At 58.8% G+C, this 115,343-nt stretch carries 107 protein-coding genes (2 of these 107 running past the window's edge); 26 read left to right on the top strand and 81 right to left on the bottom strand.

Translation table 11 applies throughout. From position 1 onward, the window contains the following. The 5 genes from ACQY8Q_RS22240 to ACQY8Q_RS22220 form a co-directional block, all read right to left on the bottom strand. On the bottom strand, positions 1-515 hold the beginning of the coding sequence (locus ACQY8Q_RS22240) for an OmpP1/FadL family transporter (protein WP_428428555.1). The gene continues 709 nt to the left of window position 1, outside the view; 515 of the gene's 1,224 nt are visible here — the first part of the coding sequence; its start codon is at positions 513-515; its stop codon lies off the left edge, out of view. A gap of 464 nt (positions 516-979) precedes the next feature. Next, entirely contained in the window at positions 980-3,820 is a 2,841-nt protein-coding gene (locus tag ACQY8Q_RS22235) for a valine--tRNA ligase (protein WP_428428553.1), read from the bottom strand. 127 nt (positions 3,821-3,947) lie between these two features. Next, positions 3,948-4,790, bottom strand: a complete 843-nt coding sequence (locus tag ACQY8Q_RS22230; RefSeq protein WP_428428552.1) for a DUF2497 domain-containing protein — start codon at positions 4,788-4,790, stop codon at positions 3,948-3,950. A gap of 223 nt (positions 4,791-5,013) precedes the next feature. Beyond that, positions 5,014-6,351 carry a TolC family outer membrane protein gene (locus ACQY8Q_RS22225; protein ID WP_428429848.1) on the bottom strand — a complete coding sequence of 446 codons (1,338 nt, stop codon included), beginning with the start codon at positions 6,349-6,351 and terminating at the stop codon, positions 5,014-5,016. Positions 6,352-6,652: 301 nt separating this feature from the next. Next, the gene (locus ACQY8Q_RS22220) at positions 6,653-7,318 is read right to left on the bottom strand and encodes a protein-L-isoaspartate O-methyltransferase family protein (RefSeq protein ID WP_428429847.1); all 666 of its coding nucleotides are present in this window, start codon (positions 7,316-7,318) and stop codon (positions 6,653-6,655) included. Between the two features lie 270 nt (positions 7,319-7,588). Here ACQY8Q_RS22220 and ACQY8Q_RS22215 point away from each other — a divergent pair, with 270 nt between their 5' ends. Continuing rightward, complete coding sequence (locus tag ACQY8Q_RS22215; RefSeq protein WP_428428551.1) at positions 7,589-8,176, top strand: acyloxyacyl hydrolase; 588 nt, start codon at positions 7,589-7,591, stop codon at positions 8,174-8,176. Between the two features lie 14 nt (positions 8,177-8,190). Here ACQY8Q_RS22215 and exbD read toward each other — a convergent pair whose 3' ends face one another. From exbD to ACQY8Q_RS22200, 3 genes are all read right to left on the bottom strand, one after another. Next, positions 8,191-8,616, bottom strand: a complete 426-nt coding sequence (exbD, locus tag ACQY8Q_RS22210) for a TonB system transport protein ExbD (RefSeq protein ID WP_428428549.1) — start codon at positions 8,614-8,616, stop codon at positions 8,191-8,193. Between the two features lie 4 nt (positions 8,617-8,620). Continuing rightward, entirely contained in the window at positions 8,621-9,628 is a 1,008-nt protein-coding gene (gene exbB, locus ACQY8Q_RS22205) for a tonB-system energizer ExbB (RefSeq protein ID WP_428428548.1), read from the bottom strand. A gap of 238 nt (positions 9,629-9,866) precedes the next feature. Further along, positions 9,867-12,188, bottom strand: a complete 2,322-nt coding sequence (locus ACQY8Q_RS22200) for a ComEC/Rec2 family competence protein (RefSeq protein ID WP_428428546.1) — start codon at positions 12,186-12,188, stop codon at positions 9,867-9,869. Between the two features lie 477 nt (positions 12,189-12,665). On the opposite strand from ACQY8Q_RS22200, the gene gltA reads away from it, so the two are divergent. Beyond that, positions 12,666-13,955 carry a citrate synthase gene (gene gltA / locus ACQY8Q_RS22195; protein WP_428428544.1) on the top strand — a complete coding sequence of 430 codons (1,290 nt, stop codon included), beginning with the start codon at positions 12,666-12,668 and terminating at the stop codon, positions 13,953-13,955. A gap of 30 nt (positions 13,956-13,985) precedes the next feature. Here the strand turns inward: gltA and lpxB are convergent, their stop codons facing one another. The 14 genes from lpxB to ACQY8Q_RS22125 all read right to left on the bottom strand — a co-directional run bounded on the left by lpxB (position 13,986) and on the right by ACQY8Q_RS22125 (position 28,326). Next, positions 13,986-15,167, bottom strand: a complete 1,182-nt coding sequence (lpxB, locus tag ACQY8Q_RS22190; protein WP_428428543.1) for a lipid-A-disaccharide synthase — start codon at positions 15,165-15,167, stop codon at positions 13,986-13,988. Next, the gene (locus ACQY8Q_RS22185; protein WP_428428542.1) at positions 15,164-16,045 is read right to left on the bottom strand and encodes an LpxI family protein; all 882 of its coding nucleotides are present in this window, start codon (positions 16,043-16,045) and stop codon (positions 15,164-15,166) included. The genes lpxB and ACQY8Q_RS22185 overlap by 4 nt, the downstream gene beginning before the upstream one ends. Positions 16,046-16,050: 5 nt before the next feature. Then, positions 16,051-16,863, bottom strand: a complete 813-nt coding sequence (gene lpxA / locus ACQY8Q_RS22180) for an acyl-ACP--UDP-N-acetylglucosamine O-acyltransferase (RefSeq protein WP_428428541.1) — start codon at positions 16,861-16,863, stop codon at positions 16,051-16,053. A gap of 2 nt (positions 16,864-16,865) precedes the next feature. Further along, positions 16,866-17,333: a 3-hydroxyacyl-ACP dehydratase FabZ gene (gene fabZ, locus ACQY8Q_RS22175; RefSeq protein WP_428428540.1), complete on the bottom strand. Its 468-nt coding sequence runs from the start codon at positions 17,331-17,333 to the stop codon at positions 16,866-16,868. After that, complete coding sequence (gene lpxD, locus ACQY8Q_RS22170) at positions 17,326-18,393, bottom strand: UDP-3-O-(3-hydroxymyristoyl)glucosamine N-acyltransferase (RefSeq protein ID WP_428428538.1); 1,068 nt, start codon at positions 18,391-18,393, stop codon at positions 17,326-17,328. Before lpxD ends, fabZ begins: the two co-directional genes overlap by 8 nt. A 48-nt stretch (positions 18,394-18,441) precedes the next feature. Continuing rightward, a complete protein-coding gene (gene bamA / locus ACQY8Q_RS22165) occupies positions 18,442-20,784 on the bottom strand; it encodes an outer membrane protein assembly factor BamA (RefSeq protein WP_428428537.1) in 2,343 nt (780 codons plus the stop codon). Positions 20,785-21,032: 248 nt separating this feature from the next. Then, positions 21,033-22,166, bottom strand: coding sequence for an RIP metalloprotease RseP (rseP, locus tag ACQY8Q_RS22160; RefSeq protein ID WP_428428536.1), 1,134 nt, complete (start codon positions 22,164-22,166; stop codon positions 21,033-21,035). 28 nt (positions 22,167-22,194) lie between these two features. Further along, entirely contained in the window at positions 22,195-23,028 is an 834-nt protein-coding gene (locus tag ACQY8Q_RS22155; protein ID WP_428428535.1) for a phosphatidate cytidylyltransferase, read from the bottom strand. Continuing rightward, positions 23,028-23,771, bottom strand: a complete 744-nt coding sequence (locus ACQY8Q_RS22150; RefSeq protein WP_428428534.1) for an isoprenyl transferase — start codon at positions 23,769-23,771, stop codon at positions 23,028-23,030. The genes ACQY8Q_RS22155 and ACQY8Q_RS22150 overlap by 1 nt, the downstream gene beginning before the upstream one ends. A 38-nt stretch (positions 23,772-23,809) precedes the next feature. Then, on the bottom strand, positions 23,810-24,370 hold the full coding sequence (gene frr / locus ACQY8Q_RS22145) for a ribosome recycling factor (protein ID WP_113243569.1): 561 nt from the start codon (positions 24,368-24,370) through the stop codon (positions 23,810-23,812). 50 nt (positions 24,371-24,420) lie between these two features. After that, entirely contained in the window at positions 24,421-25,143 is a 723-nt protein-coding gene (gene pyrH / locus ACQY8Q_RS22140; RefSeq protein WP_037100954.1) for a UMP kinase, read from the bottom strand. Between the two features lie 210 nt (positions 25,144-25,353). Next, positions 25,354-26,280, bottom strand: a complete 927-nt coding sequence (gene tsf / locus ACQY8Q_RS22135) for a translation elongation factor Ts (protein WP_428428533.1) — start codon at positions 26,278-26,280, stop codon at positions 25,354-25,356. A gap of 254 nt (positions 26,281-26,534) precedes the next feature. Further along, positions 26,535-27,305 carry a 30S ribosomal protein S2 gene (gene rpsB, locus ACQY8Q_RS22130; protein ID WP_068955502.1) on the bottom strand — a complete coding sequence of 257 codons (771 nt, stop codon included), beginning with the start codon at positions 27,303-27,305 and terminating at the stop codon, positions 26,535-26,537. Positions 27,306-27,498: 193 nt separating this feature from the next. Beyond that, on the bottom strand, positions 27,499-28,326 hold the full coding sequence (locus tag ACQY8Q_RS22125; RefSeq protein ID WP_428428531.1) for a cell envelope integrity EipB family protein: 828 nt from the start codon (positions 28,324-28,326) through the stop codon (positions 27,499-27,501). Between the two features lie 154 nt (positions 28,327-28,480). Here ACQY8Q_RS22125 and ACQY8Q_RS22120 point away from each other — a divergent pair, with 154 nt between their 5' ends. From ACQY8Q_RS22120 to ACQY8Q_RS22105, 4 genes are read left to right on the top strand one after another with little or no spacing between them, the layout of a single operon-like run. Continuing rightward, positions 28,481-28,948 (top strand): RidA family protein, encoded by a 468-nt coding sequence (locus ACQY8Q_RS22120; RefSeq protein ID WP_113243566.1) that lies wholly within the window; start codon positions 28,481-28,483, stop codon positions 28,946-28,948. A gap of 14 nt (positions 28,949-28,962) precedes the next feature. Then, the gene (locus ACQY8Q_RS22115) at positions 28,963-29,688 is read left to right on the top strand and encodes a glycerophosphodiester phosphodiesterase (RefSeq protein ID WP_428428530.1); all 726 of its coding nucleotides are present in this window, start codon (positions 28,963-28,965) and stop codon (positions 29,686-29,688) included. A 3-nt stretch (positions 29,689-29,691) separates the two neighbouring features. After that, positions 29,692-30,885 (top strand): GNAT family N-acetyltransferase, encoded by a 1,194-nt coding sequence (locus tag ACQY8Q_RS22110; protein ID WP_428428528.1) that lies wholly within the window; start codon positions 29,692-29,694, stop codon positions 30,883-30,885. A gap of 23 nt (positions 30,886-30,908) precedes the next feature. Then, entirely contained in the window at positions 30,909-31,334 is a 426-nt protein-coding gene (locus tag ACQY8Q_RS22105; protein WP_428428526.1) for an HIT family protein, read from the top strand. Here the strand turns inward: ACQY8Q_RS22105 and ACQY8Q_RS22100 are convergent. The 9 genes from ACQY8Q_RS22100 to ACQY8Q_RS22060 form a co-directional block, all read right to left on the bottom strand. Then, complete coding sequence (locus ACQY8Q_RS22100; protein WP_428428525.1) at positions 31,331-32,254, bottom strand: phosphatase PAP2 family protein; 924 nt, start codon at positions 32,252-32,254, stop codon at positions 31,331-31,333. The genes ACQY8Q_RS22105 and ACQY8Q_RS22100 overlap by 4 nt on opposite strands. Before the next feature lie 72 nt (positions 32,255-32,326). Further along, positions 32,327-32,698, bottom strand: a complete 372-nt coding sequence (locus tag ACQY8Q_RS22095; protein ID WP_428428524.1) for an AzlD domain-containing protein — start codon at positions 32,696-32,698, stop codon at positions 32,327-32,329. Next, positions 32,668-33,405, bottom strand: coding sequence for an AzlC family ABC transporter permease (locus ACQY8Q_RS22090; protein ID WP_428429846.1), 738 nt, complete (start codon positions 33,403-33,405; stop codon positions 32,668-32,670). Before ACQY8Q_RS22090 ends, ACQY8Q_RS22095 begins: the two co-directional genes overlap by 31 nt. A gap of 81 nt (positions 33,406-33,486) precedes the next feature. Next, the gene (gene clpA / locus ACQY8Q_RS22085) at positions 33,487-36,015 is read right to left on the bottom strand and encodes an ATP-dependent Clp protease ATP-binding subunit ClpA (protein ID WP_428428522.1); all 2,529 of its coding nucleotides are present in this window, start codon (positions 36,013-36,015) and stop codon (positions 33,487-33,489) included. Between the two features lie 9 nt (positions 36,016-36,024). Continuing rightward, a complete protein-coding gene (clpS, locus tag ACQY8Q_RS22080; protein WP_113550285.1) occupies positions 36,025-36,378 on the bottom strand; it encodes an ATP-dependent Clp protease adapter ClpS in 354 nt (117 codons plus the stop codon). A 252-nt stretch (positions 36,379-36,630) separates the two neighbouring features. Beyond that, a complete protein-coding gene (locus ACQY8Q_RS22075; RefSeq protein ID WP_428428521.1) occupies positions 36,631-36,984 on the bottom strand; it encodes a phasin family protein in 354 nt (117 codons plus the stop codon). A 231-nt stretch (positions 36,985-37,215) separates the two neighbouring features. Further along, a complete protein-coding gene (locus ACQY8Q_RS22070; RefSeq protein WP_113243556.1) occupies positions 37,216-37,419 on the bottom strand; it encodes a DUF3126 family protein in 204 nt (67 codons plus the stop codon). Positions 37,420-37,514: 95 nt separating this feature from the next. Continuing rightward, positions 37,515-38,342, bottom strand: coding sequence for a serine O-acetyltransferase (cysE, locus tag ACQY8Q_RS22065; protein WP_426126172.1), 828 nt, complete (start codon positions 38,340-38,342; stop codon positions 37,515-37,517). A gap of 102 nt (positions 38,343-38,444) precedes the next feature. Next, positions 38,445-39,230, bottom strand: a complete 786-nt coding sequence (locus ACQY8Q_RS22060; RefSeq protein ID WP_428428520.1) for an alpha/beta fold hydrolase — start codon at positions 39,228-39,230, stop codon at positions 38,445-38,447. Positions 39,231-39,394: 164 nt separating this feature from the next. On the opposite strand from ACQY8Q_RS22060, the gene ACQY8Q_RS22055 reads away from it, so the two are divergent. Together ACQY8Q_RS22055 and ACQY8Q_RS22050 are read left to right on the top strand one after the other, a co-directional pair. After that, positions 39,395-39,640: a zinc-finger domain-containing protein gene (locus tag ACQY8Q_RS22055; RefSeq protein ID WP_037100916.1), complete on the top strand. Its 246-nt coding sequence runs from the start codon at positions 39,395-39,397 to the stop codon at positions 39,638-39,640. An 18-nt stretch (positions 39,641-39,658) separates the two neighbouring features. Further along, complete coding sequence (locus ACQY8Q_RS22050; RefSeq protein ID WP_428428519.1) at positions 39,659-40,819, top strand: FAD-dependent monooxygenase; 1,161 nt, start codon at positions 39,659-39,661, stop codon at positions 40,817-40,819. Between the two features lie 3 nt (positions 40,820-40,822). Here ACQY8Q_RS22050 and ACQY8Q_RS22045 read toward each other — a convergent pair whose 3' ends face one another. After that, positions 40,823-42,013 carry a cystathionine beta-lyase gene (locus ACQY8Q_RS22045; RefSeq protein ID WP_428428517.1) on the bottom strand — a complete coding sequence of 397 codons (1,191 nt, stop codon included), beginning with the start codon at positions 42,011-42,013 and terminating at the stop codon, positions 40,823-40,825. Between the two features lie 346 nt (positions 42,014-42,359). Between ACQY8Q_RS22045 and ACQY8Q_RS22040 the strand changes: the two genes are divergently transcribed. The 4 genes from ACQY8Q_RS22040 (at position 42,360) to ACQY8Q_RS22025 (ending at position 46,632) form a co-directional block, all read left to right on the top strand. After that, positions 42,360-43,385, top strand: a complete 1,026-nt coding sequence (locus ACQY8Q_RS22040) for an amino acid ABC transporter substrate-binding protein (RefSeq protein ID WP_428428516.1) — start codon at positions 42,360-42,362, stop codon at positions 43,383-43,385. Positions 43,386-43,481: 96 nt separating this feature from the next. Next, the gene (locus tag ACQY8Q_RS22035; protein ID WP_428428514.1) at positions 43,482-44,675 is read left to right on the top strand and encodes an amino acid ABC transporter permease; all 1,194 of its coding nucleotides are present in this window, start codon (positions 43,482-43,484) and stop codon (positions 44,673-44,675) included. Positions 44,676-44,679: 4 nt separating this feature from the next. Then, complete coding sequence (locus ACQY8Q_RS22030) at positions 44,680-45,837, top strand: amino acid ABC transporter permease (protein WP_428428512.1); 1,158 nt, start codon at positions 44,680-44,682, stop codon at positions 45,835-45,837. A gap of 18 nt (positions 45,838-45,855) precedes the next feature. Next, the gene (locus ACQY8Q_RS22025; RefSeq protein WP_113243548.1) at positions 45,856-46,632 is read left to right on the top strand and encodes an amino acid ABC transporter ATP-binding protein; all 777 of its coding nucleotides are present in this window, start codon (positions 45,856-45,858) and stop codon (positions 46,630-46,632) included. An 84-nt stretch (positions 46,633-46,716) separates the two neighbouring features. Here ACQY8Q_RS22025 and ACQY8Q_RS22020 read toward each other — a convergent pair whose 3' ends face one another. The 6 genes from ACQY8Q_RS22020 to ACQY8Q_RS21995 all read right to left on the bottom strand — a co-directional run bounded on the left by ACQY8Q_RS22020 (position 46,717) and on the right by ACQY8Q_RS21995 (position 55,667). Beyond that, a complete protein-coding gene (locus tag ACQY8Q_RS22020; RefSeq protein ID WP_428428511.1) occupies positions 46,717-48,258 on the bottom strand; it encodes a caspase family protein in 1,542 nt (513 codons plus the stop codon). Beyond that, positions 48,258-49,796: a caspase family protein gene (locus tag ACQY8Q_RS22015; protein WP_428428510.1), complete on the bottom strand. Its 1,539-nt coding sequence runs from the start codon at positions 49,794-49,796 to the stop codon at positions 48,258-48,260. The genes ACQY8Q_RS22020 and ACQY8Q_RS22015 overlap by 1 nt, the downstream gene beginning before the upstream one ends. Then, positions 49,797-50,693, bottom strand: coding sequence for an OmpA family protein (locus ACQY8Q_RS22010; protein WP_428428508.1), 897 nt, complete (start codon positions 50,691-50,693; stop codon positions 49,797-49,799). A gap of 70 nt (positions 50,694-50,763) precedes the next feature. Further along, a complete protein-coding gene (locus tag ACQY8Q_RS22005; protein ID WP_428428506.1) occupies positions 50,764-54,018 on the bottom strand; it encodes a c-type cytochrome in 3,255 nt (1,084 codons plus the stop codon). A gap of 43 nt (positions 54,019-54,061) precedes the next feature. Beyond that, entirely contained in the window at positions 54,062-55,321 is a 1,260-nt protein-coding gene (locus ACQY8Q_RS22000; protein ID WP_428428505.1) for a ferredoxin reductase family protein, read from the bottom strand. A 184-nt stretch (positions 55,322-55,505) separates the two neighbouring features. Further along, a complete protein-coding gene (locus ACQY8Q_RS21995; RefSeq protein ID WP_428428504.1) occupies positions 55,506-55,667 on the bottom strand; it encodes a hypothetical protein in 162 nt (53 codons plus the stop codon). Positions 55,668-55,920: 253 nt separating this feature from the next. Between ACQY8Q_RS21995 and ACQY8Q_RS21990 the strand changes: the two genes are divergently transcribed. Continuing rightward, positions 55,921-58,200 carry a M10 family metallopeptidase C-terminal domain-containing protein gene (locus tag ACQY8Q_RS21990; RefSeq protein WP_428428502.1) on the top strand — a complete coding sequence of 760 codons (2,280 nt, stop codon included), beginning with the start codon at positions 55,921-55,923 and terminating at the stop codon, positions 58,198-58,200. A gap of 276 nt (positions 58,201-58,476) precedes the next feature. Here ACQY8Q_RS21990 and ACQY8Q_RS21985 read toward each other — a convergent pair whose 3' ends face one another. The 5 genes from ACQY8Q_RS21985 to cysG all read right to left on the bottom strand — a co-directional run bounded on the left by ACQY8Q_RS21985 (position 58,477) and on the right by cysG (position 63,406). Continuing rightward, positions 58,477-59,289, bottom strand: a complete 813-nt coding sequence (locus tag ACQY8Q_RS21985) for a ferredoxin--NADP reductase (protein ID WP_428428501.1) — start codon at positions 59,287-59,289, stop codon at positions 58,477-58,479. A 137-nt stretch (positions 59,290-59,426) separates the two neighbouring features. Continuing rightward, positions 59,427-59,924 carry a DUF934 domain-containing protein gene (locus ACQY8Q_RS21980; RefSeq protein ID WP_428428500.1) on the bottom strand — a complete coding sequence of 166 codons (498 nt, stop codon included), beginning with the start codon at positions 59,922-59,924 and terminating at the stop codon, positions 59,427-59,429. Positions 59,925-59,941: 17 nt separating this feature from the next. Next, a complete protein-coding gene (locus tag ACQY8Q_RS21975) occupies positions 59,942-61,615 on the bottom strand; it encodes a nitrite/sulfite reductase (protein WP_428428498.1) in 1,674 nt (557 codons plus the stop codon). Between the two features lie 14 nt (positions 61,616-61,629). Continuing rightward, positions 61,630-61,944, bottom strand: coding sequence for a DUF2849 domain-containing protein (locus ACQY8Q_RS21970; RefSeq protein WP_113315683.1), 315 nt, complete (start codon positions 61,942-61,944; stop codon positions 61,630-61,632). A gap of 1 nt (position 61,945) precedes the next feature. Then, positions 61,946-63,406 (bottom strand): siroheme synthase CysG, encoded by a 1,461-nt coding sequence (gene cysG / locus ACQY8Q_RS21965; RefSeq protein WP_428428496.1) that lies wholly within the window; start codon positions 63,404-63,406, stop codon positions 61,946-61,948. A 246-nt stretch (positions 63,407-63,652) separates the two neighbouring features. On the opposite strand from cysG, the gene ACQY8Q_RS21960 reads away from it, so the two are divergent. Both ACQY8Q_RS21960 and mazG read left to right on the top strand, forming a co-directional pair. Beyond that, a complete protein-coding gene (locus ACQY8Q_RS21960) occupies positions 63,653-64,240 on the top strand; it encodes a nucleoside deaminase (RefSeq protein ID WP_428428494.1) in 588 nt (195 codons plus the stop codon). 5 nt (positions 64,241-64,245) lie between these two features. Further along, positions 64,246-65,079: a nucleoside triphosphate pyrophosphohydrolase gene (mazG, locus tag ACQY8Q_RS21955; protein WP_428428493.1), complete on the top strand. Its 834-nt coding sequence runs from the start codon at positions 64,246-64,248 to the stop codon at positions 65,077-65,079. A gap of 56 nt (positions 65,080-65,135) precedes the next feature. On the opposite strand, the gene hflX is transcribed toward mazG, so the two are convergent. The 8 genes from hflX to dusB form a co-directional block, all read right to left on the bottom strand. Continuing rightward, entirely contained in the window at positions 65,136-66,461 is a 1,326-nt protein-coding gene (gene hflX, locus ACQY8Q_RS21950; RefSeq protein ID WP_428428491.1) for a GTPase HflX, read from the bottom strand. Positions 66,462-66,539: 78 nt separating this feature from the next. After that, positions 66,540-66,782, bottom strand: coding sequence for an RNA chaperone Hfq (hfq, locus tag ACQY8Q_RS21945; RefSeq protein ID WP_018325164.1), 243 nt, complete (start codon positions 66,780-66,782; stop codon positions 66,540-66,542). A 110-nt stretch (positions 66,783-66,892) separates the two neighbouring features. Continuing rightward, on the bottom strand, positions 66,893-67,756 hold the full coding sequence (locus ACQY8Q_RS21940; RefSeq protein ID WP_428428490.1) for a D-amino-acid transaminase: 864 nt from the start codon (positions 67,754-67,756) through the stop codon (positions 66,893-66,895). Positions 67,757-67,791: 35 nt separating this feature from the next. Then, positions 67,792-69,156, bottom strand: coding sequence for a sigma-54-dependent transcriptional regulator (locus tag ACQY8Q_RS21935; RefSeq protein ID WP_113315676.1), 1,365 nt, complete (start codon positions 69,154-69,156; stop codon positions 67,792-67,794). Then, complete coding sequence (locus ACQY8Q_RS21930) at positions 69,146-71,419, bottom strand: ATP-binding protein (protein WP_428428489.1); 2,274 nt, start codon at positions 71,417-71,419, stop codon at positions 69,146-69,148. Before ACQY8Q_RS21930 ends, ACQY8Q_RS21935 begins: the two co-directional genes overlap by 11 nt. A gap of 218 nt (positions 71,420-71,637) precedes the next feature. Continuing rightward, positions 71,638-73,092 carry a nitrogen regulation protein NR(I) gene (gene ntrC / locus ACQY8Q_RS21925; protein WP_428428487.1) on the bottom strand — a complete coding sequence of 485 codons (1,455 nt, stop codon included), beginning with the start codon at positions 73,090-73,092 and terminating at the stop codon, positions 71,638-71,640. Further along, on the bottom strand, positions 73,089-74,246 hold the full coding sequence (locus tag ACQY8Q_RS21920; protein WP_428428486.1) for a two-component system sensor histidine kinase NtrB: 1,158 nt from the start codon (positions 74,244-74,246) through the stop codon (positions 73,089-73,091). The genes ntrC and ACQY8Q_RS21920 overlap by 4 nt, the downstream gene beginning before the upstream one ends. Continuing rightward, entirely contained in the window at positions 74,243-75,268 is a 1,026-nt protein-coding gene (gene dusB / locus ACQY8Q_RS21915; RefSeq protein ID WP_428428485.1) for a tRNA dihydrouridine synthase DusB, read from the bottom strand. Before dusB ends, ACQY8Q_RS21920 begins: the two co-directional genes overlap by 4 nt. A gap of 242 nt (positions 75,269-75,510) precedes the next feature. Between dusB and ACQY8Q_RS21910 the strand changes: the two genes are divergently transcribed. Beyond that, on the top strand, positions 75,511-76,725 hold the full coding sequence (locus ACQY8Q_RS21910; protein WP_428428483.1) for a bifunctional 2-C-methyl-D-erythritol 4-phosphate cytidylyltransferase/2-C-methyl-D-erythritol 2,4-cyclodiphosphate synthase: 1,215 nt from the start codon (positions 75,511-75,513) through the stop codon (positions 76,723-76,725). Continuing rightward, complete coding sequence (locus ACQY8Q_RS21905) at positions 76,722-77,222, top strand: CinA family protein (RefSeq protein ID WP_428428482.1); 501 nt, start codon at positions 76,722-76,724, stop codon at positions 77,220-77,222. The genes ACQY8Q_RS21910 and ACQY8Q_RS21905 overlap by 4 nt, the downstream gene beginning before the upstream one ends. Positions 77,223-77,229: 7 nt before the next feature. Here ACQY8Q_RS21905 and ACQY8Q_RS21900 read toward each other — a convergent pair whose 3' ends face one another. The 16 genes from ACQY8Q_RS21900 to ACQY8Q_RS21825 form a co-directional block, all read right to left on the bottom strand. Beyond that, entirely contained in the window at positions 77,230-77,682 is a 453-nt protein-coding gene (locus tag ACQY8Q_RS21900) for a type II toxin-antitoxin system RatA family toxin (RefSeq protein ID WP_428428480.1), read from the bottom strand. A gap of 48 nt (positions 77,683-77,730) precedes the next feature. After that, entirely contained in the window at positions 77,731-78,315 is a 585-nt protein-coding gene (locus tag ACQY8Q_RS21895) for an AAA family ATPase (protein ID WP_428428479.1), read from the bottom strand. Next, entirely contained in the window at positions 78,305-78,886 is a 582-nt protein-coding gene (locus tag ACQY8Q_RS21890) for an AAA family ATPase (RefSeq protein ID WP_428428478.1), read from the bottom strand. Before ACQY8Q_RS21890 ends, ACQY8Q_RS21895 begins: the two co-directional genes overlap by 11 nt. Before the next feature lie 65 nt (positions 78,887-78,951). After that, complete coding sequence (gene lipA / locus ACQY8Q_RS21885) at positions 78,952-79,929, bottom strand: lipoyl synthase (RefSeq protein WP_428428477.1); 978 nt, start codon at positions 79,927-79,929, stop codon at positions 78,952-78,954. 95 nt (positions 79,930-80,024) lie between these two features. Continuing rightward, positions 80,025-81,470: a dihydrolipoyl dehydrogenase gene (gene lpdA, locus ACQY8Q_RS21880; protein WP_428428476.1), complete on the bottom strand. Its 1,446-nt coding sequence runs from the start codon at positions 81,468-81,470 to the stop codon at positions 80,025-80,027. Between the two features lie 20 nt (positions 81,471-81,490). Beyond that, positions 81,491-82,072: a GNAT family N-acetyltransferase gene (locus ACQY8Q_RS21875; protein WP_428428475.1), complete on the bottom strand. Its 582-nt coding sequence runs from the start codon at positions 82,070-82,072 to the stop codon at positions 81,491-81,493. Next, positions 82,073-82,714 (bottom strand): SGNH/GDSL hydrolase family protein, encoded by a 642-nt coding sequence (locus ACQY8Q_RS21870; protein WP_428428474.1) that lies wholly within the window; start codon positions 82,712-82,714, stop codon positions 82,073-82,075. 4 nt (positions 82,715-82,718) lie between these two features. Next, positions 82,719-83,234, bottom strand: a complete 516-nt coding sequence (locus tag ACQY8Q_RS21865; protein ID WP_428428473.1) for a hypothetical protein — start codon at positions 83,232-83,234, stop codon at positions 82,719-82,721. Between the two features lie 21 nt (positions 83,235-83,255). Beyond that, positions 83,256-84,593 carry a pyruvate dehydrogenase complex dihydrolipoamide acetyltransferase gene (locus tag ACQY8Q_RS21860; RefSeq protein WP_428428471.1) on the bottom strand — a complete coding sequence of 446 codons (1,338 nt, stop codon included), beginning with the start codon at positions 84,591-84,593 and terminating at the stop codon, positions 83,256-83,258. Positions 84,594-84,607: 14 nt separating this feature from the next. Beyond that, on the bottom strand, positions 84,608-85,990 hold the full coding sequence (locus tag ACQY8Q_RS21855) for a pyruvate dehydrogenase complex E1 component subunit beta (protein ID WP_428428469.1): 1,383 nt from the start codon (positions 85,988-85,990) through the stop codon (positions 84,608-84,610). Positions 85,991-86,011: 21 nt separating this feature from the next. Beyond that, on the bottom strand, positions 86,012-87,058 hold the full coding sequence (pdhA, locus tag ACQY8Q_RS21850) for a pyruvate dehydrogenase (acetyl-transferring) E1 component subunit alpha (protein ID WP_428428468.1): 1,047 nt from the start codon (positions 87,056-87,058) through the stop codon (positions 86,012-86,014). A gap of 147 nt (positions 87,059-87,205) precedes the next feature. Further along, complete coding sequence (locus ACQY8Q_RS21845) at positions 87,206-87,514, bottom strand: FtsB family cell division protein (RefSeq protein WP_428428466.1); 309 nt, start codon at positions 87,512-87,514, stop codon at positions 87,206-87,208. Positions 87,515-87,648: 134 nt separating this feature from the next. After that, complete coding sequence (gene eno / locus ACQY8Q_RS21840) at positions 87,649-88,923, bottom strand: phosphopyruvate hydratase (protein ID WP_428428465.1); 1,275 nt, start codon at positions 88,921-88,923, stop codon at positions 87,649-87,651. A 133-nt stretch (positions 88,924-89,056) separates the two neighbouring features. Continuing rightward, entirely contained in the window at positions 89,057-89,899 is an 843-nt protein-coding gene (gene kdsA / locus ACQY8Q_RS21835; protein ID WP_428429845.1) for a 3-deoxy-8-phosphooctulonate synthase, read from the bottom strand. Further along, positions 89,899-90,792, bottom strand: a complete 894-nt coding sequence (locus ACQY8Q_RS21830; protein ID WP_428428464.1) for a VOC family protein — start codon at positions 90,790-90,792, stop codon at positions 89,899-89,901. Before ACQY8Q_RS21830 ends, kdsA begins: the two co-directional genes overlap by 1 nt. 184 nt (positions 90,793-90,976) lie before the next feature. After that, positions 90,977-91,741 carry an SDR family oxidoreductase gene (locus ACQY8Q_RS21825; RefSeq protein WP_428428462.1) on the bottom strand — a complete coding sequence of 255 codons (765 nt, stop codon included), beginning with the start codon at positions 91,739-91,741 and terminating at the stop codon, positions 90,977-90,979. Positions 91,742-91,881: 140 nt separating this feature from the next. Between ACQY8Q_RS21825 and ACQY8Q_RS21820 the strand changes: the two genes are divergently transcribed. Then, positions 91,882-92,793: a LysR family transcriptional regulator gene (locus ACQY8Q_RS21820; protein WP_428428461.1), complete on the top strand. Its 912-nt coding sequence runs from the start codon at positions 91,882-91,884 to the stop codon at positions 92,791-92,793. A gap of 10 nt (positions 92,794-92,803) precedes the next feature. Here ACQY8Q_RS21820 and ACQY8Q_RS21815 read toward each other — a convergent pair whose 3' ends face one another. The 3 genes from ACQY8Q_RS21815 to ACQY8Q_RS21805 form a co-directional block, all read right to left on the bottom strand. Next, positions 92,804-93,376 carry a transglycosylase SLT domain-containing protein gene (locus tag ACQY8Q_RS21815; protein ID WP_428428460.1) on the bottom strand — a complete coding sequence of 191 codons (573 nt, stop codon included), beginning with the start codon at positions 93,374-93,376 and terminating at the stop codon, positions 92,804-92,806. Between the two features lie 115 nt (positions 93,377-93,491). Then, positions 93,492-95,195: a GH32 C-terminal domain-containing protein gene (locus tag ACQY8Q_RS21810; protein ID WP_428428459.1), complete on the bottom strand. Its 1,704-nt coding sequence runs from the start codon at positions 95,193-95,195 to the stop codon at positions 93,492-93,494. 657 nt (positions 95,196-95,852) lie between these two features. Continuing rightward, the gene (locus tag ACQY8Q_RS21805) at positions 95,853-96,446 is read right to left on the bottom strand and encodes a TetR/AcrR family transcriptional regulator (protein WP_428428457.1); all 594 of its coding nucleotides are present in this window, start codon (positions 96,444-96,446) and stop codon (positions 95,853-95,855) included. A 154-nt stretch (positions 96,447-96,600) separates the two neighbouring features. Between ACQY8Q_RS21805 and ACQY8Q_RS21800 the strand changes: the two genes are divergently transcribed. Continuing rightward, a complete protein-coding gene (locus ACQY8Q_RS21800) occupies positions 96,601-96,999 on the top strand; it encodes a RidA family protein (RefSeq protein ID WP_428428456.1) in 399 nt (132 codons plus the stop codon). Positions 97,000-97,267: 268 nt separating this feature from the next. Next, positions 97,268-98,272 carry a methyltransferase gene (locus tag ACQY8Q_RS21795; RefSeq protein ID WP_428428455.1) on the top strand — a complete coding sequence of 335 codons (1,005 nt, stop codon included), beginning with the start codon at positions 97,268-97,270 and terminating at the stop codon, positions 98,270-98,272. A gap of 89 nt (positions 98,273-98,361) precedes the next feature. Here the strand turns inward: ACQY8Q_RS21795 and ACQY8Q_RS21790 are convergent, their stop codons facing one another. The 3 genes from ACQY8Q_RS21790 to tpiA all read right to left on the bottom strand — a co-directional run bounded on the left by ACQY8Q_RS21790 (position 98,362) and on the right by tpiA (position 101,687). Then, on the bottom strand, positions 98,362-99,990 hold the full coding sequence (locus tag ACQY8Q_RS21790) for a CTP synthase (protein ID WP_428428453.1): 1,629 nt from the start codon (positions 99,988-99,990) through the stop codon (positions 98,362-98,364). Between the two features lie 153 nt (positions 99,991-100,143). Further along, the gene (gene secG, locus ACQY8Q_RS21785; protein ID WP_428428451.1) at positions 100,144-100,635 is read right to left on the bottom strand and encodes a preprotein translocase subunit SecG; all 492 of its coding nucleotides are present in this window, start codon (positions 100,633-100,635) and stop codon (positions 100,144-100,146) included. 281 nt (positions 100,636-100,916) lie between these two features. Next, on the bottom strand, positions 100,917-101,687 hold the full coding sequence (gene tpiA, locus ACQY8Q_RS21780; protein WP_428428450.1) for a triose-phosphate isomerase: 771 nt from the start codon (positions 101,685-101,687) through the stop codon (positions 100,917-100,919). 194 nt (positions 101,688-101,881) lie between these two features. Here tpiA and ACQY8Q_RS21775 point away from each other — a divergent pair, with 194 nt between their 5' ends. The 3 genes from ACQY8Q_RS21775 (at position 101,882) to ACQY8Q_RS21765 (ending at position 103,858) form a co-directional block, all read left to right on the top strand. Then, positions 101,882-102,448, top strand: coding sequence for a cytochrome b (locus ACQY8Q_RS21775; RefSeq protein ID WP_428428449.1), 567 nt, complete (start codon positions 101,882-101,884; stop codon positions 102,446-102,448). Positions 102,449-102,512: 64 nt separating this feature from the next. Further along, complete coding sequence (locus tag ACQY8Q_RS21770; RefSeq protein ID WP_428428448.1) at positions 102,513-103,106, top strand: YceI family protein; 594 nt, start codon at positions 102,513-102,515, stop codon at positions 103,104-103,106. Positions 103,107-103,309: 203 nt separating this feature from the next. Continuing rightward, positions 103,310-103,858 (top strand): OmpA family protein, encoded by a 549-nt coding sequence (locus ACQY8Q_RS21765; RefSeq protein ID WP_428428446.1) that lies wholly within the window; start codon positions 103,310-103,312, stop codon positions 103,856-103,858. Between the two features lie 75 nt (positions 103,859-103,933). Here the strand turns inward: ACQY8Q_RS21765 and ACQY8Q_RS21760 are convergent, their stop codons facing one another. After that, positions 103,934-104,629: a TetR/AcrR family transcriptional regulator gene (locus tag ACQY8Q_RS21760; protein ID WP_428428445.1), complete on the bottom strand. Its 696-nt coding sequence runs from the start codon at positions 104,627-104,629 to the stop codon at positions 103,934-103,936. A 191-nt stretch (positions 104,630-104,820) separates the two neighbouring features. On the opposite strand from ACQY8Q_RS21760, the gene ACQY8Q_RS21755 reads away from it, so the two are divergent. After that, positions 104,821-105,309 (top strand): RidA family protein, encoded by a 489-nt coding sequence (locus tag ACQY8Q_RS21755; protein WP_428429844.1) that lies wholly within the window; start codon positions 104,821-104,823, stop codon positions 105,307-105,309. Between the two features lie 94 nt (positions 105,310-105,403). On the opposite strand, the gene ACQY8Q_RS21750 is transcribed toward ACQY8Q_RS21755, so the two are convergent. The 6 genes from ACQY8Q_RS21750 to ACQY8Q_RS21725 all read right to left on the bottom strand — a co-directional run bounded on the left by ACQY8Q_RS21750 (position 105,404) and on the right by ACQY8Q_RS21725 (position 112,187). After that, positions 105,404-106,855, bottom strand: a complete 1,452-nt coding sequence (locus ACQY8Q_RS21750) for an aspartate aminotransferase family protein (protein ID WP_428428444.1) — start codon at positions 106,853-106,855, stop codon at positions 105,404-105,406. Between the two features lie 17 nt (positions 106,856-106,872). Further along, entirely contained in the window at positions 106,873-107,883 is a 1,011-nt protein-coding gene (locus ACQY8Q_RS21745; protein ID WP_428428443.1) for an NAD-dependent epimerase/dehydratase family protein, read from the bottom strand. Then, complete coding sequence (locus ACQY8Q_RS21740) at positions 107,880-108,320, bottom strand: transporter (protein WP_428428442.1); 441 nt, start codon at positions 108,318-108,320, stop codon at positions 107,880-107,882. The genes ACQY8Q_RS21745 and ACQY8Q_RS21740 overlap by 4 nt, the downstream gene beginning before the upstream one ends. A 94-nt stretch (positions 108,321-108,414) precedes the next feature. Continuing rightward, positions 108,415-109,737 (bottom strand): FAD-binding protein, encoded by a 1,323-nt coding sequence (locus ACQY8Q_RS21735; protein WP_428428441.1) that lies wholly within the window; start codon positions 109,735-109,737, stop codon positions 108,415-108,417. Continuing rightward, positions 109,734-111,176 carry a UbiA family prenyltransferase gene (locus tag ACQY8Q_RS21730; RefSeq protein WP_428428439.1) on the bottom strand — a complete coding sequence of 481 codons (1,443 nt, stop codon included), beginning with the start codon at positions 111,174-111,176 and terminating at the stop codon, positions 109,734-109,736. The genes ACQY8Q_RS21735 and ACQY8Q_RS21730 overlap by 4 nt, the downstream gene beginning before the upstream one ends. Before the next feature lie 126 nt (positions 111,177-111,302). Further along, positions 111,303-112,187, bottom strand: coding sequence for an alpha/beta hydrolase (locus ACQY8Q_RS21725; RefSeq protein ID WP_428428438.1), 885 nt, complete (start codon positions 112,185-112,187; stop codon positions 111,303-111,305). A gap of 241 nt (positions 112,188-112,428) precedes the next feature. Between ACQY8Q_RS21725 and parE the strand changes: the two genes are divergently transcribed. Beyond that, positions 112,429-114,507, top strand: a complete 2,079-nt coding sequence (parE, locus tag ACQY8Q_RS21720) for a DNA topoisomerase IV subunit B (RefSeq protein ID WP_428428437.1) — start codon at positions 112,429-112,431, stop codon at positions 114,505-114,507. Between the two features lie 109 nt (positions 114,508-114,616). On the opposite strand, the gene ACQY8Q_RS21715 is transcribed toward parE, so the two are convergent. Further along, positions 114,617-115,105, bottom strand: a complete 489-nt coding sequence (locus ACQY8Q_RS21715) for a GNAT family N-acetyltransferase (protein WP_428428436.1) — start codon at positions 115,103-115,105, stop codon at positions 114,617-114,619. A gap of 223 nt (positions 115,106-115,328) precedes the next feature. Here ACQY8Q_RS21715 and ACQY8Q_RS21710 point away from each other — a divergent pair, with 223 nt between their 5' ends. Then, a protein-coding gene (locus tag ACQY8Q_RS21710; protein ID WP_428428435.1) for a hypothetical protein crosses the window boundary here: on the top strand, positions 115,329-115,343 show its beginning. The gene runs 432 nt beyond the window's last position; the window shows 15 of its 447 coding nt (coding positions 1-15); its start codon is at positions 115,329-115,331; its stop codon lies off the right edge, out of view.

Raw genomic sequence — 115,343 nt, 5'->3', positions numbered from 1 at the left:
TCTTTGAAACCGCCAACTTCCTGGTAAAAACCGCCGCCGATAATGCGGAACTGGCCTTTACCAACGTCCCACTTGTAGGAGCAGGTCGCAGCATAGTTGTCGCTTTCGATCTTGGTCTCAATATTGTCGTTGGCGCCCATCCAGCTTGCACCCGGCTTGGTATGCGCGCCCCATGGTTGCGAATAGTCAGCCATGCAGTCAACACTGTCGCCGAAGCCGGCCTTTATGCCGATGCGCGGCACCCAGTAGCTTTCTGTCTCGCCGACGCCGTTGGTCTGACCGCCTCCGATACCATTGGAACCAATACCGTTGGCCGGATTAACGTCCACCACATTGTCGAGTTCGCGCTGTGGATTGACATAGGTCGCCGCTGCTTCGGCAGCATAGGTCGATGGATCGAACAGCAGGTCGATATTGTAGCCGCCGCGCTCAAGACCGCCGGCACTTGCGGCCGTGCTGGTCAAAAGCACAGCAACCGCCGCCGTGATCGTCGCCTTGATTTTGGTGTAGATCATCCGTTTCCCCCCTGAACACAGATCATGGGCCGACGCGAACGCCAACCTCTCGAAAAGAACTATCGGCTGCGAACGGCGAATGGCAAATACCTAGATTTCGCAATCGGACAGATCAGCGCACCAAAAATTTACGTAAGAAAATCCAGATTCGCGCCAAAATGAGAAAATAGGGTAAATAATTTTATTATTAGGTTAATAAATTGCCGAAACGGGAATAATCCTCCATAAATCTTATCAACTGTCACTTCGACACAACAATGCCATTTTTTGGAAGCTAGGCGGGGCAACAATGAAATAAATGCCGGCAGGGGGTAAAGCGGGTAGATTTTTCGGCGCCAGAGACTCTTGCGCGCAGAAGAGAGAATCAAAAAAAGGCGACCGAAGCCGCCTTTTTTGATCATTTTCAAATATATGCCAGCGGCATAAGCATGCCGAACGGCATCCTTCGCGGCGCTATTTCAGGCTCAACCGGCGTCAGCGACCCTCGCCAGTGCCACCGCGAGCGACGCTTTTTGGCCATCGAGCTCGGCCAGACGTTCACGCTCGGCATCGACCACATCCGGACGGGCGTTGGAGACGAACTTTTCGTTCGACAGCTTGCCGAGAATGCGTTCGCGCTCCTGCTCGACTTTGCCGATCGCCTTTTCCAGCCGCAGCTTTTCAGCGGACAGATCGACCAGGCTGCCGAGCGGCAGGCACACCGTTGCCTCGCCGACGACGATCTGTGCACTGCCCTTCGGGGCAGCAGCTGCAAGATCGATGGCATCGACGCGGGCCAAACGGCGGATAGCCGCAGCGTGGCTTTCGAAGCGTTCCTTTGTCACCATGCTGGCGTCAACGACGACCAGAGGCGCGATTGCAGCCGGTGGAACGTTCATTTCAGAACGGACCGAACGGATACCCGACACCAGGTCGATCAGCCAGTTGATCTCGCTCGCAGCGGCATCATCGGCGTAGGAGGCAGCCGGCCATTCGGCATGGCAAAGCAGGCCGTCGCGTGTGGTGCCCTCACCCGCAGTCTGGGCCCAAAGCTCTTCCGTCATGAACGGCATGAAGGGATGCAGGAGCTTGTAGGTTTCATCGAGGATATAGGCGACGCAGGCACGCGATTCAGCCTTTCCGGCCTCATCGTCGCCACCGAAGACAGGCTTCAGCAGTTCCAGGTACCAGTCGCAGACCTGATTCCAGACAAACCGGTACAGGCTGCCCGCGGCTTCATTGAAGCGATAGTTCTCGATCGCCTCGGTGACGTCGCGGATGGTGCGCGAAAGTTCCGTCAGGATCCAGCGGTTGATCGTCAGCGAAGAGGTTTCAGGCACGAATTTCGGATCATTGGCAACGCCGTTCATGCCGGCAAAGCGCGTGGCATTCCAAAGCTTAGTACCGAAATTGCGATAGCCGGCGATGCGGGCCGGGTCGAGTTTCACGTCGCGTCCCTGCGCCGCCATGATCGCCAAGGTGAACCGCAGCGAATCGGCGCCATATTCATCGATCAGGTCGAGCGGATCGATGACGTTGCCCTTGGACTTCGACATCTTCGCGCCGTTCTTGTCGCGAACCAGGGCGTGAATATAGACGGTATGGAAGGGCTCTACCGGATTGCCGGCATCGTCCTTCATGAAGTGCAGGCCCATCTGCATCATCCGGACAACCCAGAACGGGATGATGTCAAACCCGGTGACCAAAACGTTGGTCGGATAATATCTGGCCAGTTCCGGCGTCTTGTCCGGCCATCCCAGCGTCGAGAACGGCCAGAGTGCCGAAGAAAACCATGTATCGAGAACATCTTCGTCGCGCGTCAGAATCTCGCCCGGCTTAAAATTCTCAAGCAGATCCTCGACATAGGCCTTCATCGGTCCTTCATGCGAGAGATAATGCTGAATAGCCGCATGCAGCGCTTCTTCTTCGCTCTTTTCAACGAAGACCTGACCATCGGGGCCGTACCAGGCCGGAATCTGGTGCCCCCACCAGAGCTGGCGGGAAATGCACCATGGCTCGATGTTTTCCAGCCATTGGAAATAGGTCTTTTCCCAGCTTTTTGGAACAAACTGTGTGCGGCCCTGCCGAACCGAGGCAATCGCCGGCTTCGCCAGTGTCTTGTTGTCGACCCACCATTGCTCTGTCAAACGAGGTTCGATCGGCACGCCGCCGCGATCGCCGTGCGGAACCGTATGCTGGTGCGGCTCGATCTTGTCGAGCAGACCACGCTCCTCGAACATCGTGACGATCGCCTTGCGCGCAGCAAAGCGCTCGACGCCGTCGAGCGCTGAGACAACGGCCTCCAGCTCGTCGGTCGCCGGCAGGCCTTCGAGAAAGTCCTCGTTACCGGCAAGCGTCAGATGGCCCTCAATCGTCAGGATGTTGACCTGACGGAGATGACGGCGTTTGCCGACTTCGAAGTCGTTAAAATCGTGCGCCGGCGTCATCTTGACGGCGCCGGTTCCGGCCGTCGGATCCGGGTATTCGTCGGCAACGATCGGGATGAGGCGGCCGACCAGCGGCAGGACCACATGCTTGCCGACAATGGCCTTGTAGCGCTCGTCGTCGGGGTGAACGGCAATGCCCGTATCGCCCAGCATGGTTTCCGGCCGGGTCGTCGCAACGACCAGGTAGTCGCGCGTTTCCCATTCCGTCGCCTTGCCGTCCTCGTCAAACGCGACCGGGTGCTGATAGGTGACGCCGTCTTCCAGCGGATAGCGCAGATGCCAGAGACTGCCTTTCATCTCGACCTGCTCGACCTCCATATCGGAGATCGCGGTCAACAGTTTCGGGTCCCAGTTGACCAGACGCTTGTCCTTATAGATCAGGCCGTCCTTGTAGAGCGAGACGAAGACTTCGAGGACAGCTTTCGACAACCCCTCATCCATGGTGAAGCGTTCGCGCGACCAGTCGCAGGAGGCGCCGAGACGCTTCAACTGATTGAAGATCAGGCCGCCGGATTCGGCCTTCCATTCCCAGACCTTGTCAATGAAAGCCTCACGGCCCATCTCGCGGCGGTGCAACTGCTGTTCCATCAGCTTGCGCTCGACAACCATCTGCGTCGCAATGCCGGCATGGTCCATGCCGGGCTGCCAGAGCACATCCTTGCCGCGCATACGCTCGAAGCGGACCATGATGTCCTGCAGCGTGTTGTTCAGCGCGTGGCCCATATGCAGAGAGCCCGTCACGTTCGGCGGCGGAATGACTACGCAGAAGCTCTCGGCGCCCGGTTTTGCCCCTGCACCTGCACGGAAGGCGTCCTCGTCATCCCAAATCTTGGCGATGCGCGGTTCGACAGCGGCGGAATCATAGGTTTTTTCAAGCATTTTGGGGCCAAACTTGCTGATTGATATCGGTGGTTTGTAAATCGGAACGAGGCATTGCTGTCAACAATAACAGCAAAAAAGCCGCCAGTGTGATTACTGGCGGCTTTGAGAGAAAGAAATGCGTGGTTTAACGCCTCGGACCGCGCGCAACGCGCTCGATTTCCTCACGCACAAGCCGCTCGACCAGGGTCGGCAGATTGTCATCCAGCCATTCGTGCAGCATGGGGCGCAGCATATCCTCGGCGATCTCATCAAAGGAGCGGCGCGCGCTGCTATCGACAGCCAGCGCCAGATCGCCAAACGAGCGTGCAACCTGTTCGCCGACCGCAGGTGAAACGAGCGCAGCAACGTCCTTTTCCATCACGATGGACAACGGCTGGCGCTGCGCAGGCGTCTGTTCAAGAGGAACGGCAACGGGCTCGGCCGCTTCAACGCGGACTTCAGGAGCAACAGTCGGCTGAACCACGGAAACCGTTGGTGCAGGTGCGGCCTCCTGCCTGCTCTCAGCCTGCAAAGGCAGGGACGATGGCGCCATACGGGATGTGACCATCGGATTATCGGACTTTGCACGGGACGCGGCGGGCTGGTTTTCCGGCTCGCGAAACGGCGCCGAATGCCGCTCAGAGGCGGCCCGAACACGCGCCGCGACATCGGCAAGCGACATCGGCGGCGCGGTTACAGCAGGTTTTGCGTTGACGTCTTCAAACGCACGCGCCTGAGGTTCGGCAGGCGCAAAATGCTTCTGTTCTTCGGCTTCGAACTCTTTTGCAAGAACCTCGTCGTCGATGGTCAGGTGAATATCTTCGGCGGCCTCGTCCTCGTCATAGCCGCGATAGGCATTGTCCGGAGCCGGGCCGAGATCGTTAGCGGGGAAACCGGGAATGCCCGGCTCGTTGCTTTCGATGATCTTTCGGATGGACGCCAGAATTTCGTCCATCGAAGGTTCACGCGCTACATTGGGCTGTGCCATCATTATCCCCGTTTCTGCGGTCGCGCCGGATCGAAACATTGCCGCGCAGTCCTTGGCACGGACTGTATGCGAGTTCGGCGTCGAACAATACGCTGCGAATCATCTAGTTGGAATCTTGCACAGATTTGTTGGCGGCGTCACCTGCCATCGATTGGCATAAAAATGCCGCCCGGACAGGACCTGCGGGCGGCACAAGGTACAAACGGAAAATCAGACCAAAAGGCTAGCGGCCGTCGATGGTGCGCAACCCGAACCACTTATCCTTGACGGCTTCATAGTGTTCTTCGGCGCGATATTCGACCACCTGCAGACCCTGACTCTTAATTGTCAGGCGCCCCATGGCGGCAATCAGCGAATAGCTGGCGACGACGGCGTTTCGTTGCGATGTCACAAGGCTCTCTTCAGCAACCAGTACGCTCTGTTGCGCGTCGAGCACATCAAGCGTTGTGCGCTGGCCGACCTTGCGTTCCTCGATGACTCCGGCCAACGCCTCGTTTGCCGCACTGACCTGGGACTTGTTGGCAACAGTTGTCGCAAGCGCTGCTTCGAGTTGGGCATGGGCCGTGATGATCGTCTGCTGCACTTCCAAGCGGGCGGTATCGACCATGATACGCTGCTGGCCCATCCGTTCCTTGGCCTGACGGATCTGCCCGTATTCGGCGCCACCCTGATAGAGCGGAATTTCCAACCGTGCGGTAATGGAGGCACTCGAGGTTTCAGGGCTGCCATCCCGATCGGTCGTGTTGCGAGACACCGAGCCCTGCACCACCACGCCCGGCAGCATTGTCCCTTCGGCGGACTTCACCCGGTATCCGGCGGCATCGACGTTGTATTGGGCAGCAGCAATGCTCGGGTGCTCCCGAAGCCCCGTCGCTACGGCTTGATCCAGGCTCTTCGGCAGGGCCTTCGATGCCGGTGCCGGTTGCTTGATGCCCTTGGGAGCATCGCCGACGATCTGTACATAGACCGCCTCGCTCTGCTTCAGCTGTGCAACCGCGTTGACGAGGATAGCCTGGGCTCCCGCAAGCTCGGCTTCCGCCTGGCTGACGTCGGTGCGGGTGCCCTCGCCGACATCAAGACGCGACTTGGCTGCACTTAGCTGTTCCTTGAGGAAGGCGAGGTTCTGTTTGCGGATGGCAACGATCCGCTGATCGCGGGCAATATTCGCATAGGATTGTGCGGCGGCCAGCAGGATGGAGATTTCGTTGGCCTTCAGCGTTTCCCGGCTGGAGAAGACGTTGGCCTCGGCAGCCCGAACATTGTTCAATGTCTGGAAGCCGTCGAAAATCTGCTGGGTGATGGTGATGCTGGCAGACCCGGTGGCAAAGTCCTCTTGCACCAAGGGCGTGGCAGGATAGAAGCGGCTCAGTCTTTCCGTGCCCAGCCGCGTCGCTGTACCCTGCACGTTCGCCGAAATCTGCGGCCGGTAACCGGACTTGGCGATCGGCACGCCTTCGTCGGTGGCACGAAGCCCGGCGCGAACGGCATTCAGTTCCGGGTTGTTCTGGTAAGCCTTTGCCATCGCGTTTGAAATCGTTTCCGCAGAAACGGCATGAGGCATAAGCCACAAGGCGGAAGAAAAAGCGGCCGCCACAGCCGTTTTACGAAAAATCGACACTAAACTCACTCCAAAACAAAGGCCGGCAGGGCAGATCCTATTTGCGAGAACGTGACGCTCCGGCTATGCCGGATTTGATTGTCACGTCTTGTCCCGTCGCGATATCGAGGAAAAATGGTCAAAATGTCGCCAATCGCGATCTTTATATTATTTTTAACTAATATTTAATCGAAGGACCGGCAAGTCGCATTTTTGCCGATCCCTTATCCACAGTCAGTTGATACGTCGTCAGTCGATGAAGGCGTTAGAAAACGAATTCGCGTGCCAAGCGGAAGCCCGGCAGCGGCCTGACGGACGTGTTGAATGCCAGACGCTCTGATGTCCTGCCATTTTCACGCAGGAAGAGCTGGGCCCTTGACGCATTGCCAAGGCCGACCACGGCCACGAGGCGGCCACCGTCGTTCAACTGGGACAACAGCGGTTCCGGAATTGTCTCGACGGCGCCGTGAACGAAGATCACGTCATACGGCGCGCCCGCTGCATGACCCTTTTCAAGCTCGCCGGTCACGACCGAGACATTCGCATGTCCCAGACGGCCCAAAGTTGCCGATGCTTCCGATGCAAGGGTAGCATCGCTCTCGAGCGCCACGACCGAGGCAGCAAGCGACGACAGGATTGCAGACGCATAGCCAGTACCGCAGCCGATCTCGAGAACCTTGTCATCCTTGGAGATTGCTCCCAGCTGAAGCAGCTTTGCCAAGGGAGACGGCTCCATCAGGTACCGGCGTCCGCCCGTCGCATCTGCCGCCAACTCGATATCGCTATCGATATAGGCGAGCGGCTTCACTGCGGCAGGCACGAACTCTTCTCTTGGAACGGACAGGAATGCCGCGAGAACGGCGTGCGACGTCACGTCCGTCGTGCGGATCTGGTTGTCGACCATCTTGATGCGTGCTGCTTCGAAATTCATCTTGCCTGCCTTCATAATCCGGATCGTCGTCCGGCGTGTGCGCGCTTTTGGCTTGCGCAGATAAAACAACCGGTAGCGCTTCAGCCGACCGGGCATGGCCAAGCTCATAAATCCGCGCATCTGCCGTTTCAAGCTATGGAATGCAGTTCTTGCAAAAAAGCAAGCTCCACAAAAGCCGGTCAACATATTCTGCCCTTCCCCGGGACAGGAAATTTGGGCAAATCCGCATTACTGCATATACGCGAATCACCGGCATTGGAGATTTTGAAAGTGACAGGACGTTTCAAACAGCCAAATCGTTTTGCGTCCCGGATTCTTTTTCTATCGGCCAGTTTGCTTCTTTCGGCCTCGAGCATAGGCAGCGCAGTCGCAGCTGAAACGATTTTCGACGAACTGCGCTTTGGCGCCGGCGCGTCTCTCAGCAACGGCAATTCGCGTGAGTCCGGCATTTTTCCATCCGCCACCATCTTCTTTGATCCGCTATCCAGTGGGACGGCAGTGACATGGCAGCAGAGTATTCTGGAACCGAGGATCTATCTCGGCGCTTCGATCGGTCCTGGTGATGGCGTGGATCAGGTCTATGGCGGCTTCAGCTGGACTGCAGATATCACCAGCCGCCTGTTCATCGAGCTGGGGCTTGGCGGTACCGTTCACAATGGCAAGCTGGATGGCGGGAATGGCAGGGGCCCCGACCTCGGGTGCCGCCTGCTGTTTCGCGAACAGGTCGCGCTCGGTTATCGCGTGACGGATAATTGGCAGATACTGGCAACAGCCGACCATTCGTCGCATGCCAATCTCTGCGATGGGCCGAACGATGGCCTCAGCCATGCCGGCCTTGCCATCGGTTACAAGTTCTGACCTGACTGCCGGCCTCAGCCGGCAGGTGCCGCTTCCAGGCCAACCAACCCAATTTTGGTATAACCGGCCCGCTGGATAAGGTTCATCACCGTCATCAGCTCACCGTAATCGACAGCCTTGTCGGCCCGCAGCAGAATACGTGTCTCCGTATTGCCCTCCGTGATGCCGTTGAGTTCGGCGACGAAACCGTCGCGATCGATCTCATTGTTGCCAAGTGCCAGGGAAAGGTCCGCCTTGAGGGTCACGAAAACCGGCTTGTCTTCACGCTTGACCGGGGCTGCTGCCGACTGCGGAAGGTCAACCTTCATGTCGACAGTGGCAAGCGGTGCTGCCACCATGAAGATGATCAGCAGAACGAGCATGACGTCGATGAAAGGCGTGACGTTGATTTCGCTGTTTTCCTCGAGATCGCCGCCACCTTCGCTAATTTTGCTGGCCATGGTCTTATCCGATCCGCGCGATGCCGGCTTCCGAATGCCCATGGCTTTCGGCCTTGCGTGGCGCTAAACGGCGCGCCTGGCGGAAATCGAGATCGCGGCTGACGAGGCGTTCGACCGCAGCCGAGGCATCGGCAAGGATCAAGCGGTAGCCACCGATCGAGCGGGCAAAATAATTGTAGATCACGACAGCCGGAATGGCGGCGACAAGGCCGATGGCCGTTGCCAACAACGCTTCGGCGATGCCTGGTGCTACGATCGCCAGATTGGTCGTCTGCGCCTTGCTGATACCGATGAATGAATTCATGATGCCCCAGACCGTACCGAACAGGCCAACGAACGGCGAGATCGAACCGATCGTCGCAAGAATGCCGGTGCCGCTGGCAATCCGCTTGCCTGCTCCAGCCTCGATGCGGGAAAGCTGCGATGCGACGCGCTCCTTGACCCCTTGCGTCGAGACGATATCGAGTATGGCCTCTGATTTCGACAGTTCGTCATTGGCAGCTGCAATCATCTGCGCGGCCGGGCCTTTTTTCACGATCAGCGTCTCGCGGGCATCCCGCAACACAACGGCATCGGACAGGACCCGGACTGCGCGCCTGGCGCTGCGCTTTGCGGCGGCAAGCTCGAAAGACTTGGCAAACAGGATGGCCCACGTCGCAACCGATGCCAGCGCCAATGCGGTCATGACAGCTTTGACGACGATGTCGGCAGCCATGAACATGCCGATCGGCGAAAGATCGTGCGGCAGGACCGGATTGGGTGAGGTTGCCTGTGCGCCTTCGGTTGCAACATCACCTGAAGGAGCTGCCAGAGCATTCACCGGCGCCGCAGGTGTCGCTTCATTTGCAGGCGTGACCGGCAATACGCCGGCTTGCGGCGTAACCTGAACCGGCTGCTGCGTTTCCGTAACGGGTGCAGCCGGCGTTTCCTGCGCGCGAAGCGCTCCGGCATTCGAGAACGTCAGCAGCACGGCCGCCAGCATCATAAATTTCGGCATTGCACGGTTCGGCATGAGCTATCCCTACCTCGTCATCGCCCGCCACCCCTTGGGGGATAAGGAGGCGGGAACACGTAAAACACATCGTTTGACAACCGGCGCCGAACGCGCCTGCATCAATTGCGGCTTCATATGACATACTATGGCCGAAAGACAAGGATTTGTGGAGTTATTTAATCAAGAATAAACAGTCATGCCGGAATTCACTTTACGTCGAGCAATCCTGACGTGTCCGAACAGGTCATCAATTCGCTTACGGCGCGTCAAACAGCCCGGTTCGCCAATCATAGGTCCGGTGTTGTGCCCAGGGCCGTTGCAATTGTTCCTGCGCGGAAACAACCCGAATCTCCGCGCGATCAGCCACGTTGCCCACAGTGAAGGAGTGAACACCATAAATCTCGACTGCGCCGGAGCGGCGTAAGCTCTGGCCACTCAGCAACAGCGCGCCCGAGCGGCAAGTGCGAAACCGCAGCATCACCGGTGTCACGACGATATCAGCCTCTTCGCAGGCGATACCGATGAAACGGGCATCATCGACAGTTACGATGCGCCAACCCTGCTGCGCCGTAGCCGCACACCATTGCTTTGCAACACAGACAAAACGGCCGGGCACCGCCTCCGCCAAAAGCCTGCGGATGACCGCGCGCGCCGCATCCTTGTCGATCGATGGTTTTGTTTTTCGCCCCCCGGCAGCTTCTTCACTGCTTGATGCTGATGCGACGGCGTCTTCGATCGCCAGTTCAGGCCGTTGCTGCGGTTTTTGGTGATCCCGCAGGCGCAAAGCGCGCTGCCATTGGGAAAATACGAAATCAGCAGGCTTGGACCTGTTGCTGGCAGCCTCCCCGTCCTTGATCATGGCCACCAGACGCCCGTCCTCGGCGATCACCATATCCGGCCGCGCAACCGCGCTTGTCGATGCCACCACAAGACCAGCGGCGATGATCATCAGGCCAGACGCGGCCAGCCATGTCCGGAGCAGGCAGACCAGAACGCTACCGGCGGCAATCAGCATGAAGGCATGATCCGGAATGCGGCCCGTCGTTATCTCGCCGCCCCACGCTGACACCATCTTGGCAATGGAGATCATCCAGTCGAGCCCATGCCCCATGACCAGCAACGGATAACGATCAAGACCAAAGGGCATCAACAGCATGGCCAGCAAGCCAAAGGGCATGACCAAAATGCTGATGATCGGCATGGCCAGAACATTGCCGATCAAACCGTAGGCGGCCAGCCTATGAAAATGACCGGCGGAGTAAATCATCGTCGACAGGCCACCAATCAGGGAACTGAGCAACAGACCGGCAAAGAAGCCACCGATGGCCTTGAACGGGCCGGTCGTACTGTTTGCCGGAAGAATGTCGCGGCTCGGGCGGTCACGCCAATGCGCATAGCCGGCAACCAGAGCCAGGGTCGCAGTAAACGACATCTGAAAACCCGGCCCCGTCACGGCGGATGGTGTGATGACCAGGATGATCAGGGCCGACAATGCCACATTACGCAGGCTGATCGATGGCCTGTCGAAGAACACGGCGACCAGCATGATGGAGATCATGATCCAGGATCGCACCGCCGAAACAGCGCCGCCAGAAATAAGGATATAGGCGAACACCATGACAAGGGCACCGGCGGCGGCGAGCTTCTTGATCGGAAAACGGTGCGCCAGCCCAGGCACAAGGCTGAGCAGCGTGCGCGCGCCGATCAGGAACGTTCCGGCAGCCAGAACCATGTTCAACCCGGAGATCGCCAGCACGTGCGCAAGCCCTGCCTCGCGCAGCGCCTCGATCGCCGGTCGGCCGATTGCCCTCTCCTCGGCGGTGACAAGCGCTGCTGCGATTGCCCCGGCATCACCCCCGATGGTGCCGCGAATACGAGCACCAATGGCCTCCCGCCATCGGGCGATTGTTTCCCCCACGGCAGCCCGCCAGACGGCGATCCTGCTTCTGGCCGTGTCTTCAACATCTGGAAAGGCCCGCGGTTTTCCGTAGAAGTAACCGATCGCGCCGATCCCCCTGAAATAGCTGTCGAAAGCGAAATCGTTGAGACCGGCAAGAGCAGCCCCGGATGGCGGCGATAATCGCGCCCTGCCCTCTATCCCGTCACCAATCTCCACAGGTGTTTCCCGGTTGCGGGACAAAAGCGTGACCTTGGCGAGCGGGCGTTTCAATTCCGGCTCTAAAGTCTGGCTAACAGCGACGGTATACCGCCAATAACCGCGATCGGTGGTTTCCCGCGCTGTGACAGTGCCGCGCACCCATGTCGTCACCGGTGTATCGAGCACAACGGTATCCAGCCGCATGGTCTCCCATGCCGCAAATCCCATGCCTGCAGTCAATAAAGCCGCGATCAATGTAGCTATGCGCCAAAAACCCGAGCGGTGGCGAAGTGCAAAGGCCGCCATGCCGAAAACGCACAGCAGCAGTGCAATTTTGAGATGGCCAAGCGTCTGTGGCAGCCAAAACCAGACAAGCGAGCCAAGACCGAGGAAGACAGGAACGAACAGCAAGGCATGCCCGAAGGCCACTTCCTCCGATACAGCCCGTTTGATCTGCGCATGCCAGTGTATGTTTCGCATTCTCTTGCGCGTCGATGTAAGATCGGCGAGAGCACCCTGCCAAGCCCGGTTTTCCGGTTGTTTGACAGTGACATCAGGAGGGTGAGAGCCGCTCACAATGGCGTGGGGAAGCATCCTGTCAGACCGCGCGCTTGGCGCCACCCCTGGCTCCTGCCCCTGTGTCATGGATGCCGTTCCACCCGCCCAAGTCCCGCCACATTCTGCAACCGGAAAACATGAAATGCAACCGACGAGATTGATGCACAAAAAATACGCAGAACTTTTCCCTGCGGTAAGGCCGGCGCAGTTCGAGAACGATTATGTCATTGGACATATGGCCCGAACGTGTAATTATTGCGTTGCCATATGCCTATTTTTGCATCGCACAATTTGCCTTTCGTTCAACTTGGCAGCCGTGACTAAATCGGATAGCAAATGGTCGGCGTTAATATCTGCGGCATAATTGTGTGCCAATTTGCTGCAAACGGAGGATCCCCCATGACAGGAAAAAGCGCAGTTGTAACCGTGGACAACAAAACGGTGGAATTGCCGGTACGATCGGGGTCGATCGGTCCGGATGTGGTCGATATCGGCACGCTCTACAAGCAGACCGGCCAGTTCACCTACGATCCCGGCTTCACGTCGACCGCATCATGCGAATCCAAGATCACCTATATCGATGGCGACCAGGGTATCCTCCTGCATCGCGGTTATCCGATCGAACAGCTGGCCGAACACGGCGACTTCCTTGAAGTCTGCTATCTGCTGCTGTACGGCGAACTGCCGACCGCAGCGCAAAAAAAGGACTTCGACCATCGCGTCACGCATCACACTATGGTGCACGAGCAGATGTCGCGCTTCTTCACCGGCTTCCGCCGTGATGCGCATCCGATGGCCGTCATGTGCGGCTGTGTTGGCGCGCTGTCCGCCTTCTATCACGACTCGACCGACATCACCGATCCGCATCAGCGCATGGTCGCAAGCCTGCGCATGATCGCCAAGATGCCGACGATCGCAGCGATGGCCTACAAGTACCATATCGGCCAGCCCTTCGTTTACCCGAAGAACGACCTTGATTACGCATCAAACTTCCTGCGCATGTGCTTTGCTGTCCCTTGCGAGGAATACACCGTCAACCCGGTTCTTTCCCGCGCCATGGACCGGATCTTCATCCTACATGCCGACCACGAGCAGAACGCTTCGACCTCGACCGTTCGCCTGGCCGGTTCGTCGGGTGCCAATCCGTTTGCCTGTATCGCTGCCGGTATTGCCTGCCTCTGGGGTCCGGCGCACGGTGGCGCCAACGAAGCCGCGCTCAACATGCTGGCTGAAATCGGCACGGTCGATCGTATTCCGGAATTCGTTGCCCGCGCCAAGGACAAGAACGATCCGTTCCGCCTGATGGGCTTTGGTCACCGCGTCTACAAGAACTACGATCCGCGCGCCAAGATCATGCAGAAGACGACTCATGAAGTGCTGGCCGAACTCGGCCACAAGGACGATCCGCTGCTGGAAGTGGCAATGGAACTGGAGCGCATCGCACTGACCGACAGCTACTTCATCGAGAAGAAGCTCTATCCGAACATCGATTTCTACTCCGGCATCACGCTGAAGGCGCTCGGCTTCCCCACGACCATGTTCACGGTGCTGTTCGCGCTCGCCCGTACGGTTGGCTGGATCGCCCAGTGGAACGAAATGATCGAAGATCCGGAACAGCGTATCGGCCGTCCGCGCCAACTCTACATCGGCGAACCGGAACGCGACTACGTCCCGGTTTCCAAGCGCTAAGAGCAGGAAAGAACAATTGAAAAAGCCCGGTCAGAAATGGCCGGGCTTTTTTGCATTCAAAACATCGAGAACGATGCGGGCGGCTGTTTCGCCCGGCGGTCTCTCAGTCGTCATGCGTTGCCAGACGGTGCTGTATCCGGCGAGCATGGCCTGCCGCTCCGGCGTGTTTGCCGTCAGTCGCTCTATCCAGCGCGACAGTGCTCCGGCGCGAATGGCCTCGTTCAGATATTCCGGCACGAGGGCGTAATCCGCCACCAGATTGGGAATTGCCGCCGTCCAGATCTTGATGCGTTTATGCATCAGGCGAATGATCCAGTCGGCCTTGTAGGTCGAGACGACCGGGATTCCGGCGAGTGCAAGCTCCAGGATCACCGTGCCTGACGCCGCAACGGCCGCATCGGCCTCAGCGAACGCCTTCCACTTGGCGGCGGATCCAACCGTGATTTCAGGCTTCACGGGCCAAGACGCCGTTATCTCGCGCACAAGTTTTTCCTGGCGGGGAACCGTTGGAAGCAGGAACCGCATATTCGGATACCGGCTGTGCAACTCTTCCGCCGTCTCTCCGAATGCTGGCAAAAGACGGCTGATTTCGCTACCACGAGACCCCGGCAGGAGCAGGCATGTTGCTGCTGGGATCATACTTGCAGCACGTTTTTCAGTTTGCCGTTGCCGCACCGCCAGGACATTGGCGTCCATTGCGAGCCGATGTCCGACATAGGTCGTCTGCGGGCCACCAAGGCGTTGCATCACCTCTGGCTCGAAAGGGAGAACGGCCAGAACGTGATCGACATAGGGAAGCATCTTGACGGCGCGTTCGGACTTCCACGCCCAGACGCTCGGGCAGACATAGTTGACGATCGGCAAATCCGGCAAGGCCGTGCGCACGCGGCGCGCGACACGGTGGGTGAAATCAGGGCTGTCGATGATGACAAGGATATCCGGCTTGGCCGCGATAATGGCATTGGCCGTCTGGCGGATACGCAAGATCAGTTTCGGCAAGCGGGCAAGGACCTGCGAGATCCCCATGATCGAAAGCTCGGAATAGTCGAACAGGGACGTCAGGCCCTCAGCCTCCAGCCCCTCGCCGCCGACGCCAATCAACGAGAGATCGCCTTTGACCAACGGCCGTAGCGACGTGACGAGATCCGCACCAAGCAGGTCACCGGAGACTTCACCAGCGATAACAGCGAGCTTGAGACCGGTCGCGCTCATTGCCCGCCTCGCAAGAGGGCACGGTCCACTCCCGTGACGAACAGCCCGGCCTCGTTTGCCAGCGCAATCATCTCTTCCCGATCGAGAACCAGCGCCCGGCCGGCTTCAACGGCGATACCGGCAAGTCCGGCCGCCTGCGCACCCTTGATCGTCGATGGGCCTATCGAGGGAAGATCGGCGCGCAAATCCTGTTGCGGCTTGCAGAGTTTGACGAGAACGCCGCGCCGGCGGCTGGAGATGCGTCCGTCGGCCTTCAGCCGCGCAACCCGCTCCAGCATCGCGTCGGTACCCTCCGGCCCCTCCAGGGCCACGACACGGCCGCCGACGGCAACGGCGCCCTGCCCGACATCCAGATGGCCAAGTGCAATGGCAGCGGCTTCAGCAGCCTCGATATCCGCCTGATCGTCCGCACCCGGTGCGCGAGCACCCAGGGTGCCGATCTCGGCCAGAAGTTCCGGGACAATGTCCTGCACGCCGATGACCCGCGCGCCGTTGGTCTCGATAAGCTCGATCGCCATTTTCAAAACAGCATCGTCGCCGCCGGATAAAAGCGTGCGCAGAACGCTCGGTATCTTCGCCAGGCTTTTCAGCGTCGGTTTGATGTCGCGCCAGTCCGGCCGGCGGCGCACAGCACCTGACATGACCACACGGCCAATACCGGCATCGCGGAAGACACCGCTGATCGCTTTGAAATTACCGATGCCGAGCGTCGTATGATCAAACGACGACCAGTCCCGCTCCGACTCGTTGGCAAGTGCGATGATGAAGGGATTTTCGCCGTGTGTGCGTGCCGCTTCCGCAACATGCAGCGGCAGCAAACCGCTGCCAGCGATAATTGCCAGCCGGTCTTTGATCTCTGGCCGGCTGTGCATGCTCATCTGCCTCAGCCCTTGCTGCCCCGTGTCGGGGACGAAAGCGCACGATCGCTCTCGGCTACGATGAAATCGAGGATTTCGAGCGCTGGCGGGCAGTCAGCATAATCAGCACGGATTGACGCTGCGTTGGCGCGGATCGATTCCGGACCTTCGAAAATCTGCTTGTAGGCACGGCGAACGGCATGGATAACCGGCTTCTCGATGCCGGAACGGCTCATACCGACGACGTTCAGGCCACCGAGCAAGCCTGGATTACCGTTGAGCATGCCGTAGGGGATGACGTCATAGGCAACAGCCGAGAGACCACCGATGAAGGCATGACGGCCGATGCGGGTAAACTGGTGAACGGCCGAGCCGCCCCCAAGAATGGCGCGATCCCCGACTGTGACGTGTCCTGCCAGCATGACGTTGTTGGACAGGATGATGTTATTACCGAGGCGGCAATCATGGGCAACATGCGCGTAGGCGAGAAACAGATTGTTGTCGCCAACGATGGTGGCGCCACCATGCTCGACGGTGCCGGTATTCATTGTGACGCCTTCGCGGATGGTGCAATTTTCACCGATCAGCAATGTCGTATCGACGGCGCTGTGATGCACACTCTGCGAATCGCCACCGATCACCGCTGACGGGAAAACCTTTGAGCCTTTGCCGACCGTCGTACGTCCAAGCACCACAACGTGGCTGACGAGTTCGACATTGTCTGCGAGCGTCACCTTCGGGCCAACGTGACAGAACGGTCCGATAACAACGTTGTCACCGATCACCGCTCCGTCTTCGATAACCGAAAGCGGATGGATCTTCGCAGTAGAGGCAATCATGGTCAGGCGTCTTCCTTGCTGATAATCATCGCGCCGATATCAGCTTCTGCAACAAGTTGCCCGTCAACTTTTGCATCACAATGAAATTTCCAGATATTGCCGCGCTGCTTCTGCTTGACGACATGGAACTCGACCCGGTCGCCCGGTATAACCGGCTTGCGGAAGCGGGCATTGTCGATGGTCATGAAATAGACGAGGTTGCTGCCGCCGCCATTCTTGCGGGCGCAGATCGCGCCAGCCGTCTGAGCCATGCCTTCGATCAGCAGAACGCCCGGCATGATCGGCTGCTCGGGGAAATGCCCGGTAAAATGCGGCTCGTTGGCGGTGACATTCTTGATGCCGATCGCCGAATTATCGCCGTCGATCTCGATGATCTTGTCGACCAGCAGAAATGGATAGCGATGGGGAAGAAGTTTTAGGATTTCCCTGATGTCAGCCGTACCGAGAACGGTGGTTCCAGCTTCACTCATCTTTGCCTCCTGATTTCTTCTGCCTGTTGTGCGCGCGCGCTGTGATCTCTGCAATTTCGCGCAGAAAGTCGCGCATGGGACGCGCTGGAATGCCGCCATACCGTTCGCCGGCCGGGACATCCGACGCGACACCGCTCATGGCGCCGATCTGGGCCCTGTCGCCTATAGTAATATGTCCATTGATCGCGGCGGCGCCGCCGATCATCACGCCATCACCGATACGGGTGCTGCCAGCAATACCGACCTGAGCCGCGATACCGCAATGACGGCCAACACGAACATTGTGGCCGAGCTGGACGAGGTTATCGATTTTGGTGCCTTCGCCGACGACCGTATCGTCCATTGCGCCACGGTCGATCGTCGTGCCGGCACCAATCTCCACCCTATCCTGCAGGATGACGCGGCCAATCTGAACGATCTTGATCATGCCGCCTTTGGGTCCCGGCGCATTGCCGAAACCGTCCTGGCCGATCCGCGCCCCGGGGTGGATGATGACTTCGTTGCCGACAAGCGAATACATCACGCTTGCCCCAGCCGAAATCGTGCAATCCCGCCCGATACGCACACCTGGACCGATAACCACGCCAGCGGCGATCCGCGTGCCGGTGCCAATATGGGCGCCAGCGCCGATAACAGCAGTCGCCTCGATATCGACATTGTCTTCGATCTGCGCAGATGGATCGACAAAAGCAGCGGGAGATATGCCACCCGGTCCCGACAGGTTCTGCTCAGGGCGTACGGCCTGCGGATGCAGGATTGCACCGGCGAGCGCGAAAGCCGTGTGAGGATAACGTGTCAGAAGCACAGGGATACGCTGCGGGACAATTGCAGCGATCGCATCGTCGCAAATGATGGCGCCGGCTTTTGATGTTTCGAATTCATCGCGAAAGCGCCGCTGAAGCATGTAGCAGACATCGAATTCGCCAGCACGATAAGTCGGCGCTACCGACCGGACAAGCCGGTCGCCCAGCTCAGGGGCCTGTAGCACCGCGCCGATTTGATCCGCCAGATCACTCAGGCGAATCCCATCATGTGGTGGAAAGAACCAATTGTTTTCCATGGCCAACACTCCAGAACAGTTTTGGCAGGCAGTTCTGGACTGCAAGGATCAGAAGGACGACGAGATACCGAACTTGAGGTTCTGAACCTTATCATAGTCTTCCTTGGCAACCGGAATCGCATAGTCTACGCGCAGCGGTCCAAAGGGCGATGCCCAGATCAGGCCGAGGCCGACGGATGCCCGTAGCGAAGCTCCTGTTCCACCCTTGGTCGTGTCTGTCACGCCCTTGTAGGTCAGGTTGACTTCGTTGCCATACAGCGTTCCGGCGTCAGCGAAAATCGCACCGCGGAAGCCTGCATCACGAGCCACGAACGGCAGCGGGAACGTCGCTTCGGCCGAGGCCGTGAAGTAGGTCGTACCGCCAAGCGCGTCGCCGTTGGACATACGCGGGCCAACACCATTACGCTCGAAACCGCGAATGTCGTTGTTATCAAGCTGGAACTGGTCGAACACTTCCATCTGGCCGCCCGTGTTGAACACGTGGCCGGCGCTACCGGAAAGCGATGCGATAATATCGGCATCGTCGTTCACCGTGTAGTACCACTTCGCTTTCGCCGTGAGCTTGTAGAAATCAGACGTGCCGCCAAGACCAGCATATTCCTGCGTTGCCGAGGCCAGAATGCCCTCATGCGGCAAGGTCGAATCGTCGAGCGAGTTGTAGGTCAGCGTCTGAGAAATTGACGATCGTGTCCACGGCGACCCTTCGATCACACGATCATAGGGTGTCGACAATTCAGAAAGTCGACCGCTGTAATCCATCTGCGTCAGATTGTAACGGAATGTCGTCGATACCCGTTCGGTGATCGGCGCAGTGACACGCAGGCTGAAGCCTTTGTCTTCGTAGCTGTAGTTGTCATCGTCATAATCGTTTTCGTTCTTGAAGATATCGAAACCGGCAGCCAGACGATAGCCGAGGAAATAAGGCTCGGTGAAGGATACGTTGTAGGTACGGCTATCCTGACCGCGACCAGCGGCAAGACGGATGTACTGGCCACGGCCGAGGAAGTTCTTTTCTTCGATCGACGCTTCAAGCAGGAAGCCGCCGCCGCTACCAGCCGAATAGCCAGCACCGATACCGAACGAACCGGTCGACTGATCCTGCACATCAACGATCACGACGACGCGATCGGAAGCACTACCGGGCTGGGTCGAGATATTGACGGTGGAGAAGTAACCGAGAGCATCCAGGCGGCGCTTGGCCGTCGTGATCATTTCCTGGTTGAAAGCATCGCCTTCGCTCACGTCGAATTCGCGACGGATGACGTAGTCACGTGTGCGGGTGTTGCCACGGATTTCGATGCGCTCGATATAGGCGCGCTCACCCTGGTCCACGAGATAGTCAACAGCGATCGTGCGGCTGCCGAAATCGCGGTTGCCGCGCGGCGTTACACGAGCGAAGGGATAGCCCTGCGACGCAACCCGCTTGGAAATCGCGGCAATGCTATCCTGGACGTCCTTGGCCTTGTAGATCGTACCTTCGGAGGTCCGAACGAGACCCTTCAGTTCTTCGGCATTGACGCCTTCAACGGTCGATTCAACATTGACCGTTCCGAAGTCGTAGCGCTCACCTTCTTCGACGGTGATCGTGACCGTGTATTCGTTGGTGGCTTCATCCAGCACCGCATCCGAGGACACGACGCGGAAGTCGGCATAACCGCGGTTGTAGTAGAACTGGCGCAGCAGCTCTTCATCAGCGCGGAGCTTGTCGGCGTTGTACACGTCCTTACGGTTCAGGAAGGAGAAGATCCCCGATTCCTTCGTCGAGATCACAGCCTCGAGACGACCGTTGCTATAGGCATTGTTGCCGACAAAATTAATCGCCGTGATCTTGGTGCGGTCGCCTTCATTGATGACGAAGGCGAGATTGACGCGACCTTCAGCGATCGGAACGACCTGCGTGGTCACGGTCACATCTTCGCGGCCGATACCGGCATAGGCATCCTTGATGGCCTGAATATCAGATTCTGCAGTTGCTTCGCTGTAAGGGCCGAGCGAACGCGTGCGAACGACAGCCTGAAGCTTGTCGTCCTTGATCTTGCGGTTGCCGTTGAAAACAACCTGGTTGACCAGCTGGTTCTCGCTCACGGTGACGACAAGCGTACCACCGGAGACGTTGATGCTGACATCAGAGAAGTAACCCGTCGAATAAAGACGCTTTACGGAAGAATCGATATCGCCGTTGCTGAAGCTTTTGCCGGGAACGATCGTGATGTTTGCACGGACCGTTTCTGGGCTGACGCGTGTTGCGCCGCGCACTTCGACCCGGTTGATCGTTGCAGCTTCGGCGACAGTCGCACTAGCAAGCGTTACAATGCCAGACCCCGTTGCGACCATACTTGCAGACAGCGCAACCGCCGACACCGCGTTCAAAAATTTTGAACCAGCTTTCATAAATCTTACCTTCTTCCCAATGCCCCGCAGCGAACTCGTACCGACTCCGGTCACGGCTGCCGTTTTAACCGCTTTTCATATACAAGCAAGCCAGCTCGTTAATTTCTGTTTACTTCAATTGAAACCGTGTCCTAACGGCCACTACGGAATTGCTTTATCGTAAACAAATCCTTTCGATCAACCCGTTGAATTCCCAACAAAGCCAACCGCCTCTCCTGCACCTGCATGACCGCTTCAGGCTTCCAATACTAGCCCAAAAGCGAACTTATATCGTTCCATGTGGCAAACACCATCAGCATCAGCACCATGGCAAAACCGATCCGGAACGCGACGTCCTGCGTGCGCGGTCCTACCGGTTTTCCACGAACAGCTTCCACCGCATAAAACATCAGATGGCCGCCATCAAGTACGGGAACCGGCATTAGGTTAAGAAGTCCAATGGAAACTGACAGAACCGCCGCCAACTGCAAAACAGCAGCGACGCCGATGGTCGCCATCTGGCCGGACGCCTGGGCGACACGGATAGGGCCACCCAGCTGGTCAGCCTTCATCCGGCCGGTCACCAGGTTCGCCAGATAATTGAATGTGCCGGTCACGATGTGCCAGCTTTCGACAGCACCCTGCCCCACGGCTTCGATCGGACCAAAGGTTTCCAGGCGGAAGTTGCCGGTTTCCTGATTCGTCAGGATACCGATGATGCCGAGTTCCATCTTGTTGCCGAACTGGTCGGTGATCTCGGTGCGCTGCGGCACCATCGGCAGATCCAGCAATTCGCCCTTGCGCTTGATCTGGATGGTGATTGGCGTTTCCGGACGGATGCTGACATAGCGGCGCACATCGTCGAATGTCGTGACATGCGTGCCGTCGATCGCCACCAGCAGGTCACCCGGCAAAACGCCTGCCTTGGCGGCAGCGCTGTTTTCCTTGACTTCGGCGACGACCGGGTCGGCGATCGGCTTGCCGTAGACCGTAAACAGCACGGCGAAGATCGCAATCGCCAGGATGAAATTGGCAATCGGTCCGGCAGCAACCGTGGCAGCGCGCTTCCAGAGCTTGGCGCCCAGAAAGGTTCGGTCGCGATCTTCGGCTGAATATTGTTCGAGCTTGCTATAGTCAGGGACGCTGGCCGCATCCTCGTCGCCGAAGAATTTCACATATCCGCCGAGCGGGATGGCGCAGAACTTCCAGCGCGTTCCCTGCTTGTCGGTATAGCCGAACAATTCCGGGCCGAAACCGACGGAAAAAGCCAGGATACGGATGCCGGACCAGCGGCCAACAAGATAGTGTCCCATTTCGTGCACGAAGACGAGCAGCGTCAGCACCAGCAGGAACGGCACGATATAGCCGACAATCAGTTGAAGTGTATCGGCCAGGTAAGTCATAAGGTCCTCGATCAGGTATGCGGGCGTTTTACGGCGCCAACAGGATTGCCCCCAGGGGCACGTTCTGTCCGCCAGTGGACACGACTTGCACCAAGGCAATCAACAGCGCGGCAAAACAGGCAAAAACAAGTCCATCGACGCGGTCCATGACGCCGCCATGCCCGGGAATAAGCTTGCTCGAATCCTTCACGCCAAACCGCCGCTTGATATAGGATTCAAACAGGTCGCCGATCTGGCTGGATACCGAGAGTGCCAGCGCCAGGAACGGGATGCGTGCGTCGTTCAGCGAAAAATAGCTCATGAACACCGCAACGCCCGCAATCACCCCGCAAACCGTACCGCCAATCGCACCGGACCACGTTTTTCCGGGAGAGATGCGGGGTGCAAGCTTCGGGCCGCCGATTGCCCGGCCGGTAAAATAGGCAAGGATATCAGTCGCCCAGACCACCGCGAAGATGAAGATCATAGCAATCAGGCCGATATCGCCCTCGCCGCGAATGGCCGAGAGCGAAATGCCCGTCAGGCCGGCGTAGACGATGCCACCGGGCAGCCACCAGGTGCCGCCGCGGAAAAACACCCAGAGCGCTGCCATGGCCGCAAAACCAGCCAGAACCAGCAGGGTAACATGGGCGCCATCAAACAGGATGAGAGCGGAAATGACTGCCTGTGACAGCCAGCCAAAGGCGTTGCCCTGAAAATCACGCTCGGCAAGCCGGGTAATGGTCGACCATTCGTAATAGACCAGCACGGCAATGGCCACGGACAGAAGCTCGAACACGGTGCCGCCAACCCAGGTCGCCCCGAGAGTGACTGCAGCAAGCACAATGCCGGAGATGAGACGCAGTCGCAGTTCGCTCTGCATCAGGAACCAACCGCAAGCGTCGGCTGCGACAGACCACCATAGCGGCGTTCCCGTCCGGCATAGGTTGTCAAGGCATTGAGGAAAACTTCGCGGGTGAAGTCCGGCCACAGTTCGGGGACAAACAACAATTCGGAATAGGCGGCCTGCCAGAGCAGGAAGTTCGACAACCGCTCCTCGCCGCTGGTGCGCAAAACGAGATCCGGATCTGGAATGCCTGCCGTATCAAGCTTGCTGGCAATGCGCTCCGGCGTGATCTGGTCGGCCGTCAATCGGCCCTGGGCGACGTCCACCGCCAGTGCTTGCATGGCGCGGGTCATTTCATCGCGAGAGCCGTAGTTGAAGGCAATAACCAGAGTGATACCCGTATTGTTGCGTGTCGTATCCTCCGCCTCCAGAAGCAGAGGCAGTATATCGCCGCGAAGATTGTTCCTGTCGCCAATCACCCGTATGCGAACGTTCTGGTGGTGCAAGTCGGCCAGATCGCGCCGGATGAAGGCTTTGAGCAGTCCCATCAGATCCGAGACTTCTGCTTCCGGCCTGCTCCAGTTCTCCGAAGAGAAGGCAAACAGCGTCAGGTAGCGGATGCCGACCTCGCCTGCGGTGCGGACGGCCTCACGCACCGCTTCCACACCCTTACGATGCCCCATGGTGCGCGGCAGTCCGCGTGAATTGGCCCAGCGTCCGTTGCCATCCATGATGATGGCGACGTGCGTGGGGACATTTCTAAGCAATGAGTTTGACATCGGTGGCCCGAAAAAACAGAGACTCGGAAAAAGGCAGACTAGACCTGCATGATTTCCTTTTCCTTATCGCCGAGCAAGCGGTCGATGTCGGAAATCATCTCATCTGTCATTTTCTGGACCCTTTCGGACTGGCTTCGGCTGACATCCTGACCGATATCGCCATCCTTTTCGGCTTTTTTCAGACTGTCCATACCATCGCGGCGCACGTTGCGCACAGCGACCTTGGCTTTTTCGCTATAGTCGTGTGCGACCTTCACCAGCGACTTGCGGCGTTCCTCGTTGAGTTCCGGCAATGGAATGCGTAGATTCTGGCCGTCCATGATCGGATTAAGGCCGAGATTCGATTCACGAATGGCGCGATCGACGGCATTGACCATCGACTTGTCCCAAATGGAAACACCAAGCATGCGCGATTCCGGAACGGTGATGTTGGCAACCTGGTTCAGCGGCACGCGCGAACCGTATGCCTCGACCATAACCGGATCGAGCACGTTGGCCGATGCCCGGCCAGTGCGCAGCGATGCGATATCGCTCTTGAACGCAGCAATGGCGCCATCCATGCGGCGCTTCAGGTCACTCAGGTCAATACCTTCACTCATGGATCAAACTCCCGTTTATCGCGGCGGCCTTGCGACCGCCCTTTAACTGCTCAATTGTCTGTTACGATGGTCGCCCGGCCGCCGCCGGTCAAGATTTCCGCAAACCCACCCTTCTCGTGGATCGAGAAGACGATGATCGGAATGCTGTTTTCGCGCGCCAGCGCGACAGCCGCAATATCCATGACGGCGAGCCCCTTCTGCAGGACTTCGCTGTGCGTCAGGCGGTCGAAGCGGGTTGCCGTCGGATCCTTCTTCGGATCAGCGGTATAGATGCCGTCAACCTGCGTACCCTTGAAGATCGCTTCCGCACCCATCTCAGCGGCACGCAAGGCGGCTGCCGAATCGGTGGTGAAGAACGGATTGCCGGTACCGCCGGCAAAGATTACCACACGCCCTTGCGAGAGGTGAAACAGCGTGGCGCGCTGCGAAAAACTCTCGCAGATTTCCGGCATGGCGATAGCCGAGAGAACAACGGTATCGACGTCGAGCTTGCGCAGCGAGGTCGCCAGCGCCAATGCGTTGATGATGGTCGCCAGCATGCCCATGTGGTCACCGGTGACCCGGTCGCCGCCCTTGGAGGCAACCGCGACGCCGCGAAAAATGTTGCCGCCGCCAACAACGACGCCGACTTCAACACCCATGGCGCGGGCTTCGGCAATGTCCGAGGCAATCCGGTCAGCGACCGCAACATCGATCCCAAACCCCTGGTTGCCCATCAGCGCTTCGCCTGAAGCTTTAAGCAGCACACGTTTGTAGAGAGGTTCGGCCGACATCGTCACTCCTGTCAAAGAAGGCACACATGCGAGATGGTGCATAAAACTGGTCTGTTCACCCCAGCGCGGCCGATATCATCCGGATGATCCCCGAAGGAGCCTGCGCCAATGTGATGATGATGCCGGATACACGAAGGGCACCGCGTTGTCACGCAATGCCCCGGATGTTTCCCAACAAGGATGGCGGTTTTCCCAATCAGGATGAAAAAATCAGCCCTTTGCGACAGCTGCAACTTCAGCTGCGAAGTCGGTTTCTTCCTTTTCGACGCCTTCGCCGAGAAGCAGGCGGGCCATGCCGACAACTTCGATCGGTGCGCCAACAGTCTTTTCAGCTTCCTTGACGGCAGCTTCGACAGTCAGGTCAGGGTTCATGACGAAAGCCTGCGACAGAAGGGCGACTTCTTCGAAGAACTTGCGCATGCGACCATCAACCATCTTTTCGATGATCGCTTCCGGCTTGCCGGATTCGCGGGCCTGCTCGATGAAGATGTTGCGTTCGCGTTCTGCGACAGCTGCATCAACTTCCGTCGAGCGGATGGCCAGCGGGTTGGTTGCTGCGATGTGCATGGCGACCTGGCGGCCGATGGCATTCAGGGCATCCTTGTCGCCGGTCGACTTCAGCGCGACGAGAACGCCAAGCTTGCCGAGGCCGTCAGCAACGGAATTGTGGATATAGGTGGCAACAACACCCTCTTCGACCGACAGCAGAGCCGAACGGCGCAGGGCCATGTTCTCGCCGATGGTTGCGATCGCGTCGGTGATTGTTTCAGCGACCGTCTTGCCGGTTGCCGGGTAGTTGGCCGCGCTGATGGTTTCAACGGAACCGTCGGTGCCGACAGCAACAGCTGCGACGCCACGAACGAGGTCCTGGAAGGCATCGTTGCGCGCAACGAAGTCGGTTTCCGAGTTGAGTTCGATGACGACGGCCTTGGTGCCGCTGCTGGCGATACCGATCAAGCCTTCGGCAGCCGCACGGCCCGACTTCTTGTCGGCCTTGGCGATGCCCTTGGCGCGCAGCCAGTCGATCGCGGCTTCCATGTCGCCATTGGTTTCGCCGAGTGCCTTCTTACAATCCATCATGCCTGCGCCGGTCTTTTCGCGCAGTTCCTTCACCATTGCTGCAGTAATAGTGCTCATCTTTTTTGCCTCTTCGTTTGTTCGGCTGGCGCGCTGCCAGAAAGCCGGCGCGATACCAGGAGGATGTGGCAGGGCATGACCCCTGAATGTGACATCGTGATGAAAGCGTTCATCCCGACGATTGGCACCGTGTCAACCAGCGCTCGATGGGCGGGTCGGATGCAAAAGAACAAGGCCGTTCACTTTTTCAGTCGTAAACGGCCTCGTCCTGATCGTGTGATTGGAATGGCGGGCAGACCCGCCATTCGGCCTTATCAGGCTTCGGCTGCTACTTCTTCGAGAGCCGGCTCAAGCGGCAGATCGGAAGAGGCGCCGAGGTCGCGGCCGGACGAGCTCTGCTGACGGGCAATACCGTCAAGCGCTGCACGGGAGATCAGATCGCAATAGAGCGAGATCGCACGCGAAGCGTCGTCGTTGCCGGGGATCGGGAAGTCGATACGGTCCGGATCGCAGTTCGAATCGATGATCGCAACAACCGGGATGCCGAGACGCTTTGCTTCGTCGATGGCAATCGATTCCTTGTTGGTATCGATGATGAACATCAGGTCCGGAACGCCGCCCATATCGCGGATACCGCCGAGTGCGCGGTTCAGCTTTTCGCGTTCGCGCTCGAGGTTGAGGCGTTCCTTCTTGGTGAAGCCGGACGCTTCCGAGTTCAGGATTTCGTCGAGCTTGCGCAGGCGCTGGATCGAGTTCGAAATCGTCTTCCAGTTGGTCATCATGCCGCCGAGCCAGCGGGCGTTGACGTAGTACTGGGCCGAACGCTTGGCAGCGTCAGCAATGATTTCGGACGCCTGGCGCTTGGTGCCGACGAACAGAACGCGGCCGCCCTTGGCAACGGTGTCGCTGACAACCTGCAGGGCGCGCGACAGCAACGGAACGGTCTGCGCGAGGTCGATGATGTGAACGTTCGAACGATCGCCGAAGATGTACGGCTTCATTTTCGGGTTCCAGCGGTGAGTCTGGTGACCGAAGTGAACGCCAGCTTCCAGAAGCTGACGCATGCTAAAATCGGGCAATGCCATGCCTTTTTCTCCTTTTCCGGTTGAACCTCCGCAAGGCAAACAGCACTCTCTTCGAGAGCACCACCGGGTGGAACTGTTCGGATTTCTCCCGGACGGTCCCAAACCTTACGTGTGGAATGCGCTGCCCTTACCCCCTGCCAGCCGATAAATCAAGGGCGAACACAGAAAATAGCGGCAGGCAGGTCGCTCAGACCTATTTGCACTTTTCCTGCTTGAAGACCTCCAGATCAGCAAGCTTGCCGGTCAGGACGAAATCGCCGTAGTCCATCGTCAGGTCGCGGGTGATGCCGTTTTCATAAAGCTTGAACTCCATGCGGTAGATCGGCAAAGCGTCACCGGTCGCATTGTCGTTGAAATAGGAGATGGTCACCGGCCAATACGGCTTTGCCGCCATCACGGCCGCCTTGTCGGCGTCGGCATCGCCAGCAGCAGCTTTCTGCGGCTTGCCGATCATGGTGGTGGTGATCAGCGTCTTGTCGCCTGCATCCGAGCCGTCGAAGATGCGCGATTCAAACAGTGTCTCGCCCTTCTTTGCCCGCTCGATGACATCCAGCATGTGTTCGGTCGGAAACAAACCTTGCGCGAGATCGACCTTGCGCTTGTCCGGCGAGGTCAGATCGACGGTCAAACCCTTTTTCGCTTCATGGGCAGAACCGCGGACTTCCTTGTCGAGTTTCTCGTCGGTAAAGGAACGGGTCAAAAAGCGGAAATTTCCACTCTTCAGGTCCTCGTAAGTGGTCGTCTGCTGGTCGGTCAGCTTGACCTCGTCGCCCGTATCGACCTTGGTGACGAAACGGAAACTGACGGTATAGCCCTCACAGGCCGAACCATTGAATTCATAGACCATCCGGCCATACATTCCGGAAATTCCGGAGCGCTCCGATGCGTCTTTCAGTTCCAGATCATACACAGCGCGGTGAGGCACCAGGATATTGGCTGACGCAGCGGAAGCGCCGCCGACCGTCACACCCGATAAACATGCCCATGTCAGTATGACAGAGGCAAAGCCTGAACGAAACATCCGTTTCCTCCTGTTGGATTCGCGACCGATGCTATAAGAACACATCGGGCAAAAGCGAGGCATCAATGTTCGCGATGCAGTATTTTACCACTTCATGAAACATGCTGTGCATGCAGCATTTGACGACAAAACACAACAATGACCGGAGTTATCCATGTCTGCAGATATTGAAGCACGCATCAAGGAACTGGGAATCACCTTGCCGCAGGCTGCGGCACCTGCCGCCAACTATGTTCCCTTTGTCATCAGCGGATCGCACCTTTATATCTCCGGCCAGCTCCCGATGGAAAACGGCAAGGTCGCAGTCACCGGCCATCTCGGCGACGGTATTGATGTCGCCACAGGCCAGCGTGCTGCCGAACTCTGCGCCATCAACATTCTCGCCCAGGCCAAGGCAGCATTGGGCGGTGACCTCTCGCGCATTCGCCGCATCGTCAAGCTCAATGGCTTCATCGCATCAAAGCCGACCTTCATCGAGCAGCATCTGGTCATGAACGGCGCCTCCAACCTGATCGCCAAGGTCCTCGGCGATGCCGGCATTCATGCGCGTGCCGCCGTCGGCATGGCCGCCCTGCCCTTCAATGCCGCCGTCGAAATCGACGCCGTGATCGAAATCGCCTGAGCGGAACGATATCCATGAAAGATCTATCCTGGCTGACGGCGCAACCGGTCGCTCATCGCGGCTATCACGACATGAACCATGCCATCTGGGAAAATACACTTTCCGCGTTTTCCCGCGCGACCGAAAACGGCTTCGCCATCGAGTGCGACCTGCAATACACCGCCGACAGCGTGCCGGTGGTTTTCCATGATGACGACATGCAGCGGCTTTGCGGCATCAAGGGCGACATTCGCGAAAAGACAGCCGGCGAGCTAGGTCTCATCGCCATCGGCGGCACCGCCGACAAGATCCCGACGCTCGGGCAGCTTTTAAGACTGGTCAAAGGCCGGGTGCCGATCGTGCTCGAACTGAAAGGCCGTTTGGGAGACGACGAAGGTTTTGTCGATGCGGTGCTGGAGGCTCTTGAAAGCTACGAGGGCCACGTTGCCCTGATGAGCTTCGATCATTGGCTGCTGAAAGATCTCAAGGCTCAAAACCCGTCCTACCCGATTGGTCTGACGGCCGGCGGTAATCAGCCGGAGCAGTTCCTCGTTCACGAAGAAGCGATGCAGCTCGGGCTTGATTTCATTTCCTATTTCTACGGGGATTTGCCAAACTCGTTCATCAGCAAGGAACGTTCGCTCGGTCGGCCTATCCTGACCTGGACCGTGCGCGATCAGGCCGGCGTCGATCACACCTATGCTCACGCCGATCAGATGACATTCGAGGGTTTCGATCCGAAGGAAAGGCTTATCGCTTAAAGAATGACCGGCGAAGTCAAAATCCGCGTCGAGACGTCCTTTCAGGATATTTCGAAGGACAGTTGGGACGGATTGTCAGGCGCCGCCAAGGGGCAACCCGGTGGCGTCTACAATCCGTTCATTTCACATGCCTATCTGTCATCGCTGGAAGAATCCGGATCGGCGACCGCCGATACCGGCTGGCTCGGCCAGCATCTGCTGATGGAAGACGGCAATGGCGGATTTGCAGGCGCGCTAATCTGCTACCTGAAAAATCACAGCCAGGGTGAATATGTCTTCGATCACGGGTGGGCTGACGCTCTGGAACGGGCGGGTGAGCGCTATTATCCGAAGCTGCAATGCTCGGTCCCTTTCACGCCCGCCACCGGCCCCCGGCTGCTGACTGCCACCACAGCCGATCCCGTCGTCGTTCGCGCTTCGCTTGCCGCCGGCCTTCAGGAGCTCGCCCGCCGCCACAATGTGTCGTCGGCGCATGTGACGTTCCTGCCGGAAGAGGAGGTTCCGACCTTTAAACAGGCCGGTTTCCTGCATCGGACCGACCAGCAGTTCCATTTCCTCAACGACGGCTACGCCTCGCACAATGACTTCCTCGAAACATTGGCGTCGCGCAAACGCAAGGCGTTGAAGAAGGAGCGCCGCACAGCGCTCGATGGAGGCATCAGCATCGACTGGCTGACCGGCAAGGATCTGACCGAAAACATCTGGGATCAGTTCTTCGCCTTCTATATGGATACCGGCAGCCGCAAATGGGGCCGCCCCTATCTGACACGCAAATTCTATTCGCTGATCAGCGAACGCATGGCCGATGACATCCTGCTGGTCATGGCCAAGCGCAGCGGCAAATACATCGCCGGGGCCATCAATTTCATCGGCAGCGATGCCCTCTATGGCCGGCATTGGGGCGCGGTCGAAGACCATCCCTTCCTGCATTTCGAGGTCTGCTACCATCAGGCCATCGATTTTGCCATCGCCAAGGGATTGCAGCGCGTCGAGGCCGGCGCCCAGGGTGAACACAAGCTGGCGCGCGGTTATCTGCCGGCGACCACCCATTCGGCGCATTTCATCGCCCATCCGGGTTTGAAACGCGCCGTTGCCGATTATCTCGAACGCGAACGGCAAGAGGTAGAGCAGATGAGCGATATCCTGGCCGAGCACAGCCCATTTCGCAAAGGCGAGCGGCAAGAGACCGACGACTGAATAGATTTTGAGGATAGATCCAAATGACCAGCGCCGCCTATGACACCAACAACATCTTCGCCAAGATCCTGCGCGGCGAAATTCCCGCCCACAAGGTTTTTGAGGATGATCACACCCTGGCGTTCATGGATGTGATGCCGCAGGCGGACGGGCATGTTCTGGTCGTTCCGAAGGCAGGTTCCCGCAATATCCTGGACGCCGACCCGGCCGTTATCGGCCCGCTGATTTCCGTCGTGCAGAAGGTTGCGATTGCCACCCAGGAAGCTTTCGACGCCGATGGCGTGACGATCATGCAGTTCAACGAGGCACCCGCAGGCCAGTCGGTCTTCCATCTGCATTTCCACGTCATCCCTCGCCGGGAAGGTGTGCCGTTGCAGCCGCATTCCGGCAAGATGGAAGATGGAGCGGTGCTCGCGGCAAATGCGGAGAAGATCAGGGAAGCGCTTTAAGCGGAAGCGGCAAGCATGGTTTGTTTCTGGTTCGCTTCACGCACCACGATACCGGCCAACCAACACGCCAGGCAAAACGTTGCAAAGCCACCCAGCACATCCGTCAAATGATGCCCGCCCTGGACAACAATGGCCGGCAACATAACCAGATTGAGGGCCATGCTTGCCCAAAATAGGCCTCTCGAATGTCGCAGAAAATAGACTGACATACAGGCCATCACGGTATGGAACGACGGAAAAGCGATGAGGCCGAGGACATCTTTGGGCGTTAAATAAACTGCGCCCTGAAGGGCAAGACGGTTCAATTGCGCACCGTATTCCGGCCCAACGGCAAGTGCCATTGCATCGCGCACGGCCGGAGGCAATGGATACAACGCCGCCGTGCCGAACGATGGGAAGAAGAACCAGAAAATCATTGCGATTAACACACCGATCATACCCGTCAACAGGAACCGGTACAACGAATGCGCTCTGCCGCTAAACCCGAGAATGAGAATGACGACGATCATCTGAGGCAGTGAACTGCTGTAAACAATGTTCAACAAAGCCACCAGAAATGGATATCCCGACAGCCAAATCATGGTTTGAAGCCAAGAGAAGCCCATGGCTGAATCGATCTGAACAAGCACAGTATCGATGGTCGCAAAGTGGATGGGCAGCAGCATGTAATTGAAAATGGAGCCGCAAAGAGTAAAGAGGATGAACAGACCGGTTGCCGTTACAGTCGTTGAAACGCGAAAATCTGGCCGAACAATCCTATAAAACTGTCCCAGCGCAACCATTGCCAGACCTATGGAGGCGAGGCTTGCATAACCAGCGAAATCAATTTCAACGCCCTTGAAAAGAACCAGCACGCAATCCAGAGAAAACAGTGTCGCCAGTACGATCAGAATGAAACGCTCGATAGGAAGAAAAATCATCGCGGTGCCCTCAACGCGTGGTAATTTATCTAGCCCCGCTTAAAAATTGGATAAGCGTCCCGGTTGAGACCTTCAAAATCCAAGCCACCACAGACCAATTGCCAGCACGGCGATGGCCGTGGCAATGCCGATCGCCGGTTTCTGACGTCCGATAAAGAAGGCCAAGGCCCCAGCCGCGATCGATCCCAGCCTCAACCAAAGCGGCGACTGTTCAAGGATGCCAGTCGGATAGAGGATCAGCTTGGCAATGACGGCTGCCACCAGTGCGGTTGCGACTGCCCTCACCCAATTCAAGACTTCGGAATCTTCACGTAAGCGGTTCCCGGCGAGAACACCGAGCCAGCGCCAGAGATCTGTTGCCAGCCAGCCGGCAACAGCGATGAACACGTAGGGCCACCAGCCTTCAAGCGTTGTCATGCACGGACCTCCCCGCGCTTGCGCCATTGGCGCTCGGCGAGCCACGCCAACGTCCCTCCACCAACACCGGCCAGCAGAATGTCGAACTGAGGCGCAAGCCAGTAGAAGAATGGCCCCGTCGCCAGACCGATGACCAACGCCACGTAGATCACCGGATGACGCGCCGAGCTCCAGATCGACCCCAGAAAATAGACCGGCGTCAGGAAGAACAGGCAGCCAGCGACAATCGGCGGAAACTCGCTGACATACCGGTAGACAGTGGCTACTAGAACCATATTGACGACAACAAGAGTAATGCCGAAGCCGGCGAAAAACGTGACGCGATGCTCGCGCGGCACCGCGTGAACCCGCTCCATCGCAAACACCCAGGCGGTGATCGCCACAAAATGCGACAGGAACAGCAGCAGCCAAGTCGGGGTTTTTTCGGTACGAATCTCCGGGACGAGAGCTGCGACCATCGGCATCAGCCGGATGGAAGACAGGGTCACCGCGATGAAGGCAGCCAGCAAATTAGCACCGCCGAGGATCGAGCTGACGAGGATAACATTGGCTGGCAGCGCCCAGACGGCACCGACCATAAACACCACCTGTTCGACAGGAATGCCGGCCTGGGCGGTAAAGGCGCAAAAGCCGACGAAAGACAACATCAGCATCATTGCCGGCAGGCTGCAAATGCCCCGCATGCCCGCCAGGAACCATGTCCGCCCGGAGCCGATCGCCTGGCCATCATCCATAAGTAGATCCGTGAGTTCATTGCCACAAAAAAAACGGTGCCGGACGATCAGGTCCGGCACCGTGTCTCTATTCAGGACGCGTTATTTCTTGCGCGGCACCTTTGGTACCGTGCTTCCCTTGCGCGGTGGCTCTGGTGGTTCGGCCGCCTTGGCGTGGACCGGTTCGTCAGCCTTGGCGGCTTTCGCAGCCTTTTTCGGCTTGGCGGGCGCGTCAGTTTCTGCTCCGACGCTTTCCAGCTCCTTCGGCTTCGCGGCCTTCGACGCCTTTTTTACGGGCGTCAGCACCTCTGCCTTTGGCTTGATCCGCGCGGTCTCTGCCACGTAATCAAGCAGCAGGCCCTTGGTGCCATCCGGCTTGGTCCCGACCGTCACCTTGACGACGCCACCCTTCTTCAGCTTGCCGAAGAGGATTTCGTCGGCCAGCGGCTTCTTGATGTGTTCCTGGATGACGCGTGCCAGCGGCCGTGCACCCATCTTTTCATCATAGCCCTTGTCAGACAACCAAGCGATCGCTTCCGGCTGCAGGTCGAAGGTGACGTTACGTTCGGCCAGCTGGGTTTCCAGCTGCATGACGAACTTCTGCACCACCTGGTGAATGACCGGCGTCGGCAGCGAAGCGAACGGAATGACCGCATCGAGACGGTTGCGGAATTCCGGCGTGAACAGGCGGTTCAACGCCTCCACGTCGTCACCCTCGCGTTTTGCGGACCCAAAGCCGAACGCGGCCTTGGCCATCTCGGACGCACCCGCATTGGTCGTCATGATCAGGATGACGTTGCGGAAGTCGATCTTCTTGCCGTTATGGTCGGTCAGCGAGCCGTGATCCATGACCTGCAACAGGATGTTGAAGAGGTCCGGATGCGCCTTTTCGATTTCGTCGAGTAGCAGCACCGAATGTGGATGCTGGTCGATGCCATCGGTCAACAGGCCACCCTGATCAAAGCCGACATAGCCGGGAGGTGCCCCGAGCAGACGCGAGACGGTATGGCGCTCCATATATTCCGACATGTCGAAACGAAGGAGTTCGACGCCGAGCGACGCTGCCAGTTGCTTGGCGACTTCGGTCTTGCCGACACCGGTCGGGCCGGAAAAGACGTAGGAGCCGATCGGCTTGTTCGGTTCGCGCAAGCCGGCACGGGCGAGCTTGATCGCCGACGCAAGCGCCTCGATTGCCAGGTCCTGACCGTAGACGACAGAACGCAGTTCCTTTTCCAGATTGGCGAGAACAGCCTCGTCGTCCTTGGAAACGGATTTTGGCGGGATGCGGGCCATCGTTGCGATCGTCGCTTCGATTTCCTTTTCCGTGATCAGCTTGCGCCGCTTGCTGACGGGCAGCAGCATCTGGGCCGCACCGGTCTCGTCGATCACGTCGATCGCCTTGTCCGGCAGCTTGCGGTCATTGATGTAGCGGGCCGACAGCTCGACGGCCGACTTGATCGCCTCATTCGAGTATTTCAGCTTGTGATAGTCCTCGAAATACGGCTTCAGGCCCTTCATGATTTCGATGGCATCGTCGATTGTCGGTTCGCTGACGTCGATCTTCTGGAACCGGCGCACGAGCGCGCGATCCTTTTCGAAGAACTGGCGATATTCCTTGTAAGTGGTCGAGCCGATGCAGCGGATCGCCCCCGAGGACAGCGCCGGCTTCAACAGGTTGGACGCGTCCATGGCACCGCCAGACGTTGCACCAGCACCGATGACGGTGTGGATTTCGTCGATGAACAGCACGGCGCCCGGATATTCTTCCAGTTCCTTCACAACCTGCTTCAGACGCTCTTCGAAGTCACCACGATAGCGGGTGCCGGCGAGCAGCGTGCCCATGTCGAGCGAGAAGATCGTGGCGTCCTGCAACGCTTCAGGAACCTTCTTCTCGACGATGCGCTTGGCCAGACCTTCGGCGATCGCCGTCTTGCCGACGCCGGGGTCACCAACGTAAAGCGGGTTGTTCTTGGAACGGCGGCAGAGAATCTGGATCGTCCGGTTGACTTCGGCATGGCGGCCGATCAGCGGATCGATCTTGCCGACCTTGGCCTTCTCGTTGAGATTGACGCAATAGGCCGTCAACGCATCCTGCTGCTTCTTCGGGCTGCTTTCATCCTGCTCGCGTGATGCCTTCTGTTCGGATTCCGGCTCGTCAGCGCCACGCGGGGCGCGGGCCTCGGACGCACCGGGCCGCTTGCCAATGCCATGCGAGATGAAATTGACGGCGTCGTAACGCGTCATCTCCTGCTCCTGCAGGAAATAGGCAGCATGGCTCTCGCGTTCAGCAAAGATCGCGACAAGCACGTTGGCGCCGGTCACTTCCTCGCGTCCGGACGACTGGACATGGATCACCGCGCGCTGGATGACGCGCTGGAAACCGGCCGTCGGCTTGGAATCCTCGTCGTAACCCGTCACCAGGTTACCAAGTTCATTATCGACATAATCGGAGACCGTCTTGCGCAGCGCGTCGAGATTGACGTTGCACGCGCCCATGACAGCCGCCGCATCGGCATCGTCGATCAATGCCAACAGGAGGTGCTCCAGGGTCGCATATTCGTGATGGCGCTCATTGGCCAGCGTCAGAGCCTGGTGCAGGGCTTTTTCAAGGCTTGTTGAAAATGTTGGCACGTCAGTTCCTCATTTCTTTTCCATGACGCATTGCAGCGGATGCTGATGCTCGCGGGCAAAATCCATCACCTGCGTCACTTTGGTTTCGGCAACTTCGTAGGTGAAAACACCGCATTCACCCACGCCGTGATTGTGAACATGCAGCATGATCAGAGTTGCCGCTTCGCGGTCCTTCTGGAAAAAACGCTCCAGAATATGGATCACGAATTCCATAGGCGTATAGTCGTCGTTCAGAAGCAGGACGCGATAAAGGCTCGGCTTCTTGGTCTTCGGCTGTGTCCGAGTGATGACGGACGTACCACGGTTGGCGTTGCCCCCATCCCCGTCGCTGTCTTGTTGCATCCGGACCGGCATGGCGATCATTCTACTTCATTCCCTTGTCCAGCCGCAAATGCTTGGGAGAAATTTGCGACCTGTTCGTGACACTTAATCTAGTGGTTCTTTTTCAGATTTTAAGGCTGTTCGTCTGCACTGCAATCACATTTGCACCGTCAAGCACAAGATTGACCAACTTTCTTCAGGCCGCCTATCGCCAATCTGCCAGATAGACAACAAAAAACCGGCCGCAGAAAGCGCAGCCGGTTATTCAGTACTTTAAAGTCGGGGATTGGCGCCTTAAGCGGCGACCGCGGCCTTGGCAGCGGCTGTTGCCTTGGCAACCGGCGCTTCGTACGGCTTGTAGGCGTCCTTGGCGAGGTCGGCATACATTTCACCGATCTTGGTGGCTTCGGTGACGTAGCCTTCGTAGGCAGTCTTCACGTAGCTCGTCTGCAGCTCGAAAGCGGCTTCGACGCTCTTGACGGTGCTGATCTTCTCGATGTGGGCAACGCTGTCTTCAAAAGCCTTCTTGGAGTAGTCGGCAGTTTCGGTGGCGATTGCCTGGAAAGCCTTCGTCAACGACGCATAGCTTTTCAACAGCGTATCCAGGTTCTCTTTGCTTTTCTTATTCGCATCTTCGAAATTGAACATCAGGCTGCTCCTTTTGTGACGCTCGCAATGACAACAATTTATGTGCGCCGCACAATAAAGTCAATGTATGCGTGCGCCGCAATAAAACGCTTTGATTGCAACACCTTGATGAATAGCGGCCAAATGGGACGGTTTTCTGCGAAGAAATAAACAAAAAGTATGATTTTATCAAAAAACCCGGCCTGAAGATCAGGGCCGGGTCAAATTCATGTGTTCAACCGAAGATGGCGTTTACAGGTCGATATCGAGAATAGCCATCGAGAAGCTATAGGACAGTTCGCCGTCTTCCTCGTCGCGGAAAACCACGCCCAGAAACTCGTCGCCCAAGTAAACCTCGGCGGATTCATCCTTCTTCGGGCGCGCCTTGATGACCATTGCCTGGTTGAAAGTGCGCTTGAAATAGGCTTCGAGCTTTTTGATTTCTTCGGGCTTCAAGTCTTTTCTCCATGACGGTTGATTTGCGCCGCTTCTCGCACAGAGGCTCAATCGGTGTAAACCCCTGGCGGGTCGCCAAGCGGCAAATCGCCGGTTCAGATCTCGAAGGAAACCAGCAGCTGATCCATTGAACGGGAGGGTTCCGAGCAGCCGGCCTCGCCGACGACACGGGCCGGAACACCGGCGACCGTGGTCTTGGAAGGAACCTCCTTGAGCACGACGGAGCCTGCGGCCACCCGGGAGCAATTTCCGATGTGGATATTGCCGAGAATTTTTGCGCCGGCGCCGATCAGCACGCCATTGCCGATCTTTGGATGACGGTCGCTGCCCTCCTTGCCGGTGCCGCCGAGCGTCACACCGTGCAGAATGGAGACGTTGTCGCCGATAACAGCGGTTTCGCCAACAACAAGACCGGTCGCGTGATCAAGGAAAATGCCCTTGCCGATACGCGCCGCCGGGTTGATGTCGGTCTGGAAGACAGAGGAGGAGCGGCTTTGCAGATAGAGCGCAAAATCACGGCGTCCGCGGTTCATCAGCCAATGCGCCAGACGGTGGGTCTGGATGGCGTGAAACCCCTTGAAATACAGGATTGCCTCGAGAAAACGGGTGCAGGCCGGATCACGGTCGTAAACGGCCTGGATGTCGACCCGCAGGATGCTGCCCCACTCCGGCCAATCCTCGAGCATCTCGGAAAAGGTCTGGCGCAGGAGATTGGCCTGAAGATCGGGATGATCGAGGCGCTCGCAGATCCGGTAGATAACGCTGTCTTCAAGGGAGCGCTGATTGATGATGGTGGAATAGAGGAAAGCCGCAAGCAAGGGATCCTGCTGGGCAGCGATCCGCGCTTCCTCCTGCAGACTATCCCAGATCGGATCCATGATCTTCACGGTTTCGGTCGGGCGTATGTCAGTCCTGGCGACCATCGCCACTCTCCTTCGTAGTCCGTCTGTCCGTCAGGTATAGGCTAAATTACACTGGATATAAATGGCCGCCCGGAAATAGACGCTCAAAACGCTTGTTGGGCGTTACGCTTGCCCGACCTTGGCCCAAAACTCAAGCGCCGCCTTCTTGAAGACCCTGTCGCCAACGGCAAGCATATGATCGCGGCCCGGAATATCCAGCGCAATCGCATCCGGAATAAGGGCGGCCAGTTCCTGCGGCGAGCCGGCAATGTCATCCTTGGTCCCGACGGCAATCAACACCGGCACATCGATGCGGCCCATATCCTCGACCGAAAGCAGGTCTCGCGAAGTCGAGATACAGGCGGCGAGCGCCTTGCGGTCGCTTTTCGTCTGGTCGGCAAAGGCGCGAAACATCCGTCCCCGCTCATGGGTGACCACATCGAGAGACGGCGCGTTCAGCGCGTCGGCAATCGGATCCCAGTCGCCGACGCCGGTTACCATGCCGATACCAAGCCCACCGAGAACGAGCGAGCGCACGCGGTTCGGATGCGCCAGCGTCAGGAAAGTGGAAATGCGGGCGCCCATCGAGTAACCCATCACATGGGCCTCGGCGATACCGAGATGATCGAGCAGCGCCACGGCATCGCCCGCCATTGCCGGCGGGTGATAGACCTTCGGATCATGCGGCTTGTCGCTGGCACCATGGCCGCGATTGTCGAGCGCAATCACCCGGTATCCCGCATCGCCCAGCGTCTTCAGCCAGCCCGGATAGACCCAGTTCACATTGGCGCTGGAGGCAAATCCATGGATCAGCAGGATCGTATCGCCGGACGGATCGCCTTCGTCGAAATAGGCGATCGACAGGCCATCATGGGTGAAAGTTGAAAAGGCGGGTGGGTTCAGATCCATGGCATGCGTCCTGTTTTGAGCGAACCTATGACACGGGCAGCCCCGGGAAAACCCCGGCACGCCAAAAAACCCGCAGGCGCGGCATCTTTGCCGCTACACTTTTGACGCAAAGCTTTCTATGGTGCGGCCAAATTCGACTATTCTTCTACACGACGGAGCATGACATGGCCGGGCACGGTATTCCCCACTTTCAAAACGATGGCGGCCACGCGGTCATCGAGGTCGGCGTCAAGGAATTTATGTGCACGGGCGCATCCGTTCCCTTCGATCACCCGCACATCTATATCGACATGGGTGATGACAACGAAAAAGTCTGTTCCTACTGCTCGACGCTGTACCGATACAATGCCAAGCTCCATGCGGATCAGACGGTCCCGGACGGCTGTACGTTCAATGCAAAGGCGGCCTGAGCGGCAAACGCTCCCGGCATGAACAGGCACCAGCCCGTTGCGATCGTTGGTGCCGGCATAGCCGGCCTGACGGCAGCCCTCAGTTTTGCCCGCAAGGGTATTTCCAGTGAGATCTTCGAACGGACGGCGGTCCTCAATGAGGCCGGTGCCGGGCTGCAGCTATCCCCCAATGCGACACGTATCCTGACGAAGCTCGGACTGCTCCCGCAGCTGCAAACCGTGTGGAGCGAACCGCAGGCGATTACTCTCGTCGACGGCGTGTCGCTGAAACCCCTCGCATCCGTGCCATCAGGCGAATTCGCCCGCAATCGGTGGAGCGCGCCCTACGGTGTTCTCCACCGGGCCGACCTCCAAAAGATACTGATTGATGCAGTCAGGGCTAATCCACTGTGCCGCCTTCATCTCGGCGTAGAGATTGATGAGACAGCACGACACGGCATCGCGCAGATAACCGGCAACGAGCCGCGTATCCTCATCGGAGCCGATGGTGTCTGGTCGAAAGCCAGGCAACGGATAGAAGGTGCGGGAACGGCGGCCTTTTCCGGCAATGTCGCCTGGCGCTTCACGCTCAGTGAGACTGAGGCTCCGGCATTTTTCGACACCACCAAAGTCAGCGCCTTTCTTGGCAGCGGTTCACATCTCGTCGTCTACCCGATGCAGCGCGCACGCAGTTTCAATGTGGTAGCGATCACCAGTGGTGCCGATCCCGGGAAATCGTGGGACAACACCCTGCCCCCGGAGATTAGCCGGCAGCGATTACTGGAAGCTTTTTCCGGATGGCATGCTCAGATCATCGATCTTCTGCGGCATGTGGTGGAGCCAACAGTGTGGCCACTTTATCAGGTGAATGACGGCGCCTGGAACCAGGGCGAAAACGTTGTCCTGATCGGCGACGCAGCCCATGCGATGATGCCGTTTGCCGCGCAGGGCGCGGCGATGGCAATCGAGGATGCGTTCGAGCTTGCGTCCTTCTTGACCGCTGGAAAGCCGCTTTCCGCCTTTGCCGATCACCGCAAAACCCGCATTGCGCGCGTCCGCTCACGCGGTGCCTTCAATCGTTTTGCCTATCACGCCCGTGGCCCCGTGCGACTCGGGCGTGATCTGGTTCTGTCGCTGCGGCGGCCCGAAAGTCTGGCCGCCGATTTCGACTGGCTCTATGGATACGAGCCGAAGGACTGACGATCAGACGGCTTTTGCCGCCGCGAAACCCGCCTCGATATCCTTGCGCAGGTCGACAACATCCTCAAGCCCGATCTGCAGCCGGATGACCGGACCTTCCGTCGGCGCCTTGCTGATCTTACGGTCGGAAAGACCGACGTGAACAGCAAGGCTTTCAAAACCGCCCCAGGACCAGCCGAGCCCGAAAATCGACAGCGCGTCGAGAAAGGCATGCGCCTTCGGCCTGAACTGTTCCGCGCCGCCCACCTTCAGAACAAACGAAAAGATGCCGCTTGATCCGGTAAAATCGCGCTTCCACAACTCGTGGCCGGGAAAGCTTGGCAGCGCCGGATGCAGGACGCGGGCAACATCGTCGCGTTCTTCCAGCCAGCGGGCGATGTTGAGCGTGCTTTCCTGATGGCGCTCAAGACGGATGCCCATGGTGCGCAGACCGCGCAAAATCTGGTAGCTGTCATCAGGTGCACCACAAAGACCAAGGGCGCCATGCGTCTCCAGCAATTGCTCCCAATGGGTCGCATTGGCCGAGACTGTGCCCATCAGAATATCGGAATGACCGGACGGGTACTTGGTCGCCGCGTGGATCGATATGTCGACGCCGTGATCCAGCGGTTTGAAATAGAGCGGCGTTGCCCACGTATTGTCCATCGTCACCACGCAACCATGGCGATGCGCGACAGCCGAGATGGCGCGGATATCCTGCATTTCGAATGTGTTGGAGCCCGGGGCTTCGGTGTGAACGAGCTTGGTGTTCGGCTTGATCAGGCTTTCGATACCAGCGCCAACCATTGGATCGTAATACTCGACGGTAACGCCAAGCCTCTTCAGCATCGTGTCGCAGAAATGCCGGGTGGGAAAATAGACCGAATCGACGATCAGCGCATGATCACCGGCCGACAGAAAAGCCAGGAAAGGTATGGCGACGGCGGCCAGCCCCGATGGCACAAGCACAGTCCCCGCCGAACCTTCCAGCGCATCGATCGCTTCGCACAACGCATCGGTCGTCGGTGTTCCGCGCGTGCCATAGGTGTATTTCTGCGACTTGGTTTCCATGGTTTTTGCATTTGGAAACAACACCGTAGACGCGTGCACCACAGGCGGATTGACGAAACCATGAAAGTCGGAGGGCGAATTGCCGATATGCGACAGCCGGGTGTTCACGCCGGCGCCGGCGAGGAAATCATTCTTTTCAGTCATGGGGTAACGTCCGCTTGTGAAATTGCATGTCCGGACACTTTTCCGCCCGCGCGGCCGGGGGGTCAAGGGACTTCCGTTGCGGCACTCCGGCACAAGGGTGGAAAACTCAGTTTCTGGCGAATTTTTAAACAAAAAAGTGCATCAAACGGTCAAAAACTGCCTAAACATGTGGCGCAATCAACGTTTCTGGCAGTGCGGCCCGGAAAATCGGCAACGTGTCTTGACCCTGCGCTGTTTTGAGCATGAGATAGACGGTACTCGCGCCAGGAGGGTGGCGGGGGCCGTAGCTGCATCCAAGCGCAGCTGTCCGGGGACAAGAACAAAGACAACAGAAAAAGGTTCTAAAATGGCTAAAAGAATTCTGACAGCGCTTATCGGCGCTGCCGTCATGGGGATTGGCGCTCAGGCTGCATCGGCAACGACGCTCGGCGACGTCAAGGCGAAGGGTTTCCTTCAATGCGGCGTCAACACCGGCCTGACCGGCTTTGCCTCCCCCGACGCATCCGGCAACTGGAGCGGCTTCGACGTCGATTATTGCAAGGCGATTGCCGCCGCAATCTTCGGCGACCCGACCAAAGTCAAGTACACCCCGACATCTGCCAAGGACCGCTTCCCGGCGCTGCAGTCCGGCGAAGTCGATGTTCTCGCCCGTAACACGACCTGGACGATCAACCGCGACACAGCGCTCGGCTTCAACTTCCGTGCGGTCAATTATTATGACGGCCAGGGCTTCATGGTCCGCAAGTCGCTGAACGTGAAGTCGGCGCTTGAACTGTCCGGCGCTGCCGTCTGCGTCCAGACCGGCACGACGACCGAACTGAACCTCGCCGACTACTTCAAGGCCAACAACCTCCAGTACAACCCGGTTGTTTTCGAAAAGCTTGAAGAAGTGAACGCCGCCTATGACGCCGGCCGTTGCGACGTCTACACGACCGACCAGTCGGGCCTGTATTCGCTGCGCCTGACACTGGCTGCTCCGGACGATCACATCATCCTGCCGGAAATCATTTCCAAGGAGCCGCTTGGACTGGCCGTACGCCAGGGTGACGACCAGTGGTTTGACATTGTCAGCTGGGTTCACTACGCGCTTGTCGGTGCGGAAGACTTCGGCATCACTTCGGCCAACGTCGAGGAAATGAAGAAGTCGACCAACCCGGACATCCAGCGCTTCCTTGGCGTTGAGGCAGACACCAAGATCGGTACTGACCTCGGCCTCGAAAACGATTGGGCAGTGAAGATCATCAAGGCCGTAGGTAACTACGGCGAAGTGTTCGACCGCAACATCGGTGCGGGCAGCCCGTTGAAGATCGAACGCGGCCTGAACGCGCTGTGGAGCAAGGGCGGCATCCAGTACGCACCGCCGGTGCGCTAAGACTATACGACACTTGGGAAAGCGGCTCCGGCCGCTTTCCTTCCCAAAAATAAGAATCGCTCGAAACAGGGTGATCAGGGGATTAAGAGGCTCTACATGACGATCGACGCCACGATTCCGCCCGGTAAGGACAAGCCGGCCGGTTCAATTTTAAACGATCCCAAGGTTCGCGGTTTTATTTACCAAGCCGTGACGCTGCTGTTGCTGATTGCTTTCATCTACTGGGTCGCGATGAATACCAGTGAAAACCTGAAGCGTGCCAACATTGCTTCCGGTTACGGTTTTCTCAACGGACGTGCCGGTTTCGATGTCGGCCAGTCATTGATCGCTTACTCCAGCGATTCAACCTACGGCCGCGCGCTTGTCGTCGGTTTCCTCAATACCATTCTTGTCGCCGTTGCAGGCATTATCACGGCAACGATCATCGGCTTTCTGGTCGGCATTGGCCGGCTGTCGAAGAACTGGCTGATTGCCAAGCTGTCGATGGTCTATGTCGAAATATTCCGCAACATCCCGCCGCTGCTGGTCATTTTCTTCTGGTATTCAGGCGTTCTCGCGGTTCTACCGCAGCCCAAGGAATCGCTGGCTCTGCCGCTGGATATGTATATCAACAATCGTGGTCTCGCCTTCCCGCGGCCGGTCTTCGATAGCGGTTCGCATTTTATTCTTTTTGCCTTTGTCATCGCGGCGATCGGCAGCTTTCTCTTTTCCCGATATGCGAACAAGAAGCAGATGGAGACAGGCAAACGCCCGCCCGTGCTTTGGCCGGTGCTCGGCCTGTTGATCGGGCTTCCTCTGTTGACCTATTTTGCAACGGGTATGCCGATTTCTTTCGACGTGCCGGTTGCGGGCAAGTTCAACCTGACCGGTGGCTCCGTCATCGGCCCGGAATTCCTGTCGCTGTTTCTAGCGCTTTCCTTCTACACGGCGTCCTTTATCGCCGAAATCGTCCGCGCGGGTATTCGCGGCGTCAGCCATGGCCAATCGGAAGCAGCGCATGCGCTCGGTGTCCGGCCGGGGCTCACCACCCGGCTCGTGGTTGTGCCACAGGCCATGCGGATCATCATCCCGCCACTGACCAGCCAGTATCTCAACCTGACGAAGAACTCGTCGCTCGCGATCGCCATTGGTTATTCAGACCTGGTATCGACCGGCGGCACCATCCTCAACCAGACCGGCCAAGCCATCGAAATCGTCAGCATCTGGATCGTCGTCTATCTGACGCTCAGCCTGTCGACGTCGGCGATCATGAACTGGTTCAACGCCAAGATGGCACTGGTGGAGAGATAAGATCATGAACACACATCAGACCAACTTCGTCCGCACCAGCATGCTCGAGCAATCGACACCCCCGGTATTGGAGAAAGGCTATATCGCCTGGATCCGGAAAAACCTCCTGGCCACGCCGCTGGACGCGGTCCTGACCATCATGGCCATCCTGGCGCTTGCCTGGTTCCTGCCTCCAGCAATCAGATGGCTGTTCATCGACGCTTCCTGGACCGGAGGCGGACGCGGCGTTTGCGCAACGGCTGCTCAAGGCGGCTCGCAACCGGAAGGCTGGAGTGGCGCCTGCTGGGCCTTTGTCGGCGCAAAATTCGACGTGTTCATGTTCGGACGTTATCCGATCGATGAACGCTGGCGTCCGATGCTGGTGGGTGCCCTCTTCATCGCGCTTTTGGTGCCGATCCTGATCCCGAGGATTCCGTACAAGGGCCTCAACGCCATCCTGCTTTTCGGCGTTCTGCCGGTCCTGTCGTTCTTCATCCTGATCGGCGGCGTTCTGGGCCTTCCCTATGTGGAAACGCCGCTTTGGGGCGGCCTGATGGTCACGCTAATCCTGTCCTTCGTCGGCATTGCCGTATCGCTGCCGCTTGGCATCGTTTTGGCACTCGGCCGGCGATCGACAATGCCGGTCATCCGTCTGCTCTGCACCACCTTCATCGAGATCGTCCGCGGTATTCCATTGATCACGGTGCTGTTCATGGCCAGCGTCATGCTGCCCTTGTTCCTGCCGCAAGGCATGACGGTCGACAAGTTTCTAAGAGCCGTGATCGGTGTTTCGCTGTTTGCTTCTGCCTATATGGCCGAAGTGGTGCGTGGCGGCCTGCAGGCCATTCCCAAGGGACAGGCGGAAGGTGCTGATTCGCTCGGCTTGAGCTATTGGCATAAGATGCGGCTGATTATTCTGCCGCAGGCGTTGAAACTGGTCATTCCAGGCATCGTCAACACCTTCATCGGCCTGTTCAAGGATACGTCGCTGGTGTCGATCATCGGCATGTTCGACCTGCTCGGCATCGTCCGGCAGAACTTTTCGGACGCCAACTGGGCATCGCCGGTCACACCGCTATCCGGTCTTGTTTTTGCCGGATTCACTTTCTGGCTTTTCTGCTTCGGCATGTCGCGCTATTCAGGGTTCATGGAACGAAAGCTCGACAAGGGCCACAAACGATAACGAGTGAGGGGAAATAAAATGGCAGCTGAAGCCAAACCGCTAAAAATCGAAGTGTCGTCCACGGACGTCGCCGTCGAAATCGTCGGCATGAACAAGTGGTATGGAGACTTCCACGTTCTGCGCGATATCAATCTCAAGGTCATGCGCGGCGAGCGCATCGTCGTTGCCGGCCCGTCGGGTTCCGGCAAGTCGACGATGATCCGCTGCATCAACCGTCTGGAAGAGCACCAGAAGGGCAAGATCGCCGTTGACGGCATCGAGCTGACCAACGACCTGAAGAAGATCGATGAAGTGCGCCGCGAAGTCGGCATGGTGTTCCAGCACTTCAATCTCTTTCCGCACCTGACGATCCTGGAGAACTGCACGCTGGCACCGATCTGGGTCCGCAAGATGCCGAAGAAGCAGGCGGAAGAAGTCGCCATGCACTTCCTCAAGCGCGTCAAGATCCCCGAGCAGGCCCACAAATATCCGGGCCAGCTCTCCGGTGGTCAGCAGCAGCGTGTGGCAATCGCCCGGTCGCTGTGCATGAACCCGCGTGTCATGCTGTTCGATGAGCCGACCTCGGCGCTCGATCCGGAAATGATCAAGGAAGTGCTCGACACCATGGTCGGCCTTGCCGAAGAGGGCATGACGATGATCTGCGTTACCCACGAAATGGGCTTTGCGCGTCAGGTCGCCAACCGCGTCATCTTCATGGACCAGGGCCAGATCGTCGAACAGAACGAACCGGCTGCGTTCTTCGACAACCCGCAGCACGAGCGTACAAAGTTGTTCCTCAGCCAGATCCTGCACTGAGGCCAAGCGGTCCCCAGCATTGAATCAGAGAGGCCCGCAGCATTCACTGCGGGCCTCTCTGCTTTCCGGCTCTACTCGCGAGGATTACTCCACGGTATATTTCAAAGTTCCTAGCGACCACTGCACGGCGCGGTTTTCGGTATCTCCAGTCCAAGCCTTCTGAAGCTTGACGACGATCTCACTGAGGGACTGACGGGCATCGAGTTCGGCATTTAGGCCCTGCGCCGGCGGTGCAACGTCCTTCAAATCCACCGCATCGCTGACGACGATGGCAACCAGCATATTCTCGCCGTTGCCATCAGCCTCGAAATCGAAGCCGTAATAGTCGTCCGGTATGGTCAATGCCGAACCGGCCGACAGCGGCGTGATTTTCTGCGCCATATCGTTCGGAAAAATCTGCGTCGCCATGCCATCGCCGTTCACATCGAGAAGGACGAGATTTCCCGCATATTTGCTGGTGACCGAAATCTTGAAGGCTTTCCCCTTCCTCAGCTTCGGACCGGTATCCAGCGAAACCGTGACCTCGCCTGTATCCGCCTTGCCCACGATGTCTCCGACCGCTGCGATGGGATCGGCATCGACATATGCCGGTGCACCGCCTGCCTCGACCTTGGCCTCCTGGTACACCGGCTCCGGCTTGTTTGAAGGTTGATGCGCCGCCTGTTCAGCCCTGTCTGGCTCCGGCTCGGCGACACTGGTTCCCAGCACCTCCGGCACGCTTTCCAGCTGTGGATCGAGATTGTCGCAGTCGTCCAGCGTCGCGCAATACTCTTTCGATTTCCGGGTTACGTATTCGAAAAGCTCGGCATTGCTGATGAGACCATTGCCATTCGCATCAGATTCGCGCGGTGTGTAGCCGGCTATGTAAGCGGATGTAAAAACGCCGTGCCGCTTCTCGATCGGCAGGCGGACATCATCCCACGCCACTTGGTAGGCCGCAGCGGCACTCCAGGCCGTCAGCCCGCCCGCCGTCAACTGCGCCGGTTTATCGACGACACCGAGATCGATGCGCAATCCCCGGGTTACCGGCTGCTTTCCAGTCTGGGCAAACGGGCGCGGCAGATAGCGCGCACCGTTCAAGCCTGACACCGCCTGTGGCGACAATGACCGGGAAATCGTGCCCGAATGACAAGCATCGATGACCAGCGTCACCGCCCTGCCCTTCAATTTCTCCAGCACCGCCTCAAGGTCGTCGTCGAGGATGACGTTCGTCCAGTCGTCGTCGCCGGCCTTGATGTCATAGGTCGAAATGGCCTCGTCCATTCCATCCTCCTCATCGCCACTGACATCCTTGACCTGCAGGCCATGGCCGGAGAAATAGAGGTAGACCCGGTCTCCGGGCGCGGTTCCGGCAACCAGCCATTCGTCCATCGAGGATAGCATCGCCTGCCGGGTTGCCTTCTCGTCAGTCAGAACCCGGATTGCTTCAGGTTTGAATTGCAGCATCCCCGTCAGAAGCGCCTCGATTGCCTTCACGTCGTTTTTCGGGCCATGCAGAAACATATCCTGCGGCAGGTTCTCATAGGTCCCGATACCGATTACCAGCGCCCGGTCTTCCGCCGTTGCCGCGCCCAATGAGGCCAGGCACCCTAGTGTGGCGATGGCAATGGTTCGCAAAGCGGTCATCACAATTTTTCCCGGGTGTAGAGCGGCTGGATCGCCACGCTGGTATCGGTCCCGTCGATACGGGTGGACAAAAGCTGCAACACGACCGCCGCATCGACGTTCTTGCTGGCCAAGGCCGCGCCAATCGCATCGATGGGTTCATTGGTGGAAATGACGATCAGATGGTCGGCGCCGAAGGGTTCGACGACTTGCAGATTGCTGAGCTTGAAGGCGACACCCGCTGTACCCTCCGACTGGACGTCCAGCAGCTGCACCTGGCCGGTATTGGCAAGATTGAACACCACCATGTTCTTGTAGCCTGACGCTGGGGCATGGAAGGAAATCTTGTCACCAGCGGCATAGATATCCTTCTGCGGCGTCAGGGACACGGTGCCCGGGTTCTGGCTCGCCATCAATTTCAGAAAATCGAGCAGAATAAACTTGTTGACGACCGCTTGGATCATACCGGCGTCGATATGCTCACCGGCAACGTCACCATTCGGTGTAAAAAAGATGCCACTGGCGGCGTCCCAGCGGTAGGGTACGCCCGTTCCGCCGGTATTGTCCGGCACGGCATCCGAGCCCTCGACCGACAGCGCAAGCTTGCCATCCCAGCCGGTTCCGCGAACGGATTGATAGGTCTTTTTCGCGCCCGGCTCAGTGGCAACCGCTGCACTCCGGGTCAGCGGCATAACCACCTCATCCTCGGATCGCGGCAGTTGCGGCGTAAAATTCGGGACCTGCAACGCCTCGGACTGGTTCTTCACATTGGCGAAGACATAGTCTTCCAGCTCCACCCGGGAAAGGCGGCCGTCACCATTGCGGTCCGCAGATCCTTCCACGGCACGGGCAAAACTCCAGCTCAAGGCACCACGCGGCTCGCCGTCGATGATGACCTCGGGTGACGGCTGGCTCTCCAGCGAAGCAGCAAGCACCGTCACGTTGCGGAACTGCGCTTCCTTTACGGCAGCACCGGACACGGCCTCTTCAGACGGCGGCGCCAGCTTGACCGTGACGGCTTGGGCAAGACGCGTCTTGCCGGAAAAGGACCGGCTCATGCCGCCGGAGTAGCAACTGTCGGAGACAAACAGAACCTGCACGCCCTTGGCTTCGGCTTCGGAAAACCAAGCGTTCAACTCGTTATCGACAATGATCTCGTGTTCCGTTTCCGCAGCGCGGCTGCGGTCGAAGCCAGGCAATTGCAGGAACTCGTCGAGCCCATCGGCCTCATCACCGGCAACAAGTTCCGGCATCTGGGCACCGTGCCCTGCATAGGTGAAGATGATCGTATCGCCCTTGACGGCAGTACTGACAAAGCCAGCCCAGGCCGCGCGAATATCGTCCTTGCGGGCAGCCGCATCAAAGAACGCTGTTATCTGATCGACGCCCGCCCGCCGCAGGGCGCCCTCCACGTCCTTCGCATCCTTGACCGCGCCATCCAGACTGACTTCGTGGGGATAGGCATCGATGCCGATGACCAGAGCAAAGGTTTTTGCCGATACGGCACCGAGCGGCGCTGCGGAAATCAGGAGGGCAAGAGCCAAGCGGCGCAGCATCATTCAGTTCTCCACATCGACTTCGACGCGCCGGTTCATCTGGTTCAGCGTCTCCTCGTCATAGGCACTGGCATCGTCGGCCTTGAACGGTTCGTCCTCGCCCTTGCCGACCGTTTTCCATTGGCCTGCGTAGCCTTCGGCTACGAGATACTCCGCCAGAGCATCGGCGCGTTCCAGAGAAAGTGTACGATTCGCATCAGCCGTGCCTACCGGATCCGTATGGCCGATCAGGGTAATCGCCTTGGGTTTGACCGATTTCAGGCACTCGGACAGGTCCTTGGCCGATTCCAGCCCTTCCGGGGTAAACTCCGCCGTGCCGAAGATATAGCGTACCGGCATCGATTTCTTCTTCAGCGACACACCGCGATAGCTGATCTTGCAGGCGCCGCGCACGGTGAGCTTTACCGGCCTGGGTGCGGCAAGCCGCATCTCGGTCGCCATATGATCCAGCCGGACGATGTAGGCCGCATCCGGGGCCATCCATTGAGGTGTCAGCACCGCGTTGGCGGCATCCTCCAGCGCCAATTGATAGTAGCGCGCGGCCGCCTCATAGTCCCGGCGATCCCGGTTGATATCGCCGAGCGCGTCATAAACTTGCCAAGGCGCTGAATTGCTGGTGCGGATCGTCTCCAGCTCCTTCTCGAAATCCGCCAGATTGGCGCCCTTCCCGACGGCACCGACGATCCGGTTGAAGGATGCGAGCGCCGCCACGCGGCTGATCATTGCCTTGTCGTCAGCCGTGCAACCGGGCTTCGGCCGGCCGGCAATCTGTTTCGCCAGCGCCTCGTTTCCGGCATTGGTGGCGTCGGCGACCTGTATCAGGGCATCACACGCCGCCGAAGCCGTCCCCGCAAACAAAAACGCCAGCAGCGATGCCGCAGCCAAAACCCTCAACGTCATCACACGTCTTCCCATGCCATTCCAAATGATCTGTCAGGAGGCCGACGACACTTCGCCGCCGGCCTCTTGGCTATTGCCTGATCTCGAACGTTACCACCTGCAGGCCGCTTGCACCGTTGTCATCTTGCGCCTTCTTTGCGAGGTTGATCGCCAGTCCACGCGTTGGCGGCAAATGAGATTGTGCGACCAGCTGGCGCGCCCGTTCGACCGAAAGTTTCTGGTCACCCAGTCCGCCCTCGCGGCAATAGGCGATCATCGTTTCGGCCGGTGCCGGCGTATCGAACGTCAGGTTGCCGGTACCTGGTTGCGGGATCTGCCGCTTTTCCCCTGCCTGCAGCACCGTGCTTCCGATCATTTCATCGGGAATGACCTCGACATTACCGGTCTCCTCGACATAGAGGATCTGCAGTTCGCAGGCCTTGTTGGAGCTCAGCTCGAACGACAATTGATCGCCGACTTTCGCGGTGGTCGTCGCGACGTGCAGCGCCAGTTCGAGCTTGTTGTTACCGGCAGGCTGTTCCTGACGATAGGCAGGGGTTGCGGCTGCGACCGTCTCGGGCTTGACATAATTCTGCTGCGCGGCCTGACCCGCCACATCATGGCTCGTATTGATCGCCACTACATGCACGGTGGTCGTATCGAGCGGCTTCAATTGCATCAACGGATGCAAAAGCAACGGAAACTGCTGTTCGACTTCGGCGCGCGGGATAGTTGCGCCCGCTTCCAGCGTCGTCACCCAATCGATGCCAAGCCGCAGCGTATCGACATCCTCCACCCGCTTGATCGCCGAGGAAAGCTCGGACGGTGTCATATCGAATTCGGCCGCCAGCGCATCGAAATCGAGTTCATCCTCATATTTGTCGCCGAAATAGGTGACGAGTTCGGCATTACCCGGCGCCTGCATGCTCTGGGCGCTGCCATCCGGCGTCGGTTCTGTCACTCCGAGCTTGACCAGCGCCTCGACGAAACGCTGCCGATCCTTGTTATAGGCTGCATCAAGCTCTTCCTGCGGCACATACATGTCGAGCAGGATGGCCTGCTGATCCTTGTTGAACAACGTCGATGTCTGGATGTGCTCGCGCAATTGGTCCCTTTTCGACAGGATGCCGTTGGCGTGGCAATCGAAGCACGAGCGGGCGTTGATGATCTCCACGCCCTTGCCGATCGGCCGCTTGCGGAAGGAGACGATCGACGTCGGGCCGATATCCAGCTGCTTGCCCGCCGCCGTCGACAGGTAATAGCCCTGCAGCCCGTTCGGCAGCGAGAAGATCATTTCACCGCCATCATGTTCGAAAGCCGTCAGCCCGCTATCGAAAGGCTCCAGTTCCTTTGGCCCCTGCGGAAAACGCTTCAGCACCTGGCGGCCGACATCCCCGCCGAAATCATAGGATTTCCAATAGTAACCGCCGAACGGCATTTCGTGGCGTTCCAGCATGCGATTATGATCGGAAACACCGGACGAGCCGTCGGCAAAGCCCGCACGAAGCACCTGTCGGCGGCGGATATTATCGTCGACGTTGATCTGGAACCGCTGTTCCAGTTCGCGAATATGCGTCGGCAGCTTCATCAGCTGATTGTAGATCTTCGGCTTGGCAGCATTGGCCATGAACCAGTCGATGCGCATGATCGGCAGGACGGTGTCGGTCTCCTTGGTCAGCGCCAGAAGCGACGCATCGCTGCCGGGATCGACGCCGTAGAAATATTGCGAAATCAGGAAATTATAGTCGTCCGCCGACCATTGCAGGTCGCGCAGATCGACCCGGACCATCAGTCCGTTGGTGCCTTCGACCTCCTGCGGCAAGACGAGCTTCGGACCATAGGAGAGCGAGTTCAGGAGCTTCTTGAAGCCGCCGGCCAGAACGTCCATGCGCTTCATAAAGGTCTTGTCCTCTTCGCAGCCCATCATGCCATTGTATTGGTTGCGATAGGAGAAGTAGCGCATGTATTGGCGGTCGAGATCGTTGACCTTGGAAATGTCCTTCAGCCCGGCCTCGACGAAATCCCGGTAGGACAGCATCGGACGGGTGCGAGCGGGCTTGCTGGCTGCGGTCTGCGGCAGGTCCGATTGCTTGAGAGAATTGATCCAGTCCTCGAGGCTCTTGACTTCTTCCGCAGTCGGCCGCTTGCCGAGCGGCATGCGGCCGCTGGTGACCGATGTGAACAGACGCGATTTCGCCGCATCGCCCGGAACCACGAAGGCGGCGTCGGCCGCAATGGTGCTGAGGTCACCGGCCGGGTAGGATCCTTGCGAGCTCTCGCCCGGACCGTGACAGTTTCGGCAATATTTGCCGATGAAGGCATCGGCCTGCATCGCCAAACCGGCACTGTCACCCGCCAAAGCGGATGCGGGCGTGCTTTCCTTGCAGACTGCCGTTGCCGATTGCGCCACCGGTTGTGGCGGCTTGACCTCGCGGTCGGACAGAAAGGCATAAATCGCAGTACGGTCCTTCTCGGTCAGCGCCGACAATCCGTGGGCGATCTCGCGCATCACTGGATCGGTCAAGGGCGCGCCCGAAAGCTTCTTGCCTTCGTCGATCAGCCCGACGGTAAACGCCTCCGGCGATGCAAGGCCTGCCATCCGCGCCCTGGAAATATCAGGGGCGACCGCGCCGGTCAGGCCTTTTTCGCCGGTATAGGCGTTGTCCAGATCGAGACCGTAGGTGGTGGTGCGCGGCGTGTGGCAATCGCCGCAGCCACCGACGTTTTCGACGAGATAGCGTCCGCGCTCCATCTGGGTTTCTTCGCGCGACTGATATTCCGGCACGTTGAAATGACTGCGCTTCCACAGCGTAATTGTCGTCTGGCGGCTATAGGGGAAAGCGATCTCGTGTTCCTGCGACACCGCATCGGAACCTATCAGCGTGTCGATATAGCCCTTGATGTCGAGCACGTCCTCCGGCTTCATGCCACCATAGGCGGTGTAGGGCATGACCGGATAGAGATTGTTGCCCTTCCGGTCGATCCCCTGCATGACGGCGTTGAGAAACTGGGCATTGGTCCAGCCGCCGATACCATTGGCATGGGGCGAAATGTTCGGCGCATAGAATTTTCCGATCGCCGTATCCATCTCCAGTCCGCCGGACAGGACCTCGGTATTCCTGACTGATCCGTGGCAGGCGCTGCAACCGGAGGCGTTGAACAGATATTTGCCATTTTCGGTGTTGGCCTTGTAGGTCGCATAGGCATCGTCAGCAAAGGCATCGCGGGCCGATGCTGCGGCCGGACAGTGGATCACCGCCAGCACTGTCGCTGCCATCGCCAAAATGCAGCGCGGCAGGCGCAGGCCAAGGATGATTTTCCCGGACAGTTGATCGAACATGCGCATGGCTTGTTCTCCTTGCTTTCTCAAACGACCAATAGGCAATGCATTACCGGAACTCGAACTGCTCGAACTCGACCCGCTTGGGGTTCTTTCCGAGGTCCTTCAGTCCTTTTTCAATGACTTTTCTCAACAATGGCGGTCCACAGAACCAGAGGTCTGCACCGGTTGGATCGACAGCGCTCGATGCCGTAAGCTTTGCCGCATCGAGCCGTCCGTCGGTTTTGGAATCATGCAAAGTGAAACTGAAATTTGATAGTTTTTCCGCCTGCAATTCGAACGTGTCGAGACCGATTGCCTCGCTGCGATCGCGCACACAGTAGACCAGATGAATGTCCTGGCCCTCATCCCCCTTCAGGCGCCCCGCCATTGCCAGAAACGGCGTAACACCAATGCCGCCGGCGAGCCATATCTGTTTCTTGCCGCCCCGGCGATGGTTGAAATGGCCATAACCACCCTCCAGCTTGAGACGGTCGCCGACCGCGATGCGTTCGCGCAAGGCCTTGGTATAGTCACCCAGAGGCTTGATCGCAAAACGGACGACGCCGTCGTCATCCATGCCGGCAATCGTAAACGGATGCGGCTCGCGCAGGCCCGGCTTGTTGACCCGGAAGAACCCGAACTGGCCGGGCTTGGCGCGCAGCGGACGCCGTACCGGCCGGGCCGAAATGATCGTGGCACCCTCGTGGCGCTTCACATCGAAGACCGCGTAGGTCCGGGTGCGCAGCCAGGGAAAAAGCTGGGTGTAGATGTAGCTCAACGTGCCGATTATGGCAAAAATGTTGAGATAGGTCGCCAGCATGGCGGTGCCGTCATAAGGCCGCTTGATGAACGTCTGGTGGAAGGCGACCATGATGAACAGTAGGCCTATGAAACGGTGTGTCAGGCGCCAAAAATGGTAGGGTATCTCGATCCTTGTCTTCGGAATGATCTTGATGATGCTCAAGAGCAGCAGCAGCACCAAGGCATAGAAGGCGTATTCCCCCGCCTGTGCCGCCAGCTTATTCAGCCCGCCGGTCAGCGACAGGCCCTTGAAATCCGGCGTGATGACATAGTGCACGAGGATCAGCACAAGCACCGTGATGCCGACCCGGCGATGTGTCTGGTAAATCCGGTCAAGGCCGCCGAAAAGGCGCTCGACGAACGGCGGACGGGTTGCCATGAGCAGTGCCAGCGCCATGCCGGTAAAAGCCATGGACGATGCCATCAGTGAAAACGTGGTGCCCGCATTGGTGTGACTGACCGCAGGCACGACCAAGAGCCCCGCAAATCCCATCAACGACCAGACAAGAACAGCACCCGCACGCACGCAGTTTCCCCCACCAATTCCGCAGCAGCGGAGCCCCAAAGCAAGACTGGCAAGGACCTCAAGCTTCGTCAACTGCTATTGTAGAAGTTACGATTTTGCGGCGGGCTTTATTCGCAGGCACCAGCTTCTGTGATTGCGGGGAAATCTCGCCGGGCAGCGGGAGAGGCAAAAAGGCAACTCACGCCTATCGCAACGTGCCCTTCGCAAGTACGTCGCGTGCCTTTTGCGCAAGCGGATGTTCAGGGTGACGGCGGATGAAGCGCTCATAGGCTTCGCGCGTGCCCTTTCGGGTGACGCCGTCATATTCAGACTGGACGGCGGCCTCGGAATCCGGCGCAGGCGTCATGATTCCGCCCGTTCCTTTTGGCGTTTGCGCGGCCAGAACGGTTCCGCTAAAACAACCTGCGATCGTCCAAAAAGCGGCAACGAGCGTCCATTGCCTGCGAAATTCAACCAGCATATCAATGCCTCTTCAGTTTTAAGAAAGTTATACGTGCCATTGATACTATAGTGCTTTTTGGCTACGTCACTGACGCGGTAGTTTTTCAGACAATTTTCTTATTTTAGCTTTCTATTCTTTATCGTAAGAAGGGTAAACCATGACTGGCATCAACAAAACGACAAAGACGATTACGGCTACAGGTGATCAACTCATCGACAGCGTCATCTCCACCTACGCTTGGGGTGGCACCTCGGTAACCTACGCGTTCCCCACGCTGACCAGTGACTATTCCTATACAGAAGAGACTTCAAACAATTTCACGACCGTTTCGACAGCCCAGAAAAACGCCGCGCTTTTTGCCATGGAGAAGTCTTTTGGCTCTGCCGCGAATGACGGCTTCTCGGTGGAGGGGTTCACGAATTTGGATTTCTCGGCTGGCGCCGCAAGCACTTCAACTCTTCGTTTTGCCCAATCGGACACACCGGAAACTGCTTATGCCTACTATCCGGGCACCTGGGAAAAAGCTGGCGACACCTGGTTTGGCACAGGTTACGCTGGCACCGCTAACGATTACCGTACCCCGGAGGCCGGCAATTACGCCTGGCACACCTTAATCCATGAACTTGGTCATGCACTTGGCCTCAAACACGGGCACGAGACGGATACTTTCGGCAAGACGCCCGCCCAATATGACTCTGTAGAATATACGGTCATGACGTATAATGGTTTCATTGGCGATACGGCCACTGGCTACCGCTATGAAAAATTCGGCGCACCGCAGACCTTCATGATGGCCGACATTGCAGCGCTTCAGCATATGTACGGCGCCGATTACACCACCAACAGCGGCAATACGGTCTATAAATGGACGCCGACCAGCGGCAACACATTCGTCGATGGTAAGGTAGCGATCGACGCCGGCGGAAACCGTATTTTCGCCACGATATGGGATGGCGGCGGCCGCGATACGTTTGATCTCACCGCCTACAAAACAGCGTTGCAGATCGACCTGCGCCCAGGTGGATATTCGAAGTTCAGTGCCGATCAACTGTCTTTCCTGGGTGGAGGACCGAATGATGGCTTTGCGCGCGGCAATATCTTCAATGCGCTGCTCTTTCAAGGCAACACGGCGTCATTGATCGAGGACGTGAAAGGCGGTTCAGGTAACGACAAGATCACCGGCAACCAGGTTGCCAATGTGCTTTATGGCAATGGTGGCAACGACATCCTAAACGGGGACGCAGGCAACGACTTTCTGGTCGGCGGCGTCGGTGCCGACAAGCTCAACGGTGGTACGGGCACGGATACTGCCAGCTACGCCGGCGCTACGACAGGCGTGGTCGCCAATCTTGCCACATCCACGGCGAACACCAATGACGCCAAGGGAGACATCTATTCGTCAATCGAAAACCTGACGGGATCCAGCTATGCAGACAGGCTTTCCGGCAATGCTGGTGTCAACACCCTATCCGGCGCTGCAGGCAACGACATTCTGAACGGAGACGCAGGTAACGACATGCTGGTCGGCGGCATTGGTGCCGACAGGCTCAATGGTGGCGCAGGCATAGATACTGCCAGCTACACCCGCGCCACGACAGGCGTAGTAGCCAATCTTGCCACATCCACGGCGAACACCAATGATGCCAAGGGAGACGTGTATTCATCGATCGAAAACCTGACCGGATCGAGCTATGCGGACAAGCTCTACGGCGATGCAAGCATCAATATCTTGTTAGGTGATGCGGGCGACGATCTGCTAAATGGAGCAGCCGGAAATGACGTGCTGAACGGGGATGCGGGTAACGACATTCTGGTCGGCGGCATTGGTGCCGACAGGCTCAACGGTGGCGCAGGCACAGATACTGCCAGCTACGCCGGCGCCACAAAAGGCGTGACCGCACATCTCGGCAGACCCAATGTGAACACCAATGATGCCAAGGGAGACGTGTATTCATCGATCGAAAATCTGACCGGATCGAGCTATGCAGACAGTCTCTACGGCGATGCCAAAGCCAATACCCTGTCCGGTAGTGCAGGCAACGATCTGCTGAGCGGAGCAGCCGGAAATGACCTGCTGGTCGGTGGCATTGGCGCCGACGATCTGTACGGCGGCGGGGGAGCTGACCGGTTCATCTTCTCGGCAACCAATGAGTCCACGCTCGCGGCAACGGGGCGGGACAGTATCTTCGATTTTCTAGCTTCTCAGGGCGACAGGATCGACCTATCCCGCATTGACGCCAATACAAAAATTGCTGGCGATCAGGCATTCTCGTTCATCAACTCCAGTGCTTTCAGTGGCAAGGCTGGCGAACTCCGATATGCGTCATCTGCATCCGACACCTATATATACGGTGACGTGAACGGCGATGGAAAAGCGGATTTTGCCATCCACCTCGATGATCAAATCGCCATGCAAAAAGGCTATTTCCTTCTTTAAAAATCTTTAAAACCATAAGGATGGAGGCCGGATCAGCGAGTATCCGGCCTCTTTTTTTTGTCAATCCTTTACTGAGAATTCCGACACCGATGTCTCTGCTGGATAGCTTGCTATCAAGTGTAACTCAACCGACTGGATCGATCGACAGTCGTGACCGCGATGGGAAATCTGATGGATCATCTGGGCGAGGCGCAATCACCCTGCCCTGAGGGCTTTCGTGCCAACAAAAAAAGCGGCCTGAAAGCCGCTTTTTCCATGTCCCTTGTAACTTCAGCCTCAGCCGACGAATGCGCGTTCGATGACGAACTCGCCGGGCTTGTTGTTGGAGCCCTCATGCAAACCGGCGGCTTCGAGAATTTCCTTGGTTTCCTTCAGCATCTCGGTCGAGCCGCAGATCATGCCGCGGTCGACGGCCGGATCGAACGCCGGCAGGCTAAGGTCGGAGAACATCTTGCCGTCGCGCATCAGATTGGTGATGCGGCCCTTGAACAGATAATCCTCGCGGGTGACCGTCGCATAGTGGCGCAGCTTGTCGCCGACGAGTTCGGAGAGGAACTCGTGATTGCGGATTTCCTCGATCAGGTCGAAACCGTATTTCAGCTCGGCCACATCGCGCGTCGTGTGCGTGAGGATGACTTCCTCGAATTTTTCGAAAGTTTCCGGATCGCGGATCAGGCTGGCAAACGGTGCGATGCCGGTCCCGGTCGAGAACATATAAAGGCGCTTGCCGGGCGTCAGTGCGTCGAGCACCAGCGTGCCCGTCGGCTTCTTGCGCATCAGCACCTGATCGCCGGGCTTGATACCCTGCAGATGCGAGGTCAGTGGGCCATCCGGCACCTTGATCGAGAAGAATTCGAGCTCTTCGTCCCAGGCCGGGCTGGCGATCGAATAGGCGCGGTAGATCGGCTTGCCATCGACCATCAGGCCGATCATGGCGAATTCGCCCGAGCGGAAACGAAACTCGGTCGGACGCGTCATACGGAAGCTGAACAGCCGGTCCGTATAATGCGTGACTTTCGTCACCGTTTCGGCGAACACGCCAGCGGGCACGGTTGCGGCAAATTCTTCGATCTTGGCAGGAGCATTCATTTCGGCGTCAGGTCCTGTAATGATGAGTAATGCTTTCAGGTATCAGCGGATAGTCCAAAATGCGCTGGTTTGGAAGCAATTCCGTTCCAATTATAGCGCCTTTTGCGAATTGATGCGTGCTTCAGTGTGTCGCGGCCTTAGGAAACCCGCCGCCAGCTGTAGGATTTCGCATCCGCCGATGGTTTTGCCGTCGGCTGATAGTGATTATCGATCCCCGGAAGCCGGCCTTCTGACAGGCGCTTCAGAGCCGTTTCGTTGCTGACGGCGAAACTGTCGACACCGCAACGCAGCATCAGCGGCACCTGGTCAATCAGCACATCGCCAACGGCCCGGATTTCCTTGCCGTAATGAAGACGAACGCGCAGCAAAGACGCGTGGCTAAACGCCCGGCCGTCGTTGAACGCCGGGAATGCCACGGCGATCAGCGACACCTGTTCCAGGAACGGCTGCAGCCGCGTGATATCGTCGGCCGGGTTGATCAAAACGCCAAGCCCGCTATCGCCGGACGATGCCTTTTCAACAAAGGCATCAATCCCGAGAATGACTTTCTCGTTCGAGCCGGCCTTGACCTCTTCCGTCTCGACAATCCACGGGTCGTCGGTCACGAAGCCGGTTTCTTTCCAGATCTGTGTCATATGCTTGTCCTTGAACCTCAGGCCGCTTCCTGGGCATTGCCGCCGTAGAGCGCATCCTTGAAGGGCTGCGGCCCGACCCGGCGATAGGCGTCGAGGAAGATTTCCGACGCATCCTTGCGCAGACCGAGATAGGTATTGACGATCGTCTCGATCGCATCCGTGACCTTTTCGGGCTCGAAACCACGGCCGATGATCTCGCCGATCGAGGTATTCTCGTCGCCGGAACCGCCCAGCGTGATCTGGTAGAGCTCGGCGCCCTTCTTTTCCACGCCCAAAAGGCCGATATGGCCGACATGGTGGTGGCCGCAAGCATTGATGCAGCCGGAAATCTTGATCTTCAGCTCGCCGATCTCGGCCTGACGGTCGGGATTGCCGAAACGGGTGGAGATTTCCTGCGAAAGCGGGATCGAGCGCGCATTGGCCAGCGCGCAATAATCCAAGCCGGGACAGGCAATGATATCGGTAATCAGACCGGCATTGGCGGTCGCAAGACCAATCGAGACGAGACCGCGATAGAGCGCTTCCAGATCCGCCAGCGCCACATGCGGCAAGATGATGTTCTGCTCATGGCTGATGCGGATTTCATCGAATGCGTATTCCTGCGCCAGATCGGCGATCGCATCCATCTGGCTGTCGCTTGCATCGCCCGGAATGCCGCCGATCGGTTTTAGCGATACCGTCACCATGCCATAGTCCGGATGCTTGTGCGGCTGGACATTATGCTGCACCCAGCGGGCGAATTCCGGATCGGCCTTCTTCCATCCAGCCAGATTTTCCCAGCCTTCTGGACGATCGCCAAGCGGCGGCAGCGTGAAATAGCTGGTGATGGCCTGGATATCGGCTTCCGGCAGTTTCAGCTCGGTGTTCTTCAGCTGCAGGAACTCCTGCTCAACCTGGCCGGTGAGATTTTCCACGCCGGTTTCGTGGACGAGGATCTTGATGCGCGCCTTGTACTTGTTGTCGCGGCGGCCGTGCAGGTTGTACACGCGCATGACCGCCGTCGTGTAGGACAGAAGGTCTGCTTCCGGCAGGAAATCGCGGATTTTCTTGGCAATCATCGGGGTACGCCCCTGCCCGCCGCCGACATAGACGGCAAAGCCGATCTCGCCCTTGTCGTTCTTCTTCAGATGCAGGCCGATATCATGTACCTGAATGGCCGCGCGGTCGCGTTCGGCGCCGGTGACAGCGATCTTGAACTTGCGCGGCAGGAACGAGAATTCCGGGTGAACGGAAGACCACTGGCGCAGAATTTCCGCGTAGGGGCGCGGATCGGCAACCTCGTCGGCAGCGGCACCGGCAAAATGGTCGGCGGTGACGTTGCGAATACAGTTGCCGGATGTCTGGATGGCGTGCATCTCGACCGAGGCGAGCTCCGCCAGGATATCCGGCGTGTCCGAGAGTTTCGGCCAGTTGTACTGGATGTTCTGGCGCGTGGTGAAATGGCCATAGCCGCGATCGTATTTGCGGGCGATATGGGCAAGCATGCGCATCTGGTTGCTGTTCAGCGTGCCATAGGGAATGGCAACGCGCAGCATATAGGCGTGAAGCTGCAGATAGACGCCATTCATCAGCCGCAGCGGCTTGAAGGCATCTTCGGCAAGCTCGCCAGAGAGGCGGCGCGTCACCTGATCGCGAAACTGGGCAACGCGGTCGGCAACAAAGGCATGGTCGAATTCGTCGTAACGGTACATCGGTCTTCTTTTCCTTAAGCCGCGTGCACGGGGCCAGTCAGGCCCTTGTATCCAGGCGCGTAGTCGATCGTCGGGCCTTCGGCACGAACACGCTCGCGCATACGCAGCGGCCGCAGCACGCCTTCCACTTCTTCAATATCAATGACATTCACGTCAACCACCTTGTTGTCGGCAAAGGCGGCCTTGCCGGTTGCTTCCAGAGCGGTGACCGCCTCGGCGTGGCGGGCGACAAACGCATCCTGCAGCGATTCCACCCAGTTACCGGAGGCATCAAGCCAGACGGAAATGCCGTCGGACAGGCGGTTTGCGGTCAATACCTTGTCGGCCATGTCAGTTCCTCACTTCGTCAGTCTGTTTGTGCAGCATGTTCGCGCGAGCGGTGGTGCCGATCGTTTTGCCCTTCACCAGCGGCTGCGAGCGCTCGAAATTCGCGCCAGCGACCGCGTCACCAATGATCACCATGACCGGGCCATCCAGCTCGTCGCGATACTGCAGGTCCGGCAAGTCCTTGAGCGTGCCGTGCAGCAGCTTGCGCTCTGCGCGGCTGGCATTCTCGATGACGGCAACCGTGGTTTCCGCCGGCAGACCAGCCTCGATCAGGCGCGCCGCCACAGAGGCTGCAACCGTGCGGCCCATATAGACGGCAATGGTGGCGCCGGAAATGGCAAGACGGCCCCAATCCGGCAGGACATCGCCGGTCAGATCGTGGCCGGTGGTGAAGATCAGCGAGGATGCGACCCCGCGCAGCGTCAGCGGCAGTTCGAAATCGGCCGCAGCGGCAAAAGCCGAGGTGATGCCGGGCACGATCTCATAGGTGATACCGGCTTCGCGCAACGCCGCCATTTCTTCGCCGGCGCGGCCATAGACCAGCGGATCACCCGATTTCAGCCGCACGACGCGCTTGCCGTCCTGGCCAAGGCGTACCAGAAGCTGGTTGATCTCGTCCTGCGATTTCGAATGGCAGCCCTTACGCTTGCCGACCGAAAGGCGCTCGGCATCGCGGCGGCCCATATCGACGATCGCCTGCGGCACCAGCGCATCATAGACGATGACATCGGTTTCCATCATCACGCGCTGGGCGCGCAAGGTCAAAAGGTCTTCGGCCCCGGGCCCAGCGCCAACCAGCCAGACATGGCCGGGGACACGATCGACCGATTGCAACAGCCGGGACGCTTCACGGCGGGCCTCTGCGACATTCCCAAGCGACACGTGATCGGCAACAGGGCCGGAGAAGAAGCGGCGCCAGAAAACACGGCGGGAGACCCCACGCGGCAGAACACGGTCGGCGGTGTCGCGATAGGCCTGCGCCAGCGACGCGAGCGCACCAAGAGACGGGGAAAGCAGCTGATCGATCTGCGCGCGGATCATCTGGGCGAGCACAGGCCCTGCGCCCTCCGTGCCGATGGCGACTGCGACAGGCGCGCGGTTGACAAGCGCGGGCGTCAGGAAGTCGCAGAATTCCGGTTGATCGACCGCATTGGCTGGAATTTTCTGGGCGCGAGCTGCCGCAACAATGAGGCGATCCTGCGCGGCGTCACCGGTGGCAGCAAACACCAGTGTCGCGCCATCGACCTGATTGGCCTCGAAACGCTTACTCACCAGTTCGACCGTATTGGACGACAGGAAAGCGGCGAAATCAGCTTCCGGCTCATCTGCATAGGCGACAATCCGCGCCTGCGTGTTCAAGAGCAGCCGGACCTTGGCGAAGGCCTCGTCACCATTGCCGAAAACCGCCACGCATTTCTGCGCAACGCGGAAGAAGGCCGGAAAGACGGTCAGTTGCTCGGTCATAACGTGGGAATCTGATCCTGTTACAGGTTCTGCGGAATATCTCTTTTATACGGTGAAAATTGAAGAAACAGAAATTCCGATGCCTTTGCAGGCGGATATTCTTTTGCTCGACTTCAGCATAAATTGAGCAAATATCACCGGCCAGGGGCCTGTTGCAACATCTGACGCGAACGGCTATGCGGCATTGCCTATCCCGGCCGATATCCGTTAAATGCCGTCTTTGACATAGACCGGAGCCATGCGTTGATGAAGAATTCCGACCTTGCAGGCCGCCTGCAGACCGTCATTGAAACGGACATCCTCCCTCTGACGGAGAAAGGCGTGGCTGCCGGAAACAAAATTTTTGGTGCGGCGATCCTGCGCAAATCGGACCTGTCGCTGGTGATCGCAGAGACCAACAACGAGACGGAAAATCCGCTCTGGCATGGCGAAGTGCATGCACTGAAGCGCTTTTACGAGCGCGCCGAAAAGCCCGATACCAAGGACCTGATCTTCCTCTCCACCCATGAACCCTGTTCGATGTGCCTTTCGGCCATTACCTGGGCGGGTTTCGACAATTTCTACTATTTCTTCAGTCACGAGGATTCGCGCGACGCGTTCTCGATTCCGCACGACCTAAAAATCCTCAAAGAAGTTTTCCGGCTCGATCCCGGCGGTTATGCCAAGACCAACGCCTTCTGGCACTCGGCATCGATTGCCGATCTGGTGGCGACATCAAAGGAAGCCGACAAAGCAGCCCTTCGGGCGCAGGACCAGCGCATCCGTCAACGCTATCAAGCCCTCTCCGATGCCTACCAGTCCGGCAAGGACGACAACGCCATTCCACTGAATTGAGCCCCATGCAGCCCTCCAAGGATATCACCCGCCTGCTCGACATCATGGAAGCCTTGCGCCAGCCGGAAACCGGCTGCCCTTGGGACATCGTCCAGACCTTCGAGACCATCAAGCCCTACACGCTGGAAGAAGCCTATGAGGTTGCCGACGCCATCGAGCGCGCCGATATGGACGATCTCTGCGACGAACTCGGCGATCTGCTGCTGCAGGTGGTTTTTCACGCCCGCATGGCTGAGGAAGCCGGCGATTTCGCCTTTGGCGATGTGGTGGAAGCGATCACCCGAAAGATGATCCGGCGCCATCCGCATGTCTTTGCACGCTCCGATGCCGACACGCCGCAGGCCGTCAAACTGCAGTGGGACGAGATCAAGCAGGCGGAAAAAACCGAGCGCCGCGAGCGGCGGGCAAAGCGCGGACTGCCGGAGGATGTCAACAAGGGACATCTCGGCTCCGTCCAGCGCAGCTTTCCGGCATTGGTCGAAGCACTGAAATTACAGGAACGCGCAGCCAAGGTCGGCTTCGACTGGTCTTCGCCCGAACCCATTCTCGACAAGATCGAGGAAGAGATCGCCGAACTGCGCGAGGCGCTGGCATCCAATGACAAGGCAAAGGTTGCGGACGAACTCGGCGACCTGATCTTCGCCGTCGTCAATATCGGCCGCCATGTTGGCGCCGACCCCGAAATGGCGCTGCGCGGCACCAACACCAAGTTCCGCCGCCGTTTCGCGCATATCGAGACGGAACTGGACGCTCATGGAGAAACGCTGGAAGAAGCCACGCTGGAGCGGATGGAAGATCTCTGGCAGGCCGCCAAAGCAATCGAGCGGCAGCTGACGTAACACGCTGCGATACATTGACGTAACGGCATGCCGTTACGTCAATGCGCATTTCAGGCCTACCAGTCCTGCGCGGCGGCTTTCGGGCCATTTCCGAGACGACGATCCAGCTCTTCAGATTCGCTTGGCGTCATGCGCAGATCAAGACTGACGGAACCGTCTTCCAGGTCTTCCCGGCCATCGACCATCGTGTGTTCATAGACCCACGACAGCAGCTGCAGCTTGTTGGCTGGCAGCACGACATTGCATTCCATCAGGACCCCGGACAACCACTTGTTGATCTCCTCGAGAAGGTGATCGACGCCCTCGCCCGTAACGGCGGAAACAGCAACCGTATTTTCGCTGTTTTCGGCTTTCTGCACGAGGCTTTCATGCGCGTCGGCATCCAACAGGTCGATCTTGTTCCAGATCTCGATGATGCGTTCGGAACGGGCCTTGTCATCGATACCGAGATCGGTGAGGATGCGTAGGACGTCCTGCGACTGAACCTGATTGTCGGGATCGGCAAGATCGCGCACATGCAGGATCAGGTCGGCTTCCAGCACCTCTTCCAGCGTCGCGCGGAAGGCGGCGACCAGATGGGTCGGCAGGTCGGAGATGAAGCCGACGGTGTCGGACAGCATGACCATGCGCCCATGCGGCAGCTTCATCCGGCGTAGCGTCGGGTCGAGCGTGGCAAACAGCATGTCTTCGGCGAGAACGCCCGCACCAGTGATACGGTTGAACAGCGTTGATTTACCGGCATTGGTGTAGCCGACAAGCGCCACGATTGGATGCGGCACTTTCTTGCGTTTGGCGCGGTGAAGCTGACGGGTGCGGCGCACCTGCTCCAGCTCCTTCTCGAGCTTGACGATCTTTTCCTGCAGCAGCCGGCGGTCGGCCTCGATCTGGGTTTCACCCGGACCACCCATGAAACCGGCGCCACCGCGCTGGCGTTCCAAGTGGGTCCAGCTGCGAACCAGACGGCCCTTCTGATAGTTCAGATGCGCAAGCTCGACCTGCAGCGTGCCTTCCTTGGTGGAAGCGCGGCGGCCGAAGATTTCGAGAATGAGACCGGTCCGGTCGATGACCTTGCAGTTCCATTCCTTTTCCAGATTGCGCTGCTGAACCGGCGTCAGCGGATGATCAATGATGACGAGCCCGGCATTGTGCTCGCTGAGCAGATGCCCGATTTCTTCGATCTTGCCACTGCCGAGCAGCGTTCCCGGCTTTGGCTGGGCGACGGGCACGATCATGCCGTGCACGACTTCGAGATCGATGGCGAGCGCAAGCCCGATCGTCTCTTCCAGCCGGCTTTCGTCGCTGCGCGTCGAGGTCGCGGCAATGATGTCTGCATTCTGTCTGCCGGTCTTTTTCAGGACCGGGACGATGACGACAGCGCGCATATCATCACGCAGCTTTTCAAGCTCCGGGATGATCGACGCCGATTTTGTATCACGTTTGGTAATGTGTCTTGTATCCCGTCAGGATGCGGATTCTTCGCTCTCGAACATCTGCATCGGCTGGCCCGGCATGATTGTCGAGATTGCGTGCTTGTATACGAGCTGGGAATGCCCGTCACGCCGCAAAAGCACACAGAAGTTGTCAAAAGACGTGACAACGCCCGTCAGTTTCACACCATTGATAAGAAAAATTGTCAGAGATATCTTCTGCTTGCGGACCGTGTTGAGAAAAAGATCCTGCAAGTTCTGAGAACGTTCCGCCATAGCGCCGCTTCTTTCTTATTGTCCGGTCCGATTTAACCGGTTGATTATACGATCTGAATAGCCCGAACGCTGAAAAAACTGGTCTTTAAAGCGTCCCCCCGGATTTGGTATCAAATCGCGGTCTTTTCCGCAATGTCGAAAAAGGCTTCACGAATTTTCTGTGACACGCTGCCCGGATGGCCGTTGGCGATGGTTTTACCGTTAACAGCAACGACGGGAAAGCAGATGCTTGTGGCTGCCGTGATGAAGACTTCGCGTGCCTCCAGCATGTCTTCGAGAGAAAATGCCTCTTCCACAATCTCAAGCCCGATCGCAGCGGTCACATCCTTCAGCGTCGTCCGAGTAATGCCGCGCAAGATGCCGTGTTCCGCATGACGGGTCCGCAACCGGCCCTCCTTGTCGACGATCCAGACATTGGTCGCCGCTCCCTCCTTCACCATGCCGTCCTGATCGACAAAGATCGCCTCCTGCGCGCCCTGTTCCTTGGCGGCCTGGCGGGCCAGCACATTCGGCAGCAATCCGACGGACTTGATGTCAACGCGGTCCCAGCGGTTCTCCGGAACGGTGATGGCGCTGATGCCCGTGGCGTTCTTCCTGGCGATCACCGACGCATCGGTTCTCTTCGCGGTGACCACGATCGTTGACGGCGTATCGGCTGCCGGAAAGACATGGTCGCGCCGAGCCGCACCGCGCGTCACCTGCAGATAAAACATGCCGTTCCGCACCCGATTACGGCGCACGACTTCACGAATGACCAGGACGAGCGCTGCCCGCGTCATCGGCCAGGCCATGCGGAGTTCGCTCAGCGACCGGTCCAGCCGGTCGAGATGGCGGGTCAGGTCTACGATGAAACCGTGGCGGATCTCGCAGACCTCATAGACGCCATCGGCGAGCTGGAAGCCGCGATCCTCGATATGAACAGCAGCTTCGGTATGGCGCTGGTAGGCACCGTTGACATAGGCAATGCGCGACATGGATGACCTGTCTCAGAAGGATAAAACGATGGTTTTCAGACGCCGAGCGATTTCAGTTTGCGATGCAGCGCCGAGCGCTCCATGCCGACAAACTCGGCGGTACGGGAAATATTGCCGCCGAAACGGTTGATCTGGGCGATCAGGTAGTCCCGCTCGAACATTTCACGCGCCTCCCGCAGCGGCAGCGTCATGATGTGATGGTCCCCTTGCGTCGAAATCTTCGGCAGACTGTCACCGACCTCGCTTGGCAGCATGTCGGCCGAAATTGCCGTATCCGGACCATCGCTGCGGGCGAGAATCATCAGCCGCTCGATATTGTTGCGCAACTGCCGGATATTGCCCGGCCAGTCGTGCGATTGCAGTACGGCCAACGCGTCGTCACCGATCTTGCGGGTGCGAATGCCCGCCTGCTCACTGATCTGGCGCATGAACATATCGACCAGAAACGGAATATCCTCGCGCCGTTCCGCCAGCGGCGGCACACGCACAGGGATGACGGCCAGCCGGTGGTAAAGATCCTCGCGAAAAGCACCTTCGGCAATCTGGCTTTCGAGATTGTAAGCGGTCGAAGAAATGATGCGGACATCGACCTTGACGCGCTTGGAGCCACCGACCCGCTCGAACTGCTGGTCGACCAGCACACGGAGGATCTTGTTCTGCGTCTCGCGCGGCATTTCGCCGACTTCGTCGAGATAGAGAATGCCGCCATGGGCCTCTTCGAGCGCGCCGGTCTTGCGCGGCTGGCCCGGTGTTCCCTCGGTACCGAACAGCGCCATTTCCATCCGGTCGGGGGTGATCGCGGCAGCATTCAGCGCCACGAACGGTCCGCCTGCCCGCGAGGACTTGCGGTGGATCATCCGGGCAACCAGTTCCTTGCCCGAGCCGGACGGGCCATGGATCATGATGCGACTGTTGGTCGGCGCAACCTTTTCGATCGTCTGGCGCAGCTGCGACACGGCAACCGAGGTACCGATCAGCTCGACGGGATCGCCCGAGCGTTTCTTCAGCTCGGACACTTCCTTCTTCAGCTTGGAATTTTCCAGCGCCCGTTCGGCAATGAGAATCAACCGGTCCGCCTTGAAAGGCTTTTCGATGAAGTCATAGGCGCCGCGCCGGATCGCCGAAACGGCGGTCTCGATATTGCCGTGCCCGGAAATCATCACCACCGGCAAATCAGGATAGCGGCTCTTGATCTCGTCGAGCAGCGCCAGACCATCGAGACGGCTGCCTTGCATCCAGATATCGAGGAAGACGAGGCGCGGCACGCGATCGCTGATGGCGGCAAGCGCGCTGTCGCTATCGAACGCGGTGCGGGTTTCATGCCCCTCGTCGGACAGGATACCGGAGACGATTTCGCGAATGTCTTCTTCGTCGTCCACAACCAGAATGTCAGCGGCCATAGGAAGTATCCTTGTCTTGTCTGTCTTCGGTGCCGCTGCTCTGTCCAGCAGGCGGCAAAATAATGCGAATCATGGCGCCCTGGCCGCGATCAAAATCGGCCGGTGCGTCATGCAGTTCCAACTGTCCACCGTGGTCCTCGATAATCTTCTTGACGATCGCGAGACCAAGGCCGGTGCCCTTTTCGCGCATGGTCATATAGGGCTCGAGAATGCGATGGCGATTTTCGGTCGGCAGTCCCCGGCCGTTGTCGATGATATCGATGACGTACTGGCCGCTCGTTTCATTCAATCGCGACCGCACCATCACCTTGCGATCACCGCGAACGGCATCCGCAGGCAGGGCCTCGATCGCCTCAACCGCGTTCTTGATGATATTGCCGAAGGCTTGACCGAGCATGCGGCTGTCGAACGTACCGTCGAGCGGTTCCTCGCCAAGGTCGCGAATGAAAGTCACATGGGTATTGCCCATCTCGCGCAGGAAGATCGCATCCTTAAGAATATTGCGCAGATCGGCCTTTTCCTTGGTCGGCTTGGGCATACGGGCGAAACCGGAGAACTCATCGACCATGCGGCCGATGTCCTCAACCTGGCGAACGATCGTATCAGTACACTGATCAAACACCGCGCGATCGTCCTGATTGATCTGTTTGCCGTAGCGGCGCTTCAGCCGTTCGGCCGAGAGCTGGATCGGCGTCAACGGGTTCTTGATTTCATGGGCGATACGCCGGGCGACGTCGGCCCAGGCGGTCGAGCGCTGGGCAATCACCAGGTCGGTAATATCATCGATGGTGATGACATAGGAATCCTTGGCGTCGTGCGATTCCTCACGCGTCACCTGAACATTCAGCGTCCGCTCCGTACCGCCGCGCATGATGTTGATCTGCTTGCGGTAGTCGTTGCGGTGGCGGCTGGCGGCCTCGTTAAGCACCTGCTCGATCTCGGGCGCCACATCTTCAAGCCTTTCGCCAATCAGGTCCAGCGTCGTGCGCGACAGGAAATGCTCCGACGACGGATTGGCGATAGTGATGCGCCGGTCGTCCTCGACACCGATCACGGCCGCCGTCACACCGGAAAGCACTGCCTCGATGAAGCGGCGCCGGTCGTCCATCTCGTCCTTCGCTTCAAGGATCTGGTCGCGCTGCGTGCGGATTTCGGCGATCATCTTGTTGAAGGTACGTGACAGGCTGCCGACATCACCATCCACTGCATGCACCGGCACGATGACATTCAGGTTGCCGCTGGCGACGCTATCGGCTGCGCCGATCAGAAGCCGGATTGGCCGGACGATCCGGTCGGCGACCGCGATAGCCGTCCAGATCGCCGCCAGAAGCACGATCAGCGCAAAACCGAGATAAAGCACCCCGAAGGCCACCTGCAGCGATGTGCGACCTGCCTCCAGATTTTTGTATTCTGCAGTGTTTTCCTCCATCAGCCGCATCGAGCGCATGACCTTCGGGTCAACACTGCGCACGGTGTAGAGATAGGCGCCCTCGATATTGTCGATCGGGATGATCGCGCCGACGAGATTGGTGACGCCGGGCGGAATAAGCGTCGGCTGGCCGGAGACCGTGCTCATCAGCGCGTCTCTCGGAATGGCTGGTAGCGGCCGCTCAGTCGGAATATTGGCCTGAAGGATCGGCGAACCATCGCCGCGCACCAGGAAGGCACCGAGCATGCCACGTCCGCGGGCCTGCCGCGTCATCAGCTCGATGAAGCCGGTGCGGTCGAGGCTGTAGAGCTGGCGATTGCGTTCTAGGTCATTGGCCATCGAAACAGTCTGGCCCTGCAGATAGCTGGCATTTTCGAGCACATAGGCCTGCGCCACATCGAGCGAGGAACTGACAATCGACTGGGTGCGCAGCGAAAACCAGCGATCGAGCCCGACATCGAGCGTGATGCTGGCAAAGATCGCCACCAGGATGGCGGGCGTGATCGCAACGATCGAAAATAGCGCGACGATACGCACGTGCAGGCGGGCGGCGGCCCTGCCCCGGTTGCGCGCCTTCAATAGGCGGACGATCTCCCGGCCGATCAGAAACAGCAGCCCGAGCACGAAAAGCGCGTTGATCGCCGCCGAGCCGATGATGATGTTGGTTTCCGGCTTGATAGGCGTGAGCCCGAGAAGAATCAGCAGCGATACGATCGCGCAGATCAACGCGCCCGTTGCCAGCAACAGGCCCGGCAACGCAAAAGTTGCGCGCCGGTCATGGCCGATCACGGCAACTTCTTCTTTCGCCAGTGGCGCAATCAGCCCTTCGGCCATCAAAAATGCATCCCCCGTCCCGCCTCGCCTTCCATGAGAAAGCAGCGGGCATATTTCGCGCCATGGTCAAGAAATGACCGCCAAGACCCGATCGACTCCTTGCTTGCAAAGGCAAAGAGGCCAGATCCGGCGGATGACGAGCGGAAAGACTCAGCCGTCACCCGTGTGCTTTCTAAGCAACATATTGTGGCGAAAATGCAACGCTTATGGGTGCCAAGTCAAGCGCTGCGGGAGCTGCGATAAACCGAAACCCCAAGCTCGCGAATTTTCTTGCGCAAAGTGTTCCGGTTGAGGCCAAGCAGGTCGGCTGCCTTGATCTGGTTGCCGCGCGTTGCCGTCAAGGCAGCCAGTATGAGCGGATATTCCATTTCGGCCAGCACACGATCATAAAGGCCCGCCGGCGGCAGCCCCTCGCCGAAGCCGGCGAAATATTGCCGCATGTTTTCTTCCACGGCCTGCGAAATCGACATCGACCCGGAGCGGCTCGATGCCTTCTCGATCGGACTGTCGGGAATGTCCGAGCGCAATTCGCTTTCGATGATTTCCCGGGTGATGACGTCCTGTGGATAAAGCGCGGTCAGGCGGCGTACGACGTTTTCGAGCTCGCGGACGTTGCCCGGCCACGGATGCGCCTTCATCAGCTCGAGCGCTTCCTGATCGAAACGCTTGACGTCGAGGCCTTCCTTTTCGGCCTGCTGAACGAAGTGGCGGACGAGATCGGGAATATCCTCGGCGCGATCACGCAGCGGCGGCAGCCGCAGCGGCACGACGTTCAGGCGGTAGTAGAGATCTTCGCGGAACAGGCCCTGGTTGATTGATTGCTTCAAATCCTTGTTGGTTGCAGCGACGATACGAACATCCGATCGGATCGGCGTGCGGCCGCCGACGGTGGTGTATTCGCCCTGCTGCAGCACGCGCAGCAGACGCGTCTGTGCATCCATCGGCATGTCGCCGATTTCATCGAGAAACAGCGTGCCACCCTCGGCCTGTTCGAAACGGCCGGTCGAGCGGTTCTGCGCACCGGTGAAGGCACCCTTCTCGTGACCGAACAGTTCCGATTCGATCAGGTCACGCGGGATCGCCGCCATGTTGATGGCAACAAACGGGCCGTTGCGGCGCTTGCCGTAGTCGTGCAACGCCTTGGCGACCAGTTCCTTGCCGGTGCCGGATTCGCCGGTGATCATCAGTGTCAGGTCGGTCTGCATCAGGCGGGCAAGAACGCGGTAGATTTCCTGCATGGCGGCCGAGCGGCCGACCAGTGGCATGCCGTCCTGCGGATCGTCTTCCAGCTTTTGGGGCTTGCGCTTCGGCTCGGCCAAAGCCCTACCGATGATCGCGATCAATTCGGTGAGGTCGAAGGGTTTCGGCAGGTAATCATAGGCACCCTTTTCCGAGGCCTTGATGGCGGTCATGAAGGTGTTCTGGGCGCTCATCACCAGAACTGGCAGGTCCGGCCGTGCCTTCTTGATGCGCGGTAGAAGATCGAAGGCGTTTTCGTCGGGCATCACCACATCGGTGACGACCAGATCGCCATCACCGGCCGAAATCCACCGCCACAGCGTCGCTGCATTCGAGGTGATGCGGACGTCGTAGCCGGCGCGGCTCAGCGCCTGATTGAGAACGGTACGGATGGCAGCGTCGTCGTCAGCGACGAGAATGGTGGCGCCAGTCATCGAGAATGTCCTTTTATGATGGTCAGAGGCTCGCTGTCTTCGGCCGTCGGCCCTTTGGAAGCGGGCATCAGAACGCGAAATGTAGTGCGGCTCGACTGGCTGTCGCACTCGACGATGCCGCCATGACCGCCAATGATCTTGGCAACCAGGGCAAGGCCGAGGCCGGAGCCGTTGGTCTTGGTGGTAATGAATGGATCAAACAGATGCGGCACAAGATCGGAAGGTACGCCCGGTCCGTTGTCATGAACGCAGAATTCGAGCGGCAGCGAAATCTTCTCCCGCGTTCCGGCGACCGACAGTCGGATACCAGGCCTGTAAGCCGTCGTCAGCATGATCTCGCCGTCCGACTTGTCGGCAACCGCCTCGGCCGCGTTCTTGATCAGGTTGAGGAAGACCTGGATCAGCTGGTCACGATTGGCGTAAACCGGCGGCAGCGAGGGGTCGTAATTCTCGGTGATGCGAATTCTCCGGGCAAAGCCAGCCTTGGCAATGGCCTTCACATGATCAAGCACGGAGTGGATATTGACCGGATGACGGTCAACCGGCCGCTCGTCGGAAAACACTTCCATACGATCAACGAGCGATACGATCCGGTCCGTTTCATCGCAGATCAGCCGCGTCAGCGCCCGGTCCTCGTCATTGACGGATGTTTCCAGCAGCTGGGCTGCACCACGAATACCCGACAGCGGGTTCTTGATCTCATGGGCAAGCATCGAGGCCAGACCGGTGACCGAGCGTGCCGCTGCCCTGTGTGTCAGCTGCCGGTCGATCTTGTCCGCCATCGAGCGCTCCTGGAAGACGATCACGACAGAACCCGGCTCGGACAGAACCGGCGCCACATAGAGATCGACAAGCTTGTCAGCCCCCAGTCGCGGCGAGCTCAGATCGACCCGGTATTCGTTGACGGCGGCGCGGCGCTCGCGGACCTGATCGATCAACGTCAGAAGTGGACTGCCGAACGGAATGAAGGCGCTGATGTCGTGACGGGCGAGATAATTGGCGCTGGCGCCGAAGAATGCCTCCGCCTCCCAGTTGGCGAAGGCGACAAGACCGTTTTCATCGACGAGGATCACCGGGTTCTGGATGGCGTTGAGAACTGCCATCGGCAGTGAATTGACGCCCTTGCGCTCCTCGTCGCCCAATTTCTCGGTCATGCCGCATCCTTTTGTTCACCGGGGCCACGCCCGGCCGCAATGGCAGCCACCGCGCCAGACAGGGCGATGACCGGGTCAGTCGAGGTCATGATTGCTGCCTTCTCCGGCGCCGCGAGCTGCGGCGCAAACAGTCCCAGATACCAGCCGAGATGTTTCCGCGCATGGCGAAGACCGATATCGGCACCGTAAAATTCCAGCATCATGCCGTAATGTTCAGCAACGATCTCAGCGATCTCGGCTGCGTCCGGATGTTCAACCGCTCCCGCAAGCACACCGGCATGCCAGGGCCGCCCCTGACTGGAGCGCCCGATCATCACCGCATCGGCGCCAGAGCGCCGGAGAATTTCGTTGGCGTCGTCGCGCGTCGCCACATCGCCATTGGCGACCAGCGGCACGGAAATCACCTCGCGCACGGCGCGGATCGCATCCCAATCGGCTGTGCCGTTGTAAAACTGCATGCGGGTGCGGCCATGAATGGTGATCATCTGGACGCCAGCCTCTTGCGCCCGCTTGGCGATCAATGGCGCGTTTATGGAGTTTTCGTCCCAACCGAGGCGCATCTTCAGCGTCACCGGCACATCGACCGCCTTCACCGTCGCCTCGATCAGCGACAGGGCATGATCCGGATCGCGCATCAGTGCCGAGCCGGAATAACCGCCCGTGACCTTCTTGGCCGGGCAACCCATATTGATATCGATGACATCGGCGCCGTTGTCGGCAGCGATCTTTGCCGCCTCGCCCATCCAGTACGCCTCGCGTCCGGCCAACTGCACCATATGCGGATCGATGCCGGAACTCTTCAGCCGCGACCAGCTTTCCGATGCATTGCCGACGAGTTCGCGGCTTGCTACCATTTCGGTCACGACGAGACCTGCGCCAAACCGCCAGGCCAATTGGCGGAAAGGCAAGTCGGTCACGCCCGACATCGGCGCAAGCACGACTCGGCTCCGAAAGGAGAGCCGGCCAACCCGGAACGGGGATGACAAATCCGGTATCTGCAAATGATTATCTTTCGGGCACATCTTTATTCTGCACTATTTTTAGACATACTTGACGGACTTGCCAAGCGATTTCAGAGCTCTACGACAAAATTCTCAGGACAACTGGTAAAGCCCCACCCTTCGCGGTAAATCACCACCACGATTTGAAGCCCGCGTGCCGAACCGGCATGCGCCTGGTGTGACGAAGACTGGAGCGAGAGAGCCATCCATACGCCCGGTGTCGAGCGCAAGCGGCGATCTATTTGCAGGAACCCATATAGAAGATGCACGCAAAAGAACAGTTTTCCTGTGGTGTCGTCATTGTCGCTGCCGGCCGGGGTGAACGCGCCGGCTCCCTGCAGGATGGACCGAAGCAATACCGCGCCATCGGCGGGCGGCCGGTTATGACCCATACGCTTGACGTTTTTGCGACATGGCCGAGGGAAAAGACGATCGTCGTCGTCATTCATCCCGATGACGAAGCCCTGTTTGCTCACGCATGCAGCCTTGTATCAAGCAACACGTCGAACATTACCTTCGTTCATGGCGGGCCGACGCGGCAGCTTTCGGTGCTGGCGGGACTGAAAGCGCTCGAACACTCTGGCGTCACCCATGTGATGATCCATGATGCCGTCCGTCCGTTCATTGACCACGCCCTGCTCGACCGCTGCGTCTCGACGCTGACAGAGGGTTCTGATGCCCTACTGCCCGCAGTTGCGGTTGCCGATACGTTGAAGCGTGGGTCTGCAGATGGAAAGGTTGTTGAGACGGTACCAAGGGCAGGCCTTTATGGTGCCCAGACGCCCCAGTGCTTTCGCTTCGCGCCGATCCTTGCAGCGCATACGAATGCCGCAGCCTCCGGCCGCTCCGATTTTACCGACGACGCCTCGATTGCCGAATGGGCTGGAATGCCCGTAACGCTGATCGAAGGATCGGTGGAGAATTTAAAACTGACGATCAAACGGGATATCACCATGGCCGATGAAAAACTGAACCGGAACGCGCTTCCGGACGTGCGAACCGGCAATGGCTATGACGTGCATCAGCTGATCGACGGCGACGGCGTGACGCTCTGCGGTATCTTCATGCCCCATGACCAGACGCTGCTTGGCCATTCCGATGCCGATGTCGCCCTGCATGCCTTGACCGACGCTTTGCTGGCCACCTGCGGTGCCGGCGATATCGGCGATCATTTTCCACCGTCCGATCCGCAATGGAAGGGCGCCGCCTCGCGCATCTTTCTCGAACACGCGGCAAAGATCGTTCGCGACAACGGCGGCACGATCATGAACGCCGATGTCTCGCTGATTGCCGAAGCCCCGAAGATCGGTCCACACCGGCTGGCGATGCGCGAAAACCTCGCGGATATGCTCGGCATTTCGCTGGATCGCTGCTCGGTCAAGGCGACGACGAACGAGAAGATCGGCTTCATCGGCCGCCGCGAAGGCATTGCAGCCATCGCCACGGCAACGGTCGTCTACACCGGAGGCATCACATGAGTGGCTGGCCCAAGGATATTGAAACCAAGGCAGGCATGCTGATCGCGGAATTTTCCAAACGTGGCCTGATGATCGCCACGGCCGAATCCTGCACCGGCGGCCTGATCACCGGTATCCTGACGGAAATTCCGGGCTCCTCTTCGGTGGTCGATCGCGGTTTCGTTACCTATTCGAATGATGCCAAGATCCAGATGTTGGGCGTCCATACCGCAACACTGGAAAAGCACGGCGCGGTATCGCGTCAGACAGCGATTGAAATGGTGCGCGGCGCGCTCAGTCATTCCAAGGCGGATGCGGCAGTTGCCGTGACCGGTGTCGCCGGACCTAGCGGCGGATCGGACGAAAAGCCGGTCGGACTGGTGCATCTGGCATCAGCCAGCCGGAACGGCGCAGTGCATCACCGCGAGATGCGCTATGGCGACATCGGCCGCGACGCTGTCCGGATGGCAACGGTGCGCACGGCGCTCGATATGCTGCAAGAGACGGCGGGAAACTAACGTCGCGTTATGCCGTTGCGTAAATCGTATCGGCACGCTTCTCGAAGGCTTCGGAAAACATCCGGAACGCCCGGTCGAACATCGAGCCCATGACGGCGCCGAGAATTCGGCTCTTGAACTCGTAGTCGATGAAGAAGTTGACCGAACAGCCGCCCTCACCCATCGCCTCAAAACTCCAGCGGTTGTCGAGATATTTGAACGGCCCGTCGAGATATTTGACATCGATCAGGCGCTCTGCCTTGTTGAGCAGAACCTGTGTGGTAAACGTCTCGCGGATCGCCTTGTAGCCGACGGTCATATCCGCGACCAGCAATTCCTTGCCATCGCGTTCCTTGCGCGAACGCACGGTCAGCCCCTCGCAAAGCGGCAGGAATTGCGGATATTTTTCAACATCGGCGATCAGGTCGAACATCTGGTCGGGTGAATGCTTGACGGGCCGGCGGGTCTCGAATTGTGGCATGGCGTTCAGATATTCAATGATGTGTGGAAAAACAAGATGTGGTCGGCGTCATGCGCGTGCAGTAGGCGCCTGTTGAGTGACGTGCTCCAGCAGGATTCGCGTCTCCGCATGCGATCGGACAACGAAGACCGGCACCTCAGAGCCATAATCCGCCAGCTTCTGCGCGATCTCCGGGCTTTCCGTCTTTTCGAAATTCCAGATGTAGGACAGGAACTCGAGCGTCAGGCGCTCGGGGCAGTTGTCGGCCATTTCCGGGCGCGTCCTGCCGCGCAACCGAAACCAGCGGCTGATAACGCCATAGAGCGAAACATGGCGCGGCGGCCGCATCCAGATGACGAGATCTGTACGCGGCAGGCGCAGCGGCAAGGTGCCGGGGCTTGTGCCGTCCATGATCCATCGCGGCTGCGCCACCGCCCGCTCGACGATCTCAAGCGCCTCGGCCCGCGGGCGCTGCGTCCATCCCGGCATCCAGAAGACGTCGCGATCCATCGAGACATAGGAAAGCGCAAACAGCCAGGAAAGCGCCTGCGCCAAAGTGCTCTTGCCGCTACCCGAACAACCGATCACCAGAACACGATCGGCGGTGCGAAGGGCATCCGCTGTCTGTTCAACATTCAAAAGCTTATTCGACATTGCTGGTTTCCTGCAGGCTCTGGCTCAGTGCACGGATGTCCCGGCGGCTTTTCAGTGTCAGGACAGGCATCTCCGGCGCGTACCGATCGAGCATCTGGACAATCACGGGAGAAACGCGCCGTTCGAAATTCCAGATATAGGAGATAAATTCGCGATCCGGCAGCTGTTCGGGACAGCCCGGCGCCATGTCGGGACGCACACGGCCAAAGCTCGACGCCACGCGGCAGACAAGCCCCCAAAGGCAGATGCGGCGCGGCAGGCGGACCCAGATGACCATATCTGTTCGCGGAAACCGCAGGTCAAATGTGGAGGGGCCGCTGCCGTCCAAGATCCAGCGGTCCTGTGCAACAGTGGCCGCAATCAGAGCCCGTTCTTCGGCTTTCGGCCGTTTGACCCAGCCGGGCAGCCAGAAAAAATCCCTGTCCATCGAGACGTAGGGAAGATTTAGTTTTGCGGAGAGTTCGCGCGAAAGCGTGCTCTTGCCGCCGCCGGAACAACCGATCACCAGGATGCGGCGTGCCTGGCTCAGGATCGGCAAGGCGTCCTCGATTTCCGGGATATAGGACGGCATGACGGCTCCAAACATGTGAGCCGTGCACCATAGAGTTCAAGTCGGGATTCGCAACATCCGGATGATTATCCCGCAGCTGCCGCCAGCTTCTTCTCACGGTTCGCCCGCAGCCGCGCGAAATCGTCACCGGCATGGTGCGACGAACGGGTGAGCGGGCTGGAAGCAACCATCAGGAAGCCCTTGGTATAGGCGACCGTTTCGTAGGACTTGAACTCTTCCGGCGTGACGAAGCTCATCACCTGATGGTGCTTGCGGGTCGGCTGCAGGTACTGGCCGATGGTGATGAAATCGACATCGGCCGTGCGCAGGTCGTCCATCAGCTGCAGCACTTCGTTGCGCTCTTCACCCAGACCGACCATAATGCCGGACTTGGTGAACATCGTCGGATCGAGTTCCTTGACCCGCTGCAGCAGACGGATCGAGTGGAAATAACGTGCACCCGGGCGGACCGTCAGATAATTGCCGGGCACAGTTTCCATATTGTGGTTGAAGACGTCGGGCTTGGCGGCGACAACGCGCTCCAGCGCACCAGGCTTCTTCAGGAAGTCGGGCGTCAGGATTTCGATGGTCGTCAACGGCGACGCGGCGCGAATGGCCCAGATCACCTTTTCGAAATGCTCGGCGCCGCCATCGGCCAGATCGTCGCGGTCAACCGAGGTAATGACCACATGCGACAGGCCCATTTGCTTGACGGCCTTGGCGACGTTTTCCGGCTCAGCCATGTCCAGCGCCTTCGGCTTGCCTGTGGAGACATTGCAGAAGGCGCAGGCGCGGGTACAGATCTCGCCCATGATCATGAAGGTAGCGTGCTTCTTGTCCCAGCACTCGCCGATATTCGGGCAGCCCGCCTCTTCGCAGACCGTGACAAGCTTGTGCTCCTTCACGATCGACTTGGTTTCGGCATAGCCCTTCGAGGTCGGCGCGCGGACCCGAATCCATTCCGGTTTACGCAGCATCTCGGTGTCGGGCTTGTGGGCCTTTTCCGGATGGCGGATGCGCGGGGCGTCGGGATCGAGAGTGGTGCGGTCGAGGATTGTGACCATCAATGGCTTCCAATTTTGCTTCAAGCGCAACAGCGCGCCCGTCAGGGCCGGATAGATTGGCCCGCCTTTTCAGATGGAGGCGAGCCCTAGCACAATCAAGCGTTCAGCGCACGTCCATAGGCATCGAGCACGCTTTCCTTCAGCGTTTCCGAGATCGTCGGATGCGGGAAGATCGTGTGCATCAGGTCTTCCTCGGTTGTCTCAAGGTTCATGGCGACGACAAAGCCCTGGATCAGCTCGGTAACTTCGGCACCAACCAGATGCGCACCGAGCAATTCGCCGGTCTTCTTGTCGAAAATGGTCTTGACCAGACCCTGGTCTTCACCAAGAGCGATCGCCTTGCCATTGGCAACGAACGGGAAGCGGCCGACGCGGATATCGCGGCCTTCGGCTTTCGCCCTGGCTTCCGTCAGGCCAACCGAGGCGACCTGCGGGTTGCAATAGGTGCAGCCCGGGATCTTAAGCTTGTCCATCGGATGCACATTCGGCAGGCCGGCGATCTTTTCGACGCAGATGACAGCCTCATGCTCGGCCTTATGGGCGAGCATCGGCGGGCCGGCAACGTCGCCGATGGCGTAGACGCCCGGCACGTTGGTCTTGCCGTAACCGTCGATGATGATGCAGCCGCGGTCGGTCTTGACGCCGAGCGCCTCGAGACCGAGGTTTTCGATATTGCCCTGCACGCCGACGGCCGAAATCATCCGGTCGGCGGTGATCTTCTCGACCGAACCGTCCTTCTTCTCGACATGGGCCGTCACGGAATTCGCAGCCTTTTCGACCTTGGTCACCTTGGCATCGAGAATGATCTTCATGCCCTGCTTGTCGAACTGTTTCTTAGCAAAGGCGGAGATTTCCGCGTCCTCGACCGGCATGACCTGCGACATCAGTTCGACCACCGTCACATCTACGCCCATGGTCCGATAGAACGAGGCGAACTCGATGCCGATGGCGCCGGACCCCATGACCAGCAGCGACTTTGGCATTTCTTCCGGCTTCATCGCCTCGAAATAGGTCCAGATCAGCTTGCCATCCGGCTCGATGCCCGGCAGCGCGCGCGGACGGGCGCCGGTTGCAACGATGATATGCTTGGCGGTGTAGGTGCCTTCGCCCAGCGTGTTCTTCGGGATCGGGCCTTGCGGCTGAACGATCGCCTTGGTGGTCTTGGCAACGACAATCTCGTTTGCCTTGGTGAGCTTGGCTTCACCCCAGATGATATCGACCTTGTTCTTCTTCATCAGGAAGGCGACGCCGCCGTTCATGCGCTCGGCAATGCCACGCGAGCGCTTGACGATCGCCTGCAGGTCCGGCGAAATCTTGCCTTCGAGTACCAGGCCGTAGTTCTTGGCATGCTCGGCAAGGTGCAGCACCTCGGCGGAACGCAGCAGCGCCTTGGTCGGGATGCAGCCCCAGTTGGAGCAGATGCCGGCCAGATGCTCGCGCTCGACCACGGCAACCTTCAGGCCCAGCTGGGCTGCGCGGATGGCCGCTATATAACCGCCGGGGCCGGAACCGATAACGATGACGTCGTAGGAATTTGCCATTCTTGTTTCCTGCCTCTTCCTTAGGTCATGTTCCGGGCCAAGAGGACCCATTCATGCCTTTTACTATCTTCAAAGAGTGGCACCGCCTGAAGCCGCGCCTTCTCCGCAAATCCGTTGGCAGCATAGAGCGCCAGCGCCGTATCATTGTGGCTTTCGGTGATCAGGCTGACCTGTTTACCCTTGGCCTTGTCGATCTCATGGGCAAGCAGCGCTCGCCCGATACCCTTGCCGCGATGGTGCCGGTAGACACCCAGGCTATCGATGAAACGGCTGCCGATCACCATGACCTGCAGGTCCAAGAGCGGCTTGATCACCGGATGAGGTGCCACGATATCGCGAACACTTTCATCCAGATCATATCCGATCGACACACCGGCAATCTCGCTGTCCCATTCGGCCAGTGTCGCATCTTTCCAGGCGCCGGGCTCGTCGTCCATCCGCAACCGCGACCGCCCCTGCTCCATGGCAGTATCCTTGGTTCCGCGCATCGCAGCACCGTGCCAGAGCCAGATCGCGAAACCATGGGAGGCAATATCGACCAGAATGGCCAGATCCGCCGCATCACGCCGTTCCGCTGCCCGCAAATGCAAAGCCGCAGTCATTCAGAGACCGAGCATCATCCGGACCATCGGCTCAAGGCCGCGTCCGATGGCGCGTGTATTTTCCATATCCAGATGCACGCCATCGAGCGGCGTCGTCCTTGCCACCGAACCGGCATCGAAGAAGCCGCAGCCGAGTTCGTCGGCAAGGTCTGCATAGAGCGAGGCCAGCATCGAAGACTGGTCGATCGCCCCTGCATACATCGCCGCGAAATTGGAATTCGCCGTTTCACAGATCACCGGTGGCGCGACGATCAGGATTTCCGGCGCCTCGGCCTGCACGCCCGGCCAGCTGTGATGCCAGACCAGTTTGACGAGTCTCTCGATGCCCTTGACTGCTCCAAACGCAGTTCCGTGCAGCAAAGGCTTCATATCGTTGGTGCCGAGCAGGAAAATAACCAGATCGACCGGGGCATGGGTCTGCAGAACGGTCGGCAGGATGCGCACGCCATTGCGATCACAGTCGGCCAGATGATCGTCATAGGCGGTTGTGCGTCCGTTCAGACCTTCGGCAATCACCTGAACGTCTTTGCCCAGCGCCTTCTGCAGGACACTTGGCCAGCGGTCGTCCAACGCATGCCGTCCGCCGGTTTCCGCGTCATATCCCCAGGTCAGACTGTCACCGTAGCAGAGGACTGTTTTCATCGCGTCATTCCCGTCCTAACAACCGGTCGACATCCGCCAAACCGTCTACGTCCTGCGGCAGTTCCGCCGTCATCTGCGTTACGTCCGTGAGGCCATAAGGATCGCCATCACGGGCGTCGCGAATGCCGGACTCGACAATGTCCAAGCCGTCACACAGCCGAAGGTTCTCGGCGGTGCCGATATCCGTACCTTTGAACAGCAGACAGAGCGCACCCTTGCCGTCATCGCCGTTGCTCGCGGTCCAGACGACCGGCACCACCTTATCGCCGAGTGCCGCCGACCAGACAAAACCTGTGCCGTCGGGCCGAAGATATTCGAGCTGGGGTATCCGATCGCTGTCGTTGCGAAACAAAAGCGTCTTGCCCGTCATCTGCTCGATACGCTGGGCAACCTGTTCGTTCAGCTCTTCAGCTTGCGCGGAAGTTACTGACAACAAGGGGAAAAGAGCAACGACAGTTGCGGCGCAGAAGCGCCGCAACGTCCGTGTCTTTTCAGCCGTGTTTCCCACCTTGGAAGACATTGTCGCGACGCTCTCTCCCAGTCAAACCAGCATACCCAACGGGCTTTCGATGTAACGTTTGAAGGCGCCGAGCAGTTCGGCTCCGAGCGCACCATCGACGGCACGGTGGTCGGTCGACAGTGTCACGGTCATGACATTGGCAACGACCATCTGGCCCTTCTTGACCACAACCCGTTCCTCGCCTGCGCCGATCGCCAGGATCGTCGCATGCGGGGGATTAACGACAGCAGCGAAGTTCTTGACGCCCATCATGCCCATGTTCGACACCGCCGTCGTGCCGCCCTGGAATTCCTCGGGCTTCAGCTTGCGGCTCTTGGCGCGAGCGCCGAGGTCCTTCATCTCGTTGGAGATGGCCGACAGGCTCTTGAGCTCCGCGCTGCGGACGATCGGGGTGATCAGCCCCCCGGGGATCGACACGGCAACGCCGACATCGGCGTGCTTGTGCTTGACCATGTTGGTTTCGGTCCAGGAGACGTTGGCATCCGGAACGTCGCGCAGGGCCAAGGCCAGCGCCTTGATGACCATGTCGTTGACCGAGAGCTTGTAGGCAGGCTTGCCGTCCCGTTCCGGGCTTGCAGCATTGAGCTGGGCACGAAGGGCAAGCAGCGCATCCAGTTCGCAATCGACGGAGACGTAGAAATGCGGAATGGTCTGCTTGGATTCCTGCAGGCGCTTGGCGATGACCTTGCGCATGCCGTCATGTGGCACGAGTTCGTAGGAGCCTTCGGCGAAGTTCTTCAGAACCGCTTCGTCGGATGCGCCCTTGGCAAGCGGAGCCGGAGCGGAAGCGGTTGCCGGAGCAGCGGCCGCAGCCTTTGCGCCACCGCCAGCAACTGCGGTTTCGACGTCCTTCTTGACCACACGGCCATGCGGACCGGTGCCGGAAACAGCCGAGATATCAATCCCTGCGTCCTTGGCCAAACGGCGGGCCAGTGGTGACGAGAAGGTCCGCGTACCGGATGCCGGAGCCTGCGCGGCAACCGGGGCCGGAGCGGCGGCAGCTGGTGCTGCCTCTGTCTTTGCCGGGGCTGCTTCAGCCTTCGCTTCCGTCTTGGCAGCCTCGGCCTTGGCAGCCGGAGCCGCACCGCCGCCGGACGCGGCAGCAGCAATGTCTTCGCCGTCGGCAGCGAGGATCGCGATCAAGGCGTTGACCTTGACGCCTTCGGTGCCTGCGGCAACGACGAGCTTGGCAACCGTGCCTTCATCGACGGCTTCGACTTCCATCGTCGCCTTGTCGGTTTCGATCTCGCACAGAACGTCGCCGGCGGAGACCTTATCGCCTTCCTTGACCAGCCATTTTGCGAGGTTGCCCTCTTCCATGGTCGGCGAAAGGGCTGGCATGGTGATGTTGATAGGCATCTCTTCACCCTCCCTTATTTGTAGCAGACGGTCTTTACCGCCTGGACGACTTCGCCGACATTCGGCAGGGCCAGCTTTTCAAGGTTGGCGGCGTAAGGCATCGGAACGTCCTTGCCGGCGATCGTCAGGATCGGCGCATCGAGATAATCGAAGGCCTGCTGCATGACGCGGGCGGCAATTTCGGTGCCGACGGAGGACTGCGGATAGCCTTCCTCGACGGTGACCAGACGACCGGTCTTCTTGACGGATTCGATCACGGCCGGCAGATCCATCGGACGGATGGTGCGCAGATCGATGATCTCGACGTCGATGCCTTCCTTCTCCAGTTCAGCCGCAGCCTTGACCGCGTAGGTCATGCCGATACCGAAGGAAACGATGGTCGCATCCTTGCCGACGCGGTGAATACGCGCCTTGCCGATCGGCAGGACAAAATCGTCCATCTTCGGCACGTCGAACGAGTGACCGTAGAGGATTTCGTTTTCAAGGAAGATCACCGGATTCGGATCGCGGATGGCGGCCTTGAGCAGCCCCTTGGCGTCGGCTGCCGTGTAGGGCATGACGACCTTGAGGCCTGGGATATGGCTGTACCAGGCGGCATAGCACTGCGAGTGCTGGGCGCCGACGCGTGCGGCTGCACCCGACGGACCACGGAACACCATCGGAGCGCCCATCTGGCCGCCGGACATATAGAGCGTCTTTGCCGCCGAGTTGATGATCTGGTCGATCGCCTGCATGGCGAAGTTGAAGGTCATGAACTCGACGATCGGGCGCAGGCCCGTCATCGCAGCGCCGACGCCGATACCGGCAAAGCCATGTTCGGTGATCGGCGTATCGACAACGCGGCGCGGACCGAATTCCTGAAGCAAACCTTGGGTGATCTTGTAGGCGCCCTGGTATTCGGCGACTTCCTCACCCATGACGAAGACGTCTTCGCTGCGGCGCATTTCTTCAGCCATCGCATCGCGAAGCGCTTCGCGCACCGTGGTCGAGACCATTTCGGTACCGGCCGGAATATCCGGATCGGAAGGAACAGCGGCCTTCGGCTGAGCCGGAATAGTTGCCGGCGCTTCGGACTTGACCGGTGTTTCCGTCTTGGCAGGCTCTGCAGCAACAGGCGCTGCAGCCTTCGGGGCGACAACATCGCTGGCGCTCTCGCCGTCCTGAAGCAGGACAGCAATTGCCGTGTTGACCTTGACGCCTTCGGTGCCAGCGGCGATCAGGATCTTGCCGATGACACCTTCGTCAACGGCTTCGACTTCCATGGTCGCCTTGTCGGTTTCGATTTCGGCAATCACGTCGCCGGAGGCAACCTTGTCGCCTTCGTTTTTCAGCCACTTGCTGAGCGTGCCTTCTTCCATCGTCGGGGACAGAGCGGGCATCAGAATTTCGATTGGCATGATGTTTTCCTCGTCCCGGTCTTAAAGCAGAATGTCGGTGTAGAGCTCGGATACATCCGGCTCCGGATCGGCCTGGGCAAAATCGGCGCTGTCGGCGACGATGTCGCGAACGTCCTTGTCGATTGCCTTCAGCTCGTCTTCGCTCGCCCAGCTGTTTTCCAGCAGGCGCACCCTTACTTTTTCGATCGGGTCGTTCTCGGAGCGCATCTTCTGCACTTCATCCTTCGAACGGTACTTGGCCGGGTCCGACATCGAGTGACCGCGATAGCGGTAGGTCTGCATCTCGAGGATCATCGGGCCTTTGCCGGCGCGGCAGTGTTCGACAGCATGGTCGCCCGCTGCCTTGACGGCGCGCACATCCATGCCATCGACCTGGAAGCCAGGAATGCCGAGAGCGACGCCGCGCTGCGAGAAATCATGACCGGCAGAGGCGCGCGACACCGAAGTGCCCATGGCGTAGCGGTTGTTCTCGACGATATAGATCACCGGCAGGTTCCACAGAGCCGCCATATTGAAGCTCTCGTAGACCTGACCCTGGTTGGCAGCGCCATCGCCGAAATAGGCAAGCGACACATTGTCATTGCCGCGGTAGCGATTGGCAAAGGCTAGACCTGTACCAAGCGAGACCTGCGCACCAACAATGCCGTGGCCGCCGTAAAAGTTCTTTTCCTTGGAGAACATGTGCATCGAGCCACCCTTGCCGCGGGAAAGCCCGCTGCGGCGGCCGGTCAGCTCAGCCATGACGCCGCGCGCACTCATGCCGCAGGCGAGCATATGGCCGTGGTCACGATAGGCGGTGATGACCTGATCGCCTTCCTTCAGCGCCATCTGCATACCGACGACGACAGCTTCCTGGCCGATATAGAGGTGACAGAAACCACCGATGAAGCCCATGCCATAGAGCTGGCCAGCCTTTTCCTCGAAACGGCGGATAAGGAGCATTTCGCGATAGCCCTTCAGATCGGTATCGCGATCGAACTCGGCGATCGTGCCCTTTGTGAAGTCTTTTTTTGCTGGCTTTGCAGCGGCCTTGCGACTGGAAACGGACGCGGATTTTCGCGGTGCCATTCAATCCTCCCTATGGTTGGCTTTTGCGGTACCATAGGGAAAGAATGCGATCACAGCAATGCCATATTTGCATGGCTTATATTCCTGCCAACCTATTGATAGGAATAACCTATTTCAAATTAACCTGCTTTCGGTTAATGTGGCAACTCAGTGAAAAATAACGATTTCGTCGCTGCGGGACATATTCAGGCCGAACCGCGCTTTTTCGTCAAGCATGTCCCGTTCGAGCGAGCCGTCACTGAGCAAGGCAACTTCCTTTTCCAGCGTCTGGCGCTGCGCCGTCAGCTCGTCCAGCCGTGCCTGACGCTCGATGCGTTGCCGGTCGAATGTCTCTGTTGCCTTCAGCCCAAAATCCCCATGAATGGAATGATAGCCGAAATAGGAGAGAAACGCGACGGTGATGAGCGGCATGACAAACCGCCCCAGCTGCCGTTTTTTATGGTGTTTGGTCCACATAGATCATGCCCTGATACGCAATACCTCAACACGCTAGCAGCCATTGATTAACCGACCGTTGACCATAAGGCCGGCAACGAAAAACCCGCGCCTGTTTCCAGACGCGGGTTTCATCATTTCAAGACGTCTGCAGATCAGCCGCGCAGGATCGAGCGGCCGGCATACTTTGCCTGCGGACCCAGCTGTTCCTCGATGCGGATCAGCTGGTTGTACTTGGCAAGCCGGTCGGAGCGCGACAGCGAGCCGGTCTTGATCTGTCCGCAATTGGTTGCAACGGCAAGATCGGCGATGGTCGAATCTTCGGTTTCGCCCGAGCGGTGCGACATGACGGCGGTGTAGCCGGCCTTGTGTGCCGTTTCGACGGCGTCGAGCGTTTCCGACAGCGAACCGATCTGGTTGACCTTGACGAGGATCGAGTTGGCGACACCCATCTTGATACCGTCGCGCAGACGCGAGGAATTGGTGACGAACAGATCGTCGCCGACCAGCTGGCACTTTTTGCCTGCGAGTTCGGTCAGCGTCTTCCAGCCTTCCCAATCGTCTTCAGCCATGCCGTCTTCAATCGAAGCGATCGGGTACTTGGCAGCCAGTTCGGCCAGGTATTCGGCCATGGCGCCCGGCTCGAGCGTGCGGCCCTCGCCTTCCATGACGTACTTGCCGTCCTTGAAGAATTCGGTCGAGGCGCAATCGAGACCGAGGAACATATCTTCGCCCGGCTTGTAGCCAGCCTTTTCGATCGACTTCATGATGAAATCGAGGGCTTCGGATGCGCTGTTCAGGCCCGGAGCAAAGCCGCCTTCATCGCCGACATTGGTGTTGTGACCCTTGGCCGACAGTTCCTTCTTGAGAACGTGGAAGACTTCCGCGCCCATGCGAACGGCGTCGCGCAGGCTTTCGGCACCAACTGGCAGAATCATGAATTCCTGGAAGTCGATCGGATTGTCGGCATGGGCGCCGCCGTTGATGATGTTCATCATCGGAACCGGCAGCAGGCGGGCGTTCGGGCCACCAACGTAGCGGAACAGCGGCAGGTTCGAGGCTTCCGCAGCGGCCTTGGCCACGGCGAGCGACACGCCGAGAATGGCGTTGGCGCCGAGACGCGACTTGTTGGCCGTACCGTCCAGCTCGATCATCGTTGCGTCGATGTGGAGCTGGTCTTCGGCATCCATGCCGCCGATGGCTTCGAAGATCTCGCCGTTGACGGCTTCGACTGCCTTTTCGACACCCTTGCCATGATAGCGCTTGCCACCGTCACGCAGTTCGACGGCTTCGTGCGCACCGGTCGAGGCACCCGAGGGAACCGCGGCGCGGCCAAAGCTGCCGTCTTCGAGATGGACGTCGACCTCGACGGTCGGGTTGCCCCGGCTGTCAAGAATTTCGCGGCCGATGATGTCGATGATTGCAGTCATGATCTGTTCCCTGCTTCAAACGTGGTGGTGGAGGATGGCCCTGTCATAATTCATGGACCGGAAATTACAATGGCGGGCGCCCGGCAATTGCGGCCTGGCGCCCCGCCTTCAAGAAAAATTCACAAACCTGCGGTCAGCGCTTTGCGACGGCGTCGAATGCCAGCAGCGTCTCCAAGAGACGCGGCATGTCCTTCAGGTAAACCATGTTGGGACCATCGGACGGGGAATTGTCGGGATCCTCATGCGTCTCGATGAACACGCCGGCAACGCCAACGGCGACCGCTGCGCGCGCGAGCGTTTCGACGAATTCGCGCTGACCGCCGGACGATGCACCCTGCCCGCCCGGCTGCTGCACGGAATGGGTCGCGTCGAAAATCACCGGCGCACCAAGGCTTGCCATGATCGGCAGCGAACGCATGTCGGAAACCAGCGTGTTGTAGCCGAAGGAGGCACCGCGTTCGCACAAGAGCACGTTCGGATTGCCGCTTTCTGTGAACTTGGCGAGCACGTTCTTCATGTCCCAGGGAGCGAGGAACTGGCCCTTCTTGACGTTGATGACACGGCCGGTCTTGGCAGCGGCAACCAGAAGATCGGTTTGGCGCGAGAGGAAAGCGGGAATCTGCAAGATGTCCACGGTCGGGGCGACCAATGCACACTGTTCTTCCGTGTGGATATCGGTGATGACCGGGAAGCCGAATTCCTTCTTCAGGTCGGCAAAGATTTCCATCGCCTTTTCCAGGCCGATGCCACGCTTGCCGGAGATCGACGTGCGGTTGGCCTTGTCGAAGGAGGATTTGTAGACATAGCCGAGGCCCAGCGACTTGCAGAGCTCAACCATCGTACCGGCGATCATGAAAGCATGGTCGCGGCTTTCCATCTGGCAGGGACCGGCGATCAGCGACAGTTTCTGGGTATTGGAAAACACCACCTGATCGGCGCCGCTGCCGGCTACAACATTTGCATTGGTCTGCATGATTATTCTCCGAATGCGAAAATGACGCCCTGCCCCGGCGCTTCCGCAACGAGCAGGCGATTGTCTTTTCTGGTGAAGGGCACCGCGTTTGCGGTGAGAAGATGCTCGGTTGCGGTCAGGTCGGCAACCTTGAAGACAACGGCGCGGCCGCGCAGACCGCGCGAATGGCCAGTGGTCTTTTTGTCGAAAAATCCGGACATACCGGCCTGATTGAGGACGGAAATCTTTACGCCATTGCGCGTTTCGATATCCATGCCGAAGGAATGCGCCGAGACTTCGCGCTCATCGACGACTTCCTGCAGGATATATTGAAAATCGGTCGGGTTCGGCTCCGACAGAACCACCTCGGCCAGACCCGTCACGCCATTGGCATGGGTTTCCAGCGCGGCGCGGTTAGACGGCAGCGACTTGACGCGCTGACAGCTGAAAAAGAAAAAATCCGGCGCACGCAGATCCGCTGCAAACGACAGTCGAAAACTGGCGACTGCTTCGGAACCGTCGGGCAATTTCATCGGCCGCGAAAACTCCAGTATCTCACCGGCCGAAATGCCTTTTTCGCGAAACCGGACTTGGTCGGCGATGGCATCGTCCGTGCTCAAGACGATAGCCGAAAAGCCATCCTGTCCGCGACGGAACCGATAGGCCTGATCGCGGGTCGTAAAGACATTGCCGCCAAGCGCTGCCGCTTCGCATTCCTCCCGCTGGGCGATCCCCAGAGGCTCAAGATAGGTCTTGTCGGAAAAGAACACGCAGGCGTTTTCCGTTCCGAAGGGATGGCGGGCATCCGCAGCGACGGTAAACCCCAGCTGTTGCAGCCGGTTGCGGGCAGTTGCGAGTTCACCGACCGGCAGGACCAGATGGTCAAGCTGGCGGGACGTGCGAGGAGCAACGGTCATGGATTTCCTTGAGGCTCAGCGTTGGCAGGTGCTTTGCCCGTTTTATACGGCATTTTCAAGAAAATTTGGACCGGCAGGGAAAATGGACGGCGGCGCTTGTCAAATGCCAAAGGCCCGGCGCTGGGTGCCGGGCCTTTGGCTGGGATCGATCAGAGATTGCTCTGCCGCTATAGTGCTATGGCATTCAGGATCGGGTGATCGAGGCGCCGCCATCGACGAGCGATGCCGTACCGGTGACAAAGGCGGAATCATCTGAGGCAAGATACAGTACTGAGCGGGCAAGCTCTTCGGGCGAGGCAACCCGTTTCAAGGCATGCAGGTTGGTAATGAAGGACTGCGATTCCGCAGTGTTGTTCATCTCGCGATACATGTCCGTATCGACGGCACCGGGCAGGATAGCATTGACGCGCACACCCTGCGGGCCGAATTCGGCAGCCAGCGCCTGTGTCAGGCCGATCAAACCAGCTTTCGAGGCGGCGTAGGCGGCAACGCCGGGAAAGGCGAAGCTGTAGCCGACGAAGGTCGAGGTGAAGATCACCGAGCCTGCGCCATGCTTGACCATCTCGGCAATCTGGTGCTTGGCACCGAGGAACGAGCCAGTGAGGTTGATGGCGATGGCATCATTCCAGCCTTGTTCGGAAACACTTGTGGAAGGACCGGCTTCGCCAAGCGTTCCGGCATTGTTGAACGCAACATCGAGGCGGCCGTATTGGTCGACAGCCAGCGCGACAAGCGCCTTGGCATACTCTTCCGAGCGGACATCGCCGGCAAGGGCGACGGCGTTACCGCCCTCAGCCTTGATCTCGGCGACCAGCGCGTCAAGTTCGCTCTGACGGCGGGCGCCGACGACGAGCTTTGCACTTTCGGCGGCGAACAGTTTTGCCGTGGCACGGCCGATGCCAGCGCTGGCACCGGTGACGATTGCGACTTTGTTGGACAGGCGTTCCATGATCTTTTCCTCTTTGGCAGAGCGGTTGAGACGCCAAGTGGCTGTCTCTTCATGCCGTTTGCTTGGAAGGGAATATGGCTTTATTCGAACGTTCTGATTAGTCTGCAAATCAAGGAACTCGTATCCGGAAAATCCGAACGATGATGAAGCTCGATGGTATTGCCAGTTTTGTCGCGGTGGCCGAAAGCGGGTCGATCAGCGAGGCGGCGCGGCGGCTTCGGCTGTCGAAATCCGTCGTCAGCGAACGGCTTGCCGAACTCGAACGCAGCCTTGGCGCCGGCCTACTACACCGGACCACGCGCAAGATGACCCTGACGGAGGATGGGACGGCTTTTCTTGAGCGCGCCAATCGGATCGTGCAGGAGATCGAGGCGGCGGCTTCGGACATGGCGGAACGGCGCGGCACGATCTCCGGCCCCTTGCGCATCTCTGCTCCCGTCACCTTCGGCCGCATGCATCTCGGCCCGGCGCTCTATCCGTTTCTGGCTGACCATCCCGATCTGCAATTGACGCTTGATCTCGATGACCGGCGTGTCGATGCGGCGGCAGACGGGTACGATGCCGTGGTGCGCAACGGCCCGATCGCCGACTCGCGGCTGATGGCATGGCGGCTGGCGCCGAGCCGGCGCGTGCTGGTCGCCTCGCCCGCCTATCTCAGAGACAATGGCAAACCGGCATCGATCGAGGAACTCGAACAGCATCGCGGCATCTTCTACACCAACCGTGGTGTTGCCGACTGGCGTTTCCCGAGCATCGGCGGCACTGTCATCGTTCGGGGCAAAATGGGGCTTGGCCTCAACAATGGCGACATGCTGCGCGACGCCGCCATTGCAGGCCTCGGCATTGCGCTGATTCCCATGTTCATTGTCGGTGCTGAGGTTGCTGCAGGAAAGCTTGAGACAATCGATATCGGCGTGCAGCCGGAGCTTGAATATATCCACATCGCCCATCCCGATGGAAGGCGGCCGTCGGTCAAGTTGCGGGCGATGGCCGACCATCTGCGGGCCGCGTTTGGCAGCCCGCCCTATTGGGATCCGGCATTTTCAAGGTAAGAAATTCGGATCAATCGCAGGAACGCAGCTGTTTGGCATAGGCATTGGCGATGTTTGCCGAACGCTGGGCCGCCTTTTGCAATTGCGTATTGCCGCGCCAACCGCCCTTTCTATAGCCGGCATCCCCCAGGTAATAAGCCAGATAGAGATTATAGGCGTCGTTGCGGGCGATGCCGTTTTTCCGGCTGTTCTTGTTGTGGTACCATGCGACGAAGTGGATCGCGTCGGAAAACTTTGTCCGCCGTGCCATCAGGTTGCCGGTCGAGCGCTTGTATTCCGACCATGTGCCGTTCAGTGCCTGCGAGAAGCCGTAGGCGGTCGATTGCCGTTTCCAGGGAATGAAACCGAACAGTTTGGTGCGGGGCGGCCGGGCATTCGGGCGGAAGCCGGATTCGGTGTAGATCGTTGCCATGAGGATATGCACGGGAACGCCATATTGACGCTCGGCGTGGTTTGCGGCGCGCTGCCAACTGTTGAACCAGCCGTCGCGCTGCTCGAAAATCGCGCAGGCATTCCGCGTGTCTCTTGGTGCACTCGCACAGCCGGCCAGAAGCAGAACGGCGACGATAAACGCAATACGCATCGCTGAAATCTCTCACTTTCCAAGAGATTACTAACCGGTAAACGTTAAAGAGACGTTTTTAGATAAATCTGGACGGCCCTTTCAGCCGTTTTCGGGGATACGCTGCGGCAAAATCCTACAGTTTCAGCGCAAAGATGCGGCCTGACGTAACGTAACCCTCCGCCGCCTCAAGCCGCACCGCACGAACTGGCTCGAACCCTTCGATACGTTTTGTCCCGGCCCAGCGGCCGTGACCGGCGAAGACCTCGATCGATCCGGCATCGAGGAAAATCTGCAGGCTAAGGGGGTGAGCGCCGCGTGCGATATAACGCGGCACGGTCACGATGCCCGGCAGCGTGTAAAGAATCGACAATCCCTCCGCATCGAGTTGCAGCGCCAGATCGACATCCGGATGATCGAAGTGCAGCACGAAGGATGCGCCGGGCCACGACAGTTCCAGCAGGATTTCGACGGCACCTGTTTCGAGCCGCACCGTTTCGCCAGAAGCAAGCCTCGATTCATCGATCACGCCACTCCGCAGGCTCTCGACCGCCGCAACCGGTGGCGTCAGGACGGCGCCATCGGCAAGACGAAGGTTTCGCGGTAGGGTCATTGCGGTTGGAAAATCGATCGTGTGGGAGACATCCGCCCAGTTGGCGAGCCAGCCGATGCCGACCGGCATGCCCTCGTCGACGAAGGCCTGAAAGGCATAGTTGTCGGTGCCGAAATCGAGCTCCTGCTCGAAATCCGTCAGGAAGCGGACGCCGTCGAAATGGCCGACCGCAATCAATGTCAGGTTTTTGCGACCGGTATCGGCATGCGTGCTGTTCATCAGGCCGTATATCAACCCCCAATGCGTCCTCGGATCATCGGAGGGGCCATCGAGCGGCAACAGGCAGGGGCACTCGATGACGGCGGTGCCGAATCGTTCTTCCAACAACAGCGTACCGACGAAACGCCAGCCATCGGCGGCGGTGGGATCATCGGTTTCATAGAGGAGAATAACGCCACCCTGCTGGCTCAGGCTGCCGAGCACCATTTTCCACAGCCCGTCCGGCCCCTTGACCACGTAGGGATCGCGAAAATCGAGGGTCAGGCCGAGGCCCGCCGGGCGATTGGGCAAAATCACATGCGCCTCGCTGGCGGTGATGATGTTGTGCGAGGTGGCAGTCAACTGCACCTGGGTTTCAGGCGTGCGGTCAATCACCTGTTCGGTGAAGAAGACGCGGATGCCGCCCTCGTCGCCGATCGGGATGGCGGAACCGGAAAAGGCCCCGCCCCGCCGGTCCGGCCGGGCCGTCAGGTCTTCGGAAGGAAACAGGAAGATCGGCATGTGATGCCAGTGGATATAATCCTCAGACACCGCATGGCCCCAGTGCATGGTGTTCCAGCGAAGGCCATGGGAATAATGCTGGTAGAACAGATGCGGACGGCCGGCAAAACGGCCAAAGCCGTTGGGATCGTTCATCCAGCCGAAGGGCGGGCGAAAATGATAGCCGTGTGGCACGGGCGCCGGCGCGTTGGCGGCGCTGGTGTGCATCACGGTGATGCCCTTTTCGACCACTTCGGCCGCGTTGAAAAAATAGGCGACGGAGACTGCTGTTGTCGTCGTATCATAGACGCAGGAGAGCGCGCCGCCGCTGGTGGCGACGAAGGTCCGGAAGACATATTCCTCGGCATTGCTGACGGAGACCTCACCGATCTTGTCGCCGCCGAGCATGAAGGCCATCGTGCCCGGCGCATCCGTCGTCACCGCCTTCAGCCAAACATGCAGCGTCGCGCTGAGCGGGACGTCGGCCTGCAAAGTCCTCAGTGTTTCCGTGGTGATAACGTCCGCCATTCCCGCATTCCTTCCTTCAGTACGCAGCCGCCTTCCGATGGAGGAAACGTTGCGTGCCTTTCTCAAAGCCATTCCTGCGACCTAGTGTCGAAGCACGGGATGTAAAGGCGACGATCAGACTCGGCAGACGGCAAAAGCATCCCCGCGCGGTGTCCGCCGTGGTCTTGAAAAACATGCACTTAATCGGACGGGGCACTGGAAACCGCCTCTAATGAGTAAGTTTATGTGACGCTTTCCAGCGCCCCGTTTGGCGTTCTCTCGGGAGCTTTCCTCCCTACAGACCCCGACTGTGGATTCTCTGACCCGGGACGATCGCCGCGACATAAGTTTCCGGTTCCGGCGTTAAGCATCACGGTTCCGGTACATCACGTTTTTCATCCCGGCATGCGTGCCACACAGGCACACCCGCCCCAGAAGGACAGGGGGAATCCATTTTCCGGGGGCTCTCCTTCCGGTCCGCCTGACGTTCGCGGCCTTCTCATCGAAGACCACGCGGCTTTGCGTGGAGCGCCAGCCCTGCCTCGCCGCAAACGTCTTGCGGTGCATCCGTGACAGAATGCCATGATCATCACACAGTTTTTCACTGCGGGGATTTGCGGGGATAATTTTTCTTTGAGAGGGAGGTGTTGGCTTGGAATTGGAGTGAGCAAAAACCGTTTATGCGGGCCTCAAAAGAAGCCCTGTGGCCAGGGACTGGAATGCCTCGACAGCCTTGGGCAGGACGTCCTGCGGATCGTCACTGGCAGCGATCCAGAGCGCAGCATTGAGTGCTGCTCCACTGAGAAGGCGGGCGGCGGCTTCGGCGTCGATCGGTTTGAGAATACCTTGTGATTTCAACCGCTCGACCGTTCGCCGGGTCGCCTGCAGACAACTGCTTTGGCTCGGCCATTGCGATGGGTCACCCAGTACCGCAGGTCCATCGCGCAAAACGATGCGTTGCACTTCAGGATCAAGCGCCATCTCGATATAGGCCACGCCTTCAGCCAGCAAGCACTGCCAATCATCTCCCGCCCCTGCCCCGATCTGTTGCGCGCGCGACGCCATTTCAGAATCGATCTGATCGACAACTGCCGCCAGAAGCCCGCGTTTATCCCCGAAATTGTGATAGAGGGCCCCACGCGTCAGACCAACTTCAGCGGTCAAATCGTCCATTGACGCGGCAGAATATCCCTTTTCGGCAAAGGCCCTGCGTGCGGCCGCGATCAGCTTGACGCGGTTTTCTTCCATCATCTCGACGCGTCGATTCACCATCTTACCCTCAAATTCATATACGGTTCGTATATTAAATTGACATGCGGGATGCATGCTGCTATTTCATATACGATCCGTATACAAAATGACGTGACCTGTGAAGCATAAAGCTCCGCTCACCTGATACGGCCACCGACAATTGCGAGAGATGAAAATGACCCAGCGCCAAGCAATCTTCCCCCCAAACAGACATGCTCTCTACGAGGAGCATGGCTATTCGGCTGCCATTCGATCCGGTGACCTTCTGTTCGTGTCGGGGCAGGTCGGCAGCCGCGCCGATGGAACGCCAGAACCTGATTTTGAACAGCAGGTCCGACTAGCTTTTGAGAATCTTAAGGCCACGCTGGGCGCGGCCGGCTGCACCTTCGACGATATCGTGGATGTGACATCGTTCCACACGGACCCCGAAAACCAGTTCCCAACCATCATGGCCGTCAAGCAACAGGCGTTTAGCAAGCCGCCGTACCCGAACTGGACCGCAATCGGTGTCAATTGGCTCGCCGGCTTCGATTTCGAAATCAAGGTTATCGCACGCATCCCAACCGACGCGTGATTTCCCGCCGAAGAACACTCGACCAATTGAAAACTCACGCACTATAGTGTGTTCAACATTCAAGGCGAGGGCCGATGTCGGCCCTCGGACTGCGCACTCGGTGCATGCATCGCGCTCAACGAAAAACCGCTCCTGCCGGCATGTGACCGGTGTCACAGTCATCTTCTGCACCATTGCGCTGATCTCGCCCTTCACCGATCAACCGCTCGACAGAGCCATTGCCTAACAATAAAGTTGTCAGAGTTTTCTTCTGTCGAGGGGATTTGCGATGGCGTCGGAGAGTGCTGTTCCGGAACCAACTCTCATCCAATCTCTTCAGGCGTCCATCGCTCCAGCATTCGCCATGCATGCCGGCGCGCTACTCGGGGTGTTTACCGCACTTGGCGACACTACCCTCACGGGCGCTGACGTGGCCCGTGCTCTGAATGTCGATCCGCGCCGCCTTGAACGATTGCTTTACGCGCTGGTTTCGACAGGTCTGCTGGAAATCCGTGACACCGGTTTTTGCAATGGTCCGGAGGCGGCGACGTATCTTGTCCAGGGAAAACCCGGCTATATCGGCGAGGAGCACCAGCTACTCGATGAACTCTGGCGCGCCGACCTGCTGACCGCCACATCCATTCGCGAGGAACGACCCGCCGCGAAACATGATTTCGCCACGTCCGATCCCGAGGCATCGCTGGCATTCTTCCGCGGAACGGCGCCGAGTGCATTGTCCTTCGGACGCCGGCTGGCGGACATGATCGACTTCGAAGGTGTGCACTCCGCCATCGACATCGGTGGCGGGCCAGGCCACTCCCTCATCGGACTGCGCAAGACTAAGCCGGACCTTCAGGTGACCCTGTTCGAATTGCCGGCAAACATAATGCTTGCACAAAAACTCCTGGCAGGAGAGCCATTAGCCGATGGATTAAGATTTGAGGCCGGCAATATCCTGGAGGCACCGTCGAGCACCACCCATGACCTCGCCATTCTGAAGGCGGTGATCCAGGTGCTGTCGCGCGAGGAGGCGGCCAAAACCATTCGCAACACCTATGGCAGCCTGAATTCAGGCGGAAGAATATTAGTCAGCGGTGTTGGCATTCTTAACGATGACCGGGTGTCGCCGTTGGAGGCCGTCTTCTACGACTTAACCTTCATGAACCTGTACCCAGAAGGCGCGTCGTATACGCGACGCGAATACCGCGACTGGCTGTCGGAGGCAGGCTTCGTCGACATTGCATTCGATGCGATGCCATCGGGAAGCCAGTTGATCTCCGCAAGAAAACCGTAGCTACAAACAAAAACCGCCCGCAACGGCTTGTCGCGAGCGGTTTAGGTATCCTCAACTCATGGTGAGTCAGCGGCTAACGCCGCATCTCGTCAGACCAGACGGCTCTGCTCGACGGCTGCTTCGATGAAGCTGGCGAACAGCGGGTGCGGGTCGAGCGGGCGGCTCTTCAGTTCCGGGTGGTACTGGACGCCGATGAACCACGGGTGATCCGGGTATTCGACGGTTTCCGGCAGGATACCGTCCGGTGACATGCCGGAGAATTCCAGACCGCAGGCTTCCAGGCGATCCTTGTAATCGACATTCACCTCGTAGCGATGACGGTGACGCTCGGAAATCTCGGTCGAGCCGTAGATATCGGCGATCTTGGTGCCTTTCTTGAGACTCGCCTTATAGGCGCCGAGGCGCATGGTGCCTCCGAGATCGCCGGAGGCTGCGCGCTTTTCGAGTGCGTTACCCTTGACCCATTCGGTCATCAGGCCGACGACAGGCTCTTCGGTCTTGCCGAATTCTGTCGACGAGGCCTTTTCGATACCGGCGAGATTGCGAGCCGCTTCAACGACCGCCATCTGCATGCCGAAGCAGATACCGAAATAGGGCACCTTGCGTTCACGGGCAAACCGAACTGCCTGAATCTTGCCTTCGGAACCACGCTCGCCAAAACCGCCGGGAACGAGGATGCCGTTGACCTTTTCGAGATAGGGTGACGGGTCTTCCTTTTCGAAGACTTCCGACTCGATCCACTCTAGCTTGACCTTGATGCGGTTGGCGATGCCGCCGTGATAGAGCGCTTCGATCAGCGACTTGTAGGCATCTTTCAGGCCGGTGTACTTGCCGACGATGGCAATGGTCACTTCGCCTTCCGGGGTGCGGATGCGGTTAGCGACTTCGAGCCAATTTTCGATGCGCGGCGCCGGTGCCGGTTCGATACCGAAGGCAGCCAGGACCTCGTTGTCGAGGCCCTCGTTGTGATAGGCGATCGGCACGTCGTAGATCGACGCGACATCCAGCGCCTGGATGACGGCGGACGGGCGGACGTTGCAGAACAGCGACAGCTTGCGGCGTTCGGCTTCCGGGATTTCGCGGTCAGCGCGCACCAGCAGGATATCGGGATGGATGCCGAGCGCCTGCAGTTCCTTGACGGAATGCTGGGTCGGCTTGGTTTTCAGCTCGCCGGCTGCAGCGATATAGGGCATCAGCGTCAGGTGGAGATAGATCGCGGTGCCGCGCGGAAGATCGTTCTTCAGCTGGCGGATCGCCTCCATGAACGGCATAGCCTCGATATCGCCGACGGTGCCACCGATTTCGCAGATAACGAAGTCGAAATCGTCATTGCCTTCGGTGACGAAGTTCTTGATCTCGTTGGTGACGTGCGGAATGACCTGGACGGTGGCGCCGAGGTAATCGCCGCGGCGTTCCTTGTCGATGATGTTCTTGTAGATGCGGCCGGTGGTGATGTTGTCGGTCTTGGTCGCCGAGCGGCCGGTAAAGCGCTCGTAGTGACCGAGATCGAGGTCAGTCTCCGCGCCGTCGTCGGTCACGAACACTTCGCCGTGCTGCGTCGGGCTCATGGTGCCCGGATCGACGTTGAGATAGGGGTCAAGCTTGCGAAGCCGCACCCGATATCCCCGGGCCTGCAGCAACGCTCCGAGAGCAGCTGCGGCTATCCCTTTGCCAAGGGAAGAAACCACGCCGCCAGTGATGAATACATATCGCGCCATGGGCTTCACCGGATACCGTTTCAAAAATGATTCCGCCACCGAAAAATTCATCTTGCAGAATTTTTTCGTTCAAAAGGTTCGGGTGGCAAAATTCAAACAAAAGAAAACCGGCGGAAGACTGGCTTCCGCCGGCGATTATGTCTGCTGTCGACCTTACTGGCCGCTTGGAACGTCCGAACCGGATGTCGCCGGCTTTGTCTCGGTCGCTGCAGGTGTCTGCGTGGCAGGTGTCTGGGTCGTCGCTGGCGTCTGCGTGGTTGTTGCAGGCGTCTGGGTGTTGGCGCCGGACTGTGCCGGTGTCTGTGTCGGCGTCTGGGCAGGCGTTTCGCCGGCCGGCGGTGTCGTGCCGCCGCCGAGCGAATCAAGTACGCCCTTGCCGTTGTTGTTCGTGCCAGGGATACGGTCGAGAACGTCGGTCGCGTTCGGCTGGTAACGGGACAGGATGCCCATGCCCAGCGCCAGCACGAAAAACAGAGCCGCAAGGATGGCCGTGGTGCGGGTCAGCGCATTGGCCGTGCCGCGTGCGGACATGAAGCCCGAACCGCCGCCGATGCCGAGGCCGCCGCCTTCGGAACGCTGAATGAGCACCACGCCGATCAGCGCCAGCACAACCATGAGATAGATGACAAGCAATACGGTCTGCATTTTGTCCAGTCCTGCCTTAGACCACGCCTCGTCCGGCTTCGTTGAAAGCCCAAATCCGACACGCGATCGAGTGATCGTCCGGCATGGGAGACACATTGAAATTGCAACGCAAGTTTCAGCGTCCGCTCCACGCGGCAAAGATTAGTGTTGGCGGCTGCATATACCAAGCCACCGCGCATTAAAAGCCCCTACAGCGCCACGCGTCAAACATGACGCGCAAAAGGCGCTGTAGAACTTTGAAGATGCTGCATAAGTCATGCAGCGGCCGTCAGTTGGACGACTTACGCCGTCAACTCTTCATACGCCCGGTAGATGGCGAGGAAGTCGTCGGCTTTCAAGCTTGCGCCGCCGATCAACGCGCCATCGACATTGGCAACGCCCATCAGCTCCTTCGCATTGCCCGGCTTGACCGAGCCGCCGTAGAGAATGCGCATCTTGGCGCCGGCCGGGCCGAAGCGTGCGACGAGCTCGGAGCGCTGGAAGGCATGAGCCTCCTCGACATCAGTTGCCGTCGGCGTCAGGCCGGTGCCGATCGCCCAGACGGGCTCATAGGCAATGACGGTGTTTTCGGCGGTGGCGCTGTCCGGAATGGAGCCAGCCAGCTGACGCTTCAAGACGTCCAGCGTCTGGCCGCCCTTGCGCTCATCGCCCGTCTCGCCGATGCAGATGATGGCAATGAGGTCGGCAGCATAGGCGACCTCGGCCTTGGCGCGCACCAGCGCGTCGCTTTCTTTGTGGTCGGTACGGCGCTCGGAATGGCCGACGATCACATGGGTGCCGAAGCAATCGGCTATCATTTCGGCAGAGATATCGCCGGTATGGGCGCCGGAAGCCTTTTCGTGGCAATCCTGCGCGCCGATCAGAAGCGGGCTGTCGTCACAAAGCGCCGTCGCAACATAGAGCAGCGTTGACGGCGGGCAGATCAACGTTTCGACCTTGTCAGACAGACTTCCCTTGACGCCTTCCGCCATCGCCTTGATCTGGTCGAGCGACGAGCGCAGACCATTCATTTTCCAGTTTCCGGCAACCAGCGGCTTTACGTCGGGCGTCATGTCGTCTCCTTAAGGGTATTGTCCTTTTCCCGGCAAAGGCCCTAGCAAATAAGCCGGGCAAAGAAAAGCTGGTCCGCCACGCTACAACCGATTTGCCCGGGGGCCAGTATCGAAACAGTGATGAACGGACGACTTGTGGGCACGCCGCGAAAAGGCGATGATTCGGTATCGTTTTTGAAAGCCGGAGATCGGTGATGCTGCGCAACGGGCCGGATGCGTTCGGATGGGTGACCATTCTCCTTCACTGGGCGATTGCCCTCCTGATCGCCGGGCTCGTGGTGCTCGGCTATGTCATGACCCGGCCGGACGTCGACCCGGTGCTGCAGTTCGATCTGTTCCAATGGCACAAGTCCTTCGGCTTCACGGCCCTTGGCCTTTGTATCATCCGCGTCCTCTGGTGGCTGGCGAACCGGCATCCGGCGGCCGTTGCCGGGCTCTCTGTGCGGGAAAGACGTGCGAGCTTCATCGTCCACATCCTGCTTCTCTGCCTGACACTGGCGGTACCGGTCACCGGGTGGGCGCTCGCCTCGACGTCGACGCTGGATATTCCGAGCTTCTATTTCAATCTCGTCGTCATCCCGGCTCTGCCGCTGGAAAAATCTGCCGTCGCGGAGGCCTTGTGGACGACGGCCCATGCGGTTCTCGCCTATGGCCTGGCAGGGTTCGTCCTGCTGCATGCAGCGGCGGCCTTGCACCATCACTTCATTCGCCGCGACGCGGTGCTTGTCCGTATGCTGCGCAACAAGCGGTGGGACGGCTAGGAATATTTCCGCGGCAACTTGCGTCTTATGGAGCGCAAACCAGGCATCGGAAAGGACCACAACAATGTCCGCACGTTTGACGACACTCACCGCCGCATTGATAAGCCTGACAGGTCTCGTGGCTCATCCGTCTTTCTCGGCGGCCAAGGCGCCGACGCTGGATGACGCAGCCGGACGCTACGACATCGATGGGTCGTCGCAAATCAATTTCAAAGTCGGCCAGGTCGGTGGCGGTGGCATTTCCGGCAAGTTCACGAAATTCTCCGGCACCTTCCAGCTGGATAGCAGCGACATCGGCAAGTCCGTGGTGGAATTTGCGCTCTATCCGGAGACTGTTCAGACGGGCGAACCGCGCATCGAGAACTTCCTGCGCTCAACCGCAGTATTCGATACCGCCAGCTATCCGAAAATCATCTTCCGCTCGACGAAGATCACTCGCACCGGTGAGGACACAGCAGATATCGAAGGCAATCTGACGGCCAAGGGCACGACCAGGACCGAACATTTTGACGCTACACTGACCAAATGGAACCGGCGCGTCATCGGCTTTCGCATCCAGGGCGGCGTCTACCGCACCCGTTACGACATGTCGGTCGGAATACCGATCTACTCGAACATCGTACAGTTCGACATGATGGTGAACGGGCAAAAACACTAGCCTTTTGCCGTTCGCGCCACGCCGCGTTCGTCCAGATCTGCACACTGTTCCTGCGGGAACATGCCAGCGGCCCGAACCAGAGCCATGATCCATTGAACCCGTCACTCTCCGTTCGGGAATTGACGGGTTATAGATGCAACTCTACTCTTTGCAGCTATTGCTCATTCTTCATTGATTATGGCCTGGGAATCCGGGGCGGACACATGCGCTATACTTTTCTCACATCCCTGATTGTCGGTCTTGGCCTCATTCCAGGCCTCACCAAGGCGCAGGACGTATTGACCACGGCAACGCCGGACCTTCTGGTCCGCTCGCTCAACCCCGTGCTGGCGCAAAAGGAAAAAACCCGCGGATTGAAGATCGTTGGCGCCAAGGATCTGGAAATGGTCAACAGCTATGGCGACACGCTTGCGGCGACGGTCAATCTCGCCGTCAATTTTCACTTTGGCTCGGCCGAACTGACACCGCAGGCAGAGCGCCTTCTCGACAATGTCGGTACGGCACTGCAATCCAGCGACCTTGCATCCTACCGGTTCGTGATCGGCGGCCATACGGATGCGGCCGGCACCGACGATGAAAATCTCGATCTCAGCCGTGCGCGGGCGGCATCAACGACGCGGTATCTGCTGACACACTACAAGATTGACCCGCGACGGCTGGTGTTGCGGGCATTCGGCGAAACCGCCCTGCTCTTCCCGGCGGATCCCGAAGATGGGCGCAATCGCCGGGTCGAGATTTCGACGCTGAAATAACATTTCAGCCGGGAAAGACGGCGAAAGCAGGAATTCGTTCGCGGCAGCCGGTTTGAGACCGGCGCAGTGTCAGCCTCATTTTGGAACGAGGCCATCCAGCAGGAAGTCGAGGCCTTTCCTGAAAACACCGTCCCAGTCGCTGTCCAGCAGCAAACGAGAGCGTTCGATTGTCGGGTAGTGTTCGCTGAAACGTGTCAGGCGCTGCTGCCCAGCCGTCCTGTCCGCTTCCGAAAGGTCGAAGCTCGCCCGGGTGATGGTTGCGCCGATCACGTAGTTCCAGAGCGACCATATTGCGACGTTCAGATCCGCGTCGGCGACACCGGCTCCGGACAAGCTCTTGCTCAACAGTTCCAGGCGGATGAGAATGTTCGGACCAAGCGCCCGTTGAGGTAACAGCGACGCCGACCACGGATGGCGCAGCATGCTGGCACGCCAGTCTTCGAGCATATGAACGACGTCCGCGCGCCAGTCTTCAGACTTCACAGTTTGCGGAAGTCCGCGATATTCGAGCACCGAGTTGAGGGCCAGATCAAAGACTTCCTCTTTGTTGGCGACGTGCCAATAGAGGCTCATCGCGCCCGCGCCCAGGCGGTCCGCCAGCCGGCGCATCTTCAATCCGCCGATGCCCTCGGCGTCCAGCAGTTTGACTGCGGTTGCCACGATCCGCTCCAGCGACAGCGGCGATTCACTGCCCGCCTCTTGCATGGACTGGGGTCCCGCCTCCGTCCGTGGAGCCCGCTTGCTTTGCGCGCCGCTTTGCTTGCCTGCCATCCGTCTTCCTCGCTGATCAGAATGCCGATGTAAGCCGACAATACAGCGGATGTCGATTCTGAACGATTGACTCGTACGTTGTACGATGCAACTTTATCGTACAACGTACGAGTCAATTCGCGATGGGTAAAAATTCAATCCTGCAGACGCGAAGGTACGTTGCTCGTGGTCCGCGCAGCCAAGAGAAAATCATGTCACGCGCAATCAAGCATCTGCTCATCGGAGGGCTAATCATCATGACCATTGGAGTTTCTACTGCGCCGGCAGCGAATGAGAATGATCTCAAGCTGACTATCGTCAATCCGAAAACCCTCTACGACCCGACGCCGAACGGCTACAGCACGGCGGTGATCGTGCCGCGCGAGGGCCGGTTGGCCTATATTTCCGGACAGGGCGGGCAAGACAGCACGGGAGCCTTGTCGCCCGACTTCACCGTTCAGGTGAAGCAGGCCTACGCAAATCTGCGCGCAGCCCTCAATGCGCTCGGTGCACGGCCGGACCAGGTCGCCAAGCTCACGGTCTTCGTGGTCGATCACGACATGTCCAAGCTTGAGGTGTTGACCAAAAACGTCAAGGACATGTTCGGCGCGGCGCTGCCGGCACAGACGCTGATTCCAGTCCCCAAGCTTGCAATTGACCCCATGCTCTTTGAGGTCGAAGCCGTCGTTTTGCTTGACTAAAGCGGTTGTGACCGGGCCGCTCGAATTAAAAATAGATCGGGCGCGCAGCTGTCAGCCGCGCGCCCGTAACACCGTTTCAATCTCTCCTGGGCGGTCAGCCGATCTGGCTGCCGACGAAATCCTTGACGATGCGGATGATGCCGCGGCCAAGCAGGTCGTCGAGGGCATCGCAGAGGTGATCGACATGCTGGCGTTCGCAGATCAGCGGTGGCAGCAGCCGGATGACGTTGCGGTTATACTCCGTGAAAGCCACCAGCGTATCGTAGTCACGCAGCAACAGCGCGCCGATGAAACCCGACAGCGAGCCCTTCAGCTTGTCGTCCAGCACCGCAACCACCGGCCGCAGGACGAACGGCAGCGTCTGACTGAAATCCTGGAACTCGAGGCCGACCATCAGGCCCTGCCCGCGCACGTCCTTGATGATCTTCGGATACTTGTCCTTCAGCGCAGTCAGGCGCTCCAGCAGATACTCGCCCTGCACGGCAGAATTCTCGATCAGGTCCTCGTCGTAGAGAACATTCAAAGTCTCGATCGACGTGATGCAGGCCTCGCCGATGCCGCCGAACGTGGCATGGGCATGGATCATCGCCGTCTTCGGCGTGCCGTAGGCTTTCATGTAGATCTCGCGGCGGGCGATCATGGCAGCCATGGCTGTCTTGCCACCACCAAGCGACTTGGCAACCGCGGTGATATCCGGCACGACGTTTGCATATTCAAAAGCAAAGAAGCGGCCCGAACGGCCGACTCCGCACTGCACCTCATCGGCCACCCAAATGACACCATGCTTGTTGCAGAGCGCGCGAACCTCCTGCCAGAATTCCGGCGGTGCGATGTTGATGCCACCGCCACCCTGAATGGTTTCCAGCACGAGAACACCGATCGTCGGATCGCTCTCGAAAGCGCGGCGGATCGCCTCGATCTCGCCGAACGGTACCTTGACATTGTTGTCGAGCAGCTTGAACTCGCCGCGATAAAGCGGACCGTCCGTGATCGACAATACTCCGCGCGTCTTGCCGTGGAAGGAGTTCTCGGCATAGACGACCTTTGGCCGCTTCGGACCGGCAACACGTTCGGCAAGCTTGATGGCAGCTTCCATGGCCTCCGAGCCGGAGGAGCCAAGGAACACCATATCAAGGTCGCCCGGGGCAATCGCGGCGAGGTTCTTGGCAAGAGCCGCCGCATATTGCGACATGAAGGCGATAGCAATCTCGTGGCGGTTTTCGTCCTGGAACTTTTTTCGCGCTGATATCAGGCGCTGATGATTGTGGCCGAGCGCCAGCGAACCGAAACCACCGAAAAAATCGAGAATCTTTCGGCCATTCTGATCGACGTAATACATGCCCTCGGCCGTTTCGATCTTGATCTTGTTGAACCCGAGCAGCTTCATGAAGTGAAGCTGACCCGGGTTCAGGTGATCCTTGAACAGAGTCGTCATGTCGGCGACGCTCATATCCTTGGCCTGTTCAACCGTCAGCAGGTCGGGCTTCCTGATGCCACCGGCAAGGGCGGGTGCGTCGATGGTGACACGTTGCGTTTTGTCGAGCATGGTCGTGATCCCCTGGTTCATTCGGCCGGTACGGCGGTTGTGTGCGCGAAAACCTTGCCGGCTTTCTTGGCCTGATATTCGTCATAGGCGGCGATCAGCATGACGCCGTCATTGTACTCAGCCTTCCAGCCCAGCTCCTTCTTGAGCTTGCCGGTCTCGCGGATGCACATCTCGTCGGCAATCAGGTACTGTTCCGGATCCATGATCGGCATGTTGACGAAGTCGAAGGCTGCGAGCGTTGCCTTGACCGCAAAGGCCGGTGTCGGCACCAGGAACGATTTCGAGCCGGCATGGACAATCAGATCGCCGAGCAGCTTCTTCACCGACGGCGGATTATCGGAGCCGAGATTGTAGGCCTCGTTCGGCACGCCGCCCTTCCAGGCGAGACGCGCAGCTTCGGCGCAATCGAACACCGATATGAACTGGTACGGGTTCTTGCCCGAACCGATCATCGGCACCGGCAGGTTGGCGTCGATCAGCTTGAACAGTTTTTCCAGAATACCGAGACGGCCAGGGCCGATAATGAGGCGCGGGCGGAAAATCGAGATGTTCATGCCCTGCTTGCGCCATTCGGCAGCGAGCTGCTCGGTTGCCCATTTCGACTTGCCGTATTCACCGAGCGGCTTGGCCGGATGCGCCTCGGTCTGTGGCGACATGATGGTGTGGCCGTAGATCATGTCGGTGGTGAACTGCACCATCCGGTTGGCGCCGGACTTTGCCGTCGCCTTCATGATGTTTTCGGCACCGTAATAATTAACCGGCCAGAAGAACTGCCAGCGCTTGGAGCGCACCTGCAATGGCGACAGCATCTTGGCTGCCATGTTGTAGACCATGTCGTCCGGGCCGATCTCGACCTTCATGACATCGTCGGCATTGGTAACATCGCAATGGACGAAGCGGGCACGGGCGTAATGCGGCAGGTCGGACTTGGCGATGTCGGCAACCAGAACCTCTTCACCGTCCTGGACCAGACGTTCTGCGAGATGACGGCCGACGAAGCCGTCACCGCCGAAAATGATATGTTTCATGATGCGCTCCCGATTTTTACTGTTTTTGTGCCCGCTGCTTCAAGCGATGGCTGCTCCTCATGCGAGGACATACCGGACTGGGCGATGAGAATGGTTCCGACGCAGATGAAACCGATGCCGGCGATGCGCCAGGCGTTCAGATCCTCGTGGAAGACGAAATAAGCAAAGACGGCCACGGCCACATAGGCCAGGCTCAGAAATGGATAGGCGAAGGAGAGTTCCACCTTCGAAAGCACGTAAAGATGCGACACCATCGAAATCACGAAGGTGGCAAGTCCGGCAAAGACCCAGGGGTTGAAAACCACCTGAAAAATGCGGGCAATGAAAGTATCGGCCGTGAAGCTCAACGGTCCGAGCGACAGCATGCCTTGTTTCAGCATGACCTGTGCCGCAGCGTTGGTAAGCACGGTGAAGAGAATGAATACAATATACTTCATGTCGATGTTCCCTGTTCCCGTTCGGATATCTACAGGCAAGAGCCGTATATTCCGTGAAATTCGGGCGTTTATTTAATTCAAATTGTTCCTATTCTCATTTTGGCAAAGCCAAGGCTGTTCGCTTCCAGAAATTGGAAACCATCGCTGGATCACGCAATTCCTCCAGCTTGCGCCACTGCGGGAACGAGAAATCAAAGGTTTGCGGGCTCATCCGGGCATCCTTGTAGGGATTGATGGCGCCACCAGCCTCGACAACCATGGCGTCCAGCCGGCTGAGAAGCTTAAGGGTCTCTTCACCCTGATTGGCGAAATCCAGCGTCAGCGTAAAACCGGGCCTCGGGAAGGATAAAAGTCCGCCGGATGTCTGCTCGCCGAACTTCTTCAATACTGTGAGGAAAGACGCGTGACCGGCCTTGCGGGCGATCTCCAGCAGCCGTGCCGTCAGTTCCGGCGCGTTCTCCGTCGGATAGACACTCTGGTGCTGGTAGAGCCCCTTGGGGCCATAGAGCCGGTTCCAGTTGCCGATCGCATCCAGCGGATGAAAATAACCCGGCCATTTAACCGTCTTGACCGTTTCGCCCGATTTTTCCTTGCGGAAATACAGCTCGTTGAACGCCTTCAGCGTCACCGTGTTCAAGAGATTGAACGGCGGCGCAAACGGCACCGACAATTTTCGTGCACGCGGCATGTCGGGAAATTCGCAGGACGCATCGGCGTGATCGCCGGCCAGAAGGACGCCCCTGCCCGTCCTTTTTCCGGTTGCCAGCTGGTCGATCCACGCGACGGAATATTCATGCTCGCCATCCACGGTTTCGACCATGCCGAAATAGTCTGTGAGGCTGTCGAAACGAATGGCATGCTGCTGGATATGGGCGGATGGTACCTTCATCAGCTGCAGGTCAACCGACAGGATCAATCCCGTCAGGCCCATTCCGGCGATGGTGGCAAAGAACAAATCACGGTTTTCCGTTGCCGAGCATGTCAGCGCCTCGCCGCTCGACCGCAGCAATGTCAGGCTCAGCACATGCTTGCCGAACGTGCCGCGCGCGTGATGGTTCTTGCCGTGGACATCGTTGGCGACGGCACCGGCAACGGTCACCGACGCTGTTCCCGGCGTCACCGGCAGGAAAAACCGGTGCGGGATGGCCGTTTCGAGGATGGAGTGAAGCGTAACGCCGGCGTCGCAGGAGATGATCCCGGTTCCCGGATCAAAACCCAAGATACGCGTTCGCACCCGGCTCTCGATCAGCCGGCCCTGGTCGTTATGGCAGCTGTCACCATAGGATCGTCCGTTGCCGAACGGCAGGAACGCGCCGGGTGCTGCGTTTTCACGCAGGTTCTCATAGGCATCGGGCGATACGGATTGCCGGGCGCGGCAATCGATCCGGCCCCAGCTGTCAAATTCAGTCGAAGTCATGGTGTTCCCATCGCACCGGCGAGCACGAACCCGGCGCCGATCGCCATGGTGACGAGGCTGCGCCAGTCGCGCATGATGAACACCACCGGATCCTCATGCAGCATGCCACGGCGGGCCAGCATCCAGATCCGCAGCAGCATGTAGAGCACCAGCGGGCAGAGCGGCCAGAGCGCCCAGTCCAGCCTGTACATCTCCTGCATTTCCTTGCTGTGAATATACAGCGCCAGAACCAGCGCCGAGGCAAAGGCTGAGGCGACGCCGGCCTGCCCGACCATTTCGAAATCGACGGCCAGATAGCCGCGTCCGGGCACTTGGTTGCCGTCACGGCCATCATATTCATCAAGCTCGACATAGCGCTTGACCAGCGCCAGGCTCAGGAAAAAGAAGATCGAGAACGACAAGAGCCAGAAGGAAAGCTCCGTGCCGGTGGCGGCGGCGCCGGCGATGATGCGAACAGTGTAAAGCCCTGCCAGCGTGAAGACATCCACCAGCAGCTTGCGCTTGAGCACAAACGTGTAGGCGGTGGTCGCCAAGGCATAGAAGCCGAGCACAAGCGCGAAATCGGAGGGCAGTACAGACGTCAGCGACAGCGAGGCAAGGAGCAGGCACAGCGCCAGCATCAATCCCATCGGCACCGACATCTGGCCACTGGCCAGCGGCCGGTTGCGCTTCTTCGGATGACGGCGGTCATTGGTGAGATCCGACAGGTCGTTGATCACATAAACGGCAGAGGCAAGGAAGCTGAATGCGAAGAATGCCAGGATGACATTGACCACTGCATCCATGTGCAGAATGTCGTGGTTGAGGATCATCGGCACGCCGATCAGCACATTCTTGGCCCATTGATGCACGCGGATCGATTTCAAGGCGGCAAACCGCGGCGCCTTGCCGAGATCGAGGCGTTCGGCATCATGGGCGCGGCGCCATTTCTCGGCGGCGGCGTCCGGTGCCACGACAATCGCCTTGCGCGCTGCGTCAAACACCGGCACGTCGTCGCGGCTGTTGCCCATATAGTCGAAACCACCCTCGCCGAACTGTTCGATCAGTTTCTCTCGCTTGCGGTGGCTGGTGAGGTTGATGTCCGTGGTGCTGTGCAGGACGGATGAGAAAGCGCCGGTATGGGCTGCAACGCCAAGCGCCACGCTTTCGGCGGCACCGGTGACAAGGATGATCTGCCGGCCGCTTTCACGCTCGCGTTCCAAACGCTTCAGCACCGCCTCGCGATAGGGCCAGTCGGCCGCCTGGCGTCCTGAGCGCGCAGCAACCTCGTATTTCAGCCGCGCCTTACCCTTCGACATCCAGATGAGGACTGCAAACACCATCAGCGGATTGCGCAACAGAATGATCGCCACGCCCTCCCAGAGCGTGTCGGCAGCAAGCAACGTGCCATCAAGATCGACGCACAGCGGAATATGCCGCGTTTCTGTCCGAGCATCCATAAGATCAAACCCCGAGAATATATGCCCGGGACAGTCCCACGTTCAGCTTTCGAAAGTGCAAACGGCGCTCGCCTTAGAGTTTCAATTTGCTGCGTTGGTTAACGAATCCCGGATATATTCGGAGCTTCATTCAAGCCCGATCCAGTTCAGTGCATCGCGCCAGTCCGTCATGCGGATGGGAGTTCCATGCGACCCGGTCTGGAACAGTACGAAGCGGCTGGGATAGTTCGCTTTCTTCAATGACCGGTAGAACGCGATCTGATCGGCTACTGCATAGACGCTGTCGTCGCTGCCGTGGCTGAAGAAGATCGGTAGTTTCTTTTTGTAGGCGGCGCTCTTGCTGAAGGTGGGATCGGTTGGGCCTCCCATGATCATCATGCCCTTGAGGGCCGCAACCGCCTGCGGATTGCGGGCGAGGCCCCAGCAGATGAAGCTGCCCATCGAGGCGCAGGCAAGCACCACCGGCCGGCCCGGTGATTGCTGCTGGGCATAGGCAATCAATCCGGCGATATCTGCGACGCCCGCATCGTCAAAGGAGCGCATGCTCGGGGCATAGTAGACACCGCCGTTTTCGACAGCGAGGTTCTTCAGCCGGTTGAAATTGCCGCCGAACGACCAGTCATTGGCGCCGAGCCGCCGGTCGCCTCCCCGGCCATGGATGAAGATGACCGTGAATGCCGCACCACTGGGGGCACCGACCCGCATTACATCGAGCGGCCGGCTGGCCAAATCAAGCGTCTCGTTGGCCTGCGCGCTCTTGACACTGAGCGACACATAGGCCCGCCTTACCCGGCGTTCCGGCTCTAGGTCACGGCCGTGGATATCGCGCATCTTATCGTAATCGACGACACGGTAATCGCCATCATCCGCGGTTTCCAGCACCGTTCCGTAGGAAAACAGCTCATCCTTGAACGGCTTCAGCGGTGCTGCCCGCGCCGGCAAGGCCAGGGCGATCATGACAATCGAGGCAAAAACAACGCGAAAGGTCAAATGAGCTGTGGACAGGTGCATCCGGAATGTTCCTCTTTTGATCCAAGCCTTGCCATCGGACCTTCCGCAAAGCAACAGTTGGGACTATTGAAGGCATGATCGGCGTGTTGGCGCGCGCGGCTTGACCACAAGGCTGGCCTGGTCGCTACCGTTCCAAGAATTTGGCAGAATTCCGGCGATTCGTGCAGACATTCCTGACGGCTCAGCCCGCACCCCGGCCTGGGTCTGAAGCCGCCACCACGGAAAGACATCAAAATAGACTATGACCGACAGCAACGATCTCTTTTCAGCATTCCCCGAGGTACCGAAGCCTGCGACGGATCCCGTCGTGCCGAAGCCGGTTGTTGTAACGCCTGCCGCCGTTCCTGCCGTGGAGCAGCGCAGCGGCGCCTCCACGACGCTGAAGGCCGATACCGGCGACTACAATGCATCGACGATCGAGGTGCTGGAAGGGCTGGAGCCGGTTCGCCGGCGGCCGGGCATGTATATCGGCGGTACGGACGAAAAGGCGCTGCACCATCTGTTTGCGGAAGTCATCGACAACTCGATGGACGAAGCGGTTGCCGGACACGCCAACTTTATCGACGTGCATCTCGATGCCGAAGGCTGCCTATCGGTCACCGATAACGGCCGCGGCATCCCGGTCGAGAACCATCCGAAATTTCCGGGCAAGTCGACGCTCGAAGTGATCATGACCATCCTGCACGCGGGCGGCAAGTTCGACAGCAAGGTCTATGAAACATCGGGCGGTCTGCACGGTGTCGGTGTTTCCGTCGTCAACGCGCTGTCAGACATTCTGGAAGTCGAGGTTGCCCGCAACCGCAAGCTCTATCGCCAGCGTTTTTCGCGCGGCATTCCGCAGGGCGGGATCGAGGAATTGGGCGACGTCCAGAATCGGCGCGGCACCAAGGTCAAATTCCACCCGGACCCAGAGATTTTTGGCTCGCACGCAAAATTCGATCCGGCCCGGCTGTTCCGCATGGCGCGGTCCAAGGCTTATCTGTTCGGCGGCGTCGAAATCCGCTGGTCCTGCGATCCGACACTGATCGAAGGCACGGATACGCCCGACAAGGCCGTGTTCCACTTCCCCGGTGGCCTGAAGGACTATCTGCAGGCGACGATGGGCAAGGAATTCACCGTCACCCGCGAAATCTTTGCCGGCAAGACGGAAAAAACCGGCGGCCATGGCGCAATGGAATGGGCGGTCACCTGGTATGGTGGCGACAGCATCGTGCATTCATATTGCAACACCATTCCGACACCCGAAGGCGGCACGCATGAAGCCGGCTTCCGCATAGCGCTGACCAAGGGCCTGAAGGCCTACGCCGAACTGACGCAGAACAAGCGCGCGGCGATCGTTACCACCGAAGACGTGATGATTTCGGCGGCAGGCATGCTGTCGGTGTTCATCCGCGAGCCGGAATTCGTCGGCCAGACCAAGGACAAGCTGGCGACCGTCGAGGCCCAGCGCATCGTCGAAAATGCGCTGCGCGATCCCTTCGACCATTTTCTCGCCGACAACCCGCAGGAAGCCCACAAGCTCTTGGAATGGGTGATCGAGCGTGCCGATGAACGGGTGCGCCGCCGCAAGGAAAAAGAGGTCACCCGCAAATCGGCGGTGCGCAAGCTGCGCCTGCCGGGCAAGCTCGCCGACTGCTCGCAGAATTCGGCCGAGGGCGCCGAACTGTTCATCGTCGAAGGCGATTCGGCCGGTGGCTCGGCCAAGCAGGCGCGCAACCGCTCCAACCAGGCGATCCTGCCGCTGCGCGGCAAGATTCTCAACGTTGCCAGCGCCGGCCGCGAGAAGCTCGGGGCCAACCAGCAGATCAGCGATCTCGTGCAGGCGCTTGGGTGCGGCACGCGCAGCAAGTATCGTGAGGAAGACCTGCGCTACGAGCGCGTCATCGTCATGACCGATGCCGACGTCGACGGCGCCCATATCGCCTCGCTGCTGATCACCTTCTTCTACCAGGAAATGCCGGAGCTCGTTCGGGGCGGACATCTCTATCTGGCCGTGCCGCCGCTCTACCGCATTACCCAAGGGGCAAGGACACTCTACGCCCGCGACGACGCCCATCGGGTGGAACTGATGGAGACGGAATTCAACGGCCGCGGCAAGGTCGAGATCGGCCGCTTCAAGGGCCTTGGCGAAATGATGCCGGCCCAGCTGAAGGAAACCACGATGGATCCTTCCAAGCGGACACTCTTGAAGGTCGCCATCGACGAGGTGGATTTCGAAGGCACACGCGAAGCCGTCGACAACCTGATGGGCACCAAGGCCGACGCCCGCTTCCGCTTTATCCAGGAACGCGCCGTGTTTGCGGACAACCTGGATATCTAGCCTGAAGGCCTTCAGAAGCAGATTCACCACGCTGTTGAATTGATTCAGCTTTCCGCTCCAACCAACGGAGCGGAAACGGTTTTCTGCTTCGGGGAGCTTGCTTAAGCGCTCAGGCGATCGCCTTTTCCATGAACAGGCTGAACGGGTCGGTCTGATAAGAACCGAATGGCCCGATTTCCACATAGCCGGCAGTCTTGTAGAGGCCGATCGCTTCCGGCTGATAGATACCGGTCTCGAGCCGGATCGCCGATAACCCACTATCGCGGCCGTGCCCCTCGAGATGCTCGAGCAGCTTGCGGCCGATCTTCAGGCCACGCGCCTGCGGATCGACGAACATGCGCTTGATCTCGGCGCTGCCGTCACCTGCATCCACCAGCGCACAACAGCCGACAACGTTACCTTCATGACGGGCGACGAAGAAGGAAACCGACTGTTTTTCCAGTGTCGAGACATCGACAAGGTGATTGCTTTCGGCCGGATAAAGCGACTGCGCATAGGCGTCGGATTGGTCGAGCAGGTTTAGGACGCCCGGTTGACGAGGCGATTCTTTTTCAATGGTCAGAGTCACTTGGCGTTGTTCCTTCACAGCTCGATTCATGCCGTTCGCAGTCAACACTAAAAGCTCAGCATTGAAAACGACAGACGGCAAATCTCGCTATATTCGACAACCGCCCCTCACCCGCCACAACCGGCAGAAACAAATTGTTTCCAACCTTTTCCGACTTCGCCTTACTTCCGAAGCAAACGCGCACTTAGTTCAGCGCACTTAGAATCATCGCTCCTTCGGAGCGATATCGTCAGCAATTGGAGAAACATCCGCGATGATTCCTGCCCTG

Source organism: Pararhizobium sp. (genome assembly GCF_965279435.1).
Taxonomy (GTDB): Bacteria; Pseudomonadota; Alphaproteobacteria; order Rhizobiales; family Rhizobiaceae; genus Pararhizobium.
This window is presented reverse-complemented; position numbering and strand designations above follow the sequence as displayed.

Coding starts and splice junctions, on each gene's coding strand:
- ACQY8Q_RS22060 (WP_428428520.1), bottom strand. CDS start 39,230: ATGGATCTGAACCCACCCGCCTTTTCAACTTTCACCCATGATGGCCTG.
- ACQY8Q_RS21715 (WP_428428436.1), bottom strand. CDS start 115,105: ATGAATCGAGCTGTGAAGGAACAACGCCAAGTGACTCTGACCATTGAA.
- ACQY8Q_RS21960 (WP_428428494.1), top strand. CDS start 63,653: ATGAAGAATTCCGACCTTGCAGGCCGCCTGCAGACCGTCATTGAAACG.
- ACQY8Q_RS21990 (WP_428428502.1), top strand. CDS start 55,921: ATGACTGGCATCAACAAAACGACAAAGACGATTACGGCTACAGGTGAT.
- ACQY8Q_RS21940 (WP_428428490.1), bottom strand. CDS start 67,756: ATGTCGCGCATTGCCTATGTCAACGGTGCCTACCAGCGCCATACCGAA.
- ACQY8Q_RS22040 (WP_428428516.1), top strand. CDS start 42,360: ATGGCTAAAAGAATTCTGACAGCGCTTATCGGCGCTGCCGTCATGGGG.
- ACQY8Q_RS21820 (WP_428428461.1), top strand. CDS start 91,882: ATGATGAAGCTCGATGGTATTGCCAGTTTTGTCGCGGTGGCCGAAAGC.
- ACQY8Q_RS21980 (WP_428428500.1), bottom strand. CDS start 59,924: ATGACACAGATCTGGAAAGAAACCGGCTTCGTGACCGACGACCCGTGG.
- tpiA (WP_428428450.1), bottom strand. CDS start 101,687: ATGACGCCCGACGTAAAGCCGCTGGTTGCCGGAAACTGGAAAATGAAT.
- ACQY8Q_RS22115 (WP_428428530.1), top strand. CDS start 28,963: ATGAAAGATCTATCCTGGCTGACGGCGCAACCGGTCGCTCATCGCGGC.
- frr (WP_113243569.1), bottom strand. CDS start 24,370: ATGAGTGAAGGTATTGACCTGAGTGACCTGAAGCGCCGCATGGATGGC.
- ACQY8Q_RS21795 (WP_428428455.1), top strand. CDS start 97,268: ATGGCGTCGGAGAGTGCTGTTCCGGAACCAACTCTCATCCAATCTCTT.
- lpxB (WP_428428543.1), bottom strand. CDS start 15,167: ATGAGCGCGACCGGTCTCAAGCTCGCTGTTATCGCTGGTGAAGTCTCC.
- pdhA (WP_428428468.1), bottom strand. CDS start 87,058: ATGGCACCGCGAAAATCCGCGTCCGTTTCCAGTCGCAAGGCCGCTGCA.
- ACQY8Q_RS21760 (WP_428428445.1), bottom strand. CDS start 104,629: ATGGCAGGCAAGCAAAGCGGCGCGCAAAGCAAGCGGGCTCCACGGACG.
- ACQY8Q_RS21930 (WP_428428489.1), bottom strand. CDS start 71,419: ATGGCCGAAGGGCTGATTGCGCCACTGGCGAAAGAAGAAGTTGCCGTG.
- ACQY8Q_RS21985 (WP_428428501.1), bottom strand. CDS start 59,289: ATGAATGCTCCTGCCAAGATCGAAGAATTTGCCGCAACCGTGCCCGCT.
- ACQY8Q_RS21995 (WP_428428504.1), bottom strand. CDS start 55,667: ATGACGCCTGCGCCGGATTCCGAGGCCGCCGTCCAGTCTGAATATGAC.
- ACQY8Q_RS21905 (WP_428428482.1), top strand. CDS start 76,722: ATGAGTGGCTGGCCCAAGGATATTGAAACCAAGGCAGGCATGCTGATC.
- parE (WP_428428437.1), top strand. CDS start 112,429: ATGACCGACAGCAACGATCTCTTTTCAGCATTCCCCGAGGTACCGAAG.
- dusB (WP_428428485.1), bottom strand. CDS start 75,268: ATGTGCCCGAAAGATAATCATTTGCAGATACCGGATTTGTCATCCCCG.
- ACQY8Q_RS21895 (WP_428428479.1), bottom strand. CDS start 78,315: ATGTCGAATAAGCTTTTGAATGTTGAACAGACAGCGGATGCCCTTCGC.
- ACQY8Q_RS22010 (WP_428428508.1), bottom strand. CDS start 50,693: ATGACGTTGAGGGTTTTGGCTGCGGCATCGCTGCTGGCGTTTTTGTTT.
- fabZ (WP_428428540.1), bottom strand. CDS start 17,333: ATGAGTGAAGCTGGAACCACCGTTCTCGGTACGGCTGACATCAGGGAA.
- mazG (WP_428428493.1), top strand. CDS start 64,246: ATGCAGCCCTCCAAGGATATCACCCGCCTGCTCGACATCATGGAAGCC.
- hflX (WP_428428491.1), bottom strand. CDS start 66,461: ATGCGCGCTGTCGTCATCGTCCCGGTCCTGAAAAAGACCGGCAGACAG.
- pyrH (WP_037100954.1), bottom strand. CDS start 25,143: ATGTCGGCCGAACCTCTCTACAAACGTGTGCTGCTTAAAGCTTCAGGC.
- ACQY8Q_RS21890 (WP_428428478.1), bottom strand. CDS start 78,886: ATGCCGTCCTATATCCCGGAAATCGAGGACGCCTTGCCGATCCTGAGC.
- ACQY8Q_RS22045 (WP_428428517.1), bottom strand. CDS start 42,013: ATGACTGAAAAGAATGATTTCCTCGCCGGCGCCGGCGTGAACACCCGG.
- ACQY8Q_RS22105 (WP_428428526.1), top strand. CDS start 30,909: ATGACCAGCGCCGCCTATGACACCAACAACATCTTCGCCAAGATCCTG.
- ACQY8Q_RS22150 (WP_428428534.1), bottom strand. CDS start 23,771: ATGTCAAACTCATTGCTTAGAAATGTCCCCACGCACGTCGCCATCATC.
- clpS (WP_113550285.1), bottom strand. CDS start 36,378: ATGATCGCCATGCCGGTCCGGATGCAACAAGACAGCGACGGGGATGGG.
- ACQY8Q_RS22225 (WP_428429848.1), bottom strand. CDS start 6,351: ATGCCTCATGCCGTTTCTGCGGAAACGATTTCAAACGCGATGGCAAAG.
- ACQY8Q_RS22015 (WP_428428510.1), bottom strand. CDS start 49,796: ATGATGCTGCGCCGCTTGGCTCTTGCCCTCCTGATTTCCGCAGCGCCG.
- ACQY8Q_RS21910 (WP_428428483.1), top strand. CDS start 75,511: ATGCACGCAAAAGAACAGTTTTCCTGTGGTGTCGTCATTGTCGCTGCC.
- bamA (WP_428428537.1), bottom strand. CDS start 20,784: ATGAAAGCTGGTTCAAAATTTTTGAACGCGGTGTCGGCGGTTGCGCTG.
- ACQY8Q_RS21755 (WP_428429844.1), top strand. CDS start 104,821: ATGTCACGCGCAATCAAGCATCTGCTCATCGGAGGGCTAATCATCATG.
- lipA (WP_428428477.1), bottom strand. CDS start 79,929: ATGGTCACAATCCTCGACCGCACCACTCTCGATCCCGACGCCCCGCGC.
- lpxA (WP_428428541.1), bottom strand. CDS start 16,863: ATGATTGCCTCTACTGCGAAGATCCATCCGCTTTCGGTTATCGAAGAC.
- exbB (WP_428428548.1), bottom strand. CDS start 9,628: ATGCCGAACCGTGCAATGCCGAAATTTATGATGCTGGCGGCCGTGCTG.
- rseP (WP_428428536.1), bottom strand. CDS start 22,166: ATGACTTACCTGGCCGATACACTTCAACTGATTGTCGGCTATATCGTG.
- lpxD (WP_428428538.1), bottom strand. CDS start 18,393: ATGGAAAACAATTGGTTCTTTCCACCACATGATGGGATTCGCCTGAGT.
- ACQY8Q_RS21870 (WP_428428474.1), bottom strand. CDS start 82,714: ATGAAAACAGTCCTCTGCTACGGTGACAGTCTGACCTGGGGATATGAC.
- lpdA (WP_428428476.1), bottom strand. CDS start 81,470: ATGGCAAATTCCTACGACGTCATCGTTATCGGTTCCGGCCCCGGCGGT.
- ACQY8Q_RS21750 (WP_428428444.1), bottom strand. CDS start 106,855: ATGCTCGACAAAACGCAACGTGTCACCATCGACGCACCCGCCCTTGCC.
- ACQY8Q_RS22005 (WP_428428506.1), bottom strand. CDS start 54,018: ATGCGCATGTTCGATCAACTGTCCGGGAAAATCATCCTTGGCCTGCGC.
- ACQY8Q_RS22100 (WP_428428525.1), bottom strand. CDS start 32,254: ATGATTTTTCTTCCTATCGAGCGTTTCATTCTGATCGTACTGGCGACA.
- ACQY8Q_RS22075 (WP_428428521.1), bottom strand. CDS start 36,984: ATGTTCAATTTCGAAGATGCGAATAAGAAAAGCAAAGAGAACCTGGAT.
- ACQY8Q_RS21725 (WP_428428438.1), bottom strand. CDS start 112,187: ATGCACCTGTCCACAGCTCATTTGACCTTTCGCGTTGTTTTTGCCTCG.
- ACQY8Q_RS21830 (WP_428428464.1), bottom strand. CDS start 90,792: ATGACCGTTGCTCCTCGCACGTCCCGCCAGCTTGACCATCTGGTCCTG.
- ACQY8Q_RS21935 (WP_113315676.1), bottom strand. CDS start 69,156: ATGGCCGCTGACATTCTGGTTGTGGACGACGAAGAAGACATTCGCGAA.
- ACQY8Q_RS22050 (WP_428428519.1), top strand. CDS start 39,659: ATGAACAGGCACCAGCCCGTTGCGATCGTTGGTGCCGGCATAGCCGGC.
- ACQY8Q_RS21860 (WP_428428471.1), bottom strand. CDS start 84,593: ATGCCTATCAACATCACCATGCCAGCCCTTTCGCCGACCATGGAAGAG.
- ACQY8Q_RS21810 (WP_428428459.1), bottom strand. CDS start 95,195: ATGGCGGACGTTATCACCACGGAAACACTGAGGACTTTGCAGGCCGAC.
- cysG (WP_428428496.1), bottom strand. CDS start 63,406: ATGACCGAGCAACTGACCGTCTTTCCGGCCTTCTTCCGCGTTGCGCAG.
- ACQY8Q_RS22025 (WP_113243548.1), top strand. CDS start 45,856: ATGGCAGCTGAAGCCAAACCGCTAAAAATCGAAGTGTCGTCCACGGAC.
- ACQY8Q_RS21770 (WP_428428448.1), top strand. CDS start 102,513: ATGTCCGCACGTTTGACGACACTCACCGCCGCATTGATAAGCCTGACA.
- ACQY8Q_RS22110 (WP_428428528.1), top strand. CDS start 29,692: ATGACCGGCGAAGTCAAAATCCGCGTCGAGACGTCCTTTCAGGATATT.
- ACQY8Q_RS21900 (WP_428428480.1), bottom strand. CDS start 77,682: ATGCCACAATTCGAGACCCGCCGGCCCGTCAAGCATTCACCCGACCAG.
- ACQY8Q_RS21730 (WP_428428439.1), bottom strand. CDS start 111,176: ATGGATGCTCGGACAGAAACGCGGCATATTCCGCTGTGCGTCGATCTT.
- ACQY8Q_RS22230 (WP_428428552.1), bottom strand. CDS start 4,790: ATGGCACAGCCCAATGTAGCGCGTGAACCTTCGATGGACGAAATTCTG.
- cysE (WP_426126172.1), bottom strand. CDS start 38,342: ATGGTCGCCAGGACTGACATACGCCCGACCGAAACCGTGAAGATCATG.
- ACQY8Q_RS21855 (WP_428428469.1), bottom strand. CDS start 85,990: ATGCCAATCGAAATTCTGATGCCCGCTCTGTCCCCGACGATGGAAGAA.
- ACQY8Q_RS22095 (WP_428428524.1), bottom strand. CDS start 32,698: ATGGCGCAAGCGCGGGGAGGTCCGTGCATGACAACGCTTGAAGGCTGG.
- ACQY8Q_RS21745 (WP_428428443.1), bottom strand. CDS start 107,883: ATGAAACATATCATTTTCGGCGGTGACGGCTTCGTCGGCCGTCATCTC.
- ACQY8Q_RS22035 (WP_428428514.1), top strand. CDS start 43,482: ATGACGATCGACGCCACGATTCCGCCCGGTAAGGACAAGCCGGCCGGT.
- ACQY8Q_RS22030 (WP_428428512.1), top strand. CDS start 44,680: ATGAACACACATCAGACCAACTTCGTCCGCACCAGCATGCTCGAGCAA.
- ACQY8Q_RS22155 (WP_428428535.1), bottom strand. CDS start 23,028: ATGCAGAGCGAACTGCGACTGCGTCTCATCTCCGGCATTGTGCTTGCT.
- ACQY8Q_RS21970 (WP_113315683.1), bottom strand. CDS start 61,944: ATGGCCGACAAGGTATTGACCGCAAACCGCCTGTCCGACGGCATTTCC.
- ACQY8Q_RS21920 (WP_428428486.1), bottom strand. CDS start 74,246: ATGACCGAGAAATTGGGCGACGAGGAGCGCAAGGGCGTCAATTCACTG.
- ACQY8Q_RS22090 (WP_428429846.1), bottom strand. CDS start 33,405: ATGGATGATGGCCAGGCGATCGGCTCCGGGCGGACATGGTTCCTGGCG.
- ACQY8Q_RS21790 (WP_428428453.1), bottom strand. CDS start 99,990: ATGGCGCGATATGTATTCATCACTGGCGGCGTGGTTTCTTCCCTTGGC.
- secG (WP_428428451.1), bottom strand. CDS start 100,635: ATGCAGACCGTATTGCTTGTCATCTATCTCATGGTTGTGCTGGCGCTG.
- ACQY8Q_RS21805 (WP_428428457.1), bottom strand. CDS start 96,446: ATGGTGAATCGACGCGTCGAGATGATGGAAGAAAACCGCGTCAAGCTG.
- ACQY8Q_RS21765 (WP_428428446.1), top strand. CDS start 103,310: ATGCGCTATACTTTTCTCACATCCCTGATTGTCGGTCTTGGCCTCATT.
- ACQY8Q_RS21800 (WP_428428456.1), top strand. CDS start 96,601: ATGACCCAGCGCCAAGCAATCTTCCCCCCAAACAGACATGCTCTCTAC.
- rpsB (WP_068955502.1), bottom strand. CDS start 27,305: ATGGCATTGCCCGATTTTAGCATGCGTCAGCTTCTGGAAGCTGGCGTT.
- ACQY8Q_RS21740 (WP_428428442.1), bottom strand. CDS start 108,320: ATGAAGTATATTGTATTCATTCTCTTCACCGTGCTTACCAACGCTGCG.
- ntrC (WP_428428487.1), bottom strand. CDS start 73,092: ATGACTGGCGCCACCATTCTCGTCGCTGACGACGACGCTGCCATCCGT.
- ACQY8Q_RS21825 (WP_428428462.1), bottom strand. CDS start 91,741: ATGGAACGCCTGTCCAACAAAGTCGCAATCGTCACCGGTGCCAGCGCT.
- exbD (WP_428428549.1), bottom strand. CDS start 8,616: ATGGCCAGCAAAATTAGCGAAGGTGGCGGCGATCTCGAGGAAAACAGC.
- gltA (WP_428428544.1), top strand. CDS start 12,666: ATGACAGGAAAAAGCGCAGTTGTAACCGTGGACAACAAAACGGTGGAA.
- hfq (WP_018325164.1), bottom strand. CDS start 66,782: ATGGCGGAACGTTCTCAGAACTTGCAGGATCTTTTTCTCAACACGGTC.
- ACQY8Q_RS21815 (WP_428428460.1), bottom strand. CDS start 93,376: ATGCGTATTGCGTTTATCGTCGCCGTTCTGCTTCTGGCCGGCTGTGCG.
- ACQY8Q_RS21865 (WP_428428473.1), bottom strand. CDS start 83,234: ATGTCTTCCAAGGTGGGAAACACGGCTGAAAAGACACGGACGTTGCGG.
- ACQY8Q_RS21875 (WP_428428475.1), bottom strand. CDS start 82,072: ATGACTGCGGCTTTGCATTTGCGGGCAGCGGAACGGCGTGATGCGGCG.
- ACQY8Q_RS22125 (WP_428428531.1), bottom strand. CDS start 28,326: ATGTTTCGTTCAGGCTTTGCCTCTGTCATACTGACATGGGCATGTTTA.
- ACQY8Q_RS21775 (WP_428428449.1), top strand. CDS start 101,882: ATGCTGCGCAACGGGCCGGATGCGTTCGGATGGGTGACCATTCTCCTT.
- ACQY8Q_RS22020 (WP_428428511.1), bottom strand. CDS start 48,258: ATGACCGCTTTGCGAACCATTGCCATCGCCACACTAGGGTGCCTGGCC.
- ACQY8Q_RS22200 (WP_428428546.1), bottom strand. CDS start 12,188: ATGCGAAACATACACTGGCATGCGCAGATCAAACGGGCTGTATCGGAG.
- ACQY8Q_RS22220 (WP_428429847.1), bottom strand. CDS start 7,318: ATGAATTTCGAAGCAGCACGCATCAAGATGGTCGACAACCAGATCCGC.
- ACQY8Q_RS22185 (WP_428428542.1), bottom strand. CDS start 16,045: ATGAGCATGCACAGCCGGCCAGAGATCAAAGACCGGCTGGCAATTATC.
- ACQY8Q_RS21735 (WP_428428441.1), bottom strand. CDS start 109,737: ATGACTTCGACTGAATTTGACAGCTGGGGCCGGATCGATTGCCGCGCC.
- ACQY8Q_RS22120 (WP_113243566.1), top strand. CDS start 28,481: ATGTCTGCAGATATTGAAGCACGCATCAAGGAACTGGGAATCACCTTG.
- eno (WP_428428465.1), bottom strand. CDS start 88,923: ATGACTGCAATCATCGACATCATCGGCCGCGAAATTCTTGACAGCCGG.
- ACQY8Q_RS22235 (WP_428428553.1), bottom strand. CDS start 3,820: ATGCTTGAAAAAACCTATGATTCCGCCGCTGTCGAACCGCGCATCGCC.
- ACQY8Q_RS21845 (WP_428428466.1), bottom strand. CDS start 87,514: ATGTGGACCAAACACCATAAAAAACGGCAGCTGGGGCGGTTTGTCATG.
- tsf (WP_428428533.1), bottom strand. CDS start 26,280: ATGAGCACTATTACTGCAGCAATGGTGAAGGAACTGCGCGAAAAGACC.
- ACQY8Q_RS21975 (WP_428428498.1), bottom strand. CDS start 61,615: ATGTACCGTTACGACGAATTCGACCATGCCTTTGTTGCCGACCGCGTT.
- ACQY8Q_RS22055 (WP_037100916.1), top strand. CDS start 39,395: ATGGCCGGGCACGGTATTCCCCACTTTCAAAACGATGGCGGCCACGCG.